This window comes from Flavobacterium algoritolerans (assembly GCF_030010385.1).
Taxonomy (GTDB): domain Bacteria; phylum Bacteroidota; class Bacteroidia; order Flavobacteriales; family Flavobacteriaceae; genus Flavobacterium; species Flavobacterium algoritolerans.
The window spans coordinates 57,672-173,014 of sequence record NZ_JASCRZ010000005.1 but is presented as its reverse complement, the minus strand read 5'-3'; the positions used below and the strand labels follow the sequence as shown (position 1 = coordinate 173,014).

Sequence of the window (115,343 nt, the reverse complement as noted above, 5' to 3'; positions counted from 1 at the left end):
TTATTTTGGATCAGGCAGAAACACCGTTGCATCACATGTGTTTGGAGATGAGTGGTTTGGATTCAAATTCTAAAATGCACACCGTTATTGCTGATGTAAGGAATAAAGAAGCTATGAATAGTGTCTTTAAGAAATATGCGCCACAAGTTGTTTTTCATGCAGCTGCTTATAAGCATGTTCCCTTAATGGAAGAAAATCCTTCTCAGGCCATTCTCACCAATGTAGAAGGGACAAAAAATCTTGCCGATTTATCGTGCTTTTATAAGGTTAAAAAATTTGTAATGGTATCGACTGACAAAGCAGTAAACCCAAGTAATGTAATGGGAGCCAGCAAAAGAATAGCTGAAAAGTATGTACAGTCTTTACAATTGAAGAGTAAGGATAACGGAGAAAAAAATGCTACAAAATTCATTACAACTCGCTTTGGAAATGTATTAGGATCTAATGGATCTGTAGTTCCATTGTTTACCAAGCAAATTGCAAATGGAGGTCCCATCACGATTACACATCCCGATATCATTCGGTATTTTATGACTATACCTGAAGCGTGTCAATTAGTTTTAGAGGCGGGAGCCATGGGTAATGGAGGAGAGATTTATATTTTTGATATGGGCAAGCCAGTTAAAATTATCGATTTGGCCCGAAAGATGATCAAGTTAGCTGGTTTTATACCAGAAAAAGATATCAAAATTGAAATTGTAGGATTGAGACCCGGGGAGAAATTATATGAAGAGTTATTGAATGATACTTCAAAAACACTTCCTACGTACCATGAAAAAATTATGATTGCTGAAGAAATTCTAGATGATTTTGAAATTTTAAATACTGATGTGGAGGAGCTTATAAGTATAGCTAATCGTTTTGATAACGACGAAATTGTTCTGAAAATGAAACGAATTGTGCCTGAGTTCAAAAGTATGAACTCGACTTTTGAATTGTTAGACAAGTAATATAAAATCATTTGCATATTAAAAAAGGCCCCAAAGATACTCTTTGGGGCCTTTTTATTTATAAAAAAATCTATCAGCCTAATTTAAAAAATTGATTATTGGCAATAGCTTCTTTGAGTGGTGTTACATCTTTAAGATTTACTTTTTGTTGGAAAGCGGCAATGTGATTGTCATGATGTACATCAGAACCTACATAGGTATACATTCCTTTTTGCAGTAATTGTTCTGCAATTTTAGTAATTCCAGCACCATAATATCCAACTACAGATAATAAATTTAGCTGGAATAAGCAGCCCGCTCTTTTTAGTTTCTGGTATTCATTAAAATCATTATGATAAAATAAGTATCGTTCGGGATGTGCCATTACTGGAATGTATCCTGCCACCTGTAAATCAAACAGTATTGAATACAGCTGAATTGGGGGGTTGATATACGACATTTCCACCAGGACATAGTTGTCTTTTAAAGTCAGTAAATTATTGGATTTGAACAGTTGTACAAACTGATCGTCCATAAGATATTCTGCGGCCGCTTTAAATGGAACAGTAATGTTGTTCTTTTCCAGTTCTAAAACCGTAGTGGCTTTTTTGTCTAGAATTTGTTCATGAGTGTTGTCCCAAACATGTTGAATTATGTGTGGAGTTGTAATAAACTCTGAAATTCCAATGTCCTGAAGCGCTTGTGTTAGTCTTAGCGTATCTCCAAAAGTTTTTGCGCCATCATCTATACCCGGTAACAAATGAGAGTGTATGTCAATATGATGCTCTGGAATTAAATCTTTAAGTATGGGTTTTGATTTTAAGAATGTAAACATGTTGCAAAGTTAATGAAAAGTGTTTGGTTTTTAGTAATCAGTTTTAAGTTTTCAGAGGCCAGAGCTGTCGTTAGAGTCCAGTTGTTTGTTTATTGTAATAAGTATCCCGAAAATTGATATTGTAAATGCGAAAATGTGAGGTATTATATTAAAAAGCAATTTTCTATTCTCTTAAAATAAAAACCCCGAAAGAAGATGCAATATGAAAATTAGGGGTTTCGGTATTTGGGTTTACCCAAGTAATCCAGTTTGGTTCAAAACATTCATTTTGAGTCTTTATATGCTTAGCTCGAAAAATACCGGTTTCTATCCTGTTGTTTTTTATTAGATTAAAAATTTTCAAGGATTCGATACTAATAGATCCCTCAACAATAAAAGAATTTGCTTTTACAGATGATTTAACTACTAAATCATTCTTGGGCCAGTTCCAATTGAAATCAAAATTGGTATTGGGATAGGCTATAAAATCCATTATCCGACCAGAAGTGTCTATCTCTAGGCAATAATAGGGATTCAGTGCATCATCAGTTCTGAAAAAGAGTTCAACTCTATCAGAGTTTCCAATACTCTCAAAACTGTCATCCTTTTTTTCTGTATGGATTTCGGTATCTAAAACAGTAAAATTAAAAAATAAATTTTTTCGATCCCAAAGTGCTTTAAATGTAATTTCCGTTCCTTTTTTGTTATTCCATGGGGAACAAAAATCAGTCAAAATCTGGGCATTATCCCATACTATATCATCTCCATTTCCGGAGATTTTCAGTTGTTTGTTTTCGATTAAATGTACTTCATATTCTTTCATTTCTGGAATCATTGTATGCGGCATTTAGTGTTTCTATAAAACTGTATTTGAACAAATTTTTTTGAAATATAGTTAAAAGAAATTTCAATGAATCTCTTTGTCAATTTTTTTCTTTTCCTCTAACCTAATTTGAAGACTTAGATGCATCTGTTTTGTGTTAAATTCAAGACCAAATAACGGGCAATTAAGATTAAAAGTAAATTCAATAATATAGAACTACTGTTGAATTTTTAATTTTTTGGTTTAAAAATTCCGAATTTCTTATTATTTAATTACTATGTCCTGTTTTACACAAAAAAAAGATATAGAATCTGGGCCACTTCCATTATTAAAAAACTAGAATTTTATTACTAAAAAAACATTTCGTGCAATATTTATGTGCTCGAGAACATAAATATTGTGTGTTCGAGCACATTTTTTATGTTTTTCCTTGTTTAATAAAAATATAATCTATAGTTTCGTCACATGTTAAAAAACAAAGGCTCTTTTATTAGGTCAAAATTTAGTGTTTTTTGAAGATTATATAAGAGTATAAATTTTGCAATATGCTTTAACCCGAGATTGGGGATTTAGACAAAAACTAGCTCGGTTAAGGAATTATAAATCAAATTTTTCAGCGTTCATTTTTCTCCATTAAAAAATATAGATACAACACATAATACAGAATAAACCAACAAACAATTATTAACTAAAACCATTTCAAGAGTATGAAATTATTAACCCAAAAAAAACCAAGGGATTTAGTGATTAACAATCTGTCCCACAAAGAAATCAAACTAACGCTTCTTTCTTTGTTAGCTTTAACTTTTCAAGTTTCCACAGCTTCGACAATAAAAACGGTTGCATCATACGATATTAATTTATTACTAGTTCAGAAAATAGTAAAAGGACAAGTAACCGATGAAAGTGGCGCGCCTCTTCCTGGTGCTAATGTACTTATCAAAGGAACTACAATAGGAGTTCAGACAGATGCTGATGGTAATTTTTCTATCGAAGTATTAGGAAATAACAACACTTTGGTCGTTTCGTTTATTGGAATGGAAGAGCAAGAAGTGACCATTGGTGTTGGGCCTTTAAAAATTGTTTTAAAAGAAACAGGCCAAAAGTTAAATGAAGTCGTTATTGTAGGATACAGTACGATTAAAAAAGAGAGTCTTACCGGTTCATTACAAACAATTACAAACAAGAAGCTTACAGATGCGACAACTCCTTCTGTTGAAAATTTATTAGCAGGAAAAGCTACAGGAGTTTATGTAAACTCTGGATCTGGACAACCAGGTGAAGCCGGAAAAATAATTATTAGAGGAAAAACAACTGTAAACGGAAGCACTGATCCTTTATGGGTAGTTGATGGAGTTATAGTAGGAAGTAGTGCCGGTAGCATTAATCCTTCGGATATAGAAACCATGACGATACTTAAAGACGCAGCTTCAACTGCTGTATATGGTTCGCAAGGTGCAAACGGAGTTATTGTTGTTACTACAAAAAGTGGAAAATCAGGTAAAGCAACCATCAATTTCTCCACTAAAATGGCTGCAACAACTTTAAATACCGGTAATTTCAACTTGATGAATGGAGCCGAATTATATGACTTGTATGATTCTTTTTCGAATAAACAGGACTTTTCAAATGCATGGTGGTGGACTCCTGAATTAAGAAATAAAAATTTTGATTGGTGGGATAATGCTACCAGAACAGGTTTAGCTACAGATCATAATCTTTCTATAAGTGGTGGTAATGAAAGTTTAAAAAGCTACATTTCTCTTGGTGTTTATGATGAAACAGCCGCTATAAGGGGATATGATTACACCCGTTATAATGCCCTCTTGAAATTTAGTTACAAAGTAAATAATTGGTTGACAATCCGTCCACAAATTAATGCTACGCGCAGAGACGTGTTAGACAGACAACATTCCGTTGGCGCAATGTATGGCAATATGCCTTGGGATAACCCTTATTTAGCAGACGGTACTTTGGTAGGGAATCAACCAAATCCTACTTGGGTAAATACAACCGGATCTAATTATTTGTATGATTTACAATGGGACTACAGCGAATCTGAAGCATATGATGTTAGAAGTAATTTTGATTTTGATATAAAACTTACGGATTGGTTAACATTTACGTCAGTAAACAACTATATTTTTTCAAATTCAAATTCCATGGCTTATTCAGATCCAAGATCTTCCAGCGGATTAGCTGTAAAAGGTAGAATTGAGGATTACATGAGTTCTTATAATAGAGTGTATACTAATCAATTATTTAAATTCAATAAGTCATACGGAAAGCATGACTTTAATGCCATTGCGGGATATGAATGGAATGAGTTTAATTCAAAAAGTACGGTAGGAATTGCTACTGGATTTGCTCCAGGATTTATAGTGGGTGATGTGGCTTCGATTCCTGAAAAAGTAAAAGGAAGCAGAGCACAATGGGCTGTACAATCTTTACTGTCGAATGTGAATTATACCTATGATAATAAATATTTAGCACAAGTTTCGCTTAGACGTGACGGAGCTTCAAATTTTGGGGTTAATTCACAATATGGAAATTTCTTCTCCGTAAGTGGTGGATGGAACATTCATAAAGAAGACTTTTTTAAAGCAGATTATATTACAAACTTAAAACTTAGAGCCAGTTACGGATCAGTAGGAAACAGACCAAACAGTCTTTATCCACATTATGCCTTGTATTCTTTAACGACAGGTTATAATGAAAATCCAGGAGCCCTAATTTCTCAAATTGCAAATCCTGATTTAAGTTGGGAAAAAACATATACAGCCGGAGTTGGTTTAGACATTAGTTTTTTAAAACGATTCAACCTTACTTTAGATTATTATGATAAAGACACTTCTGGTTTATTGTATCAAGTTCCTTTGCCAGGAGTTATTGGAGTTACCAGCATTTGGAAAAACGTTGGGGCAGTAAGCAACAAAGGTTTTGAAGCTGCACTTAATGTTGAAATCGTTAAAAACGAAGATTGGAGATGGGCTGTTGATGCTAATATTGGCGTGAATAAAAACAAAGTAACCAGTCTTTATGGTGAAAGAAAGCAAATCATCGTGGGCGATGGATCTGGAATTGCCGGTTCAGCTTCTAAATTATTGACTCCAGGAAAAGACGTTGATACGTGGTACCTTACCGAATGGGCTGGTGTAGATCCAGAGACCGGAAGACCTCAATGGTTTGAAACCAATGCAAACGGGGAACGTGTAAAAACGTTTAGTTATAGTAATGCTTCAAAAACACCAATTGCTATGGGAGCTTATACCCCTTCGTTTTTTGGTGGATTTTCAACAAATTTAGATTATAAGAGTTTTGATTTATCGGCCATATTTACCTATTCTGTAGGAGGTGAAATTTATAATTATGCCAGAGCAGAATTTGATTCAGATGGGGCATATACTGATCGTAACCAAATGAATCTTCACAGTGGATGGAGCCGATGGGAAAAACCGGGAGATATTGCGACTCATCCTCAAGCGAGTTATAACAATCAAAGTAACTCAAATAAAGCTTCGTCCCGTTTCTTAGAAACTGGAACCTATCTAAAAATGAGAAGCCTTTCTTTAGGATATAACTTAAATGTGGAGCGTTTGAATATTTCTAATCTTAGATTATTTGTAGCTGCAGAAAACTTATTTACAATTTCTCACTTCTCTGGAGTTGATCCTGAGATACCACCTAGTAATGGTCAAATAACAGGAGTTGCAACATCAGTATATCCTCAGACACGCAAATTTGTATTAGGTCTTAATCTTACTCTTTAAAAAAATAAATCATGAAAAAGATATTTATATTATTCATTACAATTAGTTTCTTATACTCTTGTGAGCTAGAGAGAGAGCCATTTAATTCGTACACCGAGGATAAAATTCTTGCTGATAAAGAAGCGGCAGTCGAAGTACTTTTGAATGGGTGTTACGCACAACTTAAAGGATGGTCTGACGTTATGCACCGAGTAGGAGAATATCCGGGTGATAATATTATGATACGTGGAACATCTACGGATTCATTCTATTCCTTTATTTCGTACCAACACATACCGGATAACGGGAGATTATCTGTTTTTTGGAACAACAGTTATAAAATTATTTCACAATCAAGTGACTTAATAAAAATTATTTCAGAAGGTGAAAATGCGCAAATTGACCAACAATTGGGAGAAGCCTATTATTTAAGAGGAATGATTTACTTTTATTTATCTCGTACTTACGGCAGACCTTATTCACAATCCCCTGAGTCTAATTTGGGAGTACCTATTGTAAACGGAATGCCTGCTGATATCGATAATTTACGTCTACCAGACAGATCCACAATTAAAGATAGTTATCAACAAGCTATAAATGATTTGAAAAAAGCAGAGACACTAATGACCGTAAAACGTAGTGCGACTTATGCAACCAAAGAAGCTGCACAAGCAATGCTATCCAGAGTATATTTGTATATGAGCGGTACCTACCAAAATCCAAATCAAGAATATGCTTCTCTAGCTATAGAATATGCTACTAAAGTAATTGCAAGCGGGAATTACAATTTGCTTAGCAGAGCTGATTTTATGAAATACAACACGTTTGCTCCTGATGCTGCCGGACAAACAGAAACCATTTTTGCCGTAAAACGTGTGGCTTCAGAGTTTTCCGGTTTTGATCATTATTATGGTATTGGCGGGATGTATGCTAATATACAAGGACAAGGTTGGGGAGAAATGTATGCTAGTGCTAAATATTTAGATTTACTACGTAAGTCAGGTAAGAAAAATGATGCTCGTTGGGCATTTATTGAGCCTCAATATTCAGTTGATGCGTCAAATAATAAAACAGAAGCATTCCGTTTTGTACATGATTCTTACAATGCCAGCGGAGTACAAACGGGTTATAACTATCTGCAACAACCATTGAAACGTAATGCTGATGGTACATTCTATATCAATATTGGAACAGATAAATACGATCTGACAGAAGTTGATGCTGCTGAGAATAGTTATTCTATTGTTTATAAAGGAAAAACGTATGTTGGTGAAAAAGATTTTATGATGTTATTGAACCGCGTATATCCAATGTACTATATCACTAAATGTTCTTTACAGGATAATGATTCGCATCTTCATTCTCCAATCATTTCAAGATTATCAGAAATGTATTTGAATATGGCAGAAGCCTATGCGAAAAAAGGAGATTACACAAATGCACGTATCAATTTAAATGTTGTTAGAGAAAGAGCAATTGTAGGAGGAGGATATACTACATTAACTAGTGCCAATGCGATCCAACTTATTGATGAAGAGCGTCAATTAGAATTAGCTTTCGAAGCACATAGGGGCTACGATGTATATAGAAACGGACAAACTATGAAGCGTAATTATCCAGGGCCACACCGTGCAATGGAGGATATTCCTGCATCCAGTTTGCGTGTGATACAGTACATTCCTCAATCAGAAATAAATGCTTATCCCGGAACGCTAACCCAAAATCAATAGTAGAAGGTTAGAATAATGTTGTTAAAACGTCTATTTGGTTAAGAATAAAAGGTATCAGAAAAGGGAATTACTGAACAGAAATAAGTATAAAAAATTATAAATGAAAAAAAGATTCTTTACAAAACTATTAGCAATCATATTATTGATTCCACTTACCTCTTGTAGTAATAATGGTAGAAATAGTGATTTTGATGATGCCTATGATTCTAAAATGATATCCGAAATTTCTTTACCTCTTGGTGGAAATGCTTTTAGTTCAACTCCCTTTGCGGAAATTGAAACCATTACAAAAAATGGAATCGAGTATTGGACCAATTCTGAAGAATATTTTACTGCTTATTTTCGAATTTCTGAGCCGGGAGTCTTCCAATTTTCCATAAACAAGGAGTCATTGGCAGTTCTTGGGAAATCAACTTTAGAATTCACTATCAACAATGAATCCAAGAGAGTTGAATTCAACGACACTAAAAAAGATTCTTACCAAATAGGACGTTGGGAAATTACTGAACCAGGTTATGTTGCTTTAAAAATAAAAGGAATCAGCAAGAATAAAAGTAATTTTCCTTCTATTTCAAGAGTAACAATTAACAGCTCGATTGCTAAAGACAAAATTGCATTTGTTCAAAATGACGAAGGTAGTTTTTATCATTGGGGAAGACGAGGGCCTTCCGTACACTTAAATTATCAAGTACCAACAGATGCAACTATAGAATGGTTTTACAACGAAGTTACGGTGCCAAAAGGCCAGGATATTATAGGTTCTTATTATATGGCAAATGGTTTCGCAGAAGGCTATTTTGGTATTCAAGTTAATTCGGATACAGAGCGCAGAGTATTATTCTCTGTTTGGAGCCCATTTGTAACGGATGATCCGGCAACTATTCCAGATTCTAAAAAAATTAAACTCCTTAAAAAAGGAGCAGGAGTAACAACAGGAGAATTTGGCAATGAAGGTTCCGGTGGACAAAGTTATTTGAAGTACAATTGGATTGCTGGAAACACGTATCAGTTTTTACTTCGTGGAGTTCCGCAAAACGATAATTCGACAACCTATACCGCTTACTTTTTTGCACCCGAATTAAACCAATGGCAATTAATAGCCAGCTTTAACCGTCCGGAAACCAATACTTATTTAAAGCGATTTCATTCGTTCTTAGAAAATTTTTCTCCGGAACAAGGGAATAAATCTCGCGAAGTATTATTCAATAATCAATGGTATTGTGACGCTAACGGAAATTGGACAGAGATTAACTCCGCAAAATTCACAACAGATAACACGGGTACTATTGGATATCGTATGGATTATTCCGGTGGCTTACTAAATAACGAATCGTTCTATTTGAAAAACGGAGGCTTTTTTAATAATTTTACCAAAGCACAAAGCGTTTTTACAAGACCGTTACATCAGAAAAGACCTGATATTGATTTTAGTGTATTACCTTAAAGAGTACTCACTGATTAAGCTAAAAAAAATAATAAAGTATTACAAAATGGGTAATCTAGAGCTTGATTATCTACCTTTTTTTAAATAAATAAATAAAATTATGAAAACCAGTATTTTTAAATTGCTACTTATTTCCTTTCTTTTTTTAGGATGGGCAAATGTATCGGCTCAAATGATTAAAACCCCGGCTCCAAAACGTGCTAAAGGACAAACGGATGTTTTGCGTCTTGCTACAGCTCCCATTCCTACGGTTCGTATTGCGTTCATCGGTTTAGGAATGCGTGGTCCAGGTGCGGTAGAACGTATGACACATATTCCGGGAGTAGAGATTGTTGCATTGTGCGATATGCTAGAAACCAACACCAAATCGGCAAACGAAATTCTTACTAAAGCGGGACTTCCTAAAGCAAAAGAATTTTTTGGGGATGAAAATGCTTGGAGAAAAGTAACGGCACTTCCAAATGTAGATCTTGTATATGTAGCAACAGATTGGAAAAACCATGCAAAAATTGGCGTTCAAGCCATGAAAGATGGTAAAAATGTAGCCATTGAAGTTCCTGGTGCCATGACTATGGAAGAAATTTGGGACTTAATTAATACTTCTGAAAAAACACGTAAGCACTGTATGCAATTGGAGAATTGTGTGTATGACTTCTTTGAATTGACGACATTAAATATGGCTCAACAAGGATTGTTTGGAGAAATTATGCATGCTGAAGGGGCTTATATCCACGGACTTCAACCGTTCTGGGGCGAATATTGGAATAACTGGCGTATGGATTACAATAGAAAACACCGTGGCGATATTTATGCGACCCATGGAATGGGACCAGCATGTCAAGCCTTGAATATTCACCGCGGTGACAAAATGAATTTTTTAGTTTCTATGGATACTAAAGCCGTTGGTAATCCTGCTTATATTAAAGAAAAATCAGGAATAGAAGTGACAGATTTTAGAAACGGGGATCACACAATGACTATGATTCGTACCGAAAAGGGAAAAACAATCCAAATTCAACATGATGTGACTTCACCACGTCCTTACAGTCGTATGTATCAGATTAGCGGAACTAAGGGTTTTGCAAACAAATATCCTTTAGAAGGATATGCCTTGGATTCTAAATCTGTAGGTTCAGATATTACACCAAATCATGAAAAATTGAATGCCCACAGTTTTGTGCCTGCTGATGTGAAAAAAGCTTTGATGGAAAAATACAAACACCCAATTGTAGCTGGAATAGAGGAAAAAGCCAAAAAAGTTGGCGGTCATGGCGGGATGGACTTTATAATGGATTATCGCTTGATTTATTGTTTACAAAACGGACTTCCACTGGATATGGATGTGTATGATTTGGCGGAATGGTCTTGTCTTGGACCGTTAACAGAAAAATCTCTGGATAATAATTCTGCACCAGTGGAGATTCCTGATTTCACTCGTGGAGGTTGGCAAAAATTAAAAGGTTTAGAGTTCTCTAAATAAAAATGAATACCAATTAGCAAAAAAAAGAGGGTAATACATTATGTGTTACTCTCTTTTGTACGTTGAACAAATACTTTTATATCCGTTTGGATGTTTCAATTTTAGCTATCAATACCTTTAAAAAAGATAGTGCGGTAGTTTAAGATAAATAACCCTCTTAAAACTAAAATTAGACAAATATATAGCATTGCATAAAGGACAGGGAGGTTAGAAGTAAAAAATATTCATCTAGTTTTTTGCTATTTAGGCAGTAAAAAACTAATTTAGAAATTAGTTCTTAAACAGATGAGGACTGTGTGAAATTTAAAATAATACTATTAATAAAAAACGTAAATATGGTACGATCATTTTTCTTTTCGCTTCTTTTATGCAGCTCATTCTCATTTGCTCAAGAAGTAAAAATCATTCCTCAGCCAGCCGAAGTTATTACTAATACGGGCAGTTTTGTTATTAGCCCTAAAACAAGCCTGGTGGTTGCCAACAAAGGGGATAAAGCTACGGCAGCCTTCTTCAATACTTATTTATTGGAGTATTATGGATTTGAATTAGCAGTAGTTCAAAAAGCTTCTAAGAACAGCATTGTTTTGAATAGTATTCAAAATATTGATGGGCTTAAGGGAGAAGGTTATAGTTTAAAATCGGATAAGGACGGCGTATTGATTGAAGGGAATTCAAATCAAGGAACTTTTTATGGCATGCAAACATTAATTCAATTGCTTTCTACAGAGAAAAGTAACAATCTAAAGATTGCTTTGGTACAGGTAAAAGATGAACCACGTTTTGGCTATAGAGGTTCGATGTTGGATGTAAGCCGTCATTTTTTACCGGTTTCATTCGTTAAAAAATATATTGATTACCTAGCCTTGCATAAAATGAATTATTTCCATTGGCACCTAACCGAAGATCAGGGTTGGAGAATTGAAATAAAAAAATATCCTAGATTGACTCAAATAGGTTCTAAAAGAAATGGATCTATCATAGGAAGGTATCCGGGTAAAGGAAGTGATAATACACCTGAAGAAGGTTTTTATACCCAAGAGGAAGTAAAAGATATTGTGAAGTATGCTTCTGACCGATTTGTTACGGTAGTACCAGAAATTGAAATGCCGGGTCATAGCAGTGCCGCCATTGCAGCTTATCCGATGTTGAGTTGTTTCCCGAATGAAAAAACAGTTATACCGGCTACCATGATTTCTGAGAAAAGCAAACAGGAATTAGCAAATGGCAGGGTAAAACTGGTTCAGGAAACTTGGGGTGTTTTTACCGATGTGTATGCTCCAACCGAATATACTTTCAACTTTCTTGAAGATGTTCTTGATGAGGTAATGGCTTTGTTTCCTTCAAAATACATCCATGTTGGTGGCGATGAATCTCCTAAAGATGCTTGGAAAAGAAGTGAATTTTGTCAACAGCTGATAAAAGAGAAAGGCTTGAAGGATGAGCACGAACTTCAAAGCTATTTTATCCAACGCATGGAAAAATACATTAATAAAAAAGGAAGAACTTTGATAGGTTGGGACGAAATATTAGAGGGTGGTCTGGCTCCAAATGCAATTGTTATGAGCTGGAGAGGTGAAGCTGGTGGTATAGCCGCTGCCAAAGAAAACCATCAGGTGATTATGACTCCTGGAAGCCACGTTTATCTGGATCATTCCCAAACAAAAAATGAAAAAGAAGTTACTATTGGAGGTTTTACCTCATTGGAAAAAATATACAGTTATGAGCCTATTCCTAAAGAATTGAATGAGCAACAGGCTAAATATGTACTGGGTGCCCAAGGAAATGTGTGGACAGAATATATGGAAAATCCTGCCAAAGTAGAATATATGATATTCCCGCGTTTGAGTGCCCTTAGCGAAGTATTATGGTCGCCGAAGGAAAATAAAAATTGGCCTGCTTTTCAAACTAAAATTGAGACTATGAAAAAAAGATATGATATGTGGGGCGCTAATTATTTTAAAGAAAACGAATAATAATTAGATCGTTGGGTGTAATTAGTTTTTGATGATACTTTTTCGTCAGTTCGAGTGGTTTTCGATAGAAAATCGTATCGATAACAAGGAAAATTTCATTACAAACGGTTTTCGATATATTTTTTGTTCCATTTTACTACACAAAAAACACTCGAACTGACGGTTTTGATAATTAGTCTAAATATGTTACATAAAAAGAGGCAGTCCGAAAAGGCAGCCTCTTTTTATGCATCTAAATTTTATTCATCGCTGGTTTCTGTACTATTGAAAAAGGACTAAAAAAGTAACTCCGAAGCAGGATGATTTCATTTGGTAGTTTAAAGTATTCATTCTTCCCTTATAAAATTATGGTTTTTTGGAGCGTTCCAAAATTTTGCGAGAGTAGCAGTGATTGATCTGTTTTTAATAATGCCATCTGACAAAAGCCTCCATTGCAGCATAATTAGACAATCCTAATTGTACATATAATTCTGCAGTTTCCCTATTTCTATCTTCTGCTCTTTGCCAAAATTCTCTGGCATCAGACCCCTGGAATACAACGCCGTCTTTTTGAGATTGGTGCTTGAAAATCCCGTGTCTTTTTTCTAATACCTGATCCGGACTCATGGGTACTGCCATTTCAATTTCGTCGATTCCCCATTCCTGCCAAGCACCTCTGTACAACCAAACCCAGCAATCTTTCATGAAATCTTTTGATTTCAATCGTTTTACTGCTTCAAAAATGGCATCCAAACATACTTTATGCGTTCCATGCGGATCCGCTAAATCACCTGCGGCATATATTTGATGCGGTTGTATTTTCTCGATAAGATCCATGGTAAACTGGATGTCTATTTCTCCCAAAGGTTTTTTCTCAATCGTTCCTGTTTCATAGAAAGGCAGTTCCATAAAGTGAATTTGCTCATCCGGCAAACCAACGAAATTACTGGTGGAACGCGCTTCTCCTTTTCGAATCAATCCTTTCAAGTAGCGCACTTCAGGAATGTCTATTTCACTTGCTTTTTTATTTTTAAGAAATGCTATCGATTTTTTATAAATATCCTCTGCTTCACTACTTTTTATTCCAAATTTTTCATTGTAGTCACAAACGAATCTGGCAAATCGTAGTGCCTCATCATCAGCAACAGCAATATTTCCAGAGGTTTGGTAGGCCACATGCACTTCATGCCCTTGTTGTTGCAATCGCATAAAAGTTCCTCCCATACTGATAATATCATCATCCGGATGCGGACTAAAAATCAGCACTCTTTTTCTAGCCGGTTCCGCTCTTTCAGGTCTATTGGAGTCCTCCGCATTTGGTTTTCCTCCCGGCCATCCGGTGATTGTATTTTGTAATTTATTAAATATTTTGATGTTGATGTCGTACGCTGGACCTGAATCAGCCAATAAATCGCTCATTCCGTTCTCAATATAATCTGCATCCGTAAGCATCAAAATAGGCTTCTTTAAATCAAGTGCCAACCCTAATACTGCTTTTCTGGTCAATCGATCTGTCCAAACAATTTTCTCCACTAACCAAGGCCTATTAATTCGTGTTAGTTTTGAAGAAGCTTCTTTATCTAAAACAAAAACAGCATTATTGTGCTCTTGCAAAAAGGACGCAGGAATTTGATTGGTTACGGTTCCTTCAACAGAAGCTTTAATGATGTTCGATTTTCCTTCGCCCCAAGCCATTAGGATCACTTGTTTGGCTTCCATTATTTTTTTAACTCCAAGCGTGATTGCTGTTCTGGGTGTATTGCCCAATCCAGAAAAATCGCCACTTGCCGCCACTCTGGTAATGTGATCTAATGCCACCAATCTTGTTTTTGAATTCTGTAAAGAACCAGATTCATTGAACCCAATATGACCGTTTCCGCCAATTCCTAAAATCTGCAAATCAATGCCACCCAAAGCTTCTATTTTCGCTTCATAATTAGCACAATAATCCGCAATTTCTTCTTTGGATAACGTTCCATCTGGAATATGATAATTTTCGGGTAGGATATCCACTTGATCCAACAGTAATTCTTTCATAAATCGCACATAGCTGTTTATAGAATCCGGTTCCATTGGGTAATATTCGTCTAAGTTGAATGTAATTACATTTTTGAAACTCAGTCCCTCTTCTTTGTGCAGGTGCACTAATTCAGCATACAATCCTTTGGGCGAAGACCCTGTTGCCAAGCCTAATATGCAGGATTCCTGATTCTCTTGTTTTGACTTGATAAGTGTTGCTATTTGTTGTGCAACCGCTTTGGATGCTTCGGTTGAATTTTCAAAAACTATGGTACCTATATTCTCGAATCTTTTTTCGAAACCTGTCGCCTTATCTATACTACTTTTTAACATTGTCAGTTTTATTTTTAATTTATTTTATAATCGTAATCGAGTATTATTTTCTGGACCAGCTTCGGTATTTGTGTCCTTTAAAAGCATAAAATATAATCATTAAATAAGAAGGCACTAAAATTAAATACGCAATTTGATTCCCACTTTTTGCTGTTTCTGCAACTCCATTGGCTTCGTTAGTCAAGTTGATGGTTTCCACTAAATAACCATAAAGCAATGGGAAAATTGCACCTCCAATGATACCCATAATCAATATGGCGCTGGCTATTTTAGTATATCCTCCCAAATCCTGAAGTGCCATCGGCCATATTGCAGGCCAACAAAGTGCATTAGAAAGTCCCAATAGTGCGACTAAAATAATGACTACAGGTAAAACTGGAATACCAGGCAATTGAACCGTTATAGTTGGGGATATTAACACAATTAAAATCACTAACAGCAATCCAAGAATACCGGAAGCTTTTAGTGCAGTAACTTGGGAAATATATTTAGGAATTAATGTGATTCCTAAAATATATCCTATTACCATTGCTGTCATGGTAAATGAAGTTAGTTTTAAATAAAAATTACCATCTTCACCATAAACGCCTAGTTGTTTTCCGAAGCCACCAATTGAATCTCCCGCTAAAACCTCGGCAGCCAAGTATAACATCAAGGTGATTACACCTAAAACTAATTGAGGATATTTAAAAGCATTTACAATCTGTTTAAAAACGCTTTGATTTAATACTTTTCCATCTTCATCCAGATCAATTTCCGGCAACGGAGACAGTTTGACTAAAGTGGCCAAGACAAGAATAATAGCTCCCATGTATAAATACGGAGTTTGTAATTGTAGCGCAAGGGAATCTAATACGGCAGATTTAGTGGCGAAATCCAGTACGGCAATTTTATCGGCCGTATACTCTTGCATGTTTGACAGCACCAAAGCTGTCAACACCAGCGGTGCTATAAATCCTGCTAATTTATTGGCAATCCCTAACACACTAATTCGTGCTGCAGCACTTTCTCTGGGACCAATAACAACTACATAAGGATTTGCTGCCGTTTGCAAAATTGCCAAACCAGTTCCCATAACAAATAAAGCCACCAGAAACAGGAGAAAAGTGCGTGCTTCGGCTGCAGGGTAAAACATAAATGCTCCAAAAGCAATTACCACTAATCCTACCGAAACGCCGTTTTTATAGCCTACTTTTTCTATGACCCAAGAGGAGGGAATCGCCATTACAAAATACGCAATATAAAAGGCAAAAGCCACAAAATAAGCCTGAGATTGAGACAACTCGCACGCTAATTCGAAAAATGGAATTAGTGGGCCATTCAACCAAGTTACGAATCCTAAAATGAAAAATAATGAGGTTAGAATAACCATCGGAATTAATGTATTCCCGGGTTTATTATTTATGGTGCTTTTACTTTGTGACATGTTATTTGTTTATAGGTTTTACTATTCCCAGTTGAGTACTGGATAGTGTTTTTTTAAATAGGCTTTTACCTCCGCGATGTCTTCTTTTGCTGTTAAATCTGGAACATGTTCCGAAAACGGAATTCCTAATGTGGTATCAGGATGCTCTTTTAGTGCGTTCAACAGTACCGTTGGTAATTCTTTTTCGTCTCTTTCAGGATGAACGGGACAGTTTTTCAGATACGGATATAAAAGCGCTCCGTTAAATTTAAAAGCGTTCATACTCACTCTCAATTTTCCTTCGGCATCTTTGTAGTTTTCTAAAACTTCGGCAGTTGGTTTTTCAAGAATGTCTAATAATTGATTGTTTTTACTGAGTTTCGCTATGGCAAAACGAGAAATTCGCTCTGACGGAAACTCCAAAGCATCCCGATTATAACTAATAAATGCATTTTGACTATTGGTTTCTCTAAGCGCATATAAGGCTTCAGTAGAATATAAATTATCGCTATTGCAAACCGTATACTCTTGAGTATTCAAATCCGGATATTGCTCCACTGCTTGAAATAAAGCATCAGCGGTGCCAAATGGTTTTATTCTTCCTTCAGGAATGTGTTGCGTTGCAAAAGAAATCGTCAAGCCATTAAAGTTATTATTGCTGTTATCGCTTCCATAAAACTCTTTAAATAAATCGCCTTGTTCTCCAATAATAATATAGATGTTTTTATAACCTGCTTTTTTAGCATTTAATAAAAGGTAATCCAATAATGGTCTTCCGTTTGGTCCAACACCAATTAATCCTTTACTTCTTTCATTCGCTTGCGCAATTTCTTCTTCGCTCAGGTTAGCCACTGCAACTTGTTTTTTCATTCTGGAAGAAGCGCCACCGGCCAAAATAATTAGATTGTCATGCATACTTAATTCTTTAAAATTTTACTGTTTTCTAGTATTCTCACGCCAGGATCAACAGTTACGGTATAGGCTTCTATTGCGCCTGCTGCCAGTATTGCTGCTACTACAGGAGCTTCATTTCCCGGTTCAGCCAGTACGACAATACTACCGCCGCCACCTGAACCCACTATTTTAGCCCCATACGCCCCAGCTTTTAATGCGGCATTGATCATCGCGTCAATTTTAGGGACTGTTATTTTTAATAAATCTCTTAAAACAGCGTGATGCTGATTCATCAAAGTACCAATCTTCTTCAAGTCTGGAGTTGGTTTTTCAAATTCTTTTAAAGCCTCTTTTGTATAATGGTAATTCTTGATGGCCGCTTCAAAATAAGGAATCAATCGGTCCGGTAAGTAATTATGGTATTTATCTAAATCTTCTATTTCGGATGTATTTAAATCAAAATCTGTAAAACTTTGTTTGATAGTATCAATTGCTATTAATGCATTTCCTTTTAATTCTCCAATCAAACCAATCGTTTCTTTGGGTACACCTGAAACTCCGGTTATTAAGCCTTTCAACTCGGTTCCAATGATGGTGTATGAAAAAGGATCTTTGGTATTGATGTGAACAATATTACCCACTCCGATGCTGTAATGATCCATCATTCCGCCGGGTTCTCCGTGCTCTAAAACTTCAGAAGCATACCCCATTTTTGCAATAAATTCAGGGGTTATTTCATCATCAACTCCAAAAGCTGTAATCAAAAAATTAATCCACGCTAATAGCAAAGCGGATGAGCTTGAGGTTCCGGAATTGATAGGTATGTCTCCTTTTATGGTGATGTCGTATCCTACAGTTGGGATGCAACCCTGTCTTCTCAACACTCTCAGGGAAGAGGCAAAATAATCTCGAGGCGCTAATTCCGAAAAAGTAGCATGAATATCAATGATCCTGACTTCATTAATATCATCCATATTTAATCTGAAAACTGCAGTGTCATTTTGCACTGCCGTTAATTTTATATTTCGATTAATCGCACAGGCAATCACCGGTAAACCTAAATAATCTTGATGATCTCCAAAGAGGCACGTTCGTCCAGGAGCTAATGATATAATTTCTTTCACTTTTTACGGGTGTTAAAAGGCTGTTATTCTGAATTTTAAGTAAGATTTTAGTTGTAATGCTAACTATTTAATTCGTTTTTACTTTACGAAACTATAGATTAAATTCTAATAAAACAAGTAAAAAATAATAAATGTGCTCGAACACACTTTATTTATGTTATCGAGCACATTTTTAAATTATATAAAAAAGCATACTTGAAAATAGATTGGGATTCAAAACAAAAGGATGTTACTTCTCAACTAAATTCTCTTTTGTTAATTAAGTCTTACAAAAAAAACAAACCAAAGTTTTTATATATTTGCTCATTATGGATAAAAAATATACGATAAAGGATATTGCTAAATTAGCTGGCGTTTCGAAAGGGACTGTTGACAGAGTCTTGCATAAAAGAGGAAAAGTGTCACCAGCCGCTCTGGAAAAGGTCACCGAAGTTTTAAAAGTAATAGACTACGAACCAAATCTTATTGCCAGGAATTTAAAAAACAATAAAATTTATCGTATTTGTATTCTGCTTCCTGATCCAAAAATGGATCCCTATTGGCTTCCTTGCCTCAATGGCATTGATGATGCTGTGAAAGAATTTAAAGCTTATAATCTCGTTATTGAAACCTTTTATTTCAATCCGGAAAAGAAGAAGTCTTTTTTAAAAACGAATGCAGCCGTATTAGAATTATCTCCCGATGCCGTTTTGCTAGCGCCTTTATTCCATAAAGAAACTGTAGATGTTATAGAAAAATACCATTCCTTGAATATTATTGTGAATACTTTTAATAACCAAGTCGAATCCAGTTTTGTGAAAAGTTTCGTTGGTCAGGATTTATTCCGAAGTGGGCGAGTGGCAGCAAAATTAATAGATTCGATTACCGGTAATGGTCAAATTGCTATTGTTCATATTGATGAAACCTACAAAAATGCAATTCACATGCAGGAAAAAGAACGGGGTTTTAGAAATTATTTTGATGAGAAAGAAAATTCAGCATATACTATTACCACTTTAAAATTAAAAAATCCAAATGTTGAAATTAGTTTCAATACTTTCTTGAATGAAAACCCAGAGGTCACAGGAATTTTTGTTACTACTTCTAAAGCGTATCAAATCGCTAAAATAATTAGCGACTTTAAAAGTAAAAAAATTAGAGTTGTTGGTTACGATTTAATTGCTGAAAATGTTGCTTATTTGAATCAAGGCGTAATTGATTTTATGATTCATCAAAATCAGAAAAGACAAGCCTATCTGGGAATAACTTCTTTAGTGGAACATTTTCTCTTTCAGAAAGAAATTCCTGAAATGATTGTTTTACCGATTGACATTGTAAATGCTGAAAATGCCGAGTATTATATGGTATAATTTTACTTCTTTACATTCAATCCTCAAAACAATGCCATAAAATTAGGGTTTTCTATACTAGCGTTAGCAGTAATACATTAAACCCCCAAAATAATTTACATTGTATCATTTATAGGTTGAATAGTATTTTATATTAAATCAAAAAGCATGCTTAAATTAATTACATTATTTCTCTTTATCGGATTTTACACCACTTCAAATGCACAAAATTCTAAACTATTAGAAGGAAAATGGATTTTCAAAGAAGCTTTGAATAAAGGTATAGACGACCTTGGCAGAAAAACCTTGAAATCAGATATAATTAATAAAATGACCTTTGAATTTAGACCTAATGGTGACTTCGTTGCTTTTGCTTTTGGAGAAAATATGAATGGAAATTGGTTGCTTTCCACTAATTCAAAATCGATAGTTTTAAACACAGGAAAAGAAAAATACGAGTTTATCATTCTTGAATTAACAGGGAGCCGTTTATTATTAAAGATGGGTTTAGGTGAGTTTTTAATGAAAAAGCTATAAAAAGTAGTGTTGATAGTTGTTACAAATGATTAGGTGCACGGTGATGTTATAGGCAAACAAGTTGGCAACCAAGTGATACGATTGACAAGAAATGAACTATAGAGTACATCAAACTTAATAACTAAAAAAACGAGTATGAATCCAATCATTAAAAACATTTTAGCACTCCTAGCAGGAATTGTCATTGGCAGTTCCGTAAATATGGGAATTATCCTGATTAGTGGTTCCATCATAGCTCCGCCAGAAGGTGCTGATGTTACCACTACAGAAGGTTTGAAAGCATCCATACATTTATTCCAACCCAAGCATTTTATTTTTCCGTTTTTAGCCCATGCGTTAGGGACTTTTGTGGGAGCATTTGTGGCAGCTTTACTAGCGGAAACCCATAAAATGAAATTGGCACTCAGTATTGGTGTCTTTTTCCTGTTGGGAGGGATTGTCAGTGTTTTTATGCTTCCTTCGCCCACTTGGTTTACTATTGTCGACCTAGTAGGAGCTTATATTCCTATGGCTTATTTTGCAGGTAGCTTAGTTGTGAAGCGGAAATGAATTTAAAAAACAAATGATACTATTTATTTCGGATCATTGCTGCGACCTCCCTTTGCTTTGGGGTTTAGCCTGCTACTGCTTTTTTTGGATTCTAGATCCAAATTCTTTTTGAAAGAATTTAGCTCTTTTTAAAGCTGCTACCTAGCGGAGATATTGATAGCGAGATTAAAAAATCGGGTAGCGCGAAATGGAAAATCAATTCCACGATTATTGTACGTCACTTAAAATAACACACTATGACAATGGGAAATAAAAAAGAGTTGTCGGCAGCACAATGTTCCGAACTACTCCACGTATTAGAGCATCGTTTTGAGAAAAACAGGAACCGCCACGAAGGTATTGAATGGGCTAGAGTACAAGCAAAGTTCGATGCTTCCGAAAGCTTCGGGATGGAAAAACTGTGGTCGCTGCATGAAATGGAAAGAACCGCTGGTGAACCTGATGTTGTGGGTTATGATATAGAGACAGATCAGTATGTTTTTTATGATTGTTCCGCACAAAGTCCTAAAGGTCGCAGAAGTATTTGTTACGATCCCGAGGCGCTGGAGTCAAGAAAAGAACATAAACCAGCAACGAGTGCTATTAGTATGGCTAATGCCATGGGCATTGAACTTTTAACTGCAGCGCAGTATCTAGAGTTGCAACAACTTGGAAATTTTGATACTACAACGTCGAGCTGGGTCAAAACACCTTCTGAGATTAGAAAACTAGGCGGAGCACTTTTTTGCGATTATCGCTACAATACTGTATTTGTGTATCATAACGGTGCGGAATCCTACTATTCTGCCAGAGCATTTCGTGGCTCGCTAAGGGTTTAATTATTGCACAAGCATTGCTTTTACATTTGAGAACGAAATCAAAGTTGTAAAGAATGTCCCGTCCTGAAATAACTATTCAGATTATTAAATACATCTTAAATTTGATTTTGCAACTTGTGATTTATTGATTGAAGATTTGTCGGAATGGAGTGGGGAAGTGGTGACAAAACTATATAATACAATTCTCTGAATCAAGAAGTATAGTGTGTAATTCGGGAATTACATACCTGATTTGGAGCTATTTTTAAAGCAAAAAGCATTACAATTACTTGCCATGCTTTTTATGTGCAGGTTCTTATTATTGAGTACTAACTGAACGAAATTTATTTTTAAGTTCGGAAAAAGGTTGCATCAAGTAAAAAATCCATTTGATTATTTGTATCCTATAAGCTATCTATGGCTTAGGTATGAATTGCTTTCAGAATTGTATTTTAGCTTATAATTTCCAACTATTATTTGATTCACCAAGTGAGTAAGATTGTTGTGAATTGCTGTGGTTATTTGTAAATGAATAGTATATTCGCTGAAAAATAACTCTTATTAACAGCTTAGCTTTGCCGGCAATACTGTTAGTAAGAGCAGCGAAGCGTATCCGGAAATTCCGTTGTTTTTGAAGATTATCATTTTGTTCGTTAATTAAAACAAGATATTGCCTCAAAACAAATACGATAGGAGTCCTTTTTTTAAGGAAAAACTAAGTGCAAATTATTTATATTTGCTTCGTAATGATACTCTTTAGTTAATAAAATATCTCTCGACTGTGCCTGAGTTGATAGAATTAACATCAGTGTTTTAACATCAATCCATGAACCACACCAAACATACAAATACCACATGGCTGTTTGAAATAACGCCAAAAAATAAATTCTTTTCGCTTAATCTTAAAGAAGTTTGGCAATACCGTGATTTGCTTATGCTTTTTGTAAAAAGGGATGTAGTGACCGTATATAAGCAAACGGTTTTAGGGCCATTATGGTACTTGATTCAGCCGTTGTTTACCTCAATTACTTTTACTATTGTTTTTAATAATCTTGCCGGAATCAGTACGGGAGTAGTACCTCCATTCTTATTTAATTTAGCTAGTATAACGGTTTGGAATTACTTTACTACATGTCTTAATGGTACCTCGAATACGTTTGGTAATAATGCAGGGATATTTGGAAAAGTCTATTTTCCACGCATCATTGCCCCTTTAACTGTAGTGATTTCTAACTTGATTAAGTTTGTTATTCAACTGTTAATTTTTTTGGCTTTTTATATCTATTTTTATTCTCAAGGGGCTTCTATTTATTTTACTGGAGCTACGGTATTTTTTCCGTTTATTATTGTATTAATGGGAGTGTTAGGTTTAGGTTTGGGAATGATTATTTCTGCCTTGGTCACTAAATACAGGGATTTGACTTATCTAATAGGTTTTGGAGTGCAGTTGTTGATGTATGTTTCAGCCGTAGTGTATCCTATGAATTTAATCCAAGAGAAAATGCCTGACTATGCCTGGATTGTCAAATACAATCCCCTTGCATATTGTATTGAAACAACACGCTATATGTTATTGGGTGTTGGAGAATTACCTGTTTGGGGGATGATTTATACCCTTACAGTTACGGTCGTTGTTTTTTTTATTGGCCTTTTATTATTCAACCATACTGAAAAAAGTTTTATTGATACTGTATAGTTGTCAGTAATCAGGTCAAAAAATCTATTATTATTATTATTATTATTATTATTATTATTATTATTTAAAATTGTCAATTGATTTATTAGACGATTAACCAAATAAACCTCCATTGAAAGATATTATATTAAAAGCCGAAAACATCTCAAAGCAATATCGCTTAGGTCAAGTAGGTACTGGAACGTTAACGCATGACTTGAACCGTTGGTGGCATCAGCTTCGCGGGAAAGAAGATCCGTATTTAAAAATTGGCGATACGAATGATCGCACTACCAAAGGTGAAAGTGATTATGTTTGGGCGCTACAGGATATCAATTTTGAGGTGGAACGTGGTGAGGTAATTGGGATTATTGGAAAAAATGGAGCAGGAAAATCTACTTTATTAAAGATTTTATCCCGCGTTACAGCACCTACCACGGGCAGTATAAAGTTTGGTGGTCGCGTGGCTTCTTTGCTAGAAGTGGGTACTGGATTTAACGGTGAAATGACAGGTAGAGAAAATATTTACCTGAATGGCGCTATCTTGGGCATGACCAAAAAAGAAATCACAGCTAAACTGGATGAAATCATAGATTTCTCTGGTTGTGAACGCTATATTGATACACCTGTAAAGCGGTATAGCAGCGGGATGTATGTGCGTTTGGCTTTTGCTGTTGCGGCATTTCTAGAACCTGAAATTTTGATTATTGATGAGGTATTAGCTGTAGGTGATGCTGAATTCCAGAAGAAAGCCATTGGGAAAATGCAGGATATTTCCAGAACGGGCGGTAGGACAGTTTTGTTTGTGAGTCATAATATGGCGGCTATTAAACAATTGTGTACTAAAGCCATAATGATGGAAAACGGTATGATTGTTTTTGAAGGTAAAACAGATGATGGAATAGATTATTATTTACAATCCAATCAATATGAAGGTTATAAAGGGAATTATGTAAATAATGATGTAAAAGAATCAGGATTTACTAGTTTATCTTTAGTTGATGAGATGAGAGTAAACCGAACTGAGTTTGGTTTTGATGAAATGATTGCTATAAAAATCACAGTAAAAATTGCCAAAAAACATCTTAGTGCATACTTAAGTTTTAGAGTTATAGATAAAAATGATTTAATAGTTTTTACATCAGAAGTTAAAGTTAATGATTATTTAAATAAAAATGATTTATTTGATTTTATAACTTTTCTTCCTAGAAAATTTCTAGTTCCAAATAATTATTCTCTAACTTTTGGGTTGCATATTCCTAACATAGAGTTGTTAGATTTTCAAGAAAAATGTTTGTCTTTTCAGATTGTCGAAACTGGAAGTGACTTTCATATTTATGGAACCGCAGATTATGGCTGCGTAATTGTTAACTGTGAATGGGAATTAAATAATTAAAAGATAATGCTCAAAAAAATAATCAAAAAAATACATCGATATTATTTAAATCAAGATATTAAGAAAGAAAAAAAGTATCAAGAATTAAAAAACAAATTTTTTTTTAATAATGGTCAAATTCCTTGGTCTGAAGGGTATTATGAACATAAAAGAGAATCGATTACTAAATTTATAAATGATGATTCCGTTTTAAAATCATTTAAAAATAGAACCGTGCCTGATAATTATGGTTTCCGCTTAGATGAAAGAATTGTAGAGTATCCTTGGATTTTTGCAAATATTCAAAAAGACAAAACTATTTTTTTAGATGCGGGTTCAACATTCAATTTTGATTATTTATTGAGTAATGAATTAATCGAAAACAAAGAAAAGTATATTTATACCTTTTATCCAGAAGGCAAGAACTATAACGAAAAAAAAATATCTTATGTCTACGGTGATTTAAGAGAATTACCTTTTAAGAATGATTTTTTTGAAGAAATTGTTTGTCAATCTACGATTGAACATATTGATATGGATAATTCAATATATGGATATGATTTAAAATCAACTTTGGACTTAGTTACAAATAAAAGCTATGAATATCTAAAAGTAATTGATGAATTATTGAGAGTATTAAAAACTAATGGACAATTATTATTGACATTCCCTTATGGTAAATTTGAAAATCACGGTTTTTTTCAACAGTTTGATAATGAAATGGTAAAAAAAATTATTCAAAAAATAGACCGTTTAGGGGAATATGAATTGACTTTTTTTAAATATTTGTCAGAAGGCTGGGTTATAGCATCACAAGAGGATTGTAATGATTCGGAATCATTTAATCCTCATACTCAAATTGGGAAGAAAGATGATTTTGCAGCTCATAGTAGAGCAATTTGTTGTATGAAATTTATTAAAACAAAATGAAAATCTTAATCATAGGTTCTAGGGGATTTATAGGAAGTCACTGCGTAGCATATTTTGAGTCTAAAAACTTCGAAGTATGGCAAGCCGATGTCAACGAATCATCGGTTGAGAATTTTTATAAAATAAATCGTCAGAATTCGGATTATTCCATATTATTTAAAGAACATCAATTTGATGTTTGTATTAATGCTTCGGGTTCTGCTCATGTAGGTTTTTCGTTTGAGAATCCTTCCAAAGATTTTGAACTCAATGTGGTCAATGTTCAAAAAATATTAGTGGCTATTCGGGATTATAATCCGGAATGTAAGTTTATCAATTTTTCAAGCGCAGCTGTATATGGCAATCCAAAAACATTGCCTATTACTGAAAATACATCTTGCAAACCATTATCACCTTATGGTTTTCACAAACTGCAAAGCGAGTTGCTGCTTACTGAGTATCATAAATTTTTTGGTTTAAACACCTGTAGTTTACGGGTTTTTTCCGCTTATGGACCTGGGTTAAAAAAGCAATTATTTTGGGATTTATACCAGAAATCTCTTCAAAGTGATGTGATTTCACTTTTTGGAACAGGAAATGAAACTAGGGATTTTATTTACATTGATGATTTATTGCAAATTATTGATTTAGTTATTCAGCATTCAACTTTTAAAGGTTCCATCTATAATGTTGCCAGTAATGTTGAAACTACAATTGCTGAGGCGGCACATGGTTTTATTAAGGTTTTTTCTCCAGAAAAGGAAATAGTATTTAATGAAGAAATTAAAGTAGGAGATCCATATAATTGGCTTGCTGATATGCAAATCCTAATAGAAAAAGGGTTCCAGCCTCAATTTAATTTACATTTAGGATTAAAAAAATATGTAGCATGGCTCAAGGAAAGCGAATAGGAATTATTTACAGTTACAATGAAGATTGGATTGGTGGTGCCTATTATATCCAGAATTTGATTCGTTCGCTAAATTATCTTCCCAAAACAGAACAAATTCAATTACATATTTTAGCCAGTGATAAACAAGTTTTCGAAGAATTAAAAAAAGTTACGGGATACCCAAAAATGAAATTTGTTAGTCATGCTATTCACTATAATAAAATGGAAACATTTATTAATAGGGTTTCTTTTAGAATTATGAAAAAGAAACTAATTTCAAAAAAAATAGAGTTAGAATGGTTATTCCCCCTTTTTGATGTTCCAAATCATTTGAAGCATATAAATGATTTAGTGTTTTGGATACCTGATTTACAAGAAAAATTTCTTCCTAATTTTTTTTCAAAAGAAGATGTAAAAATGCGTCATGAAAGGTATCTTAATATGATTCAGTTAAATCATAAAATTGTTTTTAGTAGCCAATCAGCTTTAAATGATTTTGATACGTTTTATCCCGATTCAAAAAACGAAAAAAAAGTACTGCAGTTTGCAGTTGTGCATCCGGATTTAATGAAGGCTGACATAAAAGTTGTTAAAGAAAAATACAGGATTACAGGAGATTATTTTTTCTCGCCTAATCAGTTTTGGCAACATAAAAATCATATTTCCATAATAGAAGCGGTTAAGATTTTAAAGGATAAAGGGGTTGTTGTAAAAGTTGTTTTTACAGGTAAAGAGTATGATTACAGGAATCCTGAATATACTAGTAATTTGAAGCAAAAAGTTATAGACTATAAATTAGAAAATGAAATACTGTTTTTAGGTTTTATAGATAGGATAGATCAACTTGTTTTGATGAAAAATGCGCAAGCAGTTATTCAACCTTCTTTGTTTGAAGGGTGGAGTACTGTAGTCGAAGATGCAAAAGCACTAAACCAAACTTTAATTGTTTCAAATATTGCTGTTCATCAAGAACAGTTAGGGGATAAAGGCTATTTTTTTTCTCCAAACAATTATAACGAATTAGTTCAAAAAATGGTTGAAGTAATAAACAACCCAATATGTAAATTAAAGTATGATTTATCATACATTGAAAATATAAAACAGTTTGCTTTAAAGTTAAAGATGTTGACAAATAATAATTAACCTTTAATTAAAATGAATAAGAAACTTTCCATCATAACTATCAATTACTATAACCTTCTTGGTCTGAAAAAAACCATAGAAAGTGTCACAAGCCAAACGTGGCAAGAGTTTGAGTACATTGTTATTGATGGCGGTTCAACGGATGGAAGCGCTGAATATCTAGAAAGTCAAACCGATAACATTACGTATTGGGTTAGTCAACCTGATAAAGGGATTTACAATGCGATGAACAAAGGGATTGCAAAGGCTACTGGAGAATATTTACTTTTTTTGAATAGTGGAGATCATTTTAGTGATACTTTTTCGTTACAAAAAGTCCAAAATCACCTCATAAATGAGGATGTTATTTATTTTAATATTGATGTTATAGATAACGGAAGCTCATACGTATTAGAGAATCCTGCAGTTATGTCATTTTCTTATTTGTATAATGATTTACCTTGTCATCAATGTACATTTATACATCAATCCGTCTTTGAGAGAGTGGGTTATTATGACGAAAGTTTAAAAATAGTGGCTGATTGGAAGTTGTTGTTACAGGCTATACTAAAATACAATGTAACCTATCGAAAGGTAGATGATGTTTTTTCGACTTTTTACAAAGACGGAATCAGTTCGTTACCAGAAAATCAATCTATTATAGAAGCTGAAAGAACTCAGGTTTTAGAAACAGAATTCCCGGTACTCCTGGATGATTTGAACGAGTATTTTCTTCAGCAAAGAATCATTCGAAATCTAAGGAAATCTCGAAAAATTAATTGGTTAATTAAGTTAGGCTTGTTAGATAAATTTTAAGATTATTATGGACAATCATTTCACCCTTTCGGTTATTATTCCGGTTTACAATTGCGAACGCTTTATTCAGAAAACGATAGCCTCCGTAATTGCACAACCCGAAGTGACTGAAATTGTGGTTGTCAATGACGGCAGCACTGATAAAACTGGATTGCTTTTGGACCAATTGCAAAAACAAATTCCTATTCTTAAAATATTCCATCATCAAAATAAATGGAATAAAGGACGTTCTGCCAGTAGAAATCTTGGTATACAAAAAGCAACAGGAAATTTCATTGCTTTTTTGGATGCCGATGATTATTTTTTACCCAATCGCTTTACAAATGATATCAAATTTTTTCAAGAAAATGATAACTGTGATGGGGTTTATAATGCTATTGGAGCACATTTTTATAAAGAGGTTGGCATAGTGGAGCATGACAGACTTGGATTATACACGGTTACCGAAAAAATAAAGTCAGAGAAACTTTTTGAAACCTTGTTTTCAGGAAAGAAAGGTCATTTTTCAATAGATGGGCTAACAGTGAGAAAATCAGTTTTTGATACGATTGGTTTTTTTAATGAAGCTTTAGACGTTATGGAAGATACCGATGTTTTTTGGAAAATGGCTTTAAAATGTAATTTGCTAACTGGAATTATTGACCAACCGGTAGCGATGCGTGGGGTACATGATAGCAATGTTTTTGATCAGACGGATTTGTATAAAAAGAATATAATTCCACTCTATGAGTCCTTGTTAGTTTGGTGTAGTAAAAACAAAATTGCATCGAATACAATTGATATTCTATTAAAAACGATTTGGATTATAAAGCATAAAGAAAAGAACAAATTATTTCAAGATATAGGCTATTGGGCAAAATTATTTTTCCCCCATCCCCAACTGTTTTTTTCAATTTTAAGTGTCAAATATTTCCCTGTAATTAGGCTTAGAAAAGAACTTTTTCCATTTTTATATCCCAAAACTATAAACCAACAATAAAATGCTTTTTTCCGTATCAGTAATTATTCCGGCATATAATGTGGAGCAATTTATAGAAGCAGCAATTGTTTCTGCAGTCAAACAGCCTGAAGTGAATGAAGTTATTGTTGTTGACGATGGGAGTACAGATAACACGTTGCAAATTATTAAAACCTTGCAAGTGTCAAGTGCTAAAATCAAAATTTACCATCATGAATATCATATTAACAAAGGCCGTTCTGCCACTAGAAATTTAGGTATTAAAAATAGCAGTGAAGATTATATCGCATTTCTGGATGCCGATGATTTTTACTTACCCAATCGTTTTATTAATGATAAAAAGGTATTTCAAGAGGATACAAAATGTGAAGGAGTTTATAATGCCGTTGGATTTCATTTTTATAGAGCACTAAATCCTTTGGAAGAAGGAACATTTAAATTGAGCACTGTTTCTCAAAAAATAAAATCGGAAGAACTTTTTGACGCCGTGATTTCGAGTAAATTTGGGTATTTGCATTTAGATGGATTGACGGTTAAAAGATCAGTTTTTGATAGGATAGGCTATTTTAATGAATTGTTGTCAGTTGCTGAGGATTCGGATATTATTTATAAAATGGCCCTAAAGTGTCGTTTAGAATCTGGAATTATTGATATTCCTTTGGCCAAAAGAGGGATTCATGAAACTAATATTTTTAACCAAGAAGCTATTTATAAAATATACAATATCAAGTTGTATGAATCTACTATTTTCTGGAGTTGTAAAAATGGCATTTCGATTCATCATATTGATAGCACTCTAAACTGGTTATGGGTTTTTAAATTTAGGGAAAACAACAGCTTGATTATTGATACTTTGTATTGGGCTTCCGTTTTTTTTACAAATCCCAAAATTTTATTTACCTATTTAAGTATCAAATATTTTCCAATAATTAGACAAAGACAAATCCTTTTTCCATTTTTGTACCGAAAGAACTAAAAACTAACATTTGAAACCTAAAATTTCCATCATCACCATCAATTATAACAATCTGGAAGGATTGCAAAAAACGATTGAGAGCGTTTCCAGTCAGACGTGGCAAGCGTTTGAGCATATCATTATTGATGGCGGTTCCTCAGATGGAAGTGTGGCGTATATAGAAAGTAAATCGGATCAATTTGCGTATTGGGTCAGTGATCCAGACAAAGGAGTTTATCATGCCATGAACAAGGGAATCGCACAAGCCTCCGGAGATTATTTACTTTTTTTGAACAGTGGTGATCATTTTTTTTCAACTAAAGTATTGGAACAAAATCATGAGGAAATTAAAAATGTGGCTATTATTTATTTCAATTTGCAAGTGGTAGAAGGACATAAAGTTTTTATTAAAGAATATCCTGAATTACTCTCTTTTTCCTATTTTGTAAAAGATACCTTGCCGCATCCAGCTACTTTTATAGCTAAAGAGGCTTTTGAAAAAACAAATTTGTATAGTGAAGATTTTAAGATACTTTCAGATTGGAAGTTTTTTTTAGACAGTATTTGTAAATATAATTTAACCTATAAAAAAATGAACACGACTTTGTCTACTTTTTATATTGGCGGAATGAGTTCAAATCCTGCGAACAGAGCAATAAAACAGGCTGAAAAGCAACAGGTATTACAACAGGATTATGCCGCTTTTGTACAAGATTTAGACGATGTTATTCTTTATAAAGAAATTGTCACTACTTTTAGAAAATCCCGAATTATTAGATTGTTAGTAAAATTAAGATTATTAAACCAGTTTTAATGATGAGCGTACAAGTCTCTATAATTGTTCCCTGCTACAATCAAGCGCATTTTTTGAAAGATTCGCTGCAATCCGTTTTGGACCAAACGTATTCCCGTTGGGAATGTATTATTGTCAATGATGGTAGCCCAGATGATACGGAAAGTATTGCTCAAAAATGGTGTGCTTTAGATAGCCGATTTAAGTATCTTAAAAAAGAAAATGGAGGGCCATCAAGTGCCAGAAATGCTGGAATACAAATTAGTGAGGGAGATTTTATCCTTCCATTAGATGCTGATGATTGTATTAGTAGTGTTTTTTTAGAAAAGTTAGTTCCACAGTTATTAGATGATGAATCTTTGGGAGTTGTTTCCTGTTATACTAAGTTTTTTAGTAAGAACGTTGAGAATACATCTTTCAATTTAAAACCTAGAGGGGCAAATTGGATATATTTATTATATGTTAATCAATTAGTAGCAACTTCATTGTACCGAAAAAAGTGTTGGGAAGAAGTTGATGGTTATGATGAATCAATGAAAAAAGGCTTTGAAGATTGGGAATTTTGGATAGCAGTTACTAAGCGAGGTTGGAATTATAAAATTATACAAGAATTTTTGTTTTTCTATAGAAAGGCAAAAAGATCTAGACAGGTAGACACAATAACTAATCACTTTGAAACTTCTAGAGAATATATTTGTAAAAAACATAAAGAACTATATATTCAAGATTTTGATAATTGTATGACTGTTCTTTTTTTTGAGCTAAACGAGCATAGAACTAGTAAAATGGAAATAAAAAACTCATTAGAATATAAAATAGGTAAAATGATCACGAAGCCTTTTAAAATTATTTCAAAACTGTTTTTCTATCCAAAAGTATAGCTATGATTTCAGTTGTTATCAGAAATAAAAATCAATCTGTAGCCCTTTCTTTTTTATTGAAAAATTTGACAGAAAGGTACGCAAAAGATGTTGCAGAAATAATCGTTGTGGATAATTTGTCAACTGATTCCAGTAAGGAAATTTCGAAAAAATTTGGTGCACGGTTTGTTAGCATCGAAAATTTTAGTTTTGGTGGGAGTGCTAATGTGTGCGCTAGAGAAGCTCAATTTCCTATAGTAGTTATTTTTAGTGCACATTCGTATCCTGTTAGTCATGATTTTTTTAGCTTGATACAAGCGAAATTTGATGGTAATCCTAATTTAGCCGGATTACGTTGTTTGCATAGCACTAATGATTATAAAAATTTTATTAATAAAACACCTGCTACAATTGATCCTAATAAGTCAGGGTTGATTTTTTCAGGCTCGGCTTTCAGTAGGGCAGTTTGGGAAAAACATCCTTTCAGGGAGGATGTGGCTACTTTTGAAGATAAAGAATGGACCACTAGAGTTTTAAAAGTAGGATATGCTATTGATTTTGTGGAGTCAATATTTTGTTATGAGATTAAACGAACTAGAAAGCAATTGTTTTTCAGGTTCAAAAATGATGTAATTGGTAATTATCAATTGTGGCATGAGGAAATTAGAATCGGCAGTACTATTAAGGGATTCCTGTCAGGTATTTTTTATTTAATGAAATCTTTTGTCTTAGATTTGTGGTATATACTTTTACGGTTTTTATATCTAATAAAATTTAGGTGTAACAAGCCTAATAAATTCTAGTAAACTTTTTAAAATGAATTCAAAGTTAATTTCTATAATTATCCCTATTTACAACCGTGCCCATTTGATTCGTGAAACATTGGATAGTATAATAGCACAAACTTATTCAAATTGGGAATGTATTATAGTCGATGATGGAAGTACTGATGATTCAAGGGTAGTAACTCTTGAATATGTTGAAGCCGATGATAGATTTACTTTTTATGATAGACCAGATGATAAGTTAAAAGGGCCAAGTTCTTGTAGAAATTATGGATTTACATGTAGTAAAGGATACTATATTCAATTTTTTGACAGTGATGATATAATGCATCCGAATCATCTTAAATATAAAATTGAAAGTATAGGGAATGCTGATTTTGTAGTTTGTAAGCTAAAAGAGTTTAATATTAAATTCAATAATGAATTTAATGTAATTAATGATAAAGAAAACAATATTTATACAGAGTCAATATTTGAAGATTTTGTAATGGAAATTTTTCCTATGATGATGGTGATGCCAATGTGGAAAAGAAAATCAATTTCACCTTATATGCCAATCCGTGAAGATATGAATCTTTTAGAAGACCATGAATTATTCGCTAGAGCACTTTTTGAATTAAAAGAGTATGTAATAATAAATAAAACATTGATTTTTTATAGAGTAGGTTTGAATTCGCTAATAGATTCATTTCTTAAAGATATTGAATTTGGTATACGTTCATTTATTGAGGCTAAAAAAACAGTATTAAGTTTAATAAATTCAAAAAAAGTAAAAATATCAGTATTAAAGTCAGTCTTATTTTTATTTAGATTAGGTGTGGCGCAGAAGAAATATAAAGGGTGTCAGATTTGTTTGGATTTTATTAAGTCGGAAAACTTATGTTATAATTTTCAACTGAAAATTAAATTAATTCGAATTGTTTTTTTTTATACTATTTTTAAGTTCTTTGGCCGTGGTGAGACACGATTTAAGCGTTTATTGAAATTTTAATTTATTTATGATATGGTCAAACCAGTAGTTTCTATCATTGTTCCTTGTTATAACCAAGGTCAGTATTTGGATGCTGCTTTACAATCTGTTGTAGAACAAACCTATCAAGATTGGGAGGCAATTATTGTTAATGATGGTTCGTTAGATCATACTGAGGAAGTAGCGTTTCAGTGGGTAAACAAGGACAAAAGGTTTATTTACTATGCAAATGAAAATCAAGGCTTGGTGAAAACTCGAAATTTTGCAATATCTAAGGCAAAAGGGAAGTATATTTTGCCATTGGATTCAGATAATCAGTTAATTAATGATTTTATAGAAAGTGCAGTTAATGCTTTTGTGCAAAATAAAAAAATAGGTGTAGTTCACGGTGATGCTATTTTTTTTGGACTCAAGGAAGGATATTGGAAAGTACCGCAATATAACTATGAAAAGATGTTAGTTGATAACATTATAGATTCGTGTGCTATTTATAAAAAATCACTTTGGGAAGCTGTTGGAGGGTATGATGTAAATTTACCGCACAACGGGTTAGAAGACTGGGAATTTTGGATAGCATTAGGGAATTTAAACACTGTTTTTCATCATTTAAATAAAGTGACATTTAAATATTTTGTTGCTCCTAATTCTATGATAAAAAACTTTACGGATGATATGGCAATGGATACGAGGAATTATCTGGTCAGAAAATATTTTAAGCAATATAGAGCACATTACGAAAAGTTATATCACGAAAATAGAGAGTTAAAAGGGATTCTCAAAAATAAAAAGTTTATCATTAATTTAGTTGTTAAAAAAATTAGTGGGTTTACCATTTTTAAATCAAAAGGGAATAATTACTTATGAATGTAATAACAGTTAGTGTCTTTATCCTTACCTACAATCAAGAGCAGTATATTGCTCAAACATTGGAGAGCATCATAAATCAAAAGACAAACTTTTCTTTTCAATTGGTTATTGGAGAAGATTGTAGCACGGATGGAACAAGAGCGATTTGCGATAGTTATGTTCAGAAATTTCCTTCTCAAGTAAAATTATTACCAGCACAAAACGAAAATATTGGGTTGATTAGTAATTATATGCGCACTTTTGCGGCTTGTGATGGTAAGTATGTTGCGATTTGTGATGGTGATGACTATTGGGTTGACGATTTAAAATTGCAAAAACAAGTTGATTTTTTAGAACAAAATAAAGGATATGATATGGTTTATACCGCCTACCAAAGGTTGTACCCTAATGGTGATTTAAAAAAATATTCTTATCATTTAGATAAAGCTATACTGGGCTTTGAGGATTTAATTATGGATAATTTTATAGCTTCGGTAACGGTACTTTTTAGAAATAGAAAAACACAGGATGAACAATTGCCTTATTGGATACGCAATTATCCTTTTGGTGATTGGCCTACTTATCTTTGGACCATTAAAGAAGGGGGTAAAATACATTATATGAATGATGTTACTGCTGTATATCGGATGGATATAGGAGTTTCTGCCCACTACATTAAAAAAAACAGTACTTATCTAAAGCTTTTGCTACGACTTTTGTATGACGTACGTATTGATTCACAGTTTTCAAGTCAAAAGGCAAACATTGAGAATAGTATAGTTAATAAGAAGCTGAATTTAATGACCAGTTTAAATCGCGAACAAAGCTACGGGGAAGGTTTTTTGTTTTTTTCTAAAATGCTTCCTAATTTCCCCACTAAGTGGCAATTATTAAAATTATACGGGTATTCTATTTATAAAAGTTTTGTAAATTAATTTAAGCAATCATTACATGAAAATACTAATGGTTTCCATACCTAATCATCATTTTTTTCAATGGGTCAACCAATTGGAAGGGGTTGGCTTCGAGGTGTACTGGTTTGATAGTACCGATGGTGGTCCAAAGGTAGAAAGAATTAAATGGGTAAATCAAATTAAAGGTTGGAAACTGAGGTGGGATTTTCCTTTTCGAAACCGCATCAAGGAGGCTTTTCCCAGTTTGTATGAGACTATGCAATGGTATAACGAGCGGTCTATTCAAGATGTTTTTGAGCAAAAGTTAGAAGAAATCAAACCAGATATAGTACATTGTTTTGAAATGAAATTAGGAGGTCTCCCTATTTTAGACAGCATGCAAAAATACAAGGAAATTCCTTTTGTTTATTCCTCATGGGGTAGTGATATTTTTTATCATAAAGAAATTGGGATTCCACAAACAAAATTCCAATCGTTTTTGAGGCGAATAAATTATATCATTACCGATTGCAAGCGAGATTATGAAATTGCAAAAAATAATGGATTTGTAAATGAATTGTTGGGTGTGTATATTGGAAATGGAGGTTTAGATATTGATAAAACCAAAATTAAAGCAGTTAATGATAGAAATACGATTCTTATAAAAGGATACGATGATGGGGTAGGGAAAGCCTGCGAGATTATCGAGGCGCTAGCCCTAGTTTCTTTTGCGGTCCTACAACATTATAAAATTATAGTGTACAGCTGCGATCAAGTAGTAGCCGATGCTATTGCGAATAATTCGTTTTTTACAAACCTAGATGTAACGATTTATAAAAGAGGACAATTTGTAGCCAATGCAGATTTGTTAGGGTATATGGGACAAAGTGCGATTCATATCGCCAATAGTTTGTCAGATGGGTTACCAACTAGCTCTGTCGAAGCCATGGGTATGGGAGCATTTCCTATACAATCCAACCCAGGTGCTGTATCTGAGGAGGTCATAACCCATGGTGTAAATGGTTTTTTGATCGAAAATCCTTTTGATACGGCCGAAATAGCCCGTTTAATTATCGAGGGATTAACTAGAGTAGTCTTGCGAGAAACAGCACAACGATATAATGTTAACTATGTTGATGCGCATTTTAATAGAGCGAAACTCCAATCAAAAATTATAGCTTTGTACCAAAACGTTAACCTACTCTAAATGCAAGTATCAATCCTTATTTGTACTAAAAATAGACGGTCAGACTTAGAATTGACTTTAAATAAGATAGGTTATTTGATTGATAATATATCTGTAGAATGTATTGTTTATGATGACGGTTCATCAGATGGTACTTACGAATTTGTGGTTGAAAATTACCCAACAATAATACTAAAAAGGAATTCAGTATCTAAAGGCCTCATTTATTGTAGGAATGAAATGTTAAATAGCACACAAGCGGATTATGCAATTTCATTAGATGATGACGCTCATTTTATTACTGAATATCCATTAGAAGCTATTTGTAACTATTTCGAATCAAATCCTAAATGTGGTTTGATTGCATTACGAATATATTGGGGTTTGTCAACTCCAGCTTTATTAACTTCCAGTGAACTTCCAGAGCGAGTACAGGGATTTGTAGGTTGTGGTCATGTGTGGCGCATATCAGCATGGAAAAACATTCCTAATTATCCTGCTTGGTTTGTTTTTTATGGAGAAGAAAATTTTGCTTCCTACCATTTGTTTAAAAAAAATTGGGAGGTACATTATTTGCCAGACGTTTTAGTCCACCATAGAGTAAGCTTGAAATCCAGAAAAAATAATTCTGATTATACGATTAGATTGAGACGCTCTTTACGAGCAGGTTGGTTTTTATTTTTTTTATTTGATCCACTGCATCTTATTCCTAAGAAAATGGCATATTCACTATGGATTCAACTTAAGATGAAAGTTTTAAAGGGTGATTTTAAGGCCTTGCTAGCAATTGTTTTGGCTCTGTTTGATTTAGTTTGGTCTATGCCTTTAATTTTGAAAAATAGAGATTCCTTGTCCATTAATGAATATACTAATTATCAAGAATTGAAAAGCACAAAAATTTATTGGAATCCTTAAAATTAGTTTAAAAGGATTTTTTAAATTTTGATGGTACGAATTAATATCAATGGATTATTTTAAATTTCTAAATCTGTATATTTGGTTTTTCAATAAAAAATTACAAAATGAAAAAAATAGGTATCATTCCGCTTCGCAAAGATTCTAAAGGAATTCCGGGGAAAAATAAAAAGAAAATGTTGGGACGTCCCTTGTTTTCCTGGGTACTTACTGAAGCTATTTTTTCTGATTTGGATGCCGTTTATGTGTTTACAAACGATACGGAAATCATTAGTTATGTAGAGCGAGAATATTCCTGGACCACTAAGGTTTTTGCTTTACTTCGTAACGAAGAAAACGCCAATGATACTGCTTCTACGGAGAGTACCATGATGGAGTTTTCTGAGAAAATTAATCATGATTATGCTGTTTTATGTTTGCTTCAAGCGACTTCCCCGTTGACAATGGCGGTAGATATCAATAAAGTATTGGATAAAATCATCTTAGAAAAATTTGATACTGCACTTAGTGTGGTAAAAACACATCGTTTTACCTGGAACAGTGAGGGCACCCCACAAAATTATGATGTATTCAACAGGCCCAGAAGACAAGATTTTGAAGGATTGTTAATAGAAAATGGTGCCGTATATGCCACTAAAAAAGAACTTTTTCTACATTCGAAAAATAGAGTAAGTGGTACTATTGGATTGGTAGAGATGCCGGAGGAAACGTTGATGGAGATTGATAGTCTTTCTGATTGGAATATTGTTGAAAATCTACTGATGGAACGACAAAAAGCAATGAAAACCAATCAAAGAATTCAATACTTGGTACTGGACGTTGATGGTGTTTTTACAGATGGAGGAGTCTATTATAATGAAGCGGGAGAAATGGCCAAAAAGTTTGATATGCGTGATGGTATGGGATTAGAAATTTTAAGAGAAAATAATGTGGAAGTGATCACGTTGACTTCTGAAAATTCTAAACTGGTTGCACAACGTATGGCGAAGCTCGAAATTAAAGAGGCGTTTTTTGGTGTCAAGGATAAATATTCTTTTTTAAAGCAATTCCTGGCCACTAAAAACAGTAGTTTTGGTGCGGTTGCTTATGTAGGTGATGATGTGAATGATTTGACTAATATGTGCAGTTCTGGCTGGTCTTTTGCTCCGGTAAATGCGACTGCTGTTGTGAAATTAAACGCTGATTTTGTACTAGGTACTGCTTCCGGAGCCGGAGCTATTAGAGAAGTTTGTGAAATGGTATTAAAGTATAATAAAAGATATGACTGAGTTTAAAAAACCTTACGTAATTGCTGAAATTGGCTGTAATCATAAAGGCGATATGGCAATTGCAAAAGAACTGATAAAGATTGCCAAGATATTTTGTAATGTTGATGCGGTAAAATTTCAAAAAAGAAACAATATCGAATTATTGACAGAGGCGCAATACAACGCACCGCATCCTAATGCCAGTAATTCATACGGAGATACGTATGGTGCGCACAGGGAATTCTTAGAGTTTGATGTGAATGAGCATCAGGAGTTAAAGGACTATTGTGAATCCATAGGGATTACCTATTCCACCTCAGTTTGGGACACGACTTCGGCCAAAGAAATAGCTTCACTGGAACCAGAATTTATAAAAATACCTTCTGCCTGTAATAATAATTTTGAAATGTTGGGTTGGTTGTGTGATCATTATAAAGGAGAAATTCATATTTCGACCGGAATGACCACTAAAGACGAAGCGGATACGCTAGTCAATTATTTTGTTGAAAAAGGCAGGAATAAAGACTTGGTGTTGTATAATTGTACTTCAGGCTATCCAGTACCTTTTGAGGATGTGTGTTTGTTAGATATTAATTTGCTAAAGCAAAAATATGGAAACACTGTAAAACATATTGGTTTTTCCGGACATCATTTAGGAATAGCGGTAGATATAGCAGCCTACACCTTGGGCGCCAACATTATTGAAAGACACTACACGATTGATCGTACCTGGAAAGGGACCGATCATGCTGCGTCATTAGAACCTATGGGATTACGGAAATTATCACGAGATTTAAACGCAGTTCATAGCGCTTTATCCTTTAAATCAAAGGATATTTTGCCTATTGAACAAGTGCAAAGAGATAAGTTGAAGAATAGGAAAGTATAGGGGAGTAAAGTTTATTTAAAAAATGTATTTCACATTTTATACATACGTTTCTAAGATAATTTATGAGTAAAAAAATATTTGTTTTTTTCCCCGATGGGGTGGGGTTGCGTAATTTTGCGTTTACCCAATTCAAAGCATTAGGAGAGCAAAAAGGACATCAGATTGTCTATTGGAATAATACCGTTTTTTCTTTAAAAGAGGAGTTGGGTTATGATGAGGTAAAAATTGACAACCATAGAATAAATCGCTTAACTCCAATCTATTCTAGAATTAGGAAACACATTGAATTGAATGTTTCTCAAAAGAAGTTTATGGATGACGTGTATCCTACCTATAAATTTCCTTTTAGCTATACTGGGTTAAAAAATACATTGATAACGCTTTATACAAAGTTGTTAATAGGACTGAATTCCTCGGAAAAAGGGATAGTCCGTATCCGAAAACGGATCAATAGTTTAGAACGTTCGACCGAAAAATACCACTATTGTAAAGCACAGTTGGAAGAACATCAACCGGATTTGGTGTTTTGCACTACGCAACGGGCTACGCAATCCATAAGTGCTTTATTGGCTGCTAAAGATTTAGGAATTCCTACTGTGGCTTTTGTCTATTCTTGGGACAATGTACCTAAGGCGATGCAAGTGGTTGAAACGGATTACTATTTTGTTTGGAGTGCTTTAATGAAATCGGAGGTTTTAAAATACTACCCATTTGTCAAGGAATCTCAAGTTGTTGTAACTGGGACACCTCAGTTTGAGCCGCATTACGACAGCCGATTGCTTCAAGAAAGAGCTGCGTTTTGTGCCGAGCATCATTTGGATGTTGATAAAAAATACATTTGTTATTCCGGTGATGATGAAACTACTTCGCCTTTAGATCAATATTATTTAGAAGATTTGGCTCATGCAGTACGCAGTTTAAATGCTAAAGGTAAAAATCTGGGAATTATCTACAGAAAATGCCCTGTTGACACTACCAGTAGATATGATGCAGTTCTTGCTGCTAATGCTGATGTAATTGTCGCAATAGATCCTATCTGGAAACCTATGGGAAAACAATGGAACGAAATTTTGCCTACTATAGAAGATTTAGCGCTCTTGTATAATGTTTGCGCGCATTCTGAATTGGTAACCAATGTATGTTCCTCAACAGTTTTTGATTTTGTGGCTCATGAAAAACCTTGTATTTACTTCAATTACGAGCAACCTCAATTAAAAAAAGGTATTCGGGACATCGGACAAAATTATAAGTATGTTCATTTTAGAAGTATGCCCAGTACTGAAGCAGCAGTGTTTTGTACCGATAAAAAACAGTTGGAAGATTTAGTCCATGAAATTTTGGAAGGAAATTTATCAAATGTTTCAGAAGGGAAAAAATGGTATGCAATTGTGGCTGGTCTAGCCCCAACACAAGCTTCAGAGAAGATATGGGATGGTATTGATGCAATTTTAAAAAGATAAAAATTTGAATTATTACTTTTAGTCCTTTATGAAAAAATTTGTAATTCAAATTATTGGTGTTTTAATTGTAACTCTAATGCTACTGTTGGTACTCGATTTTACGTATACCACTATTTATGAAAATGCTAAGCCAAGGACTAAATTCCAGTATTTAAGAAGTCTAAAAAGTACAAAAGTTAATTATATATTTTTAGGTTCATCAAGAGTTGAAAATGGAATTGATCCATTTATTGTAGAAAATAAAACTAAAAAAAAATGCATTAATTTAGGGTATGAAGCTGCTAAACTAGGAGATATTTTTACGGTTTTGCAATTATTGAAGTCGTATGCTATTGTCTCTGACACCGTATTTATTCAAGTTGATTATATCTTTGACATTAATGGGCACTCGATTAATTTACCGTATGAAATGACCCCTTTTGTCAAGGATAATCCAGTAACAAAAGATTATTTGCTTGATTATATAGGAAAAGACCCTAGCCTGTACTATGTTCCCTTTATAAGATATTGCGGAAGCGATCAAAAGATTGGATTCAGGGATGTTTTTGCTAATTTGGTTGGGAAGAAAACAACGGTGGTAGAAAAGAAAGGATATAGTCCTTTGGCACCAAGAATCAATGAAAGTATACACACGAAACATTTTTCTTTACCAGCTTCTATCGCATCACATAGTCCTTATTATGAAAAAATAAAAGAATATGGTGCTGCAAACAATATAAAAATTGTCTTCTTTTGTGCTCCTTTTTGTAAACATACCAAAAATTTGGATTACATAAAAAAATTAAAAACTAAAATCCCAAATTTATATGATTTTTCTAATGCTATAGAAGAGGATTCTATGTTTGTTAATTGTTTTCATTTGAATGAAATGGGGGCAAGTAAATTCACTGATATTTTAGTGGAAAAAATAATAAATAATAAAAATAAAATTTAGCATGTTTTTCAATTCTCTATCCTTCGCTATATTTCTACCTATCGTATTTGTGTTGTATTGGTTTGTTTTTAATAAAACTAAAAGTACCCAGAATGCCCTACTTATTGTAGCGAGTTATTATTTTTATTCCTGTTGGGATTGGCGTTTTTTATTTCTATTGGTTTTTTCTACTTTTTTGGATTATTACACTGGTATTCGAATCGAAAAAGCAAAAACTGAGACTGGACGTAAATTTTGGTTTTGGTTGAGCATCAGTATCAACCTTGGTTTTCTCGGCGTTTTTAAATATTACAATTTTTTTGCTGATTCTTTTTCTGAGTTATTGAATGGATTTGGATTACAAACAAGTCCTTTGTTGCTGAATGTAGTTTTACCTGTGGGTATTTCGTTCTATACCTTTCACGGATTATCCTATGTTATTGATATTTATTTAAAGCGTATAAAAGCTGAATACAACTTTGTGGACTATTCTTTGTTTGTCAGTTATTTTCCATTGCTTGTTGCCGGCCCCATAGAGAGAGCCACGCATTTATTGCCACAAGTAAAATTGAAACGTAACTTTGACTATCAAAAAGCCAAAGAAGGAATCTATCAGTTTATCTGGGGATTGGTCAAAAAAGTAGTTATTGCTGATACTTGTGCTACGTATGCGAATGCTATTTTTGATAATTACGAATCCATGAATTCGCTGTCATTGTTATTGGGAGCCGTTTATTTTGCGTTTCAGATATATGGTGATTTTTCGGGTTATTCGGATATGGCTTTGGGAATGTCAAAATTATTTGGAATCGATTTGTTACGTAATTTTAATTATCCCTATTTTTCTCGTGATATTGCTGAGTTTTGGCGTCGATGGCACATTTCGCTATCGTCTTGGTTTCGGGATTATTTGTACATTCCCTTGGGAGGAAGTAGTGGTGGTATGGCGATGAAAATTCGAAATACCTTTGTGATTTTTTTGGTTAGTGGGTTTTGGCATGGTGCGAATTGGACTTTTATTGCCTGGGGATTTATTAATGCGCTGTATTTTTTACCGTTGCTGCTTTTAAAAAAGAATCGGTCTAATATGGAAACGGTTTCATTGTATTGGAATTGGAACTCTTTTAAAGTAATTTTAAGTATGATTAGTACTTTTTCATTAACCTGTTTGGCCTGGGTTTTTTTCAGGGCAAAATCGATAGGAGATGCTTTTGATTATATTGGTCGTATTTTTACGAATCAGCGTTTTTTACCGCAGTATTTAGAAAATGAGCGGTATAATTATGAAATTGTTTTGTTGACCGGCATTTTTGTAGTAGTTGAGTGGAACAGCCGAACGCAGGTGGAACCCATTTCTGGAAGATACAGTAGTCTTAAATTAGCATTATGTATTGCAGCTATCGTTGCTTTAGGAACCTATTCTGATTATAAAGAATTTATTTACTTTCAATTTTGATATTAGTAAGGAGATTGATTGTAAGGAAGATCTAGATTGTAATTCGTTTCTACTTATTATACACTTTCGAAGTACTAAAGCGTCTCGACTGTACTTCGTCATCGCTTATTATAAACTTTCGACATAATAAGAATGGGTGCGATGTCAAATCGAGTCCTTCGGCTTCGCTCAGGACGGGCTACAGTCGAAATTCGTTTAGGAATAGAAGTCGTCTCGACTGCGCTCGACGTGACAAGAATGGGTGCGATGTCAAATCGAGTCCTTCGGCTTCGCTTAGGACGGGCTACTGTCGAGATTCGTTTAGGAATAGAAGTCGTCTCGACTGCGCTCGACTTGACAAGAAAAGTCGAGTTACAAAGTCCAATATAGTCGAGTTGTAAAAGCGAGCGCTTTCAATAATTATAATATTAGAATTTTAGATGAAACGATTTTTAATTTTTACAATCAAAATACTTTTGCTGACCTTTTTTGTGTTAGTTGTATTAGATTTTGCCTATACAAAAGTATATTTACGATCTTCTAACAGGGGTAAAATTGAGTATGTTTACAGTTCAAAGGCTAGCAATTATGATGTTGTGATTTTAGGCTCTTCCCGGGCTAACAATCATTTTGTTGCTCCGATGTTTGAAGATAAGGGATTGAAGACTTTTAATTTTGGGATGAGCGGAGGTCATTTATTTGAAGCTTCTTTGCTATTAAAACTAATGTTGGAACGAAAGTATACTATTAAGAATGTAATATTAGAGGCTGATTTAAATTTATCAAATGAAAAGCGAGATGATGGTGTTTCGTCTTATTTTCTTCCTTTTATCCATGATTCTGAAGCCATTCGTCATCATTTTTCAAAGGAGGCAGATTTCAAACAATTGTATTTTTTGCCTTTTTACAGGTATGTTGTATATGATAGCAAGATTGGGTTTAGGGAAATTTATAATGTTGCTATTGATAAACCAACGAAGCTTTTGGATCATTTAGGGTATTACCCTTTGGGTAAAAATCCAAATGCCAATATGAAAAACGATATTACTAATTTAAAACCTTTGCGTAATAAATATTATGAAGAAATTAAACAGCTTTGTAAAGCCAACAATATAAAATTGATTGCCATAATGACACCCATGTGTACCAATACCAAGGGATTGGATTATTTTGAAAAAGTACAGGAACTCTATCCTGAAATTCATAATTATGAAAAAGCGGTGGAAGGGGATCGATATTTTTCCTCCTGTGGACATATGAATGATATGGGGGCACGAAAGTTTACGTCCATAATTTTAAATGATTTTTTTTAAACGCTTATGATTGGCAAAAAATTGCATTATATAGATGCCATAAGAGGACTTGCTATTTTAATGGTAGTAATGCATCATACTTCGCAAAAAGGAGTTCTACAGATGCCTCATTTTATAGCAGTTTTATTAAGTTTAGGTACTCGAGGAGTTCAGCTTTTTTTTATTGCCAGTGCTTTTACTTTGTTTCGTTCGTATCAAAATAGGAGTTTTGTTGAAACTCATCCTATAAGAAATTTTTTTATCAGGAGATTTTTTAGAATTGCCCCTATTTATTATTTAGGGATTTTTTACTATGTATTTGAATCGTATTTTGACGTACCTTATTGGTTAGGTAATCAACCGCTTATTTCTATCTATAATATAATGTCTAATTTCTTTTTTCTCCATGGTTTTAGTCCTTTTTGGATTAATAGTTTAGTTCCTGGTGGATGGTCAATAGCTGTAGAAATGTTGTTTTATGGACTTTTTCCTTTTCTATTTTTGAAAATAAAAAGCGCTAATTCAGCTTTTATTTTTTTAAATGTAACTTTAATGATTAAACTAATATTTCAGGAATTCTTTTATTCTTTTACTTTTATTTCCGAACCGTATTTGTGGAGAGAATTTCTATTTTATTATTTACCTAGTCAGTTGCCCATTTTTGCTTTAGGAATTTTGATGTATTTTTTAATTGAAGACAGTGCGGGATTTAAATTAATATCTAGAAAAGGAATATTACTTTTTTTGATTCTATTGCCTTTACAAGTAGGTAGTAGATTTGATTTTTTATATTTAAATCATATTATCTTTGGAATCGGTTTTGTTATTTTTGGGAATTTGTTGAGTGAAGGTAAGTTGTCTTTTTTCTCCAATACCATAATCCGATACATAGGAAAAATTAGTTTTAGTATTTATATTGTTCATTTTATAGTGATTTCATGGTTGGCTAAATTTCATTTATTGAATTTATCGGATCATTTTTTAATTGATTATATTATTAGATTTACGCTTATTTTATCGTTGTCTGTAGTAATTTCAACAGCAACCTATTATCTAATAGAAATTCCATTTCAAAATTTTGCCAAGAGATTAATTAAAAAACAGGAATCACAAAAAGTAATTTTATCAATCAAATAAAATTAATATGCATATCGCCTTTCTAACTCCTGAATATCCTCATGAACGAATATCTCATTCGGCCGGTATAGGTACTAGTATCCGGAATTTAGTGGTTGCTCTGGCTCAAAAAAAAGTAAAAGTTTCGGTATTTGTGTATGGTCAGCAAGAAAATGAGATATTTGTCGAGGATGGAATTACCATTCATTTGATAAAAAACAGAACTTACCGATTCATGGGTTGGTATTGGCATCGAAAATACCTTCAAAAGTACCTTAATAGATACATCCTTTCTGAACAAATTGATGCTGTCGAAGCACCGGACTGGACGGGTATTACTGCTTTTATGCGTTTGAAAGCCCCCTTGGTAATTCGGTTTCATGGTAGTGACACTTATTTTTGCCATATTGAAAAGCGTCATCAGAAATTGAAAAACTATTGGTTCGAAAAATTAGCTACTCAAAAAGCCAAGGCCTTTATTGCGCCTACTGCTTATGCGGGAAAAATTTCTCAAGAATTATTTGATATTAAAAACAAAACCATACAAACTATTCATTACGGATTAGCATTAGAACGTTTTGAAAACCTAAATCCTGAAATTTTTGAAAATGGTTTAATTTTATATATTGGTACTATAATAAGAAAAAAAGGCGTTTTTGAATTGCCTGAAATTTTTAATAAAGTCAGGGTAAAATTTCCTGAGGCAAAGCTAGTTTTAATAGGTGGAGATTCATCAGATGTTCAAACAGGGATTAGTTCTACATGGCAAATACTAGAAAAAGAATTTGATATTGATGATTTGAAAAATGTAACTTATCTTGGAAAAATACCTTATCAGGATGTTCAAAAATACATAAAACAAGCACAAGTGTGTGTTTTTCCTAGTTTTGCTGAAACTTTGGGGATGGTGACTATAGAATCTATGGCATTACAAAAGCCGGTGGTTAATACCAATATTGGTTGGGCACAAGAATTAATGGTTGATGGTGAAAGTGGTTTTCTGGTTCATCCACAAGATCATTTGCTTTATGCTAATAGAATTATGGAGTTGTTAGCGGATGCAAACCTTTGTCTGACAATAGGAAGAAATTCTAGAAAACGGGTGGAAGCTATTTTTGACATAGAAAAAATCGTTCAACAAAACATTCTTTTTTGTCAATCTATAACTGATCAATTGTGATTGTTGTTTATCATCAAAATAATCTTGTAACCAAAGTTATTTCGGTTCATAACGAATTGATTATATTCGATTTACACTCGAGTATAGCAGAAGTGCTTATGGTATTGGCTCATCAATTTCCTGAGAAACCTATTGTATGGTGTCATCAATTGTTGGAAGATAGTTTGAATATAGATGGTATTGCGACTCTTTTTCATCATGATAAAATGATGCTTTCTTATCGTGTGTCTCCTACAAGTTTTTTAGGAACAGGAATAGGCTTTGTGGAAGAATCCCCTTTTATTAAAGTCAATAAAAAGTGTACTTATCCTACTTGGTTAATGAGCAGTGAGGTTGGAGTTATTCATGCTTCAGCATTAAAATTGATTGGAGGTACTATAAAAGCAGATTCTAATTTTGATTATTTTTTAAACTCAGTGTCAAAGGTTGGAATGATTTTGGGTTTACTGTGTTATTCAGAACCTCAATTACTGTTAAAAAATGCACCAAACTCTATTTCCCCAAAAGCCAATTTATTTATTTTGTTTCGATTTGTAAAACAGCACTATAAAAAACGCTGGATTGTTTTGTTGTTTTTGAATTTGCTTATTTTCGAAAAACGATTCCCAATATTCCCTTTCTTGTATTCATTGTTTTTTAAAAATAGAAAAAAAACAGTACTCAACTTAGATGCTATTTCTGTTCAATCTACTTTGACTGTTGTTGATAAAAAAACAATTGATGTTATCATTCCCACCATTGGTAGGAAAAAGTATTTGCATGCTGTTCTGCAAGATTTGGCACAACAAACACATCTGCCTGTAAATGTAATTATCGTAGAACAAAATTCGCTTCCGGATAGTGTTTCTGAGTTGGATTTTTTGACGAATCAAACTTGGCCTTTTAATGTCAAACATACTTTTACCCATCAAGCTGGTGCGTGTAATGCCCGTAATTTGGCTTTAAGCCAAATAGAAAGTGAGTGGGTATTTTTGAATGATGATGATAATCGTTTTGACGAAAAGTTGTTGGAAACATTCTTAAATAAAATACAGCAATTTGGAGCTTCCGTGATTACAACAGCTTATCTACAACAAAATGAACCACAACGATACAGTATTACCAATCAGTCGGGAATATTTGGATCCGGAAATAGTTTCGTAAAAGCAAGTTGTTTATCGACCGTCTCTTTTGATATGGCGTTAGAGTTTGGTTACGGAGAAGATATTGATTTTGGGATGCAATTGCGCAACAGTGGATTTGATATTATTTATTTCCCAGAAATACGTATTTTGCACCTCAAAGCCCCTATGGGCGGGTTTAGAATCAAAGTGAAACAATTGTGGGATACTGAAAAAATGCCACCTAAACCATCGCCTACTATCATGTATGTTTTTTTGAAACATTATACAGAACAACAACTTTTATGCTACAAATTAGTCTCCTTTTTTAAATTACTAAAAAAAGAATCGGTTTTGAATTACCTTGTGTTTTTAAACCAATTTGAAAAAAAATGGAACCTGAGTCACTATTGGGCTAATAAATTATAAAGTATGGAAATAAGTAAAAAGCAAATCAGTTTTCTTATTACACATTACAATAGACCCGATGATTTGTTACAATGTTTAACGGCTATAAAAAGCCTGGATGTAGCAAATTCTGAGATTGTAGTGTGTGACGATGCAAGCCTGGATAAACATTTAGAAACAATACAAAACTATGCTATTGATCAGTTGCTTTTATCCGAAATAAATCAAGGACTTGCTGCCAATATTAATAAGGGTATCAAAGCCTGTCAGGGAGAATATATTATTTATTGTCAGGAAGATTTTCTTTTGGCTCCTCAAATTAGCAGTATTTTATCGGAATGCTTGGATTTATTAAAACAGGAAAAGGTTGATATGATTCGGTTTACTTCAAATTCCCCTTTCAATACATTAATTCCTTTGACAGCTACTATTTCCTTGATTCCAAAATTTTCATTCCAAAATTTTTTCCTGAATTACTATCAATATAGTGATCATCCTTTTGTGACAAGAAAAAGTTTTTATCATAGATTTGGTACTTATTTAGAACAGACTTCCGGAAGGTATGGTGAAACTGAATATGCTATTCGTATCCTTAAATCTAATGCTAAAATAGGGATAACCAATCAACGTTTGGCGTCAACAATTGAAGGAAGCCAATCGGTTTTAGTGAACGAAAGTATAGCTGCTAATAACGTGTATCCCTTAAATAAAAAATGGATTAAGATAGCCAGAGCATTCCGACTCTATTTGGAATTATTTTTATACAATACCCACAAAAGAGGCTTGATTACGTATACAAATTTCAGGAAATAATACTCTAAAAGCTAATGCTGAAAATTTACACAGACCAACATTTTATTACACCGAAAAACCGACGCTGTGTTTTTCCGTTGTTGTTTGATTTGTGTTATACAAAAAACCAGCAATTGTTAAATGAATATGAGTTAGTAACTAAAATAGAGGACGCTGTTGTGGTAATTGTGCCATTAGATATCAGTGAATATTTTCAAAAAAAACAGGAGAAATGGCTTTTTGAGTATATAGACAAAGCCCTTGCATTGCATAAAAAAGTGTGGGTTTATACCGCTGGAGATTATGGATTGACTTTAAAGAAAGAAGTTTATACCTTCAGATTGAGTGGTTTTAATTCAAAATTTGATACTAATACTTTTATTTTGCCTTCATTTATTGAAGATCCTTATGCCATTATTCAAAATAAATTTCACCCCATTGCTAAAGAAGCCTTGCCTAAAATTGGATTTGTAGGTCATGCCAGCAATTCAGGGTCTAAATGGGTAAAAGAAGTGTTAGTTTTTTTATTACACAATTACAAGCGATTGGTCAAAGTACTCTTTACCGATTACCAATCTTTTTATCCTTCCAGCATAAAACGCTATAAGTACTTGTCTTTATTGCAAAAAAACAATCACATTGAAACTGATTTTGTTTTTAGAAACCAATATCGTGCGGGAGCAAAAACAACTGAGGACAAACAAAAAACGACACAAGATTTTTTTGAAAATTTAGCTACCAACCCCTATACATTTTGCCTTAGGGGTGCTGGAAATTATTCGGTTCGCTTTTATGAAACCCTAGCTATGGGAAGGATTCCTTTTGTAATAGCTACTGATTTTAGATTACCTTTGGATGGGATTGTCAATTGGACAGAGCATTGTGTTCTTGCTGCCGATGCTAACATTTGTGAAGCATTAATTGATTTTCATCAAAAAATAAGTGATGAAGATTTTGAAAAAATGCAAGTTAATAACCGTAATTTGTGGCTTCAATTTTTGAACAGAGAAACCTATTTTATAACGCTGTCTACTCTTTTTAAAGAAAAAATATAAATGAAATTTGCTCTGATAATTTGCACCTATATGCGTCCGAAACCTATTCTGCAATTGTTGCAGTCTGTTGTTGGGCAAACGGTTTATCCAGATGAAGTTATAATTGTTGATGGTTCCCTGAATTCCGACACAGCTACTGTTTTAAATCAAAATTTTTTTAAAAAAGTGCACTATCATTTAGTGGCGCCTGAGGATAGAGGTCTTACCAAGCAACGCAATTATGGCGTAGGAAAAGTAAGTGACGGAATTGACATTGTTTGTTTTTTAGACGATGATACGGTATTAGAAAAGGAGTATTTTGAGCAAATTTTAAAAACCTACACGGATTACCCGCAAGCTCTGGGTGTTGGAGGGTATATTAACAATGAGAATAAATTTCAATTTGTTGGATATGATTATCAACCAACCATTAAAGAATTTTATTATGACGGGTGGAAGCAAAATGACGGCAGTCGTTTTGTCCTGCGTAAAAAATTGGGATTGGATAGTGATTGTCCACCGGGTTATTCGTCGCAGTACTCTCATGGCCGTAGTGTGGGATTTTTACCTCCAAGTGGTAAAACCTATGAAGTAGAGATGCTAATGGGCGGCGTCTCCTCTTTTAGAAAAGAAGTATTTAAGAGTTTACATTTTTCGACCTATTTTGAAGGATATGGATTGTATGAAGACGCTGATTTTACTTTGAGAGTAGCAAAAATGGGAAAGTTATATTTGAATACTTCAGCGAAATTAAATCATTATCATGATGCCTCAGGAAGACCTAATCAATATAAATACGGTAGAATGGTAGTGCGTAATGGATGGTATGTGTGGCGTACGAAAAACCCCAGTCCTGAACTCAATGACTGTTTTAAATGGCATGCGATTACTCTACTTTTAACGGGAATACGATACACTAATGTTCTTACTACTAACAATAAAAAAGAGGCCTTGACTGAAGCTTTAGGAAGAACGGTAGGTTGGTGGAGTTTATGGTTTAACAAGCCTAAATAAATATTTACTAAATGGAATGTATTTAATATACGGTTCGAAATAGGTATAGACTAGATTATATTATGAAAACAATTCAATTATTGAATATCCCTAATTTTTATTCTTCCTACTATTTATTGGGATTGAATCAAGCATTTAAGGTTAAATTTAAAATGGACAGTAATTTTACTCAGTTCAACAATAAACCAATTCTTATTTTTAAGGTTGATGATGCAATTGCAGTGATTGATAATGATGATCCTACTGGAGTACAGCAAGAATTATATGAAATAGCCAGTGTTTATTTTGTAACCAATAAACTCCTTGATCATGATTCGTATAAACAGCCCAAAGTTAAACCGCTTTATCCACATTATCCCGTTAATATTGTGCCCCTTTATTGCCGTGTATTTGGGATAAATTTGTTGCGTTATTTGAAATTAAAAGATGTAATACAACAAATATATATTCTATTAAGAAGACCTTTATATGGACAGTATAAAAGAAGTTTTAAAAAAGATAATTTTATTTTCTTTTCCTCTAATATTTGGAAAAAAGAACCTGAAACCAACTATATTCGGGCTGAGTTTATTCGATTCTGTAAAACAGATACTAGAATAGTATTTAAAGGAGGGTTTATACCCCGCTCTGATGGGAATAATTATGGATTTGATAATGAGCTTAATGAGGAGAGATATTCCCCGAAAATGTTTTCAAAGTTAAGCGCTACCTCTAAAATTGCTTTAAATAATCCTGCCGTTTGTGGAGCGGTGAGTTGGAGATTAGCTGAATATTTAAATCAAGGTTTATTTGTATTATCATTTCCTTTTAAAATTGAACTGCCTCATAATTTCATGCATGGTGCTGAAGTCCATTTTATAGAAAAAACAGGCCAATTTAAACCTGTTTTGGATAAAGTAGTAGATGATTCTGATTATCATGAAGTTATAGCAGCAAGGGGTAAATTTTATTTCGATACCTATTGTACTCCTGGAGCGCAAGCAAAATATGTGGTTGATTCAATATTAAATGGCGAGTCAAATTTAAAAGAAGATTTGAAACATAGTAGTTGAAAGATGAAGTTTGTACTATTTACCCATGTTCCACATATTAAAGAAAGCAATCAGTATTATGCTTATGCTCCGTATGTCAAAGAAATGAATATTTGGGGTAAAAATGTCAATGAACTAATAATTGTTGCGCCCTTGTTCTCAGGGAATAAAACACTAATAGACATTTCTTACAGTCATCAAAATATACAATTTTTGCCTGTTCCAAGTTTCGATGTTTTGTCTATTAAATCTATTTTTATCACTTTATTGAAGCTTCCTAACTTAATTTGGATTCTTTTTAAAGCGATGAAAAATGCTGATCACATCCATTTGCGTTGCCCCGGAAATATAGGGTTGTTAGCTTGTTTTATTCAGATGCTTTTTCCCTTTACGCCAAAGTCAGCTAAATACGCTGGTAATTGGGATCCAAAATCGAAGCAACCTTTGACTTATAAATTACAGCAATGGATTTTGAAGAATACTTTTTTAACCCGAAACATACAGGTTTTGGTTTATGGGGAGTGGGAAGGAATGACCTCAAATATTAAACCTTTTTTTACGGCTTCTTATGCATTAAACGAGATAGTACCTATTGTTCAAAAAAAATTGATTGGAATAGTTGATTTTATTTTTGTGGGTGCTTTAGTGAAAGGAAAGCATCCGTTATATGCGATACAATTAATGGAAAATTTGCATCTTAAAGGATATTCAGTACGGCTAAGTGTCTACGGTGAAGGTCCGGAACGAGAAATACTGCAGGATTATATTAGAACCCATGCGTTAGAAAAGATTGTTTCATTACAAGGAAACCAGACACAGGATATTGTTAAGAAAGCCTATCAGGACAGTCATTTTGTGATTTTGCCTTCAGACAGTGAAGGTTGGCCAAAAGTAATTGCCGAAGGTATGTTTTGGGGTTGTGTCCCAATTGCTACTTCCGTTTCTTGTGTGCCCTATATGTTGGACTATGGAAATAGAGGGATTTTATTACAGCGGGATTTAGAAAAAGATAGTACGCAAATAGCGGTTGTTTTACATGATCAAACCGAGTATGATGCTAAACGAAATAAAGCTGCGGAATGGTCCAGAAGGTTTACACTAGATGTTTTTGAAGATGCGATACAGGAGTTAATTGAATAGGGGTTTGAAGTTTAAAGTTTAAGGTTTGAAGGGTTAGAATTGGGAGCGGTAAACTGTAATAGTTAGATTAAGGAAACAAGAATCAAGAAGAAAGAAGAAAGAATCAAGAAGAAAGAATCAAGAAGAAAGAATCAAGAAGAAAGAATCAAGAAGAAAGAATCAAGAAGAAAGAATCAAGAATCAAGAGGCAAGAATCAAGAGGCAAGAATCAAGAAGAAAGATGCAACATGACAATCATAAAATAAGGATTATTCAGATTATAGATTCTCTTGAGGCTGGTGGGGCCGAGCGTATGGCGGTGAGTTATGCTAATGCGCTTGCCCAAACAATTGAGTTTTCCGGATTGGTGGTAAGCCGTAAAGAAGGGGCACTTTTAAGTCAGGTTGGTGAAGGAGTATCGTATTTGTTTTTGAACAGAAAAAAAGCAGTTGATTTAAAAGCACTGTACAAGTTAAGGAATTACGTAAAGCAGCATAAGGTAACTGTTGTTCATGTCCATAGTACTTCTTTTTTTATAGCTTTTTTATTAAAACTAAGTTGTCCGTATTTACAATTAATCTGGCATGACCATTATGGAGATAGTGAGTTTTTATCCAAAAGACCAATCCGTGCTTTAAAAATAGCTTTGCCTTTTTTTAGTGGAATTATAGTCGTAAACCAAAAATTGAAAGTTTGGGCTGAACAAAAAATGAATTTTAAAAATACGGTTTATTTACCTAATTTTCCTTCTGAAGGGAATAATAGCGCAGCCCATACTGTATTAAAGGGAATTGATGGAAAACGTATTGTGTGCTTGGCTAATTTGAGAATACAGAAAGATCACTTTTTATTATTGAAAGTAGCATGTAAACTAAAAGTATCTCATCCAGAATGGACTTTTCATTTGGTTGGAAAAGATTTTAATGATGCCTATTCCCAAAAAATTAAGGATTTAATAGTTGCTTTTGCTTTAGAAAAAAATGTGTTTCTTTACGGCACGAAACAAGATGTTGAAAATATTTTGCGACAATCTGCCATTGGCGTTTTAACGTCGAAATCTGAGGGTTTACCGGTAGCGCTATTAGAATATGGATGGTTAAAAAAACCTGTTGTAGTGACTGATGTAGGGGAAGTGTCTTCTTTGGTGGCCAATGGTAAAAACGGTTTTCTAGTTGCCGCTCAAGAAGAGCATTTGTTTTATGTAGCGTTGGTTGAATTAATAAAGAGCGAAGTTCTGAAACAGGAGTTTGGCAATTTACTTCATAAAAAGGTACAGAATCATTATTCAAAAAAAGCTGTCGTTGCAGCGTATTTAAATTGGTTAAATAATAGTTGTAAATGAAAAAAGAGGATCAATCCTATTTGTTTTTAATTCTTTTCCATGTCGTTCTTGGGGCAATAGTGTATGCTGTTCCTTTTATTTCTAAAATATATGGGTATTTCATTTTTATTTTTGGTGTTTATTATGTCATTAAAAGCCAAAATAGAAACAATGAAGCACTTGTTGCGGCTGCATATATCGTAGGAAGTGAAGTTTTTTTGAGGATGACGAATGGTAACCCCTTATATGAAATTTCTAAATATGGGGTGATGGTTTTTATTTTTATAGGGATGTATTTTAGCGGATTTTCTAAAGGTGCTGCTCCGTATTGGCTTTTTTTAATATTATTGGTTCCTAGTATCGTCATTTCAACTTTTGCATTGGATTTAGGTACTGATATCCGAAAAGCCATTGCTTTTAATATATCTGGTCCTGTTTGTCTGGGAATCGCTTCCTTATATACCTATAGACGAAAAATTTCATTAGAAGACACTAATAGTATTTTGTTAAGTATGGGTTTGCCAATTGTAACTTGTATGGTGTATTTGACTCTGTATACACCAAATGTTAGAGATATTATCACCAGTACACAATCTAATTATGAAACTTCCGGTGGCTATGGACCTAATCAAGTAGCCACTATACTTGGCTTGGGAATGTTTGTTTTTTTTTCCCGTATCATATTGGATAGTAAATCAAAATTTCAAATTTTAATCAATGTTTTTATAGCCTTGAATATTACGTATAGGGGGATGATTACTTTTTCTCGTGGGGGAATGATTACCGGATTTTTGATGATTTTCTTACTACTGTTCTTTTTGTATTTTAAATCTAATTTTGCAGGGAAGGTGAAATTAAATTATATCATAGTTTTATTAGTAATTTCACTAATAGCAACGTGGTCGTATACATCGTTTCAAACAGGTGGGCTTATTGATAAGCGGTATGCGAATCAAGATGCCGCCGGAAGGGCAAAAAAAAGTCAATTGACGGGAAGAGAGGAAATAGCAACGGATGAAATTAATATCTTTTTAAAGAATCCTATTTTTGGTGTAGGTGTTGGGAAAGGAGTTGAAGTTAGAAAATTAGACACCCCGGGGGCGGCTTTGTCACACGATGAAATTACCCGTATGTTAGCGGAGCATGGTTCATTAGGAGTATTAGCATTACTAATTTTATTTTTCACACCTCTGGTTTTATATTTAGAAAATAAGTTCAATATGTTCTTATTGTGTTTTGTTGTCTTTTGGTTGTTAACCATTAATCATGCTGCGATGCGTACTGCGGCACCTGCTTTTGTGTATTCTTTATCTTTATTGAATGTGCAATTGGGGAGTCCTAGGAAGGTTAAGAATGAAGAAGAGTGATTGGTTTTTTAGTGGTCAGTGATCAGTAATCAGTAATCAGTGATCAGTGGTCGTTGAGCTATTATTATTATTATTATTATTATTATTTAAATGTGTTCCGTATCTGTTGTGGATACATTTTAGCACTTGAAAAAACACTCTAATCACTTTTTTTAGAACTCTTATCAGGATTCCTATTGTATTAAATTGCTACCTATTAAAATTTTGTTAAAAAAATCAACATTTCTTAAATTTACTTCGAAGCAAAAGCATTAAATTGCAGTCCTAAACGTAAATACCACTTATGTTCTCAGTCGATAAAATACATTTTGAAATATCAGAACGAAAGATGATTCTTCGCATTTTTGATGTGTTTTTTGTTTTTGGTTCTTTATTTTTTATAGGAAATATATTTGATTTTGATTATTTTATTTTATCAACCAAGAATTTATATTGGATGCTAATTCTGGGTGTTTATATTAATCTTTTCGGAACTATTTTCGAAATGTATAATCTTCAGGTTGCCAGTAATCAATTTCAGGTACTAAAGAGTTCTATTCTAACCGTTTCAACGACCGTTTTAGTGTACTTGTTAACGCCTATTTATTCGCCGGAACTTCCTTCGAAAAGAATTCAGATTGTATTGTTTTATGTTGTTGTGTTTTTGGCTTTGTTTTTATGGCGAATGTTTTATGTTGCATTTTTAGCGTCTAATCGATTTTTACAAAATGCAGTTTTAATCTGTGATAAAGAGCAGGTAGAGGAGTTGATATCCGGATTAGAGTATATCGACCCTCATTATAAAATAATTGCATTTGTGAACGCAGATGCTGCCGAAGATGAACTAGTCGAATACCCCTACGTTAAAAATATAAAGCGAGATTCGTTATTTTCTTTTGTAAAACAAAACTCTATATCCGAAATTGTAATTGCTTCCCAAAAAACAGATGGAATTACGGCTGAGTTGTATCAGCAATTACTTCATTTACTGGAATCCGGAGCTATAATTCGAGAATATACGCAGGTATATGAAAGTAAAACGCAACGTATTCCGGTGCATTATATGTCCAGGGATTTTTATCGATTTTTCCCTTTTAGCAGAAGCAATCACAATAAGTTGTACTTGATTGGAGTCCGGATTTTTGAAATTAGTGCTTCGGTACTTGGATTATCCATTGGTCTTGTGCTATTTCCATTTATATTGATAGGAAATGCAATAGGAAACAGAGGAAAGTTGTTTTATACCCAAGAACGTGTTGGTAAAGATGGCGTGGTATTTGAAATTTTAAAGTTCAGGACCATGGTCAGTAATGCCGAATCTAACGGGGCTGTTTTTACCACTACAAATGATTCTCGAGTAACTGTATTTGGTAAGTTTTTACGAAAAACCAGGATTGATGAATTTCCGCAATTTATAAATATCTTAAAAGGAGATATGGCCGTTATTGGTCCACGTCCGGAACGTCCTTTTTTTGTAAAGGAAATTGCCGAAGTGATGCCTTTCTATGAAACAAGACATATCATAAAGCCCGGTCTTACAGGATGGGCACAAGTGAACTATGCTTATGGAGCGACAATTGATGACAGTTTGATAAAGCTTCAATATGACTTGTATTATATCAAACACAGAAGTATCTTTCTGGATTTAAACATTGCTTTTAAAACAATTACCACTGTTTTGTTTTATAGGGGGCAATAGTATTATTATTATTATTTAAAAAAAAATATTTTTAAATGATAATTGGAATCCGTTTTTTATTCTGCATTGCCATTCTGACCAAAATAATTCCGTTAGTAACTAATAATGGTAATACCAGTAAAAAATGGGCTTTGTTGATTACAACAAAGAAATAGATTCCTAAGGACAGGATATTTAATACTGCCAGATTGTAAATTCCTTTTTTGTTTTTTGTCCAATAAAAATAAAGCAACCCCACTAAAGTTGGATTGAAAAGTAAAACATTATAGTTGTATCCTAATTCCAAGTGCGACGAATAAAATCCGACAAAAGTAAAAAACATACCCATTACCGCTATCAGGATGAGGTAAAATAAATCGATACTTTTCTTATTTATCAGTACCACAAACCCAAGAAAAATAATATAGGTATAGATGTTATTCCACCAAGAGCCAGGAGCTTCATTCTCGAATTCTAGTAGTGTCTTGTTTTCCTGCGCCAGCGGATGATTCTGAAAAGTAACTTTTTCCAAGCTTTTTTGGAGTTCAAAAGGTAAAAATAGTTGCGTTCCTAAACCGTCTACTTTTTTACCAAAGATGATGCTTGTCCCTAATTTTTCGTAAAAGTGATTGTCAAAATACGGATAAAGGATCGTTCTGTAAGTGATGTCGGTATCTGCATTTTTTACAATTGCGGTAGTGTCTAGCGTTTTGTTGATGATGTCAACTACCATCGATGTACAGTTCTTATCAATAAACTTGTATGTGTAATGACTTTCGCCTGAGGCCAATGAAGTGTTCAGATTGTCAAATAGTTTTTGTTTCAAAGAGGATGGAATGTTTAATTGCTGCTCATAAACAGATCTTTTTTCATATTGATATTGATTAATGAAATCAGGGTAGGAGTGTGCCACGGCAAAATATTGCAAGTCCCCTTTTATAAATTTCATAACAAAATTAGGAGTGTTAAAATCAAAAGCGCCATAATTGTATACCACATCAATTCCGTTGACCGTATCGTGTACTCGAATTGCAGTATGTCCAAAAAGAGAATAGGATTCATTCCCCGTTCCGCAAGTAAGCACGCTGACTTGTGTGTTTTTTGATAATTGGATGCTTTGTCCGAAACTATAGTTTGCAGTTGAAAACAAGAGTATGAAAAGAACTATTTTTTTTAAAGAAGCTATATCCATTTGTTGTGGTATTGTTGTTTTTAAATTAATTTCTAAACATTCCCAAATCTACTTTAACTGAAAAAATATTGGAATACAAAGCTGTACTTTGGTCGCCTAAATCAGTGAGTGCATAATCAATCTGGATGCCTTTGTATTTGAAACCCAAACCAATATTAGGCTGAAAACCCACTTTTTCGGAGTTATCCAGTTGTTGTACATTTTGAAAATTACCCACGCCTGCACGTACAAATACTAAATCAGTATAGCCAAATTCAAGACCTAAAGCCGGATCGATGCTGACAAAATCGGTGGAGATAAGATCATTCGTTTTTGCAAATCGCATATTCATATTGGCAGCAGCCAAAATACTGTAATCATATCGAATGATGAATTTTTTAGCGATTCCTAATTGTGCTTTTGGAGCCGTAATCTCAGTACTCTCCGGTAATTCTTGGTTTTCTCCGGGAATAGAATTGGCAATTTTCTGATATTCGTCTTCATCAATATTCCATACGTTATACGTGGTGGTTATATCCCGGAGCATTAATCCAAATTGCCAGTTGTTCTTTTCGAATTGTAATCCGACATCAAAACCAAAGCCCCAGGAATTGGCAAATTTGCCAATGATTCGTCGGATAACTTTTGCGTTTACGCCATATTGAAATCCGGGAACAGGTAGTTTTCGAGCATAAGAAAAAGTAAAACCATAATCGGCCGTAGAGAAAAGACTGATTCTGTTGTAGTCAATATTACCTTGGCTGTCGATTAGTTCGGTAGTATTTAAAATATCATCGACACCAAAACGAATTAATGAAATTCCCCAAGCGCTCCGGTCATCTATAGGACTTGCGTAGGCCAAATAATCGTATTGGGCTATATTGGCAAAATAATTAGCATGCATCAAGGATACCTGATGGTCTTCCAGATGAATCAGTCCTGCAGGATTCCAATACCCCGAATTAACATCACTCGTAGTAGCCACAACAGTATTAGACATGCCTAATGCAGCCGCATCCACGCCGATATTCATAAACTCATTCGAGTATTTTCTGACGGCTTGACTGTAATTTAGCGTACTAACCAAAACCGCTGCAAATAGGAAGCTTTTTTTCAATGGGGTCATTTTTACAAACTAAAAGTCTGTTTAATTTTTATCAAAAATATAATTTTTTACCGAGCTTATTTCTTCCTTTCGGTAAATATATCCAAACAAGAAATCACTGTTGAAAAAACTCTATTAAAAAACGTACTTCTCCTTGACTTATTATGCTAAATTTGCCAACTGTGGTTCACTAAATTTTATAACTATGACTATTAAAAAGCATATCCCCAATATTATTACTTTACTAAATCTTTTTTGCGGTTGTATCGCTTTGGTTTTTGCTTTCAACCAAGATTTTGAAATGGCATTTTATTTTGTTTGCTTGGGTATATTCCTAGACTTTTTTGATGGTTTTTTTGCCCGATTATTCAAAGTATCGAGCCCGCTTGGTTTGCAGTTGGATTCTTTGGCAGATATGGTTACCAGTGGAGTTGTGCCGGGTTTAGTGATGTCTCAAATGATGGTTAGCCATCTATCACCAGTGGTAGAAGGATATTTGCAATGGTTTCCTTATTTGGGTTTTTTAATTACATTGGGTTCTTGTTACCGATTGGCAAATTTTAATATTGATACCCGCCAAACTGATTCTTTTATTGGTTTGCCAACTCCTGCCAATGCATTGTTTATTTTAAGTCTGCCTTTGGTTTTAAAATACACCGACTCTTTATTTGTAATTGAAATATTGACAAATCAATGGGTTTTACTGGTAATAACGGTATTGAGCGCTTATATCTTGAACGCTGAAATTCCTTTGTTCTCCTTAAAAATCAAGAAGTTCAATTTCAAGGATAATGCACTTCAAATTGTGTTTTTGATTTGTTCCCTTTTGTTATTAATTTTTCTCCAATATTTAGGCATTCCTTTGGTCATTCTTTTCTATGTTTTGTTGTCAGTAATAAATAATAAAATGCTGAAAAAGTAGTTTTTTTGGATGAAAAGAAAAACGGTCAGAAGAAAAACTACGGTAGTTCGTAAACCCAAAAAGAAAGTAACTGTTTTCTCCGGGAAGGTTTTGCGTTATTTTATTGTTGCTTTTTTTGTTTTGCTGATTGTTGCTGTTGGCTATCATTATAGAGATGGTTTAGCCTACTATTTTAGTTTTAAATCAGATAAAATTCTAAGAGAAGAAACAGAAGCCAAGCGCATTTCTGACGTTCGCAATTATCAGGTTTTAGAAAAACACAAAGGAAAAAGTATTGGTTTGGATGTTTCAGAATATCAAGGAAAAATCCGATGGACTTATGTAGATACTTTAGAAAATAAATACCCGCTGCATTTTGTGTTTATCCGTGCCACTGTTGGAAAAGACAGGAAAGACCGCCAGTTTAATAAGAATTGGCTTGGCGCCAAAGAAAATAAAATGATTCGCGGAGCCTATCATTATTATCGTCCCAACGAAAATTCAATGGAGCAAGCCGAACTTTTTATAAAAACAGTAACCCTTCAAAAAGGAGATTTACCTCCTGTTTTGGATATTGAAAAACTTCCTAAAAACCAATCGATTGAAAATCTTAAGTTAGGTTTGAAAAGATGGTTAAATGCTGTAGAGTCACATTACGGAGTGAAGCCGATTATCTATACCGGCGAACGCTACTATGATGATTTTTTAAAAGAAGAATTTAGTGATTATCTTTTTTGGATTGCTAATTACAATTTCTACAGAGAAGAAATAGCCGAAGATTGGTTGTTTTGGCAATTCACCGAAAAGGCATCAGTTCCTGGCATTAAAGGTAATGTAGACATAAATATATACAATGGAGATTTACAGCAGTTGCGGTACATTACTGTGGAGTAGTTTTTTTTAGTGAGAAGTGGTCAGTGATCAGTAGTCAGTGTTCAGTGATCAGTAGTCAGTAAGCAGTGGTCAGTGTTCAGTGATCAGTTTTTAGGAGTCAGTGTCCAATGATGAGTGTTTAGTAATTAGCTTTAAATAAGTATATATGAAATTCCAAGATTTATTAGCGTATCAGAAATCATTTTCATTAGCTATGAAAATTTTTGAAATAACAAAACGGTTTCCAAAAGAAGAAATGTATTCATTGACGGATCAAATTAGGCGTTCTTCAAGAAGTGTGTCAGCTAATATTTCAGAATCCTATAGAAAAAGAGTCTATCCTAAAAATTTTCATAGCAAATTAACCGATTCAGATGCTGAAAATTCAGAAACTCAAGTTTGGCTTGAGTTTTCACTTAAATGTAATTATATAAACGAAAGTGTTTATGACGAATTATTAAACGAAAGTAATGAGGTTGGAAAGCTGATTAATTACATGATTTTAAATCCTCAAAAATTTGGGGTATCGCTTTAGGGTTAGTAATTTATATCAGAAAACCGAGATTAACTGCTGTCGACTTTTTTTTAAATTGAACACTGACCACTTTTTAGAACTGCGAACAGCGACAGATTACTGTCAACTTTTTTAGAACTGAACACTGAATACTGAATACTGAACACTTTTTCTAAAACTCCAATTTTTTCTTTCTCAATTCGAAATTTTGACCAAGATATACGCGACGTACCATTTCATCTTCTACTAATTCTTCTGGCATTCCTGCTTTTAGGATTCCACCTTCAAACATAAGATAGGTTTTGTCCGTAATAGCTAAGGTTTCTTGTACATTGTGGTCCGTAATCAAAATACCGATATTTTTATTTTTTAACTGCGCTACAATTCTCTGAATGTCTTCTACGGCAACAGGATCGACACCCGCAAATGGTTCATCTAATAAGATGAATTTTGGATCTGTGGCAAGACAACGTGCAATTTCGGTACGACGGCGTTCTCCACCGGAAAGCAAATCGCCACGATTCGTACGAATGTGTTCTAAGCTGAATTCTTCAATTAAACTTTCCATTTTAGCCTCTTGTTCCGCTTTGGAAAGTTTTGTCAATTGCAATACACTTAGGATGTTATCTTCAATGCTTAATTTTCTAAAAACGGATGCTTCCTGTGCTAAATAACCTATTCCCTGCTGTGCTCTTTTGTACATAGGATAATCGGTAATATTCAAATCATCCAGAAATATATTGCCTGAATTTGGTTTAACCAATCCTACAATCATATAAAAAGAAGTAGTTTTTCCAGCACCATTAGGTCCCAAAAGCCCTACGATTTCGCCTTGATTTACTTCTACCGAAATGCCTTTTACAACACTTCGTCCTTTGTAGGTTTTGATTAGATTTTCGGCTCTTAATTTCATTTTTTTTAGTTTAATCGTTGATCATTTAACTGTTTAATCGTTCAAATAAACGAATAAACAATTAAACGATTTTGCTTCTTAACAATTATTTCACAGCAGTTTCTTCCAGTGCTTCCCAGAATTCGTATGCTCTCCTTAAGTGAGGTACTACGATAGTTCCTCCTACAAGTGTTGCAATTCCCATGGCTTCCATCATTTCCTCTTTGGTTACACCTTCTTTATAGCTGGTTTCTAAATGGTATTTTACACAATCATCACAACGTAAAACTGCCGAAGCTACTAATCCCAGAAGCTCTTTAGTTTTCACGTCTAATGCTCCCGCCGCATACGCATTGGTATCTAGATTGAAAATTCGTTTTACAATTTTATTATTGTCTGCCAATAATTTTTCGTTCATTTTAGAACGGTACTCATTGAATTCTTCGATTATATCAGCCATTTAATTTTTTTTTATTTTTTACTACTATTTTTGAAATTAAGATACTTGCTTCATAGATTAACAACATCGGAATGGTTACAATTATTTGACTCACCACATCCGGAGGGGTTACAATTGCTGCAACTATAAGAATGATGATTACGGCATATTTCCAATATTTTCTCAAGAAAACTGGTGTAACCAAACCTAATTTGGTTAGGAAATAAATGATTATAGGCAATTCAAAAAACAATCCACAAGCAATAACACTTGTTTTTACCAAGCCAATATATGAATCAATACTAAACTGGTTTTTTACTACTGCACTAATGGTGAAAGTGGCAAAAAAGTTCACTGACATGGGTACAATTACAAAGTAGCCAAACAATACACCCAGAAAGAAAAGTAATGAAGATGAAACTATAAAAAGTCTCGCATGTTTTTTCTCAGTATCATATAATGCAGGACTGATGAATTTCCAAACTTCCCACAGGATGAATGGAAAACCAAGAATAAATCCGGCAGTTATACAGGTCCAAATCAAAACGTTGATTTGTCCTTCCATGTTTGTGTTTTGGATGATGAAAGGCATTTCGGTTACGCAAATACTTTCGGCAAAGCCCAATTGATTTGAGAGGTCGCAAAAAAAGCGATAAGTTATAAAATTAGCATTTGTGGGGCCAAAAATGATGACATCAAAAATATAATCACTGATGAAAAAAGTGATGGTAGCCAAAATTAATATTGCAATTGTGCTTCGAACCAATAACCATCTTAATTCTTCAAGATGATCTAAAAACGACATTTCGTTTAAGTTTTTTTTCGCCATTATAGTATTCCTTCTTTTAAAATATCGTGTAAATGTAATACTCCTTTGTATTCTCCATTATCAACAACAACTAATTGTGTGATAGAGAAGTCTTCCAAGATGTTCAATGCATCTACAACCATAGCGGTAGATGGTATTAATTTTGGGTTTTTTGTCATAATGTCTTTGGCAGTCAAATCAATGAAAGAGTCTCTGTCGTTTAACATTCTTCGAATATCACCATCGGTAATAATACCGATAACTTTATCTTCATCGACAACCGCAGTTACACCAAGACGTTTTTCAGAAATCTCGAAAATTACCTTTTTTATAGATGCATCAGGCGATACCATAGGTTTTAGGGTGTGTTCCAACATGTCTTTTACACGCAACAGCAATTTCTTGCCCAATGCGCCTCCGGGATGGTAAACAGCAAAATCTTCCGGTTTGAAATCACGCATTTCCATAAGGCAAATGGCAAGCGCATCGCCCATAACTAATTGAGCAGTAGTGCTGTTAGTTGGGGCAAGGTTATTAGGACAAGCTTCGGCATCTACAGTGGTGTTCAAAACAAAATCAGAACCTTTAGCAAGAAAAGAAGCAGTATTTCCAGTTATTGCAATCAATGTATTTCCAAAACGTTTTAAGAGTGGTACTAAAACCTTTATCTCAGGACTGTTACCACTTTTAGAAATGCAAATGATACTATCGTCATTTTGTATCATTCCTAAATCACCGTGAATAGCCTCTGAGGCGTGAAGGAATAGCGATGGTGTTCCGGTAGAATTAAAAGTGGCTACCATTTTTTGGGCAATAATAGCACTTTTTCCTATCCCTGTAACCACTAGTCTTCCTTTGGAATTATAGATATTTTGTGTCGCTTCAATGAAGTTTTCATCAAGAAAATCAGTTAGTTTAGCAATGGATTGGCTTTCCGATAAAATAGTTTTTTTGGCGCTAGCCAATATATTTTCTTTAGATATCAAAACAGAATAATTAAAATTTGTATGTGTAAAAGAAATTTGTACCTTTAGGTGTTGCAAATTTATACAAAATACCACATAATAAAGAATGAATTCAAACGAAATTGACATACACAAAGAATTAAAGAAATATTTTGGCTTCAGCCAATTTAAGGGGTTGCAGGAACAGGTCATAAAAAGTATCCTAAACCAACAGAATACATTTGTGATAATGCCCACAGGAGGAGGAAAATCACTTTGTTATCAATTACCTGCTTTGATTCAAGAGGGAACTGCTATCGTAGTCTCGCCCCTTATTGCTTTAATGAAAAATCAAGTGGATGCCATAAGAAGTTTGTCTTCTGAAAATGGCGTTGCCCATGTTTTAAATTCCTCTCTTACTAAAACCGAAATTACTCAGGTAAAAAAAGATATTACTTCAGGATTGACGAAGTTATTATATGTTGCACCTGAGTCTTTAACAAAGGAAGAATATGTGAGTTTTCTTAAAAATGTTACCATATCTTTTGTAGCTATCGATGAAGCGCATTGTATTTCGGAGTGGGGACATGATTTCAGACCGGAATACAGGAATTTAAAGCATATCATCAAGCAATTGGGAGATGTCCCTATTATTGGGCTTACAGCAACAGCTACGCCAAAAGTACAGGAAGATATTCTAAAAAACTTAGACATGTCTGATGCTACCACTTTTAAAGCATCATTTAACAGACCCAATCTGTATTACGAAGTACGTACTAAAACTAAAAATATAGAATCGGATATTATTCGTTTTATAAAACAACATAAAGGCAAATCAGGAATTATTTACTGTTTAAGCCGTAAAAAAGTAGAGGCTATTGCCGAAGTTTTGCAAGTAAATGGAATAAGTGCCGTGCCTTATCATGCGGGATTAGATGCTAAAACCCGTGCCAAACACCAAGATATGTTCCTTATGGAAGATGTAGATGTGGTGGTGGCAACCATCGCTTTTGGGATGGGAATTGACAAACCGGATGTGCGTTTTGTGATTCACCACGATATTCCAAAATCACTAGAGAGTTACTATCAGGAAACTGGTCGCGCAGGTCGTGACGGTGGAGAAGGCCATTGTCTGGCCTATTACTCCTATAAAGATGTAGAGAAGTTAGAAAAGTTCATGTCAGGTAAACCAGTGGCAGAACAAGAAATTGGATTTGCTTTGTTGCAGGAAGTTGTGGCTTACGCCGAAACGTCTATGTCAAGAAGGAGATTTCTGCTTCATTACTTTGGAGAAGAATTTGATGATGTTAATGGTGATGGTGCTGATATGGATGACAATATTCGAAATCCAAAAACCAAAGTTGAAGCTATTGATGAAGTGGTTAAATTACTAGAAGTAGTTCGCGATACGAAGCATTTGTACAAATCAAAAGAAGTTGTTTTTACCTTGATTGGCCGTGTCAATGCTGTCATCAAAGCACATAGAACAGATGCGCAGTCCTTTTTTGGATGTGGTTCAGATCATGATGAAAAATACTGGATGGCTTTATTGCGACAAGTTCTTGTTGCAGGATTTTTATCGAAAGATATTGAAACCTATGGTATTGTAAAAATCACCAAGAAAGGATTGGATTTTATTAAAAACCGAGAGTCTTTTATGATGTCTGAAGATCATGAATACAACGAATCTGAGGATGAAGCCATTGTTACCGCTTCTAAATCTACCGGAACTGCCGATGAATTATTGATGGGTATGTTGCGTGATTTGCGTAAAAAAGTGGCTAAGAAATTAGGCGTTCCTCCATTTGTAGTTTTTCAAGACCCATCATTGGAAGATATGGTTTTGAAATATCCTGTTTCTCAAGAAGAATTAGTTAATATTCATGGTGTAGGCGAAGGAAAAGCTAAGAAATACGGAAAGGAATTCTTAGAATTAATCAGTCGATATGTACAAGATAATGATATCATTCGTCCAGAAGATTTAGTGGTGAAATCTACAGGAGTAAACTCCGTAAATAAACTTTATATCATTCAAAATATCGACAGAAAATTATCTCTTGATGATATTGCTTCTGCCAAAGGCATCAATATGGATGCATTGATTAAAGAAATGGAGCAAATTGTGTATTCCGGAACTAAACTGAATATAAAATATTGGATTGATGATATGCTTGATGATGATCAACAAGAGGAAATTCATGACTATTTTATGGAATCTGAATCCGATAATATAGAAAACGCACTCAAAGAATTTGATGGCGATTACGATATTGATGAATTGCGCTTGATGCGAATTAAATTTATCAGCGAGGTTGCTAATTAAGAAAAGTGGTCAGTGGTCAGTGTTCAGTGTGTTCTGCAATCTGAATACTGATTACTGCAAACTAAAAAAGCTCCCCACGATGCGGTTTCAAAGCATCTCGAACCTGAATCATGTTTTCATCGGTTACTACCATAAAAGCAATAGCTTGCATTTCACCTTGAATTTCAAAACCCGTTATTTTTAATGGTAATTTTTCAATTGTGATGTATTCTTTTAAATGAATTTCGTGATGCTCTGCTGTTTTTGCAGCAGCCGGACCACGAAAATCCCATATCAGTTTTATTTGTCTAGACATTTTTTATGAGGTACAAAAGTTCAGTAATCAGTGTTCAGTAATCAGTGTTCCTCTAAAATCAAATATTAACTTTATTCTTTATTGTTTAATCGGTTGAGGAGTTATCGTTTTACTATTTTTGAATTGCAAAGTTACAAAGTCTAATTCGAAAATTAGGCAATTTGAAAATTTGAAAAATGCATTTTCCTTTCAATAACAAGAAGTCAATACAAAATACTACTTTTGTACCTGGATTATTTTAGACATTTTTAAAAGTCAAATAATCTAAAAATCGATAATCTAAAAAAATGCCTCAAGAACTCTTATTACAAGTATCTCCAGAAATTGCAGCAAATGATTTGTTGTTGAAAAATCATTTATCGAAACAAATTAAGATTTCCGTAAATGAAATTCAGCACGTTTCTATCCTAAAAAGATCTATTGATGCCCGTCAAAAAGCTATAAAAATCAATCTTAAGGTTTTAATCTATTTAAAAGGAGAGCCTTTTCAAGAGCAAAAAATACAACTTCCGGATTATGGTAATGTAGCTACAGCTCAAGAAGTAATCGTTGTTGGCGCAGGACCTGCGGGACTTTTTGCTGCCTTGCAATTGATAGAATTGGGTTTAAAGCCTATAGTTATTGAGCGTGGAAAAGACGTAAGAGGCAGAAGAAGAGATTTGAAAGCCATCAATGTGGATCATTTTGTAAATGAAGATTCTAATTATTGTTTTGGCGAAGGTGGTGCAGGAACCTATTCAGACGGGAAATTATACACGCGTTCTAAAAAAAGAGGTGATGTAACACGCGTTTTGGAATTGTTTGTTGCTTTTGGAGCTTCAGCCGATATTCTGATTGAGGCGCACCCACATATTGGTACCAATAAATTACCTCAAATCATTCAGGACATTCGAGAAAAAATCATTGAATGTGGCGGACAAGTTTTGTTTGAAACCAGACTGACTGATATTTTAATAAAAAACAATGAAGTGCAGGGTATCGTTACTCAAAAAGGGGACACGATTCTTGCTAATAAACTTATTTTGGCCACTGGACATTCGGCTCGTGATATTTTTGAATTATTGGATAGAAAAAAGATTTTTATCGAGGCCAAACCTTTTGCCTTGGGCGTAAGGGCAGAGCATCCTCAATCTTTGATTGACAGTATTCAATACAGTTGTGATTATCGTGGAGAATTTTTGCCTCCAGCTCCATATTCTATTGTGAAACAAGTGGGAGGAAGGGGAATGTATTCCTTTTGTATGTGTCCCGGTGGCGTGATTGCACCTTGTGCTACAAGTCCTGGCGAAGTGGTCACCAATGGTTGGTCGCCATCCAAAAGGGATCAGGCTACCGCCAATTCCGGAATTGTAATTGAATTGCAACTGGAAGATTTTAAGCCTTTTGCTAAATTTGGTGCTTTGGCCGGAATGGAATTCCAAAAAAGCATCGAGCAACGTGCTTGGCACTTGGCAGGAGAAAGCCAAAAAGTTCCTGCACAGCGTATGATTGATTTTACACAAAACAGAGTTTCCTCAGATATTCCTAAAACGTCTTATGTTCCCGGAACAACTTCAGTTGAAATGGGACAGGTTTTTCCTGGATTTTTAACGCAAATATTGCGAGAAGGATTCACTGAATTTGGAAAATCGATGCGTGGTTATTTGACAAATGAGGCCATACTTCATGCACCAGAATCCAGAACGTCTTCGCCAGTGCGTATTCCCAGAGATCCTTTGACTTATGAGCATGTTCAAATAAAAGGGTTGTATCCTTGTGGAGAAGGCGCAGGTTATGCCGGCGGAATTATATCTGCCGCTATTGATGGTGAGAAATGTGCGTTGATGATAAAAGAGTCTATAGGAAATTAATTTTTTAAGTGATATAATTTTATTTTAAAAAAAAGCAGTCTCATAAGGGCTGCTTTTTAATAGGATTAGATTATTTTTTCTTGGCAGGTTTTATTTCTGTCACCACAATCTTGAATGTGGTAGTTCCTGTGTTTTTTGCCATGTGGGTTACGGGAGGGAAATATAATACATCTCCAGCTTTGATATCTGCATTAGTTGCAGGTTTACCTTTTTCTGTTATTTTAATTTTACCACCGGTCAAAGCATACACGGTGTGATGCGGATGGCTATGCCACGGCATTGTTGCGCCTGGGGCAAATTCTGCAGACATGACCCTCACTTTATCATTCTCAAGGAGGATTTTTTTATACACTTTTGGACCTGCTTTCATTGGGTCTTGTGCATACACATTTGAACTCATTATTAGGAATAATCCAATGAGTAAAGACATCGAAATCATTTTAATTGCTTTCATTTTATTTCATTTTTTATTGATTAGACTAAGTTGGACACTATTTTGTTGTCCATTAAAAAAAATATTTCAGCTTCATTCTGGATGCATATCGACTTTTGCTAACACACCATTTTTAATTAGAAATAAGGAATTTGGCGACACTTTAACTAATATTTTTTTAATTTATTTTCTATGCAGTTCGATTAAAAAAGTAATGTCAATTTTTCGGGATGGTGCAAACTCTTGCTTAGTAATTCATTTGAACTATCGAAGCGCGATAAATGGCTTTTGGGGAACCACTAATTTACAAAATAAACAGATAAAATATTGAATTGGGGGTTTTTATTTTTGTTTAAATAACTTAAAATCAAATAAGTATATATTAAAAAAATAAAAAAATCCGTTTTTAAATTTTTAAAACGGATTTTCTACAGGTATTAAAGCGAAGTGTTATTTTTTTATTGTGTTCCTGATGCAACAGGAATCGCGTCGGTTTTTATTACAAAGAAAGCAAAGCTTATAATTTAGACTTAATGATCGTAACTGATTACTCTGGATATTTTCCATTGATTGTCTTTTTTCTTCCAAATCATAAGAAATTTAAACGTTCCAATTTCTTCTTTTCCGTTTTCCATATGTCTGAATTCGTGTACGCCAATTTCAATTGCTCCATAGTCTTTGATAGGATGGACTTCCAGCGTTCCTTTGACTAGTTTTCGGGTTAGTTTGTTTTCATTTTTAAACATATTCGAAAAATTAGTAAAAACGGTTTCATGCGAAAGCAATCCGCCATTGTCTTGAAACCATTCTAAATCTTCAGTAAATAAAGATTTGAATTTTTCGAAATCTTTTTTGTTGAACGCTTCGAACATAATCTCGTCCATTTGTTCGATTTCCTTATATAGTGCTGCGGATGTTGGTGCTACTTTTTTTTCTTGAGCAGTAGTTGCAGTATTGAAAAATACTAAAGCAAGAATTAGATTTAGAAAGAAATGAAATTTGAATCTGTTTTGTTTCATAAGAATTTATTTTGAGTCGGTAAGTTTCTAATTGGTTTTGGAATATCAAATGCTTGTTTTGTTTTTATTTTTTAACTGCCACAGCAATTTTTGAATCAGCAGTTCCATAATACAGAAACCATTGTTTTTTAAAATAAACCAATCCTTCTACAAAGCAAACTTCATTTACCTCACCGGTTTTTTCATAAGGTTTGTCCGGATGAATAAAATAATCCTCCATTCGGTCTATTAATTTATAGGGTTTCTCTTTGTCAAATAGCGCTTGACTTGCTGCGTACGTAAATTTAGGTAAACTCGAATCATTATAATTAGCCGCATTACTTCCGTTGTAAATCAGTAGGATACCTTCTTTTTGGAGTAAAGCAAAAGGACCGGGTTCTACTAAACGACTATCAAAATATCCCATTCGAGGATGTAAAACGGTAATCATTTTTTTGCTTTCTTCATTTTCGGCTACTTTCCAATGGATTAGATCTTCAGAAGTTGCCAGATACAAATCAGTATCCCCAAAATACATCCAGTATTTGCCTTTGATTTTTGTAGCTATGATTTTATCGCCGGCTAATTTACAAACGATAGCTCCAGATTTTGACCACAAATCTTTGTGTTTTTCTTCATTTAAAACTAAACCGTGTTTTGTCCACGTTTTTAAATCTTTTGAGCTGGCTAGACATAGGCGTGCTGTTTTGCCATCATAAGAGGTATAGGTCATGATATAAGTTCCATTCTCGCTTTCTATGATTCTTGGATCCTCAACGCCACCTTTCCATTCATACTGTTTCATCGTATCGTTGTCCGGATAGAATATAGGTGCAGGTTGTTTTTTAAAGTGTAATCCGTCTTCGCTGATAGCCAGCCCTAATCTTGACGTCATGTCTTTGTCCTGTGCTCTGTAGATAAGATATACTTTTCCGTCTTTGACAATTGCTGATGGATTTAGGACATTTCGTTCTTCCCAGTGTACTTCTTTGTTGCTTATTGGAGATTGAAAAACTTGATTTAATTGCGGTTCTAAAATAGGGTTAAGGCTGTCTACTTTTACAAAGTTGAGCATCGCCCAATCCTTGCTTTTCGTTTCGGATTTATATGTGGAATTACTGGCGCAACCGACTAGAATAAATAAGAATAATAACGTAATGGTTTGTTTCATAGTGTTCAAAATAGTTTAGGAGGAACGCACGATTCCTACAGTTATTAAGTATAGTTTTTATTTTTTATTGATCTCAATTATTTATAAAAGAGTCTGATAGGGTAAAGTTGCATTTATTTTATCGAATAACAATTCTCTTTTTGAAGTTAATAGTGCTTTAGTTACTTGAAGTTGTTTGGTTTCGCTTGAAATTGTCTCATTTGACTTAATACCTTTTTTTAAATGATTGATGACCACTTCGTAATCATGCCATTCTCCAAGTAAATCCGATAAAATATTTTTGTTTTGCAACGATTGGTTTTGTGATTCGCAGCTTAGGATTTTTTCATTGTATTGGTGTGTTTTTAATCGTTTGCGAAAAGTGTGCATTTGCGTTTTTTTAAACTTGGTTTTGCACATTAATTTTTTAATTTCCCTTCTCTTTTTATCCATATAGCGGTTAACCTTTTTTTTACTTGCTTGAGTAAGTAAGGGAATTATTTTGCGGTACTTTTTTCTAAATTTAATAACGAAACTCTTATTCGCAATTGCGAAGAAACGTTTCAGTTCTTTAGTTTCGAGTTTTTTTAAATGCTTGTAGTAAGCTTGCAGCAAATGAGAATTAGGCTGTTCAGCAAGTAAGGATTGTTCTATTTGAAGTTCTCTGATTTTTCCAGCCTGTTTAAAAATAAGTTTAAAAGGGGAGTAGTTTTTTTTGCGTTTAAATTTTTTAGAGCAATAGTTTAACAAATCAAATAAAGCGTTTATTTTCTTGATTTCTACTCGAAGGCTATGGAAAGTCTCCGGAATATAGGATTTTGGAGATTTTTCTAAAATACGGTTTATGGCACTTTTTCGTTTATTAAAATATGTTTTAAGTGCTTTCATTTTTTATAAAATATTATTTTAGAATAAAAAGGGATGATACTTGCAACAATAGATGTGTTTAAAAAGGCATAAAGAAGTTTGTTTTTTGTTTTAATTATCTTCAAGAAATTTCTTTTTTTCTTCAAACTCTTCTTTTGTAATTTCTCCTTTGGCAAATCTTTTTTTCAGAATATCCAATGAAGTTTCCTTTTTTGTTCGCTGACCAAGAAAGTTATAAGGAGATGCAAATACCCAAATGAGGAGGATGATCCAAAAAATCCACCAGAAAAAATGCATTCCACCGAAATGATGTCCGTTATACATAGTGTTGTTTTTAAGTTGTTGAAAATCAATATAAATATATGAATTTCAGCCCGCTAATTCAAGTAATTCCATTAAAAAAACGCCTCATTATAGTGAAGCGTTTTTTGTATTTTTCTTGTTTTGTTATTGATTATAAATTGGCAATACCTCGTTAGTGCATTTGCTGATATAATTACTTATTTTTTTTAGGGTTCATTTCCATATAATCTATAGTCAAGTCAGACATTGCTTTCATTCCTAACACAAAACCGCTTTCATCAATATAAAAATCAGGAGTATGATGTGGAGCAGTTTCTGATGTTGGCTTGCCTTTAGGAGCACCTCCCAAAAAGAAGTATAGACCCGGTATTTTTTCCTGATAAAATGAAAAATCTTCGGCACCTGTAACTGCAGGAGTCAGTAGAACATTCTCTTTGCCAGCAACAGCTTCTAATGTTGGAATCATTTTTTCAGTCAATGATGGGTCGTTGTAGGTAATAGCAGTTTTGTTGGTTATACTCACATCGGCAGTGGCTCCGGCACTTTCGGCTATTGCCGTTGCAATTTGTTTTATTCTGGAATGAACCATTTGCTGTACTTTGCTGTCTAGAGAACGAATGGTACCATTCATTGTAAGTTCCTCCGGAATCACATTACTTCGTACCCCTGCATTTATTTGTCCAACACTTACAACTGCTGCTGATTCTGTTATGTTTACATTTCGGCTAACAATGGTTTGCAATCCCATTATAATCTGAGAAGCGGTAACAATTGGGTCAATACCAAGCCACGGATAAGCACCATGCGTTTGTTTTCCCATTATTTTTATTTTAAACCAATCGGATGCTGCCATTGTACCTCTTGGACGGTATTTTATTGTGCCAACTTCTGTCTGGGCATTAATATGTAATCCGAAGATAACATCTACTTTGGGATTAGTAAGAACGCCTTCTTTTATCATCAATTCTGCTCCTCCTTCTTCGCCTTCAGGCGGTCCCTCTTCTGCAGGTTGAAAAATGAATTTAACGGTTCCTTTTAAGTCATTTTTTATAGATGCTAAAATTTCGGCTGTTCCCATTAAAATTGCAATATGTGTATCGTGCCCACAAGCGTGCATGATAGGAACTACTTTGCCATTGTATTCCCCTTCTGCTTTGGAAGCAAAAGGAATGTCTACTCGTTCTTTTACAGGTAGTGCATCAATATCTGCTCTTAGGGCAACAACCGGACCTGGTTTTCCTCCTTTTAGAATACCAACAACTCCAGTTTTTCCTACTCCGGTTTGTACCTCAATCCCAAGAGAACGCAGGTGTACCGCTATTTTTTCGGCAGTTTTAAATTCTCTGTTTCCTAATTCTGGATTTTGGTGAAAGTCTCTTCGCCAAGTAATAACTTTGGATTCTAAAGAAGCTGCCTTTTGAGCAATCTTAGCTTTTAGTGCTGCATTTTGCGCAGAAGCAAAAATGGAAAAAGTGAGTAATCCTGTAAAAAGAATGATTTTTTTCATTAGTTGTGTTGTAAGGTTTGGTTTCATAACAGCAATCATTTCAAATGAAATTCAAGCTGTTTTAGAGGTAAATACGGTCAGTCAAAACAAATATAGCAAAAATATTTTGCCTTGCAGTAATTTTAAAATAGTGTGCAAAGTATCTTGCTTTAAGTAAGATGTAAAAAAAAATCGCCTTGTTTGCAGTAACAAGGCGATAGTTTGATAATTTATTTTTTCTTCTTTAATCGGCTTTTAAAAAGCTTTTCAAATTTTTCCATTTTGGGTTGAATTACCATTTGACAATACGGTTGGCTTTTATTGTTGGCGTAATAATTCTGATGGTAGTCTTCGGCTTTGTAAAATTTAGTCAACGGTTCCAATGTTGTAACTATCGGACTGTCATAAATTCCAGCTTTTTTCATTGCAGCGATGATCGTTTGCGCCGCCTTTTTCTGTGCTTCATTTTTATAAAAAATCGCCGAACGATACTGTGTTCCTACATCAGCACCTTGTCGGTTTAATGTGGTTGGGTCATGAACTGTAAAGAAAACTTTGAAAATCTCATCCAGATTTGTTACTTTTTTATCGTAGGTAATCTGAACTACTTCGGCATAACCGGATCTTCCGGTAGAAACATCCTCATAAGTAGGATTTGCGATTTTCCCGCCTGCGTATCCTGATACCGCCGATTTTACTCCAATTAGATTTTCATAAACTGCTTCAACGCACCAGTAACAACCGCCGGCCAATGTAATAGTTTCAAAATTGGATTGTTTTTTGGTTTTATCAATTGCGCTGTTTTGTCCAAACATGCCAAATGAAGTCAATAGCACTATTAAAAATATATTTTTCATATGTAGATTAGATTTATTTTTATTTAGTATCAGGAATAAAGTCAAGTGCGATAGAATTCATACAGTATCTTTTTCCCGTTGGAGCAGGTCCATCGTCAAAAAGATGACCTAAATGACCGTTGCATCTTCCGCAAAGGGCTTCAATTCTTTCCATTCCAAGAGAATTGTCGGTTTTATAAATAACACTGCTCTTGTTGTCTTGTTCAAAAAAGCTTGGCCAACCACAATTGCTTGAAAATTTGGCGCCAGAACGAAATAATTTATTGCCACAGGCGGCACAATAATAAGTTCCTTTTTCATCCGTGTCCCAATACTTCCCTGTAAAAGGTCTTTCCGTGTCAGCATTACGGGTTACTTCATAGACGTCTTCCGGTAAAACCTTTTTCCATTCGGCATCACTAACATTAAGTTTTGTCGTATCTGTATTGGAATAATACGGATTTCCGGGTTTGTTGATAAAATTGTCCATTGCGATAGATTTTTTTGTGCTGTCTTTTTTGTTTGTCGTTTGTCCACAGGCTGTGAACATAAATAAAGGGAGCAAAAATAATATGCTTAAAAAACGGCTTGTTGTTCTCATAATTTTCTTTTTATAGTACAAATGTAAAGTGCTTTTGAATCAAAAAATGTCGTCTACATTGCAAATTAATAGTTATTTAACTATCGTTATTTACGGGTAAAAGACAGTTCTGGATTTAGAATTAACAAAACCTTATTATTATGAAATCATTCGCATGTTGATAAGGTGTTTTTTGAAGCCTGCTTTCTCATACGCCTTAATTGCGGAAGCATTGTCATTGTATACATCCAGCCTGATTTCGAATACGTCCTGAAGATTACACCAGTTTTTGAGCGCTTCAATAATTTTAGCGTTTACTCCTTTTCCTCTGTGATTAGGATGGGTGTACATGAAACCTAAATAAGCGTATTTCAGATGATTCAAATAAGGCTTTGCGGACTCTATTCGCGCATATCCGGAACCTATAAGCTCCGAATCAATTTCGGCAACCAATACTTCAATATGCGATGCTGAAATCATTTTTTCAATATCATAATAATGTGTTTTTTCTGCTTTTAAAGTAGGGTCAAATGGACGTTCAGCAGTAATAATACCCTGTTCAAATTCAAGTAGTTTTTCTAAATCGTTTGGATAAGCTTTTCGGATGGTTATAGTTTGCATTTTGTTATATATAATTTGTCATAAAAATACAAAAGAATTTTTAGAAGTAGGGCGTCAGTTTTATTTGGACAGCCTTAAAATAATTCCGCTTCAACAAATCGAAACAGAACGTTAAAGCCCCCGTCACTAATTATCTTTTTTGTATTTTTGACCAGTAATAGATTTATATGTTAGAAGAAAACGTAATATTAGTTAACCAGAATGATGAGCAGATAGGATTGATGCCTAAGCTTGAAGCACATGAAAAAGCGGTTTTGCACCGTGCTTTTTCAGTTTTTGTTTTAAACAACAAAAATGAGATCATGTTGCAGCAACGGGCACATCAAAAATACCATTCTCCTTTGCTTTGGACCAATACGTGCTGCAGTCATCAGCGCGAGGGAGAAACAAATATTCAAGCAGGAACCCGAAGGTTATTTGAAGAAATGGGTTTTAAAACAGAACTTAAAGAACTTTTCCATTTTATATACAAAGCTCCTTTTGATAATGGTTTGACTGAGCATGAATTGGATCATGTTATGATAGGTTATTATGATGAGGCGCCAAAAATCAACTTAGAAGAAGTAGAAGACTGGAAGTGGATGAAAATTGACGCTGTTAAAGAAGATATGGAAGTTCATCCAGGGTTATATACCGTTTGGTTCAAGATTATCTTCGACGAGTTTTATCATTTTCTTGAGGAACATAAAATATAGAATTGTAAAAATAATTCAAAGATATAATAATATAAAAAGACTTTAGATTTCTCCACTTTGAGAAATCTAATATTTGAAATCTGAAATTATGAAAGTTACCATTTCACGAAAAGCCCATTTTAATGCGGCGCACAGATTATATAGGAAAGATTGGACTTTCGAACAAAACGATGCTATTTTCGGCAAGTGCAATAATCCTAATTTTCACGGACATAACTATGAATTAATAGTGAGTGTAACTGGCGAAATTGATCCGGAAACGGGTTATGTAATGGATGTGAAATTCTTGAGTGATATTATTAAGGAGGATGTTGAGGATAAATTCGATCATAAAAACCTAAATATTGACGTTCCTGAATTTCAGGATTTGAATCCAACAGCTGAAAATATTGTTGTTGTGATTTGGAATAAAATCAGAAAAAGAATCAAGCCTGAGTTTGAATTAGAAGTTGTTCTTTATGAAACACCACGAAATTTTGTAACCTATAAAGGCCAATAATGGGACTAAAAGTAGGTGATACCATACCCAATTTTAAAGCAAAAGATGCAAACGGCAATGATTTTGACAGTCAAAACATTGTGGGAAAAAAACCTCTCGTTATTTATTTTTATCCAAAAGATAATACTCCGGGTTGCACTGCCGAAGCATGCAGTTTTAGAGATCAATACGAGGATTTCAAAGACTTGGGCGCTGATGTAATAGGAATTAGTAGTGATAGCGTCAGTTCACATCAACAGTTCAGTGAACAGTATAAACTACCTTTTATTCTTTTGTCAGACAATGATAAAAAAATCAAAACCCTTTTTGGAGTTCCTTCAGGATTGTTTGGACTACTCCCAGGACGAGTTACGTATGTAACTGATAAAAATGGAGTCATTCAAATGATATTTGATAGTGTACTAGCAACCAAACACATTCCAAAAGCACTACAAGCCATAAAGAAATTAGTATGATAGGATTTTATATTATGCATTTGTTTTATCTTAATTTGTATTCAGTAGTTATTTTACGGTCATAAATCTTCCCTAAGGATTAAACAATAGCGTACTTTTGTAAAAAAATATTGATTTTATACATTTGTAAATCAAAATCGCACATTTAAATGAAATTTTATCCATTACAATTTGAACCCATTTTAAAAGAAAGAATTTGGGGAGGTGAAAAACTTAAAACAGTACTTAACAAACCAATTACTTCAACAATTACAGGAGAAAGTTGGGAATTATCTACAGTTGAAGGTGATATAAGTGTTGTTGCAAACGGAGAATGGAAAGGAAAATCATTGACTGATATTATCAATGATTTTCCGGATGAAATATTAGGAACGGAAGTTCATGCCAGAATCGGAAAACAATTTCCATTACTTTTTAAGTACTTAGATGCTCGTGAAGATTTGTCTATACAAGTGCATCCAAATGACGAGTTGGCTAAGAAACGTCATAATTCTTTTGGTAAAACTGAAATGTGGTACATTATGCAAGCAGATGATGATGCCAGAATTATTGTGGGTTTCAAAGAAAAATCGAATACTGATGACTATTTAGAGCATCTGAAAAACAAAACGTTGATTTCTATTCTGGATGATGTAAAAGTAAAATCAGGGGATGTTTTCTTTTTAGAAACAGGAACGGTTCATGCAATTGGTGCCGGATTGCTAGTTGCTGAGATTCAACAAACTTCTGATATTACGTATCGTCTTTATGATTTTGACAGGGTAGATGCTAATGGTAATACTAGAGAATTACATGTTGATTTGGCTTTGGACGCTATTAATTACAATAAAGTAGAAACTAAGAAAGAATATACTAAGAACATAAACCATTCGAATGAAATTGTTGACTGTCCTTATTTTACAACGAATTTTATTCCGTTAGACGGAGAAATTTCGGTTTCTAAATCAGGAAAAACCTTTACGGTATATATGTGTACAGAAGGAACATTTGAATTAGAATACAACAATTCAAAATTGCAATATAAAAAAGGAGATACTGTTTTGATTCCTGCGGCAATGAATGCATTCATTCTCAATGGAAAAGCTTCAATTTTAGAAATTTACATTTCATAGTCGGTAATAGAAAGATTATGTGTACTTTTGCAGACGCAAATTAAAATTCAAATTTTAAAAAAATAAAAATGGCAAACGTTAAAAATTTAAAAAAAGACATCAACTACGTTTTAGGAGATATTATTGAAGCAGTTTACTTGTTCGAAATTTCTACAACAGGAAAACCAACAACTGAAACTAATGATTTAATTGATGAAGCTATCGCTGCTTTTGACGCTTTAATCACTAAAGTGAACGCAAAAAAAGTAGAAAATAAAAAAGCTCACTTCAAACAAATCAATGTTGAATTGGAACAAACTGCAAATCAATTGATTGCTAAAATCAACGAATTGTAGTCAAAAAAAAAGCGAAAAAAGTTTGAATTTGTTTTGGAAAATAGAAATTCAGACTTATATTTGCACCCGTAATGAGTCGCCAGCGTAGCTCAGTTGGCTAGAGCAGCTGATTTGTAATCAGCAGGTCGTGGGTTCGAGTCCCTCCGCCGGCTCTTTAATAAAACCACTTAACTTTTGTTAGGTGGTTTTTTGTTTTTGATAAAATGCGAATTGATTTCCGTTTTTATTCAACGTAATAATTTTTTGTTAAATTTGGGATATAACCTAAACATTAAATTATGGAAGAATAATCAGTTATTGAAAATTTTGAAATGAAATTAAATGAGTCTGCAAAAGACTTTTTGAAAGAAGCGGCAAAATGGGCTTATTTTTATCAATTCTTGGTTACATAGGAATTAGTTTTATCGTTTTTGCCGCTTTATTTGCCGGTACATTATTTTCTACTATGGGGAAAATGAATCCAGCAATGGGAATGATGGGTTCCTCTTTAGGAATAGTGATGGCAGTCGTTTATTTGCTTATTGCGGCACTTTATTTCTTTCCGGTGTATTACTTGAATAAATTTGCTTCCAATGCCAAAGCAGCGTTTAATGACAACGATTCTGAAACTTTGACTACTTCTTTGAGATATCTAAAATCACACTACAAATTTATTGGGATTATGACTCTGGTTATTTTCTCTCTGTACCTTTTAATGTTCGTAGGGATGATTGTAGGCGGAATGGCTTTTAATAACGCTTAGACAGTTTTCATATCTGGCAACGATGCGGTTTTGTTTGATCAGGCTTCAGAGCCAGACACTTTGTAAAAAAAATCATCTTGTTTTATAACAAGATGATTTTTTTATTCTAAATTATGGAATAAAATGTAGCTTTTAGAGCAGTTTATTTTTGGTTCTTGATACTGGTAATGTATTCCGTTAATTTTTTACCGTAAAGCGATTGTGCTACTTTAGGTGACATTGATTTTTGAATGGTATCTAAATATTTGATATTGATGTCATAGATTTCGGATAATGCTATGTAAGGTGCCACCTCAAATTTTCGGTTGTTTAATGCAAAATTAGTAGCAAATAAGTACTTTCTTTTGATGTTAGAATCTTGTCTTGCGCTTAAACTATCTATTTTTTGTGTGTTTTGACTTTTTATTGCATTAAATTTTTGCTCAATCAAAGATAGATTTTCATCTGTGAAACGGGTATTGATTTTTTTATATTCTTCAAATATTTCCTGATTTTTTGATCCTTTAATTTTGGCATCAGATAAATAACGATCTAAACTTGTTTCAATCGTTATGTTTCCTGGCTCGGCAAAGAATGGTAAATTATTGTCTAAGGAATTGCTCACACCTCTGTCTAAGAATAAATAAAGCATTTCAGGGGACTTTAGGTCAAGATTACTTTCAAATGAAGAGCTTCCATCTATATTGATAGTGTCAATGGCTACTAGTGTAGTGTCAACAACTCTTTGGATGTACAAAGTTCCTTTTTTTAATCCTTTAATATTTCCGGTAATATGTAAATTAGTTTTTGATTCATTCTTGTTACAAGATGCCAACAGGATAAGTGAAACGAATGCAATAATAGATTTTTTCATATGAAGTTAAAATTTGTTTTTTTAGAACTTGGTACCGTCATTTTTATGATTTGTCCCGTTCCCAAACTTCGGGATCGGATTTGAATCGTAACGATTTCATTGGTGTTTATATTTTTGCGCAAAATAAAGAAAATTGTTGGAATGATTTCGCTAACGCATTCAAATTTCACAAAAAAATCCCAATCTATTTCTAAATTGGGATTTCTGGAATTATTTTTGAAATTATGATTTTAACCAAGCTTTTTTCAAAGCAGTTTTAGATGGATCAGTAACCTTAAGACCTTCTTTTTCTTCATAAGGAAATTGTACCTTTCCTTTGATTATTTGTTCCTTACCATCACGTTTTATTTTTACGGTAATAGGGTCGTTTTCTTTCCAGTTTTGACTCTCTGTAATCAAGTCATAAATGTTATCCAATGAATATGGTTTTTCATTTATAGATACTAAAATATCTCCTCCTTTAAGTCCTAAATTTGTATAAAAAACGTGTAATTCTATGTTTGGAATCACAATGATTTCTTTAGTTTGCTGATTCACGGTGATGTATGGTGATTGTCCTTTTAAGAACACATTTCCAGGTACCTTTTCTGTTGATTTAGTAACGCCAACTTTAGCCAAATAACTGTCGTAAGGAATTGTAGTAGGGCCAGATACATAAGTACTTAAAAAAGCACCCACTTCAGGATAAGTAAATGAAGTTATTTTGGCAAAAAGCTCAGCGTCATTAAATGGTTTTGAAGCACCATATTCGTTAGACAATTTTTGCATCAAATCAAGAATTCCTCTTTCGCCATTGCTTTTTTCTCGAATTATAATATCCAAGCACATTCCAATAAGTGCTCCTTTTTCATATACGTTCAAGTATTGGGCTTTGTATGGTTCAGTAAGTACATTAGCACTCATTGTTGTAAAAGGCATTGTGTCATTCATGGCATTTGCATGCTCAATTTTTTCTGCCATACGTGTATAAAATTCTTCTTCAGTAATTAATCCTTGATTGATTTGAAAAAGATTTGCAAAGTATTCTGTCACCCCTTCATACATCCATAAATGTTCTGACATTTTAGGCGTGTTGTAATCAAAATAATGAATCTCTTTAGAATGAATCGTAAGCGGTGTTACTATATGAAAAAATTCATGCGAAACCACATCTTTCATTGATTTAACTAATTCTTCTTTTGGCATCATTTCCGGTAAGACAACAGTTGTTGCGGTAGGGTGTTCTAGTGCTCCAAATCCTTTGGCATCAATAGGTTTCATGCTTGATAAATACAACAAAACGCTGTATTTTTTTGTAGCATTGATTTTTCCTAAAAATGTTTTTTGAGCGGTCATCATCGTTTTCATCTCCGGAGTGATGCTTTCTGCAGTGACTTTTCCAGTAGGGGAATATACGCCAATCAGTATTTCCATGCCGTCTACTGTAAAAGTAGTATAGTCCGGTTTTGCATACATGATTGGGTTTTCAACTAATTCCGCATAACGAGATGTCGTAAACACATCGTTAGTGGCGCTTGCATCTTGATCAGTCATTGAGGTTGCTCCCCAAAGCGTTTCTGGATGCAAAATACTTACAGTGTACGGAAGGTCTTTTTTGTCTTGAAAATAACCTGCAAAACCGTGCATGTTCAGCATAAAGTTTTTTCCTGCATCAATGTTTGTTCCTGCTGGAGAAAAAATATCATTTTGACCAAATCCACCGCCTTTTTCGGTGTCAAATGTGTCGTTTACCAAATAAGTTATTTTTACTAACCTTTTTGCATTTTTAATATTCCAAGTGTTGTCATCTGTTTTAGTAACAGGCAATACACTTCCTTTACTGTCAAGTGCTTTAAAATCCTCAATATATTTTCCATAATCATCTACAGAATAGGTTCCGGGAACAATTTTGGGAATGCTGTAGGTTACTTCATTCGTGCTGATTTTTGGGGAGGTAATTGTGACAAGCACTTTGTCTTCTTTTACATCATTCAAATTAATTGCAACTTTTACTATATCAGTAACGGATTTTGAGTCATTAGTTGAGGTACTGGCAGTTTTACAGCTCAAAAGAACCGATGCAAATGCGAGTGTAAAAAATATTCTTTTCATTTTATGTTGTTTTATTTGACTTGTTAGTCATCTCAATTGTAATATTGTTACAATTTATAAAGACTGGAGACAATATTTAATTTTAGTTATTTAAATAGATTTTTTGGGTGGAATTATTTTGAGTTTAATTCCTTCATTACTGCTTCTGGATTTTCAACTTCAATGATAAGTTTTTTATAATAATGATTGTCTAGTGCGACTATTATGGCTTTCTTTTTATTCATTACATCCCAAAAATTCCTGCCTTTTTTATAAAATGTTCCTGCGGTTATAAAACCAGGAATTTCAGTACCTGGCATCCTAAGACCTTTCCAAAAAGTAAACTCTTCTTTGTTTTGATAGGCTTCAAGAATTTTTTCTTTCGGGATTGTAATTTTGCTTTCTAGTGCCCAGATTTTGTGCCAACCTTTTATTTCAAAAATAAAAATATTGTCTTTTGATGTTACTGAAACCATTGTTGAGTTTGCAAAAGTTAGTAGGCATAAAAACAAAAACTCCCGAACATCAGGAGTTTTATTTCTAGTCTAATTTGTTTTTTATATAATATTTTCCATCCAAATCTTCATCAAAATCATCAATTTTAACCGGTTTTGGCTTTGGTTTGTTTGCAGTCGCTTTCTTTTTCCACATTTCAAATTTTTCTGCGGGCATTTTCTTTTTCATGATTTCAAGAACCTCTTTTTCGGCTAAACCAAATTCTTTTTTGATGATTTCAAAAGGATTTTTTTCTTCTAAAGCCAATGTAACAAGTTTTTCTGTTTGCTCCCAGTTCAATTCTTTACGGTTACTCTTTTTCATCACGTGAAAATTAATTCAAATAAGTTGTTAATGATTAATAAATTGCATTTTTAATTACATCCAATATTAAGAAAAAAAATAATTACTTTTTCTCAAAACGTCATTTTTTTTATACTTTTTAACTATTTTACTTCAAAGATTGTTTTTGAAAGGGTATTTTTAATAAATTTTTTAATTCATTGTGCTCTTCAGGTTTCGGATGCGTGTCGATTCCATAAATGATTTCTTCTTTTGGAAGCGTCATGAAGGTTCCAAAAAGCCTGTCCCAAATTGAAAATATATTTCCATAATTACTATCCGTATACGGCAAAATATAGTGATGGTGTACTTTATGCATATCTGGAGAAACGATAAAATAACTCAAAATAGTATCTACTCTTTTTGGAAGCGAAATATTAGCATGATTGAATTGTGTTGCCACAACAGATAATGTTTGGTACAGGAAAACCATCCACATGGGACTTCCAATAATTAAAACGCCCATTGCCGTAAATGTAAATCGAATTACGCTTTCACCCGGATGATGCCTGTTTGCTGTTGTAGTGTCAATCCAAGTATCGGTGTGATGTATCAAATGAAAACGCCACAAGAATTTAGTTTTATGTTCCACTAAATGTACTAGATAAGCACCAATTAAATCCAATAAAAGCAATCCAACTAATGCGTAAAGCCATAAAGGCATTTCTGGCAGCCATTGTAAAATTCCAAAATTATTGGCAATTGTCCAATCGGCTGATTTTAATAAAATAAACGCCAAACAAAAGTTGACTACTATTGTGGTAAACGTCATAAAGATATTAATACCCGCATGATGCCATTTTTTATATGTGAAGTTAAAAAGTGGAAAAGCATTTTCTATTAACCAAAAAAAAGTGATTCCACCCACAAGAATTAAGCTTCGGTGAGATGATGGAATGGTAGAAAAATAGGCAATAATATCATTCATAATTGGAGTATTTATTTCAAATTTAATAATTTTTATTGAAAATAATTATTTGATTACCCGGAAGGTACCATTTATTCTGGGACCAATGGGTTTTGCTGTTTTTGGAATTTGATGTTTCCAGAAATGCTGTGTTGTTCCTTTCATTATTAATAAACTTCCGTGTTGCAGAACGATACTTTTTTTTAGGTCTTTGTCTAAATTATGTTTTAGCTGAAACGTACGTTCCGCACCAAAACTCACTGAAGCAATTACAGGATTTATTCCTAATTCTTTTTCGTTATCGGCGTGCCAGCCGTTACTGTCTTTTCCGTCGCGATACTGATTGAGTAAAACGGTTGTGAAATTTACATCAGCAATATTTTCGATTTCCGTTTTTAGCTTTTGCAAAAGCAAATTCCAAGGATGTGGTTGCATGGTTATATTCGAATACGAATAGGGTTTTCCTTCGTTTCCAAACAAAGCTGTCAAGCGAGGTTGCGGATGAGTTTTTCCGTACACCCGAATATCATCTTGTTGCCAAGGAATTTCTTTTACCAATTCGGCAAAAATAATATCGGCTTGCTCTTTGTCAAAAAACTGAGGATAATAGATGATTTCAGCGTCTTGCAAGTCAAGAAATATGGGTTCGGATGTGGATTCGAAAAGTGATTTCACTGGATTATGTGTATTGGTAGGCCCAGAAAATGAGAACTAATTGTAATGGCATTCGCAAAAGCAAAACCCATTTTGGCAAACCCATTCTTGCTTTTTCATCGAAATACATATAGAGATGCGTTGGGAAAATAGCCATCAATAAGGCAATAACTCCCCATGCAGCGTAGCTTGAAAGTACCGGAATACACAATGATATTCCCAGAAATATTTCTGCTAAACCGCTGATGTGGTTTAATAATTTTGGATTCGGAAAATAAGGAGGAATGATTTTTAGGTACAGTCTCGGGTTTCTGAAATGGTTTAATCCTGCGATAAAGTAAACAAAAGCCATCACATATAAATGCCAAGGTAAATTCATAATAAAGTTATTTATCACGAATTTATAAAAATTTTAATTAAATGAGTATAAATGTTTTTAAATAGAAATTAAGTCCTTTTCTTGAAGTTGACATTCATAATCACAATTGCCAAGATGATTAAAACTATTCCAATCCATTGGATGAGATTCACGTTTTCATTCAAAAGAAAATATGCCATCAGTACGGATACGGGAAGTTCTAGCGCAGATACAATACTTCCTAACCCGATTCCTGTAAGTGGAAACCCAGCATTGAACAATAAAGGTGGAATTATAGTTCCAAAAAGAGCCAGTATGATTCCCCATTTCATGAAAATCTGAAAATTAAAAGGGGTTGTTTGTGTCGCAATTGCAAATCCAAATACGATTATTGCTCCACCAAGTAACATATACAAACTTCGTTGCGCTGAAGAAACATGTGTTGCCACACGATTAGCGGTAAACATAGTTGTGGTAAAGGAAGCAGCAGATAAAAGCCCTAAAACGATACCGCGCCAGTCTAATTCTACTTTGCTTTGAATAAGATTTGTGGCAAGTGCCGTACCAATTAGTACAATAACTACAGAAATTATTTTTTGATTGGAAGGTCTTTTCTTTTCTAAAATCATTTCAAATAAAACGCCCATCCAAACGGTTTGCATCAATAAAACGATAGCAATAGAAACAGGAATATATTTTACCGCCAAGTAATAAAAAATACTCGTCATTCCCAGAGAAGTTCCGGCAAGCATTAATTGAGTGATGTTTTTCTTAGATGCTTTTACAACCTCATTTCCTTTTTTAGCTTTTTGAAACAGATTAATCAGCAGCATTCCCGTGATTCCATATACAAATTGAGCAATGGTAACTTCAGGTGTGGTGAAACCTTCGCCGTAGGCTATTTTTACAAAAGTCGCCAACATTCCATAACTCGTTGCGCCAAGACCTACTAAGAAAACTCCTTTTAATACACTATTCTTTATCATTTTTTCAATTTTAAAAAGCGGGCAAAGATAAGGTTTAGTTCCTAGTTATGTGGTATAAATTAGGACTTAATATTTGAGACAGTTATTCTGGTTTGATTATGCTTCGCAATGAAGTGATTAAAGGATAATCTAAGATTTTTAAGTCCACTGCTAATTTTATTTTACCTCTTTATCGACTAAATCGCTTAAATGCAATCGCAACGCATTTACTGAAATACTGATTTCCCAAAATGACAATCCTAGTGAAATCAATAATCCTAATAAACTCAGCCCAAAAAGATAAATTCCGGCAGTTTGTTGTTCCAAAAATAATAGCAGCATGGCAAAAACGGATAAAAACAGACTCATTACGCCAGCCATTTGCATATTACGAATCAGTGTCAAGCGTAAGTTCAAATTTTTGATTTCCAATAAAATCATATCGTTTTGCTTTTCCTTATACGTTTTTTTTAATCCTCTTACGATGGTGGCAAGGGTCAAAAATCGATTCGTATATGCCAATAAAATCAACGAAGTTGCGCCAAAAAGTAATGCCGGAGTTTCTATTTGTAAAATCATTTTGGATTTAGTTTTAGAATTGGAGTTTAAAACGAATTGCAAAGTTCGTTATTCTATGCTGAAATTGATCTTTTAGTCTTGTGAAATACAATAATTTTATATAATCAGCTCGTTTTTTAGTAACGTTTATAGCCTTAGTACTACTAAAGGAGTAACACAAATAGAAACGATGAAAAAGAATCATTTATTGAGTATGTTTTTTTTAGCAGCAATATTCACACTTTCGGCTCAGGAAGAACCCAAAAAAGCAGTAGAATTGAATGAAGTTGCAATTGTAAAAACTAAAAAAGCAGTTGAGCAAAAAGCGGATAGAACCATATTTGATTTTTCCGGTCAGCCCAGTTTGAATTCCGGATCCGTATTAGAAGGAATAAAAAAACTACCTGGACTTATCGCTTCAGATGTGGCCGGGATAATGTATCAAGGCAAGCAGTTGGATGTTTTTATGGATGGAAGACCGCTTAATATTACCTCAAATGAATTGAATTCTTTTCTGGAAGGAATGCCTGCCAATGCTATTGAAAAAATTGAAATTATTACACAACCAGGAGCTGAGTTCCCTGCTACTTCCGGTGGTGCGATTATGAACATTATTACGAATAAAAACGCTAAAAATTATTTAAGCGCTACGTATACTAACAGTACTAATTTTACGAGTTACGACCATTTACGATGGAGAATCAATAATAGTTTATTGTTGAGTGCTAAGAATAAATATTTTGGATGGCAATTGAATGTTGGACAAAATTACAGAGAATCTGCAGTGTGGACTTCGCTGACAAAAAACGAAAACAATACGACTTCGATACTTTCGACTACTGAAGCGGATCGTATTGGGCGTACTAATTTTGTGAAATCTGCACTGACGTTTGATATTGGCAACGACCGATTGTTATTTAATTACGATGTAAACTACAGCAATAATAATAGCAATACATTAGGAAATGGTCCCGGTTTTAGTACTAATGATGATTCCTTTACGGATGCTTTACGTCAGGATTTTGTGGTTACTTTTCAAAAAAAGTTTGAAGATAAATCTAAAAAATTAGACTTTAAGTTCAATTATAACAGCAATCAAAACGATTTTACACTGAATTCCAGAACGAATAATGTTGCTATATTAGATAATGCTTCGACACAGCGTTTGTACAATGCTAAAGTTGATTATTCGCAACCTATTGCATTTTCTGATGAAGGGAAAATAAGCTTTGGTGGTTTGTATGAAGCGCTTCTTTTTGAAACCCAAAACATGAAAATTGTGAACTTGGATTATCAGCGAAAAACGGCAGCAGCTTACGGTGAGCTACAATCTAAATTTGATAAGTTTAATTTTATTGTGGGCGGTAGAGCCGAGGATTATAATATCACTGGAAAAACAAATATCGCTGATTTAATTCCGTTTAAACAATTCCGTTTTTTTCCAAATGCCAGTGCTCAATATAATTTCAGTAATTCGGTTTACTTTAATGTCAATTATAACAAGAAAATAAGTTTGCCAAGCACATCTGCCTTAAATCCAAACAACACCAACTATCAGAATCCAAATATTGATTACTCGGGAAACCCGAATTTGCAACCTACTATTTTTGATAACTACGAAGCAAAATTGAGTGCTTTTGATTATGCTTTTATCGGATATAATGTTAGTTCTGCTCAAAATCAGGTAATCAACAGGGTATTACTTACCGATGATGTCGTGGTAAATACCAATATCAATGTACCTCAAATCAAAATTCACAACTTTAATGTGGGATTGCCTATTCCGTATATGTTGTTTACAAAAGGACTTAAAGAGACCATGAAAATGAATATTAATCCGGATAAAATGAACTTTTTATACGTGTATACCGCATATCAGTTTCATCAAATTCCCGAAATTAAGACCAATGGTTTCTGGATGTTTAATTTGATGTCTCAAATTGTGTTGCCAAAAGAAATCAAGTTTGTAGCTAACTTTAATTACATCATGTCTAAGGGGAATTATTTTTATTTCATTGCTGAGAAGCCTTTTAATAATACGCTTGATTTAACATTTTCTAAAAAGTTTTTCAAAGACCAATTGTCCGTTTCCATAAGTGTGGATGATGTTCTTAATTCGAATCGATTTGTTTTCAGCTCTGTTGGTACACCTTTGTTATTAGCAAATAAAAACGATACACGTCGTTTTGGGTTCAGTGTGAATTACAAAATTCCAACCAAAAACAAATTAGCAAAAGAAGATCCTAATTTATTAAACAAAGAGAAAAAAGAAGAAGGAAATATTTTGAATCAATAGCGCTGTAATTTATTTCTTTAATTCTAAACACAAAGACCTGTAAGTTTACGCTTTCAGGTTTTTTATGTTTTAAAATTTAATGAAAACTTCATTATGCGAAAGCTGTCAATACATCTTCTTTTTATAAGTTCGGATGTGTTTATGCCATGGATGCTATGTCGGCTACTTTTCTGTTTGACATACAAAGCGATCAAAATCTTTCGGATAAAGATTTATTTAGGCTAAATTTACTTATTGAAATTTAAATTATGAAACAAAAATTAAAACTGCGGATCAAAAATATATTGGAACATCAGGTAAAACATATGGGCACATTTACCAGCGGTATTTATGCGTTTATTATTGGTTCTGTTTTATTGACGATTGATTATTATGTTGATTTTGGAATGAAGCTCAAAATAAACGAATTAGAAATTTACAATCGGTTGATTCCTGTTTCTACTATTCTAATCTCCATTCTTATTGGAATTTCATTAACTACTTTTTCTGTTGTTTTTGTTGTAATGCAGCTGGCTTCCTCTCAGTTTTCACCCCGAATTTTGAGACATTTTTTATCAAATAATCTTAGAATGCAACAATTTATCGGATTGTTTGTGGGCACAATTTCGTTGTGTGTATTACCTCAATTAGCATCCGTTTTTTACCAAACTTCTTTTCTCTTAACACTGACTACAGGTTCACTTCTTGCTTTTTATTGTCTGGTATGGTCTTATCCTAACATGATTAGCTATTTAAGTATCAACATGAATGTTTCCAGTATTACAAATGGAATCAAATCGGAAATGGTTGAAGAAATCAATGTGTTGTATCAGGAAAATTGGAGTGTAGGAAAGAATCTCCTTTACAAACGTTCCAAAATAAATCCTGATAAATTTCAAGTGAAAATTGTAAGTTCTTTTGAAACAGGCTATTTAGACAGCGTGAATTATAAAAGATTGGAAAAAATAACAGAATATATCAATAGTTCTGATGTGGGTGTTTTTTTTGAAAACGCCTATCAAAAACCAATTGTAGGGGAATTTATTATGAAAGATACCACAACGCTCATGGTTTTAGTTTTTAGCGAGGAACTCCAAATGAATCAGATACTTCGTTTGAAGAAAGAATTAGAGGCAATTGTCAGCACTACTTTTAAAGTTAAGTTGTTCAGAAGCCATACGCAAGATGTGAATTTTGGTGTCAGAAAACTGGTTGATATTGCCATAAAAGCCATTTCTCCTGCGGTGAATGATCCAACGACTTGTTTGAATTGTATTGACCAGATTGGGGAAATAGCAAAAGAATTAGCCATAAGAGAATTTCCTTCTACGGATTCGAGGACTTTGGGTTCCAAAAAAATACAGGTAAATGAATTTAATTTTGAAGAATTCATTGACTTTTGCTACGATCAGATTTTTCAATGGGGCAAGGAAGATCCTACCGTTGTGAAAAGAATTATTAGATCAATCCGGATTATTTTACCATTAGTTGAAAACCCTTTTAATTTGAAAATCTTAATACAGCAAGTTGAAGAAATGGATTTACTTGAAATCTATAATTTGTCACAATATAAAAAAGGAAAACTAAAAATATCAAAGGAAAAATTAGTGATTGTAGAGAAAGAATTGTCTCGATTTAGACAAAAAGCTAAGTTGCAAATTAAAGCTTTGGATCTAAAAGGAGTTTTAGACCATTACGAAACGAATCATTATTCGGATAATTTAGAAATTACAACTGCTGAAATTGAGGCAGTAGAATATCTTAAGGCATACAAAACAGTAGATTAAACTATCTATGACAATGGAAATGAAATAAAATAGAAAACCTGTAAGTTGACGCTTGCAGGTTTTTTTTACTTGGAATACTGTTTATGGTTTGGAATTCGAAAGCTCTTCTTTATAGAGATTCGTTAGTGCAGTTTTGCAAACTGTGCCTATTTCAATTGGCAACTAAAATAAATCTACTACTACTACTACTACTACTACTACTACTACTAATTCATTTTCTAATGTAACATAATTTCTTGCAGAACTGAAATAATGATCTTCCGGCATCGTTACAATTTTTTCATTTACAGGATTGTTGTGTATGTAATCCATTTTTTGTTTTATAAATTTATTGTTGTAAATATGTTCCCATAATACCCGTTTTGCCAAACTTTGTATTGCTGTTCCTGTTTTAAATGTTGACAAGTTTTTTAAAATAATCCAATATCCATTCTCTCCTGCTTTTCGGTTCATCTATAATAGTCTGAATAATTTTTTTAGATGTATATTTTTTAAAATCACGCAACATATCGGATCATGTTTTTTTTATTAAAAAAAAGCAAGAGTAATGCGGAGTTTGATTAATTGGCAATTTACACTGTCTCGATATATTTTAAATTAATTACAACTTTTAGGTAGGGTAAAGTGCTTTATAGTTGTCTTACTATTAAAGTTAGAAATGCTAACAATAATAACTGTAACAAAAAATTAAAATTATGAAAGCAATTAAATATTTAATGATCCTGCTTTTTTCGGGAACAATAGTAACTGTACAAGCACAAGAAGGCAATGTGAAAAGTGAAACAAACATAAATGTCAATTCAGATCAAATTACTTATTATCAACAAAGGGGTAGTGAAGATGCCAACTATGAATTAACATTTAAGGCTAAAACGAAAGTCGAAGAGAAAGCCTTTTGGAAAGAGCAAAAAGAGTATGAAAAGGATTTGAAAAAAAAGAATAGAAAAGCGTATCGGGCTTATATTGCCAGCAAGCAAGATGTTTATACAATGCATCATTCTTATTGCGATATCCATTGCCACCATAGCGATTCCTTTTATGGACACGCGAGATTTTATTATTATGAATACGATCAAAGAAATTATCAAAGAAGACCAAGCAATACTTCGGTAAATGCACAAATAGGCGTGCGCGCTCCCAGCTTACGATTAGGCCTTTTTTAATATATTGAAGTTTGCAAAAAGCCGTTTTTTCTTGTTTAGAAAAAACGGCTTTATTTTATAGCAGGTAATTTGTATTGTTCTCTGTTATAATAAATCCTATTGGGACAAAAGTAAATTCATTCCTTTCGATTATTTAGTTTAGTTGCTTCCCGTTGTGGGCACAGTTTGCAAAACTGCGCTATCGGATCGATGATCCTTCTAAATGAAATTACAAAAAATCTGATTTTGTTTATGGGCACGAGTGAGACGCTCGCGATAGCGGGGGAATTAATTTTCTATTTGATAACGCTTTGAGTCTTCTTTTTTATTAAAATTTGAGCAGATAATAATATTAAATTCAAACTCAATAAAATGTGCGGTGTATATGTTGGCCAAGCATTTGTAAATGTAATTACTCCAAGAATATATTCTGCCAATACGGAAGACAAAACTATAATCGATAACATTATCCAATTGAAAATAGTTTTCTTATCAAATGAAATTTGAATTGATTTCAATAGGATTAGCAAACCAATAATCATTGGTAATATTCCATAAATATATAATTCTAAATCAAACATTTTAAAGTTGTTGTTATAAAATAACTGCTAACTAGTATATAGTACTGACGCCATCTGGCATATCACCCTTAAATTGGGTAGATAGGCCTGACACCATCAGACTTTATTTCAATTCAAATATATAGATAATTCATTACAAATAGTTACAACCGATTATTTAACGAGTGAGCTGGTCTGAGTATTTTGATAAACATTGTGGAAAACCATCGTTCTGCTCCTAAACAAAAAAACCTGCAAGTTTACGCTTGCAGGTTTAGTCTAATAATCGAACGATCTAAAAGTCTAATAATCTATTTAATCATCTCAAAACTTCTTTTCACGAAAGCCGTTAATGCCTCTCCTTTTAATAGGTTTTGTGATAATTTAGCTAAGTCAAGCGCTTGTTTTACCAAACTTTCCTGAGCTGATTTGTCTTTGTTGTTTAGAATGCTTGTCGCCAATTCAGAATTGGTATTTACCACTAAATTGTACATTTCTGGCATATTTCCCATTCCGAACATTCCACCACCGCCAGATTGACTCATTTCTTTCATTCTACGCATGAATTCCGGTTGCGTGATGATAAATGGCGAAGCATTACTGTCTAAAGCTTCTAGTTGTACAGAATAGGTTTGTTTAGGAACAATAGCTTCCAGAACGGTTTTTAAGTTCGTTTGTTCTTCTTCGGATAATTTAGAAATGGTAGTTTCCTCTTTCTTGATTAAATTATCAATATGATCTGAATCGACACGTACAAAAGTCATGTTGCTGTTATCGCCTTCAATTTTTTGAATTAAATGCGAGATAATTGGAGAATCAAGCAATAATACTTCATATCCTTTATCTTTTGCAATTTCGATATAAGAGTGTTGCGCTTCTTTATTTCCAGCATATAAAACTACTAATTTTCCGTCTTTATCGGTTTGGTTCGCAGCAAGATTTTCTTTTAATTCTTCTAATGTGAAAAATTTACCGTCAACTGTTGGATACAAAACAAACGCACCTGCTTTTTCGTAGAATTTATCTTCAGAAAGCATTCCGTACTCCAAAACGATTTTGATGTCGTTCCATTTTTGTTCAAAATCTTCACGGTTTTCAGTAAATAACGATTTTAATTTATCGGCTACTTTACGCGTGATATAATTGGAGATTTTCTTCACTGCAGCATCCGCTTGCAATCCAGAACGCGATACATTCAACGGAATGTCTGGAGAATCAACAACACCTTTCAGCATCATTAAAAATTCAGGAACAATCCCTTCTACATTATCCGTTACGTACACTTGATTTTGGTACAATTGGATTTTATCTTTCTGAATTTGTAAATCAGAACCTAATTTTGGGAAATACAAAATACCGGTTAAGTTAAACGGATAATCTACATTTAAATGAATGTGGAATAATGGTTCTTCAAACTGCATTGGATACAATTCATGGTAGAAATTCTTGTAATCCTCCGATGATAATTCAGTTGGTTGTTTCGTCCAAGCCGGATTTGGGTTGTTGATGATGTTGTCTACTTCAACTTCCGTGAAAGTTTTGTCTTTATCTTCTTCAGCAACTTCTTCACCCTTTTTTTGCTCTATTTTTTCTTTTTTGGTTCCAAATTTAATTGGAATCGGCATGAACTTATTGTACTTGTTCAACAGTTCCTTGATTTTGTATTCTTCCAAGAATTCCAAAGAGTCTTCGGCGATATGCAAAATGATTTCTGTTCCACGAGAAGTTTTGTCAGCTGGTTCTAATGTGAATTCCGGGCTTCCGTCGCAAGTCCAGTGTGCAGCTGGTTCATCTTTGAAAGATTTAGTGATGATTTCCACTTTTTCGGCAACCATAAAAGCAGAATAAAAACCAAGACCAAAATGTCCAATAATTCCAGAATCTTTAGCAGAATCTTTGTATTTGTCCAAAAACTCCTCAGCTCCAGAAAATGCCACTTGGTTGATGTATTTCTCCACTTCATCCGCAGTCATTCCTAAACCTTGATCGATGATGTGTAATTTTTTACCATCCTTATCAATTTTTACTTCGATAATTGGGTTTCCGTATTCTACTTTGGCTTCGCCAATGCTTGTTAAATGTTTTAATTTAAGTGTTGCATCCGTTCCATTAGAAATTAATTCACGCAAGAAAATTTCGTGATCACTGTATAAGAATTTCTTGATTAAGGGAAAGATGTTCTCTACCGAAACATTAATTTTACCTGTTGTCATATTTTGAATTTTTAAGTTTATTTTAATGGATATGATTCTTTCAAATAGAATACCAATTACAATTGAAGTGACAAATTGTCGTAAGCGTTAATTATGATACAAAATACTTTAATTTTGAAACAATTTTCTTTTTCTTGCATCGTATCTTTGTGTAAGTATTAATTCATTAAATTTTAAAAAAATGAGAAAAATAATTTTAGTATGCACGTTAGCTGTTTTGATGTTCGCATGTAAGTCAACATCAGTGACAAGTACGAATACAGATAGAAAGGCTCAAGTTGCTATGAAAGGAAATTGGACAATCAGCTCTGTAACATATCCAGGTTCACAATATATTAAAGTGAATAGTTTTCAACTTGCGGATTCGGAATGTTTTGTAGGAAGTACATGGAAATTTGTTTCTAATAACAATAAAGGAAATATGGCTTTGACAAAAGCAAATTGTGTATCATTTAGCTCACCAATTACTTGGTTTGTTAATAATGATGGTCAGTTTATCTTAAAAATTCTTGATGCAGGTGAAAAAGCAAGAAAAGTGAGAGATGGTTATATTTTATATGTAGCGAATCAAACAGAATCTTCTTTTCAATTGATTGATAAAATCGATGTTGGAGGGAAAATGACGAATGTAGTGTACCAATTTCAAAAAGTTAATTAATAAAAAATTTAGATATGAAAAAGATTTCAATAGTTGCAATGGCAACAATAATGATTATAGGTTCAATGTTTACCAGCTGTGAAGCAGTAAAAAATACGAATAAAACACAAAGAGGAGCAGGAATAGGTGCTGTTGCAGGAGCCGTTCTTGGAGGTGTTCTTGGGAACAATCTTGGTAAAGGTGGTAACGGCGCACTAGGAGCTGTATTAGGTGGAGTTGTAGGTGGAGTTGCCGGTGGAGTTATTGGTAACAAAATGGACAAACAAGCAAGAGAAATTGATGCTGCACTTCCAGGAGCTGAAGTAGTTCGTGTAGGAGAAGGTATTAAATTAGTTTTGAATGAAAATGCAGTGCGTTTTGATACTAATAAATCATCTTTGACAGCTACTGCAAAAGCAAATTTAGATAAATTAGTTCCTGTTTTTGGAGAATATCCTGATACTAATATTACTATTTACGGATATACAGACAGTACTGGTCCAGCTGATTATAACTTAAAACTTTCAGGAGAAAGAGCAGCGTCAGTTAGAAATTATTTAGCTAGTAAAGGGGTGTCTTCAAGTAGATTTCAAGTTACTGGTTTAGGAATTGCTGATCCAATTGCTTCAAATGGAACAGTTGAGGGTAGAAGCCAAAACCGTCGTGTTGAATTTGCTATTACAGCAAATGAGAAAATGATTAAAGATGCCGAAGCTGAAGTGAAAAACTAAGCAAAAAATACTATATAAACAAAGGCTGTTTCGTCAAGAAGCAGCCTTTTTTTGTGCCTAAATTTGAATTAAACATTGTAAATTTGCACTCTTAAATACAGATGATGCTCGAGATAAAAGATATTTCCTTTACTTACATTGACAAACCCGTTATTGAAAATGTAAGTTTTACTATTGCCAAAGGTCAAAACACCGCTATTATTGGCGAAAGCGGTTGCGGTAAAAGTACGTTGCTAAAACTCATATACGGATTATATGATTTGGATAGCGGAGCAATAACCTATAATGAAAAACCTATTTTGGGTCCTAAATACAATCTTGTTCCGGGAGAAGATTACATTAAATATTTAGCACAGGATTTCGATTTGATGCCCTACATAACTGTCGAAGAAAATGTGGGTAAGTTCCTGTCGAATATGTATCCTGAGGAGAAGAAAGCCCGTGTTCAAGAGTTATTGGACATGGTCGAAATGACCGCTTTCGCAAAAGTAAAAGCGAAATTCCTAAGTGGTGGACAGCAACAACGAGTGGCTTTGGCAAGGGTTTTGGCTTTGGAACCCCAAATTATTTTGCTCGACGAACCCTTCAGTCAAATTGATTCTTTCAGAAAGAATTCTTTGCGTCGCAATTTATTCCGTTACTTAAAAGACAAAGGTGTTACCTGTATTATTGCCACGCATGACAGTACGGATGCTTTGTCTTTCTCTGACGAAACGATTGTGGTTCAAAACGGAAAAGTAGTTGCAAAAGGCGACTCAAAAGCCTTGTATGAAAATCCGGCTAATAAATACATTGCTTCTCTTTTTGGAGAAGTAAATGAGTTGAAATTATCTCAATTAATTGACCTTGAGAATGACGAAGACGCAGCACTTTTATTATATCCACATCAATTGAAAGTAGTGGACAACGCTATAATGAAAGCGGTTGTGAAACAATGTTATTTCAAAGGAAGCCATTATTTAGTCAAAGCGGCTTTTGAGAGACGAGCGATTTTCTTCGAACATGATTCGGAATTTGAATTCAATCAGGAAGTGTACTTGATGTTATCCTGAGAACAAGTGTTCAATAATCAGTGCTCAGTATTCAGTGATTTCCACTTCTTATAACTATCTGAATTCGAATCTGTTTATAACTTTTATAACAGTATTCTCGTGAAAAAACAAAACCCCGAAATCAATATGATTTCGGGGTTTTGTGCTAAGTTCTGCTTTCGTATCATTTATAGCTGATCACTGATTACTACTTTCGAAGTTAATTCTTCAAATACTTTTCTAAGAACTGATCTTGTTCCCAAAGCAAATGCAAAATATTCTCTTTGGCTACATAACTGTGTGCTTCTTTTGGAAGAATAACCATTCTTGCCGGAGCACCTAAGCCTTTCAGAGCTTGAAAATAACGTTCCGTTTGCAAAGTAAATGTTCCTGGATTATTATCGGCTTCACCGTGTACCAAAAGCATTGGTGTTTTCATTTTATCAGCATTCATGAATGGCGACATTGTATTGTACACTTCAGGAGTTTCCCAGTAGTTGCGTTGTTCAGTTTGGAAACCAAAAGGAGTCAACGTTCTGTTATACGCACCACTTCGGGCAATTCCGCAAGCAAAAAGATTAGAATGTGTCAATAAATTAGCCGTCATAAAAGCACCATACGAGTGACCGCCAACGGCTACTTTTTTTCTGTTGATGTATCCCAAAGCATCTACCGCATTAATCGCGGCTTCTGCATTGTCAACTAATTGCGTCATGAAATTATCATTTGGCTCCGTTGTTCCTTCACCAATAATAGGAAAAGCAGCATCATCAAGAACGACATATCCTTTGGTTACCCAATATACGAAAGATCCATAACTAGGAAATGTGAATTCATTAGGGTTTTGTGTGCTTTGTCCCGCTGAATTTTTGTCTTTGTATTCTGCTGGATACGCCCAAATCAACAATGGCATTTTTTCTTTTTTCACCTTGTCGTAACCAACCGGTAAATACAACGTTCCAGATAATTCAACACCATCTTTACGTTTGTATTTAATCACTTCTTTACTCACGTTTTTGATACTTTCAAAAGGATTTTTGAATGCGGTAATTGGCGTCAGCTTGTTTTTTTGTTTGATGTTTCTAAGGTAATAATTTGGGTACTCGTTTTTAGACTGGATTTGTACTAAAACAGTTCCTTTTTTGAAGTCTTCAATCTCTAATAAATCTTCTTTTTTATCGGTGTAAGTCGATGTGTACAGACGATTTGACTGTAAAGTTTTCAAATTAAATTCACTGATAAAAGGAAATTGTCCGTTTTTAGTAAATCCATCCCCAATAAGATACGCATTGTCATTTTCGATAGCCAAAACATATCTGTTGTATTGGTTTTTTCTGGTTTCAAAATTCCCTGGATCGGAATACACATCCTGAGAGTTTCTGTCGGAAATTACTTTTGGCGCCTGACTTGGATTCGATGGATTGATTAAATACGTTTTAGTATTACGTGTATCATACCATTCATCTGAAACAATCGCAACGTTGTCGTTCCCCCAAATCATTCGGCTGTAGCGTTGCGGAGTTTTCACCAATGAAGTTGCTGCTGCATCAAATGGAGCGTTCCAAAGAAAAACTTCGTCTCTGAATTCTACTTTATTTGCTGGGTCTCCAGCGTCTAAAGCTTCAGCGTAAACTAATGTTGCCGGCTTGTCTGCTCTCCAGCTCATATTTCTTTTTCCTTTGCGAACAGCCATGAAACCTTTAGGGATAATTTCAGTCAGCGGTACTTCATTCACTACTTTAACTTCGTTTCCAGCCTTATCATAGACCACTGATTTTGATGGAAAACGGTTCAATGGAACGATGTATGAAAATGGTTTTTGAATGGTAGTCAGCATGATGTAATTTCCATCAGGAGAGAAGCTTTCTCCGGCATACATATCTGCATTTTTGAACAAAGTTGCCGTTCCGTTCAGGTTTATTTTATACAATTCAGACGTGATGATATTCTCAAAATTGATTTCGTCATTCTTGTTTTTCAACATATCAGGATACGTTCTGTTTTGAGATTTAGCACCATCGGCATTCGAAATTATCGGACCGGTTGGCAAATCTTTTTTGGCATCCAAAAGTGCTGCTCTGTTTTTCGGTAACATTTTTACCAAAATAGTTTCGTTGTCATTCATCCAACTGAATGGATTTCCAAGATTAGCGTTTACAGTAGCGGCTGTTAATTTGGTAGCTTTCGCTGAAACTACGTCGATAAACCAAAGCTCAACTCCAGTAGCTGTAGTGTGTGAAAACAATATTTTTTTATCATTTGGCGACCAAGAGATATTACTGATACGAGGATTTGTTGGCAAACCTGCAACCTGTACTTCTTCTTTTTCTTTTATTTTACGTAATTTAAGGTTGTTGATATACGTAACGGTACTCGAAATATTAGTGACTGGATTAATTCTCAATCCTCCTAAACGCAATTCATCTTGGTTTAAATCGTCTAGTGATTTATACGTGTTTCTATACGTAAGCAGCATGTATTCTTTTTTGGTGTCCATTGATACCGAAGGCGCTCTTTCATAATCAGCTAAATCAGCGATTGATTTGGAAGGTTTTTGATAGCTTAAATTTTCTTGGGCAAAAGTGCTTAAGCTTAGTCCAAGAAGTAAAAAAAATGGAATTTTTAATTTCATAATTTGAATGATTTTAAATTAGTGTTGGCCGTGTCAATAATTGGTCTAAAATAATTCAATGTTGTTACATTTGGAAACAAATATCTCTTTTTAACTTTTGCATTGGTTTCAGTTTGCTTTTTTGTAGTTTTATTTCCATTTGTGTTCTGTCATAATTTTATGACTGATGATAGCAGTAAAGGATGGTAAAAGTTATAAAACTTGTAAATTGCTAAAAAAGTGGTAATTTGTGAGCTCATATTTTTTAGTATGTTTTAAATTTGCACTCGTATTTTAATAAAATAACAATAATATATGTATCATTCAAAAATAGCAGGATTAGGTTATTATGTTCCCGAAAACGTAGTGACTAATGACGATTTATCCAAAATTATAGAAACCAATGACGAGTGGATTCAGGAGAGAACAGGAATTCAAGAACGCAGACACATAATAAAAGGAGAGGATACAACAACTTCTATGGGCGTGAAAGCGGCTAAAATTGCGATTGAGCGTTCTGGCGTAGCTGCGGCGGATATTGATTTTGTAGTTTTTGCAACATTAAGTCCTGATTTTTATTTCCCTGGGCCAGGAGTTTTAGTACAACGTGATTTAGGTTTAAGAACCGTTGGCGCATTAGATGTAAGAAATCAATGTTCTGGATTTATTTATGCTTTATCTGTTGCAGATCAATATATCAAGACCGGAATGTATAAAAACATATTGGTTATTGGGTCTGAGGTTCATTCTACAGGATTGGATATGACAACTCGTGGACGTGGTGTTTCAGTAATTTTTGGAGATGGGGCAGGAGCAGCTGTTTTAAGTAGAGAAGAAGATTTGACAAAAGGAATTTTATCTACGCATTTACATTCTGAAGGGCAACATGCCGAAGAATTAATTGTAAAAGCTCCAGGAATGGGAGGGCGTTGGGTAACAGATATTTTGGCTGACAATAATCCGGATGACGAAAGTTATTTTCCATATATGAATGGGCAATTTGTATTTAAAAATGCAGTAGTTCGTTTCAGTGAAGTTATTAATGAGGGATTGCAAGCGAATAATTTAGAGGTTTCGGATATTGATATGTTAATTCCGCATCAGGCAAATTTGAGAATTTCACAGTTTATCCAAAAGAAATTCAATTTGACAGACGACCAGGTATATAATAATATTCAAAAATACGGAAATACGACTGCAGCTTCTATTCCAATTGCTTTAACCGAAGCTTGGGAAAAAGGAAAAATAAAATCAGGTGATACTGTTGTTCTGGCAGCATTTGGAAGTGGTTTTACTTGGGGAAGTGCTATTATTAAATGGTAAATAACGGTGACTAAATAGTATTTCAATAGTACTGTTCTGATAAAAATATTCAAAGTCTGCACAATCCATTGTGCAGACTTTTTTATTTGAATACGATGTTTTAGATTTGAGGAACCAAATTAAAGTAGAAAGAACTAATATAAAATCGAAAATATGACAAACCGTAGAAATTTTATAAGAACAGCGGCGATTGCTTCTGCAGCTGTGGCATTAAATTCATTTAAAGGGAAACCAGAAGAAGAAAATGATTTTTCATCTAAAAAGGGGAGTAAACCCATTGTACTTTCTACATGGAATTTTGGAATACAAGCCAATGCAGCCGCTTGGGAAGTTTTAAAAAATAATGGAAGAGCTTTAGATGCTGTAGAAGCAGGAGTTAAAGTTCCCGAAGGTGATCCAAAAGAACGAAGCGTAGGGTATGGCGGAAGACCTGATAGAGATGGTCGGGTTACACTTGATGCATGTATTATGGATGAAAATGCAAATATTGGATCAGTAGGGTGTTTAGAATTTATAAAACATCCTATCGCTGTGGCTCGAGCGGTGATGGAAAAAACGCCGCACGTAATGTTAGTGGGTGATGGAGCGCTACAGTTTGCACTTTCTCAAGGTTTTGTAAAAGAAAATTTATTAGTTGAAGATTCTGAAAAAGAATGGAAAGAATGGTTGAAAACCAGTCAATATAAACCGATTGCCAATATAGAAAATCACGATACCATCGGGATGATTGCTTTGGATGCTGACGGGAATCTTTCCGGTGCGTGTACCACAAGTGGAATGGCTTTTAAGATGCATGGACGTTTAGGAGATTCACCAATTATAGGAGCTGGTTTGTATGTTGATAATGAAATTGGCGCTGCCACTGCCACTGGTCATGGTGAAGAAGTGATACGTATTTCAGGTTGCCACTTGGTTGTCGAATTGATGCGTCAGGGGAAATCGCCACAAAAAGCCTGTGAAGAAGCGGTTGCCAGAATTGTAAAATTAACAAAGAATAGAAATAAAGAACTAAAAGACATTCAAGTTGGTTTCATCGCCTTGAATAAAAAAGGGGAATATGGTTCCTATTGCATTCAAGGAGGTTTTAACTACGCCGTTAATGATGCAACGGGAAACCGATTAATTGATGCCGATTATTTTTTGAAATAAATGAAAAAAGGGAGACTGGAGATAGCGTGTTTTAATCTTGAATCGGCTAGGATAGCTCAAGAAAATGGTGCCGATAGAGTAGAATTATGTGCCAATATGAAAGAAGGAGGAACAACGCCAGATTTTGAAATAACTAAAGCTGTCCGTAATACTCTGTCTATCGATTTGAATGTAATGATTCGGCCTCGTGGTGGAAATTTTGTTTATTCTGATTTTGAATTTGAACAAATGAAAACTGAAATTGAGCAGTTCAAAAAACTAAAAGTTGATGGTTTTGTTTTTGGAATTTTAAAAGAAGACGGTAGACTTAATAAAGAACAAAATGCGGAATTAGTAGCGTTGGCAAATCCACTTCCATGTACGTTTCATCGTGCTTTTGATGGAATTAAAAATAAATTTCAAGCTCTAGAATCTCTAATTGAATGTGATTTTAAAACCATTTTGACTTCTGGAGTAGAAACAAATGTGACTGAAGGAATTGATGTATTGGCAACATTAACAGAAAAGGCAAATAATAGGATTACCATCATGCCGGGTGGTGGTTTGCGTTCCACGAATATTGGAGTATTAAAAGAAAAAACGAAAGCTGTTTTCTATCATTCCTCTGCTATAACGGACTCAAGTGAAATAGCAAATGGTAATGAAGTAAAAGCGTTGAAAGCTAATTTGTAATAATTGTAAAAGAGTAATTCTTTAAATCGAAAAACCCGGAGTTGGCATACTCCGGGTTTTTCTTGCTACAACAAAATATTAAAACTAATTTTTATAAGCATTATGTTTCTCGTTTAAAACAATCCTCCACCGTCTTGTTTGGTATTGTTGTCTCTTTGTTTACGTTGTAAACTTTTATTTTTTCCTGCACCAAAGATGTAGTTGAAACCAACATAAACCGATTGGCTTTCCCAAGTAAATTGACCTACTTGCGGATAAGGGTTTTGTCCATCAAAACCAGCTTTCATAGTGTCGAAAACATCATTGAAACGAAAACTTAGCGTGGCTTTGTCTTTTAGGAATGAATAACGTCCGCCGGCATCAATTTTATACATTTCTTTACCGTTAAATTGCACACCGTCAACCCCAGATCTGTAGAATCCGAATAAAAGAAAACGAAGGCTTTTAGTTGCTTTGAAATTACTGTTGAAACGGGCATTGAAAGCTGATGCAGTAACTTCTTTGGAAACCAAATCAAATGAATTGCTGGTTGAATTAAATACTGAAACCAATCCTTTTTGGTTGATACTAGAAAAATCTATTGCCGGTTGGATGTCCCACCAACTATTGATTTTGTAGTTTAAAGAAACTTCAAAACCATAGGCTGTATTGTTGTCGAAGTTATCAAAACTCATAATTTGTTGGTCCTGATTTTGTGGATCTGGATAGAGAATTCTGTTGATTTCGTTATTGATGCTTCGTACAAAAAGACCTGTGGTGAATGATCCTTTAGTAATTGTTTTAGTATAATTTAATTCAATCGAATTGGTAAATTGTGGATCTAATTCAGGATTTCCTATTGAGGTTACTCTTGGTGTGCTGAATTCTCTGATGGGTTTAGTTTGATCTAAGCTAGGTCTGTCTACACGGCGGCTGAAACTGATTTGAAACTGATTTTTGTCGGTTGGAGAATAAGTCATCGAAGCCGAAGGATATACAGTGAAGTAATCGTCCTTGTAAGCAGTAGCGCCGTTTAACATTGCACTTACCTTGTAACTTTCAAAACGGGCACCCAATTGGTATCCTATTTTTTTGAATTTCTGTCCAAAAGTAGCATAAGCCGAATAAATGTCTAAATCATAGGTGTAATCAGAATTGGATAAAGAACTGTTGTTGGTGATGTAATTGTTTTCGGTTCTTACAATTCTGCTTTCGGCACCTAATTCTAGTTTAGTCTTGTCATTTAGCGGATTTACATAATCTAAATTGATGGTAGAATTTCTTCTTTTTTCGTCAAGATTATCGGTATAAGAGCTAGTAGGAATACTTGGATTATTAAAAGTAGTTCTGAAGTCAGCATTTTGATTTTCAGAATAAATGCTGTGGTTTATCTCTAAATCCAGCGTTTCTCCCTCTTTTTTGGTTAAATGTTTGTAAACTAAATTATATGTACCGTCCGTATTATCTGAAAAGTATTTAGAATTCAGTAGCAAATTTTGTGAGGCATCAGGATTTACAATGTTCACATCCACAATACCATCTCCAACAAATATGTTTTGATTAGTATAGGCAGAAATAGTGTTTTTGTCATTGATGTAATAATCCATTCCAATTTTGAATAAATGAGATTTGTTATCATTCACAATATCAAACATTTGATTAGATTTGTCGTCAAGTCTTGAGATTTGTCCTTCATTGAATCTTTTACCAAAATTATTCCCATAAGTGGAGAAAAAGTTCACTTTACCGGTTCTATAATTCATGTTAATCGAGTTGCTAATCTTTGGTGTTTGTGCAAAAGTTAGACCCGTATTAACGCTGGCATTAAATCCGTCATTTGCATTTTTATGTAAAACGATATTGATAATTCCTGACATTCCTTCAGGATTGTATTTGGCACTTGGATTAGTGATTAATTCAATTTTTTTAATGGAAGTGGATGGAATTTGTTTCAATAATTGTGAAGCTTCAATATTGCTCGGACGACCATCTACTAAAACACGTACGTTTTCGTTGCCGCGTAAGGATAATTTTCCGTCCTGATCTACATTTACAGAAGGAATATTATTCATGATTTCGGATGCAGTTGCACCAGCGGTAGTCAAGTCTTTTCCAACATTGATTACTTTTCTGTCAATTTTTTGTTCAATAGTAGAACGTTCCGCTACTATTTCTACACCTTTTAATTGAACGGCATCTTCTTCTAGTGCAATTGTATTAAAATTGATGCTATTGTCTTCTGATAATTTTGCCGATTTTGAGATTGTTTTGTAACCTATAAATTGGATTTCAACTGTGTAATCTTTTAAAGCTAAATTTTTTATTTGAAAAGTTCCCTTGTCAGATGTGATGCCGCCAGTAACGACTTTATCATTTTCCTTTACCACAATATTTACATACGGTAATGGTTCGTTAGTCTTTTTGTCAGTGATTTTTCCAGAGATAATTCCAGATTTTTCCAGAATTGTCGGTTTGACCGAAGTTTGAGCCTGCATCGAAAACAACGTTCCGAAAAAGCAGATTAAAAGTAATTTAAGTTTCATGATTGAGTTTGATTTAATTGATTGATGATGCAAATATATTATTTTATATAATACTATGTTAAACATAATACCTTTTTTAATAATATTTAACATTTTTTAACAAATACGAAATATTAAAATTTACTTAATAGACTTCTGAACATAGATTTTGTTACATCGATTTTTGAAAAAAATATGGATTTATACCTTAAACAAGGTTAAACACTTCATTTTTAGGTGCAAATTATCTTGTTTTCCAATTTTCAAATTACTGCAATATGACTATCTTTGCAGCCTTAAAACCAATACACGAAATGACATTACCACAAATTCTTACGCCCTCTATTGAAAAAGCTGTAAAAGTCTTGTTCGACGTTACGATTGATAAAGTTGAATTTCAAACTACACGCAAGGAATTTGAAGGGGATATTACAATGGTTATTTTTCCATTGTTAAAAGTTGTTAAAAGCAATCCAGTAGAATTGGGAAATAAAATAGGAAACTATTTAGTCGAAAATGTAGCTGAGGTAAGTCGTTTTAATGTAGTTTCCGGGTTTTTGAATATTGTTATTTCAGATGACTACTATTTGGATTTCTTCGGAGAAATAAAAGATGATGTTAAATTTGGTTTCGTTACTCCAAATCCAGAAGATAAAGCGGTAATGGTGGAATATTCTTCGCCAAACACTAATAAACCCTTGCATTTAGGTCACGTACGTAATAATCTTTTGGGATATTCAGTAGCGGAAATTATCAAAGCTTCGGGTAAGAAAGTGTATAAAACTCAAATCATTAATGATAGAGGAATCCATATTTGCAAATCGATGTTGGCTTGGCAAAAATTTGGAAACGGACAAACGCCGGAAAGTACAGGTTTAAAAGGAGATAAATTAGTTGGAAATTATTACGTAGCTTTTGATAAAGCATACAAAGAAGAAATAGCGCAATTAATAAGCGCAGGCAAAACAGAGGAAGAAGCTAAGAAACAAGCGCCAATCATTCTGGAAGCACAGGAAATGTTGTTGAAATGGGAAGCTGGAGATGATGCTGTAATCACACTTTGGAAAACAATGAATCAATGGGTTTACGATGGTTTTGCTACTACTTATAAAAATTTAGGAGTAAATTTCGATTGTTATTATTACGAAAGTAACACCTATTTATTAGGGAAAGATGTGGTTCAGATTGGTTTGGACAGAGGTGTTTTCGAAAAAGATCCTGACGGTTCTGTTTGGATTGATTTAACGGACGAAGGTTTAGACCGTAAAATTGTTTTGCGTTCAGATGGAACTGCGGTTTACATGACGCAAGATATTGGAACAGCAATTCAGCGTGTGAAGGATTATCCGGATGTAGGTGGAATGGTCTATACGGTAGGAAATGAGCAGGATTATCACTTTAAAGTGTTGTTTCTTATCTTGAAAAAATTAGGTTTTGACTGGTCTAAAAATTTATTCCATTTGTCTTACGGAATGGTAGATTTGCCTTCGGGGAAAATGAAAAGCCGTGAAGGAACTGTTGTTGATGCCGATGATTTGATGCAGGAAATGGCAGATACTGCACAAAAAATTGCAGAAGATTTAGGGAAATTAGACTCTTATTCTCCTGATGAAAAAGCAACATTATACAATACTATAGGTTTAGGCGCTTTGAAGTATTATATTTTAAAAGTGGATCCTAAAAAACGAATCCTTTTTAATCCGGAAGAATCGGTAGATTTTGCTGGAAATACTGGGCCGTTTATTCAATATACGTACGCCAGAATTCAATCGATTATTCGTAAAGCAAATTTTGACTTTTCGAATAAATCAAAAATGACTGTGCTTCATGAAAAAGAAAAAGAACTGGTGAAACAATTAGAGTTGTTTCCTGAAGTTATTCAAAATGCAGCGCAGCATCACAGTCCTGCTTTGCTTGCAAATTTCACTTATGATTTAGTTCGTGAATACAATTCGTTCTATCAAGCTGTTCCTATTCTTGGAGAAGAGGATTTAGAGAAGAAAATTTTCAGAGTTCAATTGTCTAAAAAAGTAGCAGATACTATTGCAGCCTCATTTAGTCTGTTAGGAATTAACGTTCCGGAGAGAATGTAATATTTTTTTAAGGCATTCATTGTGAAAATAATATTTTTTTGGTACATTTAGTATCAAATAAATATTTTGATCATGAAAAAGATATTTTTTTACCCGCTTTTGTTTGGTCTGTTTTTGCTGAATGTAGCCGGAACATGTTGTGCTGATGATCCCGAAGTAGTATCTATTGAAAAAAATAATCTGGCACAGGTAAACAGTATACTAAGTCAAGGAAATTGGAAAGTGAGCTATTTTCTTGATAAAAATAGTAATATGACCAATGAATATTTAGGATATAATTTCACTTTTGGAACGAATGAAATTTTGACTTCCAGCAATGGTGAAAATATTTTTATTGGAAATTGGTCCGTTCTAAAATCGAATAGTATTGATGATAATCCAGATAATGATTTGGATTTTGCCATTTCGTTTTCAAGTCCGGATAAATTAATTGAGTTAACGCAGCATTGGGATGTTACTGAAATTACGGAAACTAAGGTTCGGTTAAAAAGTAAATCTGGCAATGTTGATGGAATCAATTATTTGACTTTCGAAAAAAAATAAATTTATATCGTTTAACGATTTAGTAAAACTTTAGAAACAGTCTCAAAAAAGGCTGTTTTTTTTATAATATTATGAATACAACTTCAAAATCAAATGCTTAAATTTGCATCTCAAAATAAATCAATACTATGTTCGATAATTTAAGCGATAAACTAGATAAAGCCTTTCATATACTTAAAGGTCATGGAAAAATCACCGAAGTAAATGTAGCCGAAACGCTAAAAGAAGTTCGTCGTGCCTTACTTGACGCCGATGTCAATTTTAAAATTGCCAAAGATTTTACCACTAAAGTAAAAGAAAAAGCAATAGGTCAGGATGTATTGACTACCCTTCAACCTGGACAATTATTGGTGAAGTTAGTGAAAGATGAATTGACAGAATTAATGGGTGGTGATGTTGCCGGAATCAATCTTTCAGGGAATCCATCGATTATTTTAATGTCAGGTTTACAAGGTTCAGGGAAAACTACTTTCTCAGGAAAATTGGCAAATTATCTTTTAACAAAAAAGAATAAAAAACCATTATTGGTAGCGTGTGATATTTACCGTCCTGCGGCGATTCAACAATTATATGTTGTTGGAGATTCAATAGGAGTTGAGGTTTATTCAGAACCAGAAAATAAAAATCCAGTAGAAATTGCTCAAAATGCAATTAAGCATGCTAAAGCAAATGGATTCAATGTAGTGATTGTTGATACTGCGGGTCGTTTAGCAGTCGATGAGGAAATGATGAACGAAATTGAACGCGTTCATAAAGCGATTCAACCTAATGAAACCTTGTTTGTTGTTGATGCAATGACAGGCCAAGATGCTGTAAATACGGCAAAAGCCTTCAATGAAAGATTAAATTTTGATGGTGTTATTTTAACCAAATTAGATGGTGATACGCGTGGTGGAGCAGCAATTTCGATTAAATCGGTTGTTAATAAACCAATCAAGTTTGTAGGTACTGGGGAAAAGATGGATGCCATTGATGTGTTCTATCCAATTCGTATGGCCGAAAGAATATTGGGGATGGGAGACGTTGTGTCTTTGGTAGAAAGAGCCCAAGAGCAATTTGACGAAGAAGAAGCAAGAAAAATCCAAAAGAAAATTGCTAAAAACGAATTCGGTTTTGATGATTTCCTTTCCCAAATTCAACAAGTAAAGAAAATGGGTAATATGAAAGACTTGGTTGGAATGATACCAGGTGCTTCAAAAGCCATGAAAGATGTTGAGATTGAAGACGATGCTTTCAAACATATTGAAGCTATCATTCATTCGATGACTCCAATTGAAAGAAGCAAGCCGACTTTGATTGATGTAAAAAGAAAAGCTCGAATTGCTAAAGGTTCAGGAACCAAAATTGAGCAGGTAAATCAATTGATGAAGCAGTTCGAACAAATGAGCAAAATGATGAAAATGATGCAAGGCCCGGGAGGAAAAAACCTCATGAAGATGATGGGCGGCATGAAAGGCGGAATGCCAGGAATGAGATAAAAATGAGTCAAAAGTAGAAAGTCTTAAGGTTGTAATGACTTTAAGACTTTCGGCTTTAAAACTATAAACTAAATTAAAATGCAACTACTAGACGGAAAAAAAACAGCGGAAGATATTAAGAGTGAAATCGCTGCAGAAGTACAAAAAATGAAAGACAATGGGGATAAAGTACCTCATTTAGCAGCCGTTATTGTTGGTACTAATGGAGCCAGCTTAACTTATGTTGGCAGTAAAGTGCGGTCTTGTCAGCAAATTGGTTTTGAATCTACTTTAGTGGCATTGCCAGAAACGATTACTGAAACAGAGTTGCTTTCAAAAATAAAAGAACTAAATGAAGATAGTGATTTAGATGGTTATATCGTTCAATTGCCTTTGCCCAAACACATTGACGAGCAGAAAATCCTAATGGCTATAGATCCTGATAAAGATGTTGATGGTTTTCATCCTGCCAATTTCGGAAAAATGGCTTTGGAAATGGAAACCTTTTTGCCCGCAACTCCTTATGGAATAATGGAATTGTTAGAGCGTTACAAAGTAGAAACTGCTGGCAAACATACCGTAGTTATTGGACGAAGTCATATTGTGGGGCGTCCCATGAGTATCTTGATGAGTCGCAAAGGATATCCTGGTGATTCAACGGTAACACTTACGCATAGTAGAACCAAAAATATTGAAGAATACACCAAAAATGCTGATATTATTATCACCGCTCTTGGTGTTCCGAATTATTTGAAAGCCGATATGGTAAAAGAGGGAGTGGTAGTAATTGACGTTGGTATTACCAGAGTAGAAGATGCCTCACACCCAAAAGGATATGTAATCACGGGTGATGTTGATTTTGAAAATGTAAGTAAAAAATCATCTTTTATCACTCCAGTTCCAGGTGGAGTAGGGCCTATGACCATTGCAATGTTGTTGAAAAACACGCTTTTGGCTAGGGAAATGAAAAGAAGTAAATAAAAAAAATAGTTTTTAATTGATAGCCTTAAACATACGTTTAAGGCTTTTTTTATTTTAAAATGTATAAAATTCTGATAATTGATGCTAAAACGGAATTTAAAGAATACTTTTGCACCACTTAAAAAAAAGACCTTTAAAATGGACGATTATTATTCGGAAATGTTGAACTAATATAGCTCTTGAACTATTTTCAAGATGCTGTAAATAAACCTATAGAATTTTGAAATGAGAACTTTTTACAAAAACAATAACGGATTAATTGCCACTACAGAATGGACTCCTAACTGCTGGATAAATATTGAATGTCCTACCGAAGCAGAAAAAAAATATTTACTCGAAGACTTACAAATTCCCGAAGCATTTTATAACGATATTGAAGATATTGACGAAAGACCAAGGATAGAAATTGAAAATGGTTGGACTTTGATAATCATGCGAATTCCTGTGAAAAGTAATGATGTAAAATTACCTTTTCATACAATTCCTGTCGGAGTTGTTTTTAAAGGAGAAGTTTGTATGACTATCAGTTTTCATAAAACGGAAATGCTTACGGATTTCGTTACTTATACGAAACGCAAGAATATCAACATTAAAGACAACTTCGATTTAGTGTTGAAGTTATTGCTTTCTTCCAGTGTTTGGTTTTTGAAATACTTAAAGCAAGTCAACCAAAAAATAAAATTAGCCGAGGACAATCTAGAAAAGTCAATTAAGAATGAAGAATTGCAGGCTTTACTACAAATAGAAAAATGTTTGGTATTCTTCATGACTTCATTGAAAGGTAATGATATTTTGTTGCATCGCATCAAGAATATAAAATCTCAAAAGGAACATTTTGACATGGATTTGTTGGAAGATGTTGAAATTGAATTGCGTCAGGCGCAAGAAACCACTAATATTTACAGCGACATCTTGACCGGAACAATGGATGCGTATGCTTCTGTAATTTCTAATAATATGAATACGATTATGAAGCAGATGACTTCAATCTCGATAATTCTGATGATTCCAACATTGATTGCCAGTTTGTATGGAATGAATGTCCCTAATGATTTAGAAGATAACCGCTATGGAATATGGATTGTGATTTCTGTATCCGTTTTGTTATCTGCTTTTGGTGTGTTTTTATTCAAAAGGAAAAGATGGTTTTGATTTTATAATTAACATTCATAATCTTACTTTTTTGACATTTCATGAAATAGTTTTTATATATTTAGACAAATAATTAAATATTATAAAAATGAAAATTTCAAACAGAGACGTAAAAATATTTTTCTTAGGATTTGCTACGCTTTTTATCATAGAGTCAATCTACGATTGGGATTCTACTATTGGTTCTTTTAAAAAAGGTTGGGATTCTGTAGGCTCAAAATAGATTTTGAGAAAACGAAATCTTTACAATTACTTTTTCCTTTAAATAAAGGGTATTTCCATTGGATAAACATTCATTTTATAGAATTTATTAAAATTAAATCGATTTCTATTTTGAAATCTAAAAATAATAAATAACTTTGTAATTCAAAGTACTTTATTTATGAGTCAAAAGCTTCAAGAAGATTTATCACATATTCGTTCCATGATGGAGCGCTCTTCAAGATTTATTTCGTTAAGTGGCCTTTCAGGAGTATTTGCCGGGTTATTTGCATTGGCTGGGTCAATTTATGCCTATCAGCTGTTTAAGTATAATGGCATTGAATATTTTGATGGTAAGCAAAAAAGCTACAGTTATGATTTAATAATCGAACTGGCATTTATTGCTTTGGCAATTTTGGTCTTAGCATTAGGATCGGGTATTTTTTTTACTTTGAGAAAAAGTAAAAAGTTTGATTTACCGGTTTGGACTAACACTACTAAAAAAATGTTACTGAATCTAGCGATTCCTTTATTGGTTGGAGGCGTGTTTTGTATGGCACTTTTGTACCACCAGTTATTTGCTCTTATTGCTCCTGTCACTTTATTGTTTTATGGTTTAGCACTTATTAATGCTGGTAAATATACTTTTTCGGATATTAGATATTTAGGTGCGTGTGAGATTATTTTAGGTTGTATTTCCCTTTTTTATCTTGGGTTCGGACTTGTTTTTTGGGCAATTGGATTTGGAATTTTGCATATCCTTTACGGAATAATTGTATTCAAAAAATACAAATAGAAATGGGAATCATTGATAAATTAAATAAAGATTTCGAAAGTCGAGTCAGATTAGGCATTATGTCTGTTTTGATGGTTAACGATTGGATTGATTTTACTGAAATGAAATCTTTATTGAACATTACCGATGGTAATTTAGCAAGTCATTCTTCTGCATTGGAAAAATCAGGATATATAGAAGTAAAAAAGGAGTTTGTAGGTAAAAAACCAAAAACCTCGTATCGTGTTACCAATATGGGTAGAGCAGCTTTTGTTTCCCACTTAAATAGTCTAGAAAAATTAATCAAATCGAAATAACCCTTTTTTAACTTTATACTTTGAAATGCAAAGTACTTTTAAATTTTTTATTATGAAAAAACTACACTTTATTTTAGCCAGCAGTTTGGTTTTTACACTGCTTTTTTACAACGAAGATTTGGGTCTTAATTGGGCCATTTTCGGGATGATGCAAACCGCCTTAATATGCTATTTCTTCCAAGAGAAATTTACCAGTAGGTTGCATTTGGTTTTAGTGGTTACATCGGTTCTGTCTTGTTTTGCGTTTGCCTGGTATGCTGATTTCCCATCGTTTTTAGCTATGGCTTTGTCGATTATCTTTTTACAATTCAAAACCCAGGAACCCAAACTTAAATTGTTACAGGCTTTTCCTTTGGTGATTATCAACGGAATCGCTTCGTTAGGTCGCATATTGATGTTCAGTCAATATCTTCCCAAGCGAAAAGTCAATAACGGTTTTGCTAAAAAACTGATTGCTTATTTTGTTATTCCAATCCTATTTCTTGGGTTGTTTTTAATCGTATATTCTTTTGGAAGCGATCATTTTTCGTC

Annotated in this window: 108 protein-coding genes and 1 tRNA gene (2 of these 109 cut by a window edge); 73 read left to right on the top strand and 36 right to left on the bottom strand. The window is 33.8% G+C overall.

Translation table 11 applies throughout. The features are described 5' to 3' along the window. Window positions 1-950 carry the end of a polysaccharide biosynthesis protein gene (locus tag QLS65_RS11940; protein WP_428831879.1) on the top strand. Its footprint begins 1,006 nt before the window's first position, so 950 of the gene's 1,956 nt are visible here — the last part of the coding sequence; its start codon lies off the left edge, out of view; the stop codon is at window positions 948-950. A gap of 73 nt (window positions 951-1,023) precedes the next feature. Here QLS65_RS11940 and QLS65_RS11935 read toward each other — a convergent pair whose 3' ends face one another. Together QLS65_RS11935 and QLS65_RS11930 are read right to left on the bottom strand one after the other, a co-directional pair. Then, on the bottom strand, window positions 1,024-1,764 hold the full coding sequence (locus tag QLS65_RS11935; RefSeq protein WP_282711676.1) for a tyrosine-protein phosphatase: 741 nt from the start codon (window positions 1,762-1,764) through the stop codon (window positions 1,024-1,026). Between the two features lie 163 nt (window positions 1,765-1,927). Beyond that, entirely contained in the window at window positions 1,928-2,578 is a 651-nt protein-coding gene (locus QLS65_RS11930; protein WP_282717986.1) for a sugar-binding protein, read from the bottom strand. Between the two features lie 695 nt (window positions 2,579-3,273). Here QLS65_RS11930 and QLS65_RS11925 point away from each other — a divergent pair. From QLS65_RS11925 to QLS65_RS11905, 5 genes are all read left to right on the top strand, one after another. After that, a complete protein-coding gene (locus QLS65_RS11925; RefSeq protein ID WP_282717984.1) occupies window positions 3,274-6,336 on the top strand; it encodes a SusC/RagA family TonB-linked outer membrane protein in 3,063 nt (1,020 codons plus the stop codon). An 11-nt stretch (window positions 6,337-6,347) separates the two neighbouring features. Then, entirely contained in the window at window positions 6,348-8,045 is a 1,698-nt protein-coding gene (locus QLS65_RS11920; protein WP_282717981.1) for a RagB/SusD family nutrient uptake outer membrane protein, read from the top strand. A 100-nt stretch (window positions 8,046-8,145) separates the two neighbouring features. Beyond that, window positions 8,146-9,489, top strand: coding sequence for a DUF3472 domain-containing protein (locus QLS65_RS11915; RefSeq protein WP_282717979.1), 1,344 nt, complete (start codon window positions 8,146-8,148; stop codon window positions 9,487-9,489). Window positions 9,490-9,589: 100 nt separating this feature from the next. Then, window positions 9,590-10,969: a Gfo/Idh/MocA family protein gene (locus QLS65_RS11910; protein WP_282717977.1), complete on the top strand. Its 1,380-nt coding sequence runs from the start codon at window positions 9,590-9,592 to the stop codon at window positions 10,967-10,969. Window positions 10,970-11,304: 335 nt separating this feature from the next. Further along, complete coding sequence (locus tag QLS65_RS11905) at window positions 11,305-12,942, top strand: beta-N-acetylhexosaminidase (RefSeq protein ID WP_282717974.1); 1,638 nt, start codon at window positions 11,305-11,307, stop codon at window positions 12,940-12,942. A gap of 402 nt (window positions 12,943-13,344) precedes the next feature. Here the strand turns inward: QLS65_RS11905 and nagB are convergent, their stop codons facing one another. The 4 genes from nagB to QLS65_RS11885 are packed head-to-tail and all read right to left on the bottom strand — an operon-like array spanning window position 13,345 to window position 18,696. Then, window positions 13,345-15,273, bottom strand: coding sequence for a glucosamine-6-phosphate deaminase (gene nagB / locus QLS65_RS11900; RefSeq protein ID WP_282717967.1), 1,929 nt, complete (start codon window positions 15,271-15,273; stop codon window positions 13,345-13,347). Window positions 15,274-15,316: 43 nt separating this feature from the next. Beyond that, the gene (locus QLS65_RS11895; protein ID WP_282717962.1) at window positions 15,317-16,699 is read right to left on the bottom strand and encodes a sugar MFS transporter; all 1,383 of its coding nucleotides are present in this window, start codon (window positions 16,697-16,699) and stop codon (window positions 15,317-15,319) included. 21 nt (window positions 16,700-16,720) lie between these two features. Beyond that, on the bottom strand, window positions 16,721-17,593 hold the full coding sequence (locus QLS65_RS11890) for a sugar phosphate nucleotidyltransferase (RefSeq protein WP_282717960.1): 873 nt from the start codon (window positions 17,591-17,593) through the stop codon (window positions 16,721-16,723). Between the two features lie 2 nt (window positions 17,594-17,595). Continuing rightward, window positions 17,596-18,696 carry a mevalonate kinase family protein gene (locus tag QLS65_RS11885; RefSeq protein ID WP_282717958.1) on the bottom strand — a complete coding sequence of 367 codons (1,101 nt, stop codon included), beginning with the start codon at window positions 18,694-18,696 and terminating at the stop codon, window positions 17,596-17,598. 308 nt (window positions 18,697-19,004) lie between these two features. Between QLS65_RS11885 and QLS65_RS11880 the strand changes: the two genes are divergently transcribed. The 37 genes from QLS65_RS11880 (at window position 19,005) to QLS65_RS11700 (ending at window position 58,253) form a co-directional block, all read left to right on the top strand. Then, window positions 19,005-20,045 carry a LacI family DNA-binding transcriptional regulator gene (locus QLS65_RS11880; protein ID WP_282711664.1) on the top strand — a complete coding sequence of 347 codons (1,041 nt, stop codon included), beginning with the start codon at window positions 19,005-19,007 and terminating at the stop codon, window positions 20,043-20,045. A 147-nt stretch (window positions 20,046-20,192) separates the two neighbouring features. After that, window positions 20,193-20,561 (top strand): lipocalin family protein, encoded by a 369-nt coding sequence (locus QLS65_RS11875; protein WP_282717956.1) that lies wholly within the window; start codon window positions 20,193-20,195, stop codon window positions 20,559-20,561. A 135-nt stretch (window positions 20,562-20,696) separates the two neighbouring features. After that, window positions 20,697-21,110 carry a hypothetical protein gene (locus QLS65_RS11870; protein ID WP_282717954.1) on the top strand — a complete coding sequence of 138 codons (414 nt, stop codon included), beginning with the start codon at window positions 20,697-20,699 and terminating at the stop codon, window positions 21,108-21,110. Window positions 21,111-21,352: 242 nt separating this feature from the next. After that, a complete protein-coding gene (locus tag QLS65_RS11865; protein WP_282711659.1) occupies window positions 21,353-21,928 on the top strand; it encodes a DUF4256 domain-containing protein in 576 nt (191 codons plus the stop codon). Between the two features lie 805 nt (window positions 21,929-22,733). Further along, on the top strand, window positions 22,734-23,603 hold the full coding sequence (locus QLS65_RS11860; RefSeq protein WP_282717952.1) for an ABC transporter permease: 870 nt from the start codon (window positions 22,734-22,736) through the stop codon (window positions 23,601-23,603). A gap of 112 nt (window positions 23,604-23,715) precedes the next feature. Continuing rightward, window positions 23,716-24,978: an ABC transporter ATP-binding protein gene (locus QLS65_RS11855; protein ID WP_282717950.1), complete on the top strand. Its 1,263-nt coding sequence runs from the start codon at window positions 23,716-23,718 to the stop codon at window positions 24,976-24,978. Between the two features lie 6 nt (window positions 24,979-24,984). Further along, window positions 24,985-25,887: a class I SAM-dependent methyltransferase gene (locus QLS65_RS11850; RefSeq protein ID WP_282717949.1), complete on the top strand. Its 903-nt coding sequence runs from the start codon at window positions 24,985-24,987 to the stop codon at window positions 25,885-25,887. Next, complete coding sequence (locus QLS65_RS11845; protein WP_282717947.1) at window positions 25,884-26,777, top strand: NAD-dependent epimerase/dehydratase family protein; 894 nt, start codon at window positions 25,884-25,886, stop codon at window positions 26,775-26,777. Before QLS65_RS11850 ends, QLS65_RS11845 begins: the two co-directional genes overlap by 4 nt. 56 nt (window positions 26,778-26,833) lie before the next feature. Next, a complete protein-coding gene (locus QLS65_RS11840) occupies window positions 26,834-27,901 on the top strand; it encodes a glycosyltransferase (RefSeq protein WP_282717946.1) in 1,068 nt (355 codons plus the stop codon). A gap of 12 nt (window positions 27,902-27,913) precedes the next feature. Then, window positions 27,914-28,696, top strand: coding sequence for a glycosyltransferase family 2 protein (locus QLS65_RS11835; protein WP_282717944.1), 783 nt, complete (start codon window positions 27,914-27,916; stop codon window positions 28,694-28,696). Window positions 28,697-28,703: 7 nt separating this feature from the next. Then, window positions 28,704-29,675 (top strand): glycosyltransferase family 2 protein, encoded by a 972-nt coding sequence (locus QLS65_RS11830; protein WP_282717942.1) that lies wholly within the window; start codon window positions 28,704-28,706, stop codon window positions 29,673-29,675. Window position 29,676: 1 nt separating this feature from the next. After that, a complete protein-coding gene (locus tag QLS65_RS11825) occupies window positions 29,677-30,630 on the top strand; it encodes a glycosyltransferase family 2 protein (protein WP_282717937.1) in 954 nt (317 codons plus the stop codon). Window positions 30,631-30,640: 10 nt separating this feature from the next. Next, window positions 30,641-31,423 (top strand): glycosyltransferase family 2 protein, encoded by a 783-nt coding sequence (locus tag QLS65_RS11820; RefSeq protein WP_282717936.1) that lies wholly within the window; start codon window positions 30,641-30,643, stop codon window positions 31,421-31,423. Beyond that, window positions 31,423-32,283 carry a glycosyltransferase family 2 protein gene (locus QLS65_RS11815; RefSeq protein ID WP_282717935.1) on the top strand — a complete coding sequence of 287 codons (861 nt, stop codon included), beginning with the start codon at window positions 31,423-31,425 and terminating at the stop codon, window positions 32,281-32,283. The genes QLS65_RS11820 and QLS65_RS11815 overlap by 1 nt, the downstream gene beginning before the upstream one ends. A 2-nt stretch (window positions 32,284-32,285) precedes the next feature. Continuing rightward, window positions 32,286-33,065 (top strand): glycosyltransferase family 2 protein, encoded by a 780-nt coding sequence (locus QLS65_RS11810; RefSeq protein ID WP_282717933.1) that lies wholly within the window; start codon window positions 32,286-32,288, stop codon window positions 33,063-33,065. Window positions 33,066-33,078: 13 nt separating this feature from the next. After that, window positions 33,079-34,038 (top strand): glycosyltransferase family 2 protein, encoded by a 960-nt coding sequence (locus QLS65_RS11805; protein ID WP_282717932.1) that lies wholly within the window; start codon window positions 33,079-33,081, stop codon window positions 34,036-34,038. A 12-nt stretch (window positions 34,039-34,050) separates the two neighbouring features. Further along, window positions 34,051-34,881, top strand: a complete 831-nt coding sequence (locus QLS65_RS11800; RefSeq protein ID WP_282717930.1) for a glycosyltransferase family 2 protein — start codon at window positions 34,051-34,053, stop codon at window positions 34,879-34,881. Continuing rightward, window positions 34,878-35,798 (top strand): glycosyltransferase, encoded by a 921-nt coding sequence (locus tag QLS65_RS11795; protein ID WP_282717928.1) that lies wholly within the window; start codon window positions 34,878-34,880, stop codon window positions 35,796-35,798. Before QLS65_RS11800 ends, QLS65_RS11795 begins: the two co-directional genes overlap by 4 nt. Window positions 35,799-35,814: 16 nt before the next feature. Next, the gene (locus QLS65_RS11790; RefSeq protein WP_282717926.1) at window positions 35,815-36,963 is read left to right on the top strand and encodes a glycosyltransferase family 4 protein; all 1,149 of its coding nucleotides are present in this window, start codon (window positions 35,815-35,817) and stop codon (window positions 36,961-36,963) included. After that, window positions 36,964-37,857, top strand: coding sequence for a glycosyltransferase family 2 protein (locus QLS65_RS11785; protein WP_282717924.1), 894 nt, complete (start codon window positions 36,964-36,966; stop codon window positions 37,855-37,857). It abuts the gene before it with no gap. 107 nt (window positions 37,858-37,964) lie between these two features. Next, window positions 37,965-39,125, top strand: a complete 1,161-nt coding sequence (locus QLS65_RS11780; protein WP_282717923.1) for an acylneuraminate cytidylyltransferase — start codon at window positions 37,965-37,967, stop codon at window positions 39,123-39,125. Next, window positions 39,118-39,993: an N-acetylneuraminate synthase family protein gene (locus QLS65_RS11775; RefSeq protein WP_282717922.1), complete on the top strand. Its 876-nt coding sequence runs from the start codon at window positions 39,118-39,120 to the stop codon at window positions 39,991-39,993. The genes QLS65_RS11780 and QLS65_RS11775 overlap by 8 nt, the downstream gene beginning before the upstream one ends. Window positions 39,994-40,055: 62 nt before the next feature. Then, entirely contained in the window at window positions 40,056-41,453 is a 1,398-nt protein-coding gene (locus QLS65_RS11770; RefSeq protein WP_282717920.1) for a glycosyltransferase family protein, read from the top strand. A 28-nt stretch (window positions 41,454-41,481) separates the two neighbouring features. Then, complete coding sequence (locus QLS65_RS11765; RefSeq protein ID WP_282717914.1) at window positions 41,482-42,387, top strand: hypothetical protein; 906 nt, start codon at window positions 41,482-41,484, stop codon at window positions 42,385-42,387. 1 nt (window position 42,388) lies between these two features. Beyond that, window positions 42,389-43,822, top strand: a complete 1,434-nt coding sequence (locus QLS65_RS11760; RefSeq protein ID WP_282717907.1) for an MBOAT family O-acyltransferase — start codon at window positions 42,389-42,391, stop codon at window positions 43,820-43,822. Between the two features lie 419 nt (window positions 43,823-44,241). Then, window positions 44,242-45,114, top strand: coding sequence for a hypothetical protein (locus tag QLS65_RS11755; RefSeq protein ID WP_282717904.1), 873 nt, complete (start codon window positions 44,242-44,244; stop codon window positions 45,112-45,114). A gap of 6 nt (window positions 45,115-45,120) precedes the next feature. Continuing rightward, a complete protein-coding gene (locus QLS65_RS11750) occupies window positions 45,121-46,230 on the top strand; it encodes an acyltransferase family protein (protein ID WP_282717902.1) in 1,110 nt (369 codons plus the stop codon). Window positions 46,231-46,237: 7 nt separating this feature from the next. After that, window positions 46,238-47,389, top strand: coding sequence for a glycosyltransferase family 4 protein (locus QLS65_RS11745; RefSeq protein ID WP_282717900.1), 1,152 nt, complete (start codon window positions 46,238-46,240; stop codon window positions 47,387-47,389). After that, window positions 47,386-48,918, top strand: coding sequence for a glycosyltransferase family 2 protein (locus QLS65_RS11740; RefSeq protein WP_282717898.1), 1,533 nt, complete (start codon window positions 47,386-47,388; stop codon window positions 48,916-48,918). The genes QLS65_RS11745 and QLS65_RS11740 overlap by 4 nt, the downstream gene beginning before the upstream one ends. A gap of 3 nt (window positions 48,919-48,921) precedes the next feature. Next, a complete protein-coding gene (locus QLS65_RS11735) occupies window positions 48,922-49,710 on the top strand; it encodes a glycosyltransferase family 2 protein (RefSeq protein WP_282717896.1) in 789 nt (262 codons plus the stop codon). A gap of 14 nt (window positions 49,711-49,724) precedes the next feature. Then, complete coding sequence (locus tag QLS65_RS11730; protein WP_282717894.1) at window positions 49,725-50,744, top strand: hypothetical protein; 1,020 nt, start codon at window positions 49,725-49,727, stop codon at window positions 50,742-50,744. Further along, the gene (locus QLS65_RS11725; protein ID WP_282717892.1) at window positions 50,745-51,737 is read left to right on the top strand and encodes a glycosyltransferase family 2 protein; all 993 of its coding nucleotides are present in this window, start codon (window positions 50,745-50,747) and stop codon (window positions 51,735-51,737) included. It abuts the gene before it with no gap. Between the two features lie 152 nt (window positions 51,738-51,889). Next, window positions 51,890-52,789, top strand: a complete 900-nt coding sequence (locus tag QLS65_RS11720; RefSeq protein ID WP_282717890.1) for a hypothetical protein — start codon at window positions 51,890-51,892, stop codon at window positions 52,787-52,789. Window positions 52,790-52,792: 3 nt separating this feature from the next. Beyond that, the gene (locus QLS65_RS11715; RefSeq protein ID WP_282717888.1) at window positions 52,793-53,908 is read left to right on the top strand and encodes a glycosyltransferase family 4 protein; all 1,116 of its coding nucleotides are present in this window, start codon (window positions 52,793-52,795) and stop codon (window positions 53,906-53,908) included. 220 nt (window positions 53,909-54,128) lie between these two features. Next, entirely contained in the window at window positions 54,129-55,229 is a 1,101-nt protein-coding gene (locus QLS65_RS11710; RefSeq protein WP_282717884.1) for a glycosyltransferase, read from the top strand. Further along, window positions 55,226-56,575 carry an O-antigen ligase family protein gene (locus QLS65_RS11705; RefSeq protein ID WP_282717878.1) on the top strand — a complete coding sequence of 450 codons (1,350 nt, stop codon included), beginning with the start codon at window positions 55,226-55,228 and terminating at the stop codon, window positions 56,573-56,575. The genes QLS65_RS11710 and QLS65_RS11705 overlap by 4 nt, the downstream gene beginning before the upstream one ends. A 283-nt stretch (window positions 56,576-56,858) precedes the next feature. Next, a complete protein-coding gene (locus QLS65_RS11700) occupies window positions 56,859-58,253 on the top strand; it encodes an exopolysaccharide biosynthesis polyprenyl glycosylphosphotransferase (protein WP_282717876.1) in 1,395 nt (464 codons plus the stop codon). A 31-nt stretch (window positions 58,254-58,284) separates the two neighbouring features. Here the strand turns inward: QLS65_RS11700 and QLS65_RS11695 are convergent, their stop codons facing one another. Beyond that, window positions 58,285-59,424: a lipoprotein N-acyltransferase Lnb domain-containing protein gene (locus QLS65_RS11695; RefSeq protein WP_282717874.1), complete on the bottom strand. Its 1,140-nt coding sequence runs from the start codon at window positions 59,422-59,424 to the stop codon at window positions 58,285-58,287. 25 nt (window positions 59,425-59,449) lie between these two features. After that, window positions 59,450-60,520, bottom strand: coding sequence for a putative type IX sorting system protein PorV2 (locus QLS65_RS11690; protein ID WP_487046847.1), 1,071 nt, complete (start codon window positions 60,518-60,520; stop codon window positions 59,450-59,452). A 193-nt stretch (window positions 60,521-60,713) separates the two neighbouring features. On the opposite strand from QLS65_RS11690, the gene QLS65_RS11685 reads away from it, so the two are divergent. The 3 genes from QLS65_RS11685 to QLS65_RS11675 all read left to right on the top strand — a co-directional run bounded on the left by QLS65_RS11685 (window position 60,714) and on the right by QLS65_RS11675 (window position 62,817). Further along, window positions 60,714-61,430, top strand: coding sequence for a CDP-alcohol phosphatidyltransferase family protein (locus QLS65_RS11685; RefSeq protein WP_282717872.1), 717 nt, complete (start codon window positions 60,714-60,716; stop codon window positions 61,428-61,430). A gap of 9 nt (window positions 61,431-61,439) precedes the next feature. Further along, window positions 61,440-62,303, top strand: a complete 864-nt coding sequence (locus QLS65_RS11680; protein WP_282717870.1) for a glycoside hydrolase family 25 protein — start codon at window positions 61,440-61,442, stop codon at window positions 62,301-62,303. 145 nt (window positions 62,304-62,448) lie between these two features. Beyond that, window positions 62,449-62,817 carry a four helix bundle protein gene (locus QLS65_RS11675; protein ID WP_282717868.1) on the top strand — a complete coding sequence of 123 codons (369 nt, stop codon included), beginning with the start codon at window positions 62,449-62,451 and terminating at the stop codon, window positions 62,815-62,817. A gap of 151 nt (window positions 62,818-62,968) precedes the next feature. On the opposite strand, the gene lptB is transcribed toward QLS65_RS11675, so the two are convergent. The 4 genes from lptB to QLS65_RS11655 form a co-directional block, all read right to left on the bottom strand. Then, entirely contained in the window at window positions 62,969-63,709 is a 741-nt protein-coding gene (lptB, locus tag QLS65_RS11670; protein WP_099713342.1) for an LPS export ABC transporter ATP-binding protein, read from the bottom strand. A gap of 85 nt (window positions 63,710-63,794) precedes the next feature. Then, a complete protein-coding gene (locus QLS65_RS11665; protein ID WP_282711588.1) occupies window positions 63,795-64,148 on the bottom strand; it encodes a carboxymuconolactone decarboxylase family protein in 354 nt (117 codons plus the stop codon). After that, a complete protein-coding gene (tatC, locus tag QLS65_RS11660; RefSeq protein ID WP_282711587.1) occupies window positions 64,141-64,956 on the bottom strand; it encodes a twin-arginine translocase subunit TatC in 816 nt (271 codons plus the stop codon). Before tatC ends, QLS65_RS11665 begins: the two co-directional genes overlap by 8 nt. Further along, window positions 64,956-65,921, bottom strand: a complete 966-nt coding sequence (locus QLS65_RS11655; RefSeq protein WP_282717865.1) for a KpsF/GutQ family sugar-phosphate isomerase — start codon at window positions 65,919-65,921, stop codon at window positions 64,956-64,958. Before QLS65_RS11655 ends, tatC begins: the two co-directional genes overlap by 1 nt. A gap of 85 nt (window positions 65,922-66,006) precedes the next feature. Here QLS65_RS11655 and recQ point away from each other — a divergent pair, with 85 nt between their 5' ends. After that, entirely contained in the window at window positions 66,007-68,202 is a 2,196-nt protein-coding gene (recQ, locus tag QLS65_RS11650) for a DNA helicase RecQ (RefSeq protein WP_282717863.1), read from the top strand. 61 nt (window positions 68,203-68,263) lie between these two features. On the opposite strand, the gene QLS65_RS11645 is transcribed toward recQ, so the two are convergent. Then, window positions 68,264-68,497, bottom strand: a complete 234-nt coding sequence (locus QLS65_RS11645; protein WP_282711584.1) for a hypothetical protein — start codon at window positions 68,495-68,497, stop codon at window positions 68,264-68,266. 287 nt (window positions 68,498-68,784) lie between these two features. Here QLS65_RS11645 and QLS65_RS11640 point away from each other — a divergent pair, with 287 nt between their 5' ends. Continuing rightward, window positions 68,785-70,347 carry an NAD(P)/FAD-dependent oxidoreductase gene (locus QLS65_RS11640; protein ID WP_282711583.1) on the top strand — a complete coding sequence of 521 codons (1,563 nt, stop codon included), beginning with the start codon at window positions 68,785-68,787 and terminating at the stop codon, window positions 70,345-70,347. A 70-nt stretch (window positions 70,348-70,417) separates the two neighbouring features. On the opposite strand, the gene QLS65_RS11635 is transcribed toward QLS65_RS11640, so the two are convergent. From QLS65_RS11635 to QLS65_RS11595, 9 genes are all read right to left on the bottom strand, one after another. Further along, a complete protein-coding gene (locus QLS65_RS11635; RefSeq protein ID WP_099713336.1) occupies window positions 70,418-70,801 on the bottom strand; it encodes a cupin domain-containing protein in 384 nt (127 codons plus the stop codon). 509 nt (window positions 70,802-71,310) lie between these two features. Then, the gene (locus tag QLS65_RS11630) at window positions 71,311-71,799 is read right to left on the bottom strand and encodes a nuclear transport factor 2 family protein (RefSeq protein WP_282717860.1); all 489 of its coding nucleotides are present in this window, start codon (window positions 71,797-71,799) and stop codon (window positions 71,311-71,313) included. A 64-nt stretch (window positions 71,800-71,863) separates the two neighbouring features. Continuing rightward, the gene (locus QLS65_RS11625) at window positions 71,864-72,949 is read right to left on the bottom strand and encodes a glycoside hydrolase family 130 protein (protein ID WP_282717858.1); all 1,086 of its coding nucleotides are present in this window, start codon (window positions 72,947-72,949) and stop codon (window positions 71,864-71,866) included. 81 nt (window positions 72,950-73,030) lie between these two features. After that, window positions 73,031-73,816, bottom strand: a complete 786-nt coding sequence (locus tag QLS65_RS11620; RefSeq protein WP_282717856.1) for a CHAD domain-containing protein — start codon at window positions 73,814-73,816, stop codon at window positions 73,031-73,033. Between the two features lie 90 nt (window positions 73,817-73,906). Continuing rightward, entirely contained in the window at window positions 73,907-74,119 is a 213-nt protein-coding gene (locus QLS65_RS11615; protein ID WP_282711579.1) for an SHOCT domain-containing protein, read from the bottom strand. Between the two features lie 172 nt (window positions 74,120-74,291). Next, window positions 74,292-75,605, bottom strand: a complete 1,314-nt coding sequence (locus QLS65_RS11610; protein ID WP_282717854.1) for an amidohydrolase — start codon at window positions 75,603-75,605, stop codon at window positions 74,292-74,294. Between the two features lie 209 nt (window positions 75,606-75,814). Continuing rightward, entirely contained in the window at window positions 75,815-76,441 is a 627-nt protein-coding gene (gene msrA, locus QLS65_RS11605; protein WP_282717849.1) for a peptide-methionine (S)-S-oxide reductase MsrA, read from the bottom strand. A gap of 19 nt (window positions 76,442-76,460) precedes the next feature. Further along, window positions 76,461-77,021 (bottom strand): peptide-methionine (R)-S-oxide reductase MsrB, encoded by a 561-nt coding sequence (gene msrB / locus QLS65_RS11600; protein WP_282711576.1) that lies wholly within the window; start codon window positions 77,019-77,021, stop codon window positions 76,461-76,463. A 138-nt stretch (window positions 77,022-77,159) separates the two neighbouring features. Beyond that, on the bottom strand, window positions 77,160-77,621 hold the full coding sequence (locus tag QLS65_RS11595) for a GNAT family N-acetyltransferase (RefSeq protein ID WP_282717842.1): 462 nt from the start codon (window positions 77,619-77,621) through the stop codon (window positions 77,160-77,162). Between the two features lie 167 nt (window positions 77,622-77,788). Between QLS65_RS11595 and idi the strand changes: the two genes are divergently transcribed. From idi to QLS65_RS11560, 7 genes are all read left to right on the top strand, one after another. Beyond that, the gene (idi, locus tag QLS65_RS11590) at window positions 77,789-78,316 is read left to right on the top strand and encodes an isopentenyl-diphosphate Delta-isomerase (protein WP_282711574.1); all 528 of its coding nucleotides are present in this window, start codon (window positions 77,789-77,791) and stop codon (window positions 78,314-78,316) included. Between the two features lie 88 nt (window positions 78,317-78,404). Next, window positions 78,405-78,815: a 6-pyruvoyl trahydropterin synthase family protein gene (locus QLS65_RS11585; RefSeq protein ID WP_282711573.1), complete on the top strand. Its 411-nt coding sequence runs from the start codon at window positions 78,405-78,407 to the stop codon at window positions 78,813-78,815. Next, window positions 78,815-79,270 (top strand): peroxiredoxin, encoded by a 456-nt coding sequence (locus tag QLS65_RS11580; protein WP_282711572.1) that lies wholly within the window; start codon window positions 78,815-78,817, stop codon window positions 79,268-79,270. The genes QLS65_RS11585 and QLS65_RS11580 overlap by 1 nt, the downstream gene beginning before the upstream one ends. A 149-nt stretch (window positions 79,271-79,419) precedes the next feature. Next, the gene (locus QLS65_RS11575; RefSeq protein WP_282717840.1) at window positions 79,420-80,382 is read left to right on the top strand and encodes a type I phosphomannose isomerase catalytic subunit; all 963 of its coding nucleotides are present in this window, start codon (window positions 79,420-79,422) and stop codon (window positions 80,380-80,382) included. A 68-nt stretch (window positions 80,383-80,450) separates the two neighbouring features. Next, window positions 80,451-80,717, top strand: a complete 267-nt coding sequence (locus tag QLS65_RS11570) for a hypothetical protein (RefSeq protein ID WP_099713324.1) — start codon at window positions 80,451-80,453, stop codon at window positions 80,715-80,717. 78 nt (window positions 80,718-80,795) lie between these two features. Then, window positions 80,796-80,869, top strand: a tRNA-Thr gene (locus tag QLS65_RS11565). Window positions 80,870-81,075: 206 nt separating this feature from the next. Further along, window positions 81,076-81,459 carry a hypothetical protein gene (locus QLS65_RS11560; protein WP_282717838.1) on the top strand — a complete coding sequence of 128 codons (384 nt, stop codon included), beginning with the start codon at window positions 81,076-81,078 and terminating at the stop codon, window positions 81,457-81,459. Window positions 81,460-81,601: 142 nt separating this feature from the next. Here the strand turns inward: QLS65_RS11560 and QLS65_RS11555 are convergent, their stop codons facing one another. The 9 genes from QLS65_RS11555 to QLS65_RS11515 all read right to left on the bottom strand — a co-directional run bounded on the left by QLS65_RS11555 (window position 81,602) and on the right by QLS65_RS11515 (window position 88,682). Then, on the bottom strand, window positions 81,602-82,312 hold the full coding sequence (locus tag QLS65_RS11555) for a DUF4369 domain-containing protein (RefSeq protein WP_282711569.1): 711 nt from the start codon (window positions 82,310-82,312) through the stop codon (window positions 81,602-81,604). A 222-nt stretch (window positions 82,313-82,534) separates the two neighbouring features. Next, a complete protein-coding gene (locus QLS65_RS11550; protein WP_282717836.1) occupies window positions 82,535-84,403 on the bottom strand; it encodes a M61 family metallopeptidase in 1,869 nt (622 codons plus the stop codon). A 113-nt stretch (window positions 84,404-84,516) separates the two neighbouring features. Further along, a complete protein-coding gene (locus tag QLS65_RS11545; protein WP_282711567.1) occupies window positions 84,517-84,858 on the bottom strand; it encodes a hypothetical protein in 342 nt (113 codons plus the stop codon). A 64-nt stretch (window positions 84,859-84,922) separates the two neighbouring features. Then, window positions 84,923-85,201, bottom strand: a complete 279-nt coding sequence (locus tag QLS65_RS11540; RefSeq protein ID WP_035670363.1) for a DUF2805 domain-containing protein — start codon at window positions 85,199-85,201, stop codon at window positions 84,923-84,925. 127 nt (window positions 85,202-85,328) lie between these two features. Next, window positions 85,329-86,147 carry a sterol desaturase family protein gene (locus tag QLS65_RS11535; RefSeq protein ID WP_282717834.1) on the bottom strand — a complete coding sequence of 273 codons (819 nt, stop codon included), beginning with the start codon at window positions 86,145-86,147 and terminating at the stop codon, window positions 85,329-85,331. A 45-nt stretch (window positions 86,148-86,192) separates the two neighbouring features. Then, a complete protein-coding gene (locus QLS65_RS11530) occupies window positions 86,193-86,801 on the bottom strand; it encodes an alpha-ketoglutarate-dependent dioxygenase AlkB family protein (RefSeq protein ID WP_282717832.1) in 609 nt (202 codons plus the stop codon). A 4-nt stretch (window positions 86,802-86,805) separates the two neighbouring features. Then, complete coding sequence (locus QLS65_RS11525; RefSeq protein WP_282711564.1) at window positions 86,806-87,159, bottom strand: DoxX family protein; 354 nt, start codon at window positions 87,157-87,159, stop codon at window positions 86,806-86,808. A 68-nt stretch (window positions 87,160-87,227) separates the two neighbouring features. Further along, a complete protein-coding gene (locus QLS65_RS11520; RefSeq protein ID WP_282711563.1) occupies window positions 87,228-88,124 on the bottom strand; it encodes an EamA family transporter in 897 nt (298 codons plus the stop codon). A gap of 156 nt (window positions 88,125-88,280) precedes the next feature. After that, on the bottom strand, window positions 88,281-88,682 hold the full coding sequence (locus QLS65_RS11515) for a DUF2721 domain-containing protein (RefSeq protein WP_282711562.1): 402 nt from the start codon (window positions 88,680-88,682) through the stop codon (window positions 88,281-88,283). Window positions 88,683-88,851: 169 nt separating this feature from the next. On the opposite strand from QLS65_RS11515, the gene QLS65_RS11510 reads away from it, so the two are divergent. Together QLS65_RS11510 and QLS65_RS11505 are read left to right on the top strand one after the other, a co-directional pair. Then, entirely contained in the window at window positions 88,852-90,957 is a 2,106-nt protein-coding gene (locus tag QLS65_RS11510; RefSeq protein WP_282717830.1) for an outer membrane beta-barrel family protein, read from the top strand. 248 nt (window positions 90,958-91,205) lie between these two features. Next, window positions 91,206-92,723 (top strand): DUF2254 family protein, encoded by a 1,518-nt coding sequence (locus QLS65_RS11505; RefSeq protein WP_282717828.1) that lies wholly within the window; start codon window positions 91,206-91,208, stop codon window positions 92,721-92,723. A 162-nt stretch (window positions 92,724-92,885) separates the two neighbouring features. Here QLS65_RS11505 and QLS65_RS11500 read toward each other — a convergent pair whose 3' ends face one another. Continuing rightward, window positions 92,886-93,176, bottom strand: a complete 291-nt coding sequence (locus QLS65_RS11500) for a hypothetical protein (protein WP_345959734.1) — start codon at window positions 93,174-93,176, stop codon at window positions 92,886-92,888. Between the two features lie 242 nt (window positions 93,177-93,418). Between QLS65_RS11500 and QLS65_RS11495 the strand changes: the two genes are divergently transcribed. Next, window positions 93,419-93,886 (top strand): hypothetical protein, encoded by a 468-nt coding sequence (locus QLS65_RS11495; protein WP_282717826.1) that lies wholly within the window; start codon window positions 93,419-93,421, stop codon window positions 93,884-93,886. Between the two features lie 275 nt (window positions 93,887-94,161). Here the strand turns inward: QLS65_RS11495 and QLS65_RS11490 are convergent, their stop codons facing one another. Then, the gene (locus QLS65_RS11490) at window positions 94,162-94,446 is read right to left on the bottom strand and encodes a hypothetical protein (protein WP_282711558.1); all 285 of its coding nucleotides are present in this window, start codon (window positions 94,444-94,446) and stop codon (window positions 94,162-94,164) included. Between the two features lie 290 nt (window positions 94,447-94,736). After that, window positions 94,737-96,638, bottom strand: coding sequence for a molecular chaperone HtpG (gene htpG, locus QLS65_RS11485; RefSeq protein WP_282717819.1), 1,902 nt, complete (start codon window positions 96,636-96,638; stop codon window positions 94,737-94,739). Between the two features lie 181 nt (window positions 96,639-96,819). Between htpG and QLS65_RS11480 the strand changes: the two genes are divergently transcribed. The 3 genes from QLS65_RS11480 (at window position 96,820) to QLS65_RS11470 (ending at window position 99,058) form a co-directional block, all read left to right on the top strand. Further along, window positions 96,820-97,296: a lipocalin family protein gene (locus QLS65_RS11480; RefSeq protein ID WP_121341071.1), complete on the top strand. Its 477-nt coding sequence runs from the start codon at window positions 96,820-96,822 to the stop codon at window positions 97,294-97,296. A gap of 14 nt (window positions 97,297-97,310) precedes the next feature. Beyond that, window positions 97,311-98,006: a YiaD family glycine zipper/OmpA-like lipoprotein gene (locus QLS65_RS11475; RefSeq protein WP_282717813.1), complete on the top strand. Its 696-nt coding sequence runs from the start codon at window positions 97,311-97,313 to the stop codon at window positions 98,004-98,006. A gap of 104 nt (window positions 98,007-98,110) precedes the next feature. After that, entirely contained in the window at window positions 98,111-99,058 is a 948-nt protein-coding gene (locus tag QLS65_RS11470; RefSeq protein WP_282717811.1) for an ABC transporter ATP-binding protein, read from the top strand. 199 nt (window positions 99,059-99,257) lie between these two features. On the opposite strand, the gene QLS65_RS11465 is transcribed toward QLS65_RS11470, so the two are convergent. Continuing rightward, on the bottom strand, window positions 99,258-101,669 hold the full coding sequence (locus QLS65_RS11465; RefSeq protein WP_282717809.1) for an alpha/beta hydrolase family protein: 2,412 nt from the start codon (window positions 101,667-101,669) through the stop codon (window positions 99,258-99,260). Window positions 101,670-101,963: 294 nt separating this feature from the next. Here QLS65_RS11465 and QLS65_RS11460 point away from each other — a divergent pair, with 294 nt between their 5' ends. From QLS65_RS11460 to QLS65_RS11450, 3 genes are all read left to right on the top strand, one after another. Next, on the top strand, window positions 101,964-102,971 hold the full coding sequence (locus QLS65_RS11460) for a 3-oxoacyl-ACP synthase III family protein (protein WP_282717807.1): 1,008 nt from the start codon (window positions 101,964-101,966) through the stop codon (window positions 102,969-102,971). Between the two features lie 153 nt (window positions 102,972-103,124). Then, window positions 103,125-104,120 carry an isoaspartyl peptidase/L-asparaginase family protein gene (locus tag QLS65_RS11455; RefSeq protein WP_099713309.1) on the top strand — a complete coding sequence of 332 codons (996 nt, stop codon included), beginning with the start codon at window positions 103,125-103,127 and terminating at the stop codon, window positions 104,118-104,120. After that, on the top strand, window positions 104,121-104,792 hold the full coding sequence (locus tag QLS65_RS11450) for a copper homeostasis protein CutC (RefSeq protein WP_282711551.1): 672 nt from the start codon (window positions 104,121-104,123) through the stop codon (window positions 104,790-104,792). It abuts the gene before it with no gap. Window positions 104,793-104,905: 113 nt separating this feature from the next. On the opposite strand, the gene QLS65_RS11445 is transcribed toward QLS65_RS11450, so the two are convergent. Beyond that, the gene (locus tag QLS65_RS11445) at window positions 104,906-107,314 is read right to left on the bottom strand and encodes a TonB-dependent receptor (protein ID WP_282717804.1); all 2,409 of its coding nucleotides are present in this window, start codon (window positions 107,312-107,314) and stop codon (window positions 104,906-104,908) included. A gap of 293 nt (window positions 107,315-107,607) precedes the next feature. Here QLS65_RS11445 and argS point away from each other — a divergent pair, with 293 nt between their 5' ends. From argS to QLS65_RS11400, 9 genes are all read left to right on the top strand, one after another. Next, window positions 107,608-109,386, top strand: coding sequence for an arginine--tRNA ligase (gene argS, locus QLS65_RS11440; RefSeq protein WP_282718188.1), 1,779 nt, complete (start codon window positions 107,608-107,610; stop codon window positions 109,384-109,386). A gap of 72 nt (window positions 109,387-109,458) precedes the next feature. Next, window positions 109,459-109,929 (top strand): hypothetical protein, encoded by a 471-nt coding sequence (locus QLS65_RS11435; protein WP_282717802.1) that lies wholly within the window; start codon window positions 109,459-109,461, stop codon window positions 109,927-109,929. A 128-nt stretch (window positions 109,930-110,057) separates the two neighbouring features. Continuing rightward, on the top strand, window positions 110,058-111,407 hold the full coding sequence (ffh, locus tag QLS65_RS11430) for a signal recognition particle protein (protein WP_282717800.1): 1,350 nt from the start codon (window positions 110,058-110,060) through the stop codon (window positions 111,405-111,407). A 78-nt stretch (window positions 111,408-111,485) separates the two neighbouring features. Continuing rightward, entirely contained in the window at window positions 111,486-112,367 is an 882-nt protein-coding gene (locus QLS65_RS11425) for a bifunctional 5,10-methylenetetrahydrofolate dehydrogenase/5,10-methenyltetrahydrofolate cyclohydrolase (protein ID WP_282717798.1), read from the top strand. Window positions 112,368-112,592: 225 nt separating this feature from the next. Then, entirely contained in the window at window positions 112,593-113,519 is a 927-nt protein-coding gene (locus tag QLS65_RS11420; protein ID WP_282711546.1) for a magnesium transporter CorA family protein, read from the top strand. Window positions 113,520-113,607: 88 nt separating this feature from the next. Then, window positions 113,608-113,742 carry a hypothetical protein gene (locus tag QLS65_RS11415; RefSeq protein ID WP_282717796.1) on the top strand — a complete coding sequence of 45 codons (135 nt, stop codon included), beginning with the start codon at window positions 113,608-113,610 and terminating at the stop codon, window positions 113,740-113,742. Window positions 113,743-113,901: 159 nt separating this feature from the next. Beyond that, window positions 113,902-114,516 (top strand): hypothetical protein, encoded by a 615-nt coding sequence (locus QLS65_RS11410; RefSeq protein ID WP_099713302.1) that lies wholly within the window; start codon window positions 113,902-113,904, stop codon window positions 114,514-114,516. Between the two features lie 2 nt (window positions 114,517-114,518). After that, the gene (locus QLS65_RS11405; RefSeq protein ID WP_282717790.1) at window positions 114,519-114,812 is read left to right on the top strand and encodes a winged helix-turn-helix domain-containing protein; all 294 of its coding nucleotides are present in this window, start codon (window positions 114,519-114,521) and stop codon (window positions 114,810-114,812) included. A 52-nt stretch (window positions 114,813-114,864) separates the two neighbouring features. Continuing rightward, window positions 114,865-115,343, top strand: the beginning of a protein-coding gene (locus QLS65_RS11400; protein ID WP_282717785.1) for a DUF4153 domain-containing protein. The gene runs 910 nt beyond the window's last position; 479 of the gene's 1,389 nt are visible here — the first part of the coding sequence; its start codon is at window positions 114,865-114,867; its stop codon lies off the right edge, out of view.

Bases quoted from the DNA above. Each gene is read 5' to 3' on its own strand.
- QLS65_RS11870 (WP_282717954.1), top strand. From the start codon at position 20,697: ATGAATCCAATCATTAAAAACATTTTAGCACTCCTAGCAGGAATTGTC.
- QLS65_RS11620 (WP_282717856.1), bottom strand. From the start codon at position 73,816: ATGAAAGCACTTAAAACATATTTTAATAAACGAAAAAGTGCCATAAAC.
- QLS65_RS11770 (WP_282717920.1), top strand. From the start codon at position 40,056: ATGAGTAAAAAAATATTTGTTTTTTTCCCCGATGGGGTGGGGTTGCGT.
- QLS65_RS11495 (WP_282717826.1), top strand. From the start codon at position 93,419: ATGAAAGCAATTAAATATTTAATGATCCTGCTTTTTTCGGGAACAATA.
- QLS65_RS11725 (WP_282717892.1), top strand. From the start codon at position 50,745: ATGAAATTTGCTCTGATAATTTGCACCTATATGCGTCCGAAACCTATT.
- QLS65_RS11550 (WP_282717836.1), bottom strand. From the start codon at position 84,403: ATGAAAAGAATATTTTTTACACTCGCATTTGCATCGGTTCTTTTGAGC.
- lptB (WP_099713342.1), bottom strand. From the start codon at position 63,709: ATGAAATTAAGAGCCGAAAATCTAATCAAAACCTACAAAGGACGAAGT.
- nagB (WP_282717967.1), bottom strand. From the start codon at position 15,273: ATGTTAAAAAGTAGTATAGATAAGGCGACAGGTTTCGAAAAAAGATTC.
- QLS65_RS11630 (WP_282717860.1), bottom strand. From the start codon at position 71,799: ATGAAACAAAACAGATTCAAATTTCATTTCTTTCTAAATCTAATTCTT.
- idi (WP_282711574.1), top strand. From the start codon at position 77,789: ATGTTAGAAGAAAACGTAATATTAGTTAACCAGAATGATGAGCAGATA.
- QLS65_RS11935 (WP_282711676.1), bottom strand. From the start codon at position 1,764: ATGTTTACATTCTTAAAATCAAAACCCATACTTAAAGATTTAATTCCA.
- QLS65_RS11615 (WP_282711579.1), bottom strand. From the start codon at position 74,119: ATGTATAACGGACATCATTTCGGTGGAATGCATTTTTTCTGGTGGATT.
- QLS65_RS11510 (WP_282717830.1), top strand. From the start codon at position 88,852: ATGAAAAAGAATCATTTATTGAGTATGTTTTTTTTAGCAGCAATATTC.
- QLS65_RS11540 (WP_035670363.1), bottom strand. From the start codon at position 85,201: ATGAAAAAGAGTAACCGTAAAGAATTGAACTGGGAGCAAACAGAAAAA.
- QLS65_RS11575 (WP_282717840.1), top strand. From the start codon at position 79,420: ATGAAATTTTATCCATTACAATTTGAACCCATTTTAAAAGAAAGAATT.
- QLS65_RS11730 (WP_282717894.1), top strand. From the start codon at position 49,725: ATGCTGAAAATTTACACAGACCAACATTTTATTACACCGAAAAACCGA.
- QLS65_RS11470 (WP_282717811.1), top strand. From the start codon at position 98,111: ATGCTCGAGATAAAAGATATTTCCTTTACTTACATTGACAAACCCGTT.
- QLS65_RS11920 (WP_282717981.1), top strand. From the start codon at position 6,348: ATGAAAAAGATATTTATATTATTCATTACAATTAGTTTCTTATACTCT.
- QLS65_RS11610 (WP_282717854.1), bottom strand. From the start codon at position 75,605: ATGAAAAAAATCATTCTTTTTACAGGATTACTCACTTTTTCCATTTTT.
- msrA (WP_282717849.1), bottom strand. From the start codon at position 76,441: ATGAAAAATATATTTTTAATAGTGCTATTGACTTCATTTGGCATGTTT.
- QLS65_RS11680 (WP_282717870.1), top strand. From the start codon at position 61,440: ATGAAAAGAAAAACGGTCAGAAGAAAAACTACGGTAGTTCGTAAACCC.
- QLS65_RS11410 (WP_099713302.1), top strand. From the start codon at position 113,902: ATGAGTCAAAAGCTTCAAGAAGATTTATCACATATTCGTTCCATGATG.
- QLS65_RS11755 (WP_282717904.1), top strand. From the start codon at position 44,242: ATGAAACGATTTTTAATTTTTACAATCAAAATACTTTTGCTGACCTTT.
- QLS65_RS11750 (WP_282717902.1), top strand. From the start codon at position 45,121: ATGATTGGCAAAAAATTGCATTATATAGATGCCATAAGAGGACTTGCT.
- QLS65_RS11595 (WP_282717842.1), bottom strand. From the start codon at position 77,621: ATGCAAACTATAACCATCCGAAAAGCTTATCCAAACGATTTAGAAAAA.
- QLS65_RS11445 (WP_282717804.1), bottom strand. From the start codon at position 107,314: ATGAAACTTAAATTACTTTTAATCTGCTTTTTCGGAACGTTGTTTTCG.
- QLS65_RS11625 (WP_282717858.1), bottom strand. From the start codon at position 72,949: ATGAAACAAACCATTACGTTATTATTCTTATTTATTCTAGTCGGTTGC.
- QLS65_RS11845 (WP_282717947.1), top strand. From the start codon at position 25,884: ATGAAAATCTTAATCATAGGTTCTAGGGGATTTATAGGAAGTCACTGC.
- QLS65_RS11930 (WP_282717986.1), bottom strand. From the start codon at position 2,578: ATGATTCCAGAAATGAAAGAATATGAAGTACATTTAATCGAAAACAAA.
- QLS65_RS11640 (WP_282711583.1), top strand. From the start codon at position 68,785: ATGCCTCAAGAACTCTTATTACAAGTATCTCCAGAAATTGCAGCAAAT.
- QLS65_RS11775 (WP_282717922.1), top strand. From the start codon at position 39,118: ATGACTGAGTTTAAAAAACCTTACGTAATTGCTGAAATTGGCTGTAAT.
- QLS65_RS11780 (WP_282717923.1), top strand. From the start codon at position 37,965: ATGAAAAAAATAGGTATCATTCCGCTTCGCAAAGATTCTAAAGGAATT.
- QLS65_RS11790 (WP_282717926.1), top strand. From the start codon at position 35,815: ATGAAAATACTAATGGTTTCCATACCTAATCATCATTTTTTTCAATGG.
- QLS65_RS11825 (WP_282717937.1), top strand. From the start codon at position 29,677: ATGCTTTTTTCCGTATCAGTAATTATTCCGGCATATAATGTGGAGCAA.
- QLS65_RS11915 (WP_282717979.1), top strand. From the start codon at position 8,146: ATGAAAAAAAGATTCTTTACAAAACTATTAGCAATCATATTATTGATT.
- QLS65_RS11685 (WP_282717872.1), top strand. From the start codon at position 60,714: ATGACTATTAAAAAGCATATCCCCAATATTATTACTTTACTAAATCTT.
- QLS65_RS11555 (WP_282711569.1), bottom strand. From the start codon at position 82,312: ATGAAAAAATCTATTATTGCATTCGTTTCACTTATCCTGTTGGCATCT.
- QLS65_RS11415 (WP_282717796.1), top strand. From the start codon at position 113,608: ATGAAAATTTCAAACAGAGACGTAAAAATATTTTTCTTAGGATTTGCT.
- QLS65_RS11465 (WP_282717809.1), bottom strand. From the start codon at position 101,669: ATGAAATTAAAAATTCCATTTTTTTTACTTCTTGGACTAAGCTTAAGC.
- QLS65_RS11720 (WP_282717890.1), top strand. From the start codon at position 51,890: ATGGACAGTAATTTTACTCAGTTCAACAATAAACCAATTCTTATTTTT.
- QLS65_RS11815 (WP_282717935.1), top strand. From the start codon at position 31,423: ATGATGAGCGTACAAGTCTCTATAATTGTTCCCTGCTACAATCAAGCG.
- QLS65_RS11450 (WP_282711551.1), top strand. From the start codon at position 104,121: ATGAAAAAAGGGAGACTGGAGATAGCGTGTTTTAATCTTGAATCGGCT.
- QLS65_RS11760 (WP_282717907.1), top strand. From the start codon at position 42,389: ATGTTTTTCAATTCTCTATCCTTCGCTATATTTCTACCTATCGTATTT.
- QLS65_RS11875 (WP_282717956.1), top strand. From the start codon at position 20,193: ATGCTTAAATTAATTACATTATTTCTCTTTATCGGATTTTACACCACT.
- QLS65_RS11580 (WP_282711572.1), top strand. From the start codon at position 78,815: ATGGGACTAAAAGTAGGTGATACCATACCCAATTTTAAAGCAAAAGAT.
- ffh (WP_282717800.1), top strand. From the start codon at position 110,058: ATGTTCGATAATTTAAGCGATAAACTAGATAAAGCCTTTCATATACTT.
- QLS65_RS11435 (WP_282717802.1), top strand. From the start codon at position 109,459: ATGAAAAAGATATTTTTTTACCCGCTTTTGTTTGGTCTGTTTTTGCTG.
- QLS65_RS11420 (WP_282711546.1), top strand. From the start codon at position 112,593: ATGAGAACTTTTTACAAAAACAATAACGGATTAATTGCCACTACAGAA.
- QLS65_RS11535 (WP_282717834.1), bottom strand. From the start codon at position 86,147: ATGAATGATATTATTGCCTATTTTTCTACCATTCCATCATCTCACCGA.
- QLS65_RS11925 (WP_282717984.1), top strand. From the start codon at position 3,274: ATGAAATTATTAACCCAAAAAAAACCAAGGGATTTAGTGATTAACAAT.
- QLS65_RS11505 (WP_282717828.1), top strand. From the start codon at position 91,206: ATGAAACAAAAATTAAAACTGCGGATCAAAAATATATTGGAACATCAG.
- QLS65_RS11850 (WP_282717949.1), top strand. From the start codon at position 24,985: ATGCTCAAAAAAATAATCAAAAAAATACATCGATATTATTTAAATCAA.
- QLS65_RS11525 (WP_282711564.1), bottom strand. From the start codon at position 87,159: ATGAATTTACCTTGGCATTTATATGTGATGGCTTTTGTTTACTTTATC.
- recQ (WP_282717863.1), top strand. From the start codon at position 66,007: ATGAATTCAAACGAAATTGACATACACAAAGAATTAAAGAAATATTTT.
- QLS65_RS11635 (WP_099713336.1), bottom strand. From the start codon at position 70,801: ATGAAAGCAATTAAAATGATTTCGATGTCTTTACTCATTGGATTATTC.
- QLS65_RS11765 (WP_282717914.1), top strand. From the start codon at position 41,482: ATGAAAAAATTTGTAATTCAAATTATTGGTGTTTTAATTGTAACTCTA.
- QLS65_RS11860 (WP_282717952.1), top strand. From the start codon at position 22,734: ATGAACCACACCAAACATACAAATACCACATGGCTGTTTGAAATAACG.
- QLS65_RS11890 (WP_282717960.1), bottom strand. From the start codon at position 17,593: ATGCATGACAATCTAATTATTTTGGCCGGTGGCGCTTCTTCCAGAATG.
- QLS65_RS11835 (WP_282717944.1), top strand. From the start codon at position 27,914: ATGAATAAGAAACTTTCCATCATAACTATCAATTACTATAACCTTCTT.
- QLS65_RS11570 (WP_099713324.1), top strand. From the start codon at position 80,451: ATGGCAAACGTTAAAAATTTAAAAAAAGACATCAACTACGTTTTAGGA.
- QLS65_RS11745 (WP_282717900.1), top strand. From the start codon at position 46,238: ATGCATATCGCCTTTCTAACTCCTGAATATCCTCATGAACGAATATCT.
- QLS65_RS11480 (WP_121341071.1), top strand. From the start codon at position 96,820: ATGAGAAAAATAATTTTAGTATGCACGTTAGCTGTTTTGATGTTCGCA.
- QLS65_RS11830 (WP_282717942.1), top strand. From the start codon at position 28,704: ATGGACAATCATTTCACCCTTTCGGTTATTATTCCGGTTTACAATTGC.
- QLS65_RS11665 (WP_282711588.1), bottom strand. From the start codon at position 64,148: ATGGCTGATATAATCGAAGAATTCAATGAGTACCGTTCTAAAATGAAC.
- QLS65_RS11905 (WP_282717974.1), top strand. From the start codon at position 11,305: ATGGTACGATCATTTTTCTTTTCGCTTCTTTTATGCAGCTCATTCTCA.
- QLS65_RS11785 (WP_282717924.1), top strand. From the start codon at position 36,964: ATGCAAGTATCAATCCTTATTTGTACTAAAAATAGACGGTCAGACTTA.
- QLS65_RS11475 (WP_282717813.1), top strand. From the start codon at position 97,311: ATGAAAAAGATTTCAATAGTTGCAATGGCAACAATAATGATTATAGGT.
- htpG (WP_282717819.1), bottom strand. From the start codon at position 96,638: ATGACAACAGGTAAAATTAATGTTTCGGTAGAGAACATCTTTCCCTTA.
- QLS65_RS11715 (WP_282717888.1), top strand. From the start codon at position 52,793: ATGAAGTTTGTACTATTTACCCATGTTCCACATATTAAAGAAAGCAAT.
- QLS65_RS11545 (WP_282711567.1), bottom strand. From the start codon at position 84,858: ATGGTTTCAGTAACATCAAAAGACAATATTTTTATTTTTGAAATAAAA.
- QLS65_RS11455 (WP_099713309.1), top strand. From the start codon at position 103,125: ATGACAAACCGTAGAAATTTTATAAGAACAGCGGCGATTGCTTCTGCA.
- QLS65_RS11520 (WP_282711563.1), bottom strand. From the start codon at position 88,124: ATGATAAAGAATAGTGTATTAAAAGGAGTTTTCTTAGTAGGTCTTGGC.
- QLS65_RS11490 (WP_282711558.1), bottom strand. From the start codon at position 94,446: ATGTTTGATTTAGAATTATATATTTATGGAATATTACCAATGATTATT.
- QLS65_RS11500 (WP_345959734.1), bottom strand. From the start codon at position 93,176: ATGAACCGAAAAGCAGGAGAGAATGGATATTGGATTATTTTAAAAAAC.
- QLS65_RS11880 (WP_282711664.1), top strand. From the start codon at position 19,005: ATGGATAAAAAATATACGATAAAGGATATTGCTAAATTAGCTGGCGTT.
- QLS65_RS11645 (WP_282711584.1), bottom strand. From the start codon at position 68,497: ATGTCTAGACAAATAAAACTGATATGGGATTTTCGTGGTCCGGCTGCT.
- QLS65_RS11425 (WP_282717798.1), top strand. From the start codon at position 111,486: ATGCAACTACTAGACGGAAAAAAAACAGCGGAAGATATTAAGAGTGAA.
- QLS65_RS11585 (WP_282711573.1), top strand. From the start codon at position 78,405: ATGAAAGTTACCATTTCACGAAAAGCCCATTTTAATGCGGCGCACAGA.
- QLS65_RS11865 (WP_282711659.1), top strand. From the start codon at position 21,353: ATGGGAAATAAAAAAGAGTTGTCGGCAGCACAATGTTCCGAACTACTC.
- QLS65_RS11895 (WP_282717962.1), bottom strand. From the start codon at position 16,699: ATGTCACAAAGTAAAAGCACCATAAATAATAAACCCGGGAATACATTA.
- QLS65_RS11405 (WP_282717790.1), top strand. From the start codon at position 114,519: ATGGGAATCATTGATAAATTAAATAAAGATTTCGAAAGTCGAGTCAGA.
- argS (WP_282718188.1), top strand. From the start codon at position 107,608: ATGACATTACCACAAATTCTTACGCCCTCTATTGAAAAAGCTGTAAAA.
- msrB (WP_282711576.1), bottom strand. From the start codon at position 77,021: ATGAGAACAACAAGCCGTTTTTTAAGCATATTATTTTTGCTCCCTTTA.
- QLS65_RS11810 (WP_282717933.1), top strand. From the start codon at position 32,286: ATGATTTCAGTTGTTATCAGAAATAAAAATCAATCTGTAGCCCTTTCT.
- QLS65_RS11735 (WP_282717896.1), top strand. From the start codon at position 48,922: ATGGAAATAAGTAAAAAGCAAATCAGTTTTCTTATTACACATTACAAT.
- QLS65_RS11560 (WP_282717838.1), top strand. From the start codon at position 81,076: ATGGGCTTATTTTTATCAATTCTTGGTTACATAGGAATTAGTTTTATC.
- QLS65_RS11460 (WP_282717807.1), top strand. From the start codon at position 101,964: ATGTATCATTCAAAAATAGCAGGATTAGGTTATTATGTTCCCGAAAAC.
- QLS65_RS11675 (WP_282717868.1), top strand. From the start codon at position 62,449: ATGAAATTCCAAGATTTATTAGCGTATCAGAAATCATTTTCATTAGCT.
- QLS65_RS11705 (WP_282717878.1), top strand. From the start codon at position 55,226: ATGAAAAAAGAGGATCAATCCTATTTGTTTTTAATTCTTTTCCATGTC.
- QLS65_RS11910 (WP_282717977.1), top strand. From the start codon at position 9,590: ATGAAAACCAGTATTTTTAAATTGCTACTTATTTCCTTTCTTTTTTTA.
- tatC (WP_282711587.1), bottom strand. From the start codon at position 64,956: ATGGCGAAAAAAAACTTAAACGAAATGTCGTTTTTAGATCATCTTGAA.
- QLS65_RS11800 (WP_282717930.1), top strand. From the start codon at position 34,051: ATGGTCAAACCAGTAGTTTCTATCATTGTTCCTTGTTATAACCAAGGT.
- QLS65_RS11695 (WP_282717874.1), bottom strand. From the start codon at position 59,424: ATGGATATAGCTTCTTTAAAAAAAATAGTTCTTTTCATACTCTTGTTT.
- QLS65_RS11515 (WP_282711562.1), bottom strand. From the start codon at position 88,682: ATGATTTTACAAATAGAAACTCCGGCATTACTTTTTGGCGCAACTTCG.
- QLS65_RS11700 (WP_282717876.1), top strand. From the start codon at position 56,859: ATGTTCTCAGTCGATAAAATACATTTTGAAATATCAGAACGAAAGATG.
- QLS65_RS11795 (WP_282717928.1), top strand. From the start codon at position 34,878: ATGAATGTAATAACAGTTAGTGTCTTTATCCTTACCTACAATCAAGAG.
- QLS65_RS11710 (WP_282717884.1), top strand. From the start codon at position 54,129: ATGCAACATGACAATCATAAAATAAGGATTATTCAGATTATAGATTCT.
- QLS65_RS11805 (WP_282717932.1), top strand. From the start codon at position 33,079: ATGAATTCAAAGTTAATTTCTATAATTATCCCTATTTACAACCGTGCC.